An 82,035-nucleotide genomic window follows, 5' to 3' on the forward strand; every position below is an offset into this window, starting at 1 on the left:
CCTGCAACGACTGTAGGCAGACGAGGCGAAGATCACGATGGGTAGCGGTTCCCATCTCACGGCACGCGCGCACGTCAGTCGCTCCCTGGATAGTCGATCTCGACACTGACGAATCGCGAATCGGGAATCTGCTTCACCTCGACGGCCGCTCCGTCGAGCGCACCAGGGCCAAGGCCCAGCCGGCTCTCGAGTTCGCTCTGACTGAGCGCGCTCAAGTCGCCCGATTCACTCGACGGCGCGAGGAACTTCATGTCGCCGTCTTTCCGCCCGTACTTGTCAGGATCGTCCTGCCCGATGGCATCCTCGTAGAGTTCCTCGACAAGCTGCTTCGGAACCGTCTTCGGCACACCCTTGACCTCGTCGACGATGTCGCCCGGGATGTCGTGAACGCTCTTGCCGACCGAGCGGCCGAGGTCCTGCATGGCGTTGTAGTCCGGGCTCGCATGCCTCGCGACGCGTCCTTGTGACTCGATCCCTCGGCTGACGTCGCTGAGGATGTCGTACTTCTTCGCGTGCGAAGTCGCCGGCTCCGCACGGTGCCTCGGCACGCTGTCCGCGCTGCGTCGGTCCAGACCGCGGATGGCGTCGGCATCCGCGCGATGACGACCTCCGCGCTTGCGGAATGCGCCGGCGAATCCGGTCTTGAACTCTCGCCCTGCGCCGTCGACGGCATCCACGAGTTCCTTCATGAGCTGCTTCAACTGCATGCTGTCACGCCCCCGAGATCTGAAGATTTGCGAGATCGGCCAGTAGACGATCGGTGAGCTCTTCGACATCGACCGCGTGTGCGTCCATGTCGTCGGCGGCCTGGTCGAGCGCCACCAGATCTGCGTAGAACTCGTCGACGTCACCGACGTTGTCCTCGACGACCGGAGCATCGAGCAGCGCCATCACCATGCCCGGAACCTTCTCGGCGAGAGGATTGAGCGCGAGCGGCAGCACCTCGTTGATCACCTGCTCGAGCGTCGCCTCCATGGCCATGGAGAAGAGCTTCTTGCGGACGAGGATGAGCACCGCGGCACCGCCGGCGCCGAACGGTCCGGCGGCCAGGAGCGGCACGAGCTGGATCAAGGTCAGGGTGACCTCGGCGATCACCTTGATCTTCAGCGCGAACACGATGTCCGCTGCGAGGTCGATTCCGGTGCTCGCCGGGCCGAGCACGTCGAGCAACTGCTGCACGTTCTCGGATCGGTTCCGGTTCCACGCCTCGACGTGGCCCGTGCCGATCTTGCCCTTCATGGCCGCCGCGATGTCGCCGTTTATGCGGCGATCGGCGGCCTGGACGAGCGTCTCCATGTCGTCGCGATAACCGCGCACGAGGGTCGCCGCCTGGCGAACCTCATCCTCGTCGATGTCGGGCCATTCCAGACCGAGCTTGTCCATGATCCAGATCAGTTCGTCCGGCAGCATCATTCCCACGGCAGCACCTCCGCAACGAAACTACCGATCCCGACGACGGATGCGCGATGGGGAGATCACCCCATGAGCGTGTTCCGGGTCGACTCGCGTGGGCCGGTTCACGTCCATCAACCGGCCCCCGACGAGATCAACCGCTCTATTCGGTGAGCTTGAGGGCGTCAGGGACGTAATACCGGATCGGTACAAGTCCCGTGCGTACGACCGCATCTCCGGCCTGCTCGATCAAAAGGCCTGGCAGACCGCGGGTGACTGGCAGCGCATCGGTGACAACCTGCGCGCCCCGATCAGTCCGTGTGTGCCCGGTGTCGGATCGCTTCGTACATACGGTCCGTCTCGGCGCGTTGCAGGGCCACTGTGGTGACTGATGCCGGGTCCACAGGTTCGAACGTATCCACCAGATCTCCGACCTGCTCAGCCGTCATCCGGTACGCCCGCTGGCCACCGCCCTGGTCACGGGCCATTCCGCTGGGCCACACATCGGCCTGCGCGCCCGCGACACCGATCCGCCAACCGAATGGTTCGAGCTCTTCTCGCACCAGGCACAATGCCTCGAAGGCATCGTCCGCGCGTGCCTCGGCCGTACCGAATCCGGAGCAGCGAATCTCCACCTCCCACGAGCGCGATCCATCGAACCGCCACATGATCGTGGCATCGCGTACGATCCCGTCGCGACTCACCTGGATCGTGCGTGACCCTTCGGTCATGCCTTGAGGATGTCAGCAGGGTCGATGACGAGCGCAACCTCGGTCCCGGGATTGAGAGCGATTCGAACGCCCTCGGGCAGCGACTCGGCATACTCGCGACCGCGGATCGTGGCGAGATCGGTGTACCCGGAAGCTGCGGCCTTCGCCGCGTCAGTGAAGGCGTACGCGAGGCGTCCGCCGTCTTTCGCAGTGGCGAGGAACATCCCACCTTCGGGCCTGCTGAAGATGACGACCTCGGATACAGCGAATTCCTGGTCCAGCTGCTCGCTCGTCATATGTCCGGCCCGCGCGAGTTGCAGCACGCGCTCGAGCTTGGTGGTCGGTGCGGGCCAGCCGCGCGCAGGCGGAGACGGCACGTAACGAGGGTTGGGAGTGAATTCCTTGCTCAACTCGCCGGCTTCGTTTGCGTGCCATGCCCCGACGATGCCTTCCGGCGGCACACGATCGACACCTGCGAACTCGGGATCGATCGCATACACCCACTCACCCGGATTCGCGCGAGCCTCCGCGCGGAGTGCGTCCGTAATGGGCGGCACCTTGGATGTCGTCATGCGAGGCTCTGTCCCATCCATGTCGAGGTCGCTCACTTTCCACCACTGTAATGCGGGTTCGGCACCCAATCGCCCAATGAACCCCCAGGGCCGACCGGGTGCGCACCCATGACGTTCTCACGCGGAATCCCACCCTGGAAGGTGATCTCGCGCTCCGGCCGGAATGAGTTCGGGCCGAACGGATTATCCGGGATCGTGGCATCGGCATCGATACCGCCTGGCGCATCGATGGAGTAGCGGTAAGCCGCGGGCCAGTTCAAGTCGGGGGTGGTGGTGGTGCTGACGAAATTAGAATGCGTGTTGTGACGCACGAAATCGTTGTAGTCGTTGTTACTCGCGTCCCGCACCTGGAAGCCCTCATCGAAGATCACGCTCGGCGGACGGTTATCGCCCCGGTACAGCGTTTCGTTCGTCGTGCGATCCACGCGGTTGGTGCGGCTTCCGGTCAGATCAGGGGCATCGGTCCCGTCGAGAAGCTTCACCTTCTGCTTCAACTCCTCGAGATGATCATCCATCTTGCGGGCGACCTCAGGGAGTCTGACATTCGCGTCCTTGCCGCCCTTGACCATCGCCTGCCACAGATCAGCGAACGCGCGTCCGAATGCAGACATCAGGCGTCTCCTCCGAAATCGAGAGCGGAAAACTCCGTGAAGAACGTCGACGTCAGCGTCGAGATATCTTGACCATGCAATTTCATCTCCGTCTGCGCATCTTCCAGCGCCTGCAGATCGGCATAGAACTCATCCGAATCCCCTGCGGTGCCCTCGACCATCGGCGCATCCAGAACCGCATCGATCACCGCCGGCAATTGCTGCGACATCGGCTCGATCGCCATCGGCAGGAGCTGATTCAGCAGTTGCTCCACCGCGACGTCGACCGCCGCGTTCAAGAGCTTCTTCTTGATCAACAGCATCGGACCTGCGCCCAGCGCGGTGATCGGATTCGTCAGCATCCCCACCAACGCGATCATCGTCGTGGTCACATCGAAGATCACCTTCAACTTCAATGCCAGAATCGCTTCCGCACCGACATCCATCGCCGTCGCCGCAGGCGGCATGATGTCGATGAGCTTCTGCAGGTTCTGCGCACGGTTCGTGTTCCATGCGCTCACGGTCGCGGGCCCTGTCTGACCCCGCATCGATGCGGTCAGATCGCCATTCATCTTCCGGTCCACCGCCTGGATCACAGACTCCAGATCGGTGCCAAGATTCCGCACGAGCGTTGATCCTTTACGGACCTCATCCTCGTCGATGTCCGGCCACTCAAAACCCAGCTTCTCCATCACCCAGACAAGCTCATTCGGCAACATCATTCCCACGGCACAACCTCCAAAGAAAACCCTATGCGGCGCAGGCACCCACTCGCGATGGGGAGAGCAACCCACACGACAGACCGGCGTACGTCGCCGCTCACGGCACTGCCGCCCATTGCGAGACGCCCGAGGTCAGCGACGCGACTGCTCCGTTGCGGGGCGCGACACCCGTCACGTCGCGATCGACGATCGTGAGCACCGGACCGCCAGTGATCGGAAGGGCGACAGCCGCCCGGACGATCGTCGCCTCGATCTTCGCCAGAAGATCGCGCGCCTCGTACACATCGGTCGTCTGAGCGAGCTGCGCGATCAGCGCGTCACGATCAGGATCCGACTGACGGACGATCGAGGCCGCACTGTCGCTGCCCCACTGGGCCGCGATGTCGCCGGGCGTCTGCGGGAGCGGTACGCGAGCGATCACCGCGTCCCAGTTGCGCTGTTCGAGGGCGGCATCGAAGTCATCTGCGCTGCAGTCCGTGATCGTCCAGCCGGCCTCTGCCGCAGCATCCCGCATCCCGGCGAACGCCCCGACGGCGAACTCGCTCCCGCGGTCGTAGAGCACGCAGACCGGGGCTCCCGCTGCGATGCCTGCGGCTTCGCGCTCCAGCGGCGGCTCGCCCTGAGTGGTGCCGAGCGCCTGTGTGAACCCAGAGTCCTCGTTGACGACCTCGTATGCACGTGAATCAGCCGACGTCGTCATCGACGTGGTGGGCGAATAGGAGGTGCGCCACTCGCCTGCACCCCGCTCGATCAGGTCGCTCGCCGGTACAGCATGCAGGAACGCCGTTCGCGCCTGCACACTGGTGAACACACCTGTCGGCTTCAGCAGGACAGCCCAGACCGTTCCGTCACGGGTGGTGCTGACGACGAGATCTCGACGCTCGAGTGCGCGGATCGGCTCTTTGTTCGCCGCCACCGGGGTGGTCTGCACGACATCCAGTTCGTTTCCCATCGCGGCGAGCGGGTCATCGCCGCCAGGCACGAGCTCGATGCGCGCCAGCTGCGGCGGCGTGAGCCCGCGGTACGCGGCATTCGGCACGAGAACGACCTGCTGACCGCCGTCTGCCACTTCATCGACTCGGAACGGGCCGCTGGAGAGCAGCAGTTCGTCCGCGACCTTCCCGCCGTCCAGTGCGAACCCCTCGTTCCACACGTCGGCCATCTTCTGGAGCGCGGCGTCGTCATGGGTCTGGATCGCCGTGATGGCGGCCTGCTTCGCCTCCATCGCATCGTCGATGCCGAGAGCACGGGCTCCGAGCACGTGGGCCGGCACCGGCGCAGTGACGGCCGTCTGCCAGTCGCTTCTCGGATACGAGGTCACGTCGATCGATCGTGCGAACTCGTCGATGCTCGGGACATCGCTGTCCACAGCATCCGGTGCCGCGGCGTCCGTCTCAGCCTCGCCGTCCTGCTCGAAGTACCCTGCGGCGGCGGCCCATCCCATCAGCAGATCGGCTGCGTCGAGTGGGATGCCATCCGACCACGACGGCTCGGCGAGGTCGTAGCGCACCGTGAACGGGTCATCGCTGACGATCTCCACCGTGCCGAAGCCTTCGTCTGGAACGAAATCGCCGTCGACCATGTCGCCGAAGTCGCCTCTTGTCATCTGCGCGATGTCGATGTTGCCGGGCGTCGGCGACGCGGCCACGTTCGTCGACGTGAACGCACCGGTCCATCCCACGACGACCTTCGTATCCGGAACGACCGACTCCGGCAGGGCCGGAGAACAACCCGCCAGAGTTAACACGAGCGCGGCTGCGACAAGCGCGACAGCGCGATGACTCCCCCTCATGCCGTCGCCATCACGCGTAGTCGGTGTCGTCGCCGCTCTCCTCGGCCATGGCCCGGAACGGCTCGCTCTCTTCGCTCTCGAGCCAGGCGCGCGCGTGCTCCAACAGCACGGCTGGCGAGTCCGCAGCCTCTTCGGCCGTGGCGAACGGCCCGATGGTGTCCTCAGACGGACGCTCATCGGCACGTGTCACCGTCTGGTTCGACAGGTTGTACCAATAGCTCTGTGATCCGCTCATGTTCCCGATTCTATTCGTCGCTCTTCTGCAGGTGATCCGGGACAGCGAAAGGCCGTGGCGACCAGTCCCCCCGAACCGGCCACCACGGCCTCATGCTGTGCGAACTCAGAGCTGGTCGGAGTCGCGGATCTTGTCGGCCATCTGGTCGAGCGCCGTGGCCATGTCGTTGACGGCCTCTGCGGCGTCGTCGAGCGAGGACGTCAGCTCGTCGTATGCCGTCGAGTACTGACCCGACGCGTTCTCGGTCTTGAACCCGTCCTGCACCAGGTCCTCGATGACGCCCTGGAGTTCCTTCAGGGTGTCGGTGACGGTCGTGCGACCGTCACGAAGGCGCTGAGCTGCGCTTTCCATCTCGCTGTACGTTGCACCAAAGTCATGTGCCATGAGAACTGCCTCCCGCGTTCGTCTTCCGGCCTGTCTGGCCCTGTTCAGGCCCGTTCGGCCTCGTCAATGAGAGTAGTCAACGATTGCGCTCCCGCAAACGGGGAGCGCTACCCATGTCACCGCTACCCATCGCCGAATCCACCGAACCGGCAGGGGTCTGCGCGACGGCAAAGGCAGCCGGGACGACAGCGACAGCCGGGGCTACCGGCTGCTCGGGGACGAACGGCATCTGCATCGTCACCATGCGACCTGCCTGCACGAAGATTCCGCGCCCGACGGGGAAGTCCGATCTCTTGACGCGGCTGAACGCCGTCTTGAAGATCGATTCGCCGTCGTAGGTGTCCGGCTTGAGGATGATGCCCTGCCGGCCGGTCTTCCACTCGCCGAGCACACCGACGCTTCCGCTGGCGCGGCTGATCTCGGCCTCGCCGATGAGCAGATGGTCGCTGTTGTTCATCGCCTGCAGCAGCGTGCGCATCGGCCGATCGGCCGGCCCGTCCGCCAGGTGCGGGATGTCCTCGATGACGATCATGATGCGGCCGTCGACCGTATCGCCGGCGACGAGCTCGGCGAGCTCTGTGACGAGCTCCTTCTCGTCTTCCGGCTTGATCGCACTGCGCACCCACGGACGGAAGTCCTTGAGCTCGGCGCGACGGCTGCCGAGGTGGTACATGCGCACGTTCGGGTCGAAGCGCTCCATGGCCACGACCAGCGCCCGCAGCGCGTTCGTCCTGCCCGAGGCCGGAGGGCCGGAGATCACGAACGACCCGATCGGCTCGAATCCGCGCGGTTCGAGCGTGTCGTCCGCGATGCCGAACACCGGCAAAGAGTCGACCGTCGCCGGCATGTCCGTGACCGGGACCATGGTGGGCAGCGCACCGATCTCAGGCAGGTCTCGGACGCCCTGAGAACGCAGTCGCTCTGCCAGTGCGCGCAGCGCCTTGGTCTGCTCGACCACGTTCGTCGTGCCGCCCAGCACCGCGATCTGCGTCTCGTGACCGTCGATGATCGCCCGCCCCGGAGCCGACTGCTCGTCAAGGATGTCCCTCGGCGCGCTCAGCAGCATGTACTGGCTCTCGTCGCCCATGCGCAGCACGACGCGGCGGGAGATGTTGGATGCCACGGCGCTGGGCACCGCGTTGCCGCGATCCGCCGTGATCACCGTGTGCACGCCGAGCGTGCGCCCCTCACCGAGGATGCGCATGAAGGTGCGATAGAACGGTGCACGTCCTGGCGCGTACTCCCAGTCCTTCTTGAACTCGGGGAAGTTATCGAGCAGCAGCAGGATGCGCGGCATGTTCGGATCGGCGATGTCGCGATATTCCTGGACCGTTGCCGCGCTCGCGGCCGAGAACGCGGCCGAGCGACGATCCATCTCGCGCTCGAGCGTGCGGAAAAGGCGTTGGATCCGCTCGGCATCCGCACCGTCCACGACCGAGCCGACGTGCGGCAGGTCGGCGAGCGGGCCGAGGGCACCGGAGGCGAAGTCGATGCAGTACACCTGAACGCGGCCTCGATCAGGACGCATGCCGGCAGCGGTGGCGATGGTCTTGAGAACCGTCGACTTACCCGATCCCGACGTTCCGTACACGACCAGCGAACCGTCGCGGTCGGGCACGAACACAGCTGCTTCCTGAACCTGCTTCTCCGGCACATCCATCATGGCGATCGGAATGCGGGTGTCACCCTCGTTCTCCAGATCCTCCAATTCGACGACTTCCGCGAGATCGTCGAGCCACGGACGACGCGGATGCGGCAGAGCCGCCACCTCGCGAGCACGGATCAGCGTCGACACGATGCGCTTCTGATCGTTCGGACCGAGGTCCTCATCGTGCGTCTCCGCTTCCGCAGGGCGATCCGGCTCCCAGTCAGCGGTCGATCCGAAGCGCAGTTCCGATGCCCGCACCTCGACCGAGCCGGTCTCGTCCTCCGATGTCCAGCCACCGGCGTAGGCCGACTGGAAGGGCACGAGCCGGCCGGGGCCCGTCTTGGCGATCCCGCGACCGGGGATCGATGCGGGGAAGCTCGCCGCCACCGGATCGTCGACGACGTCGCGGGAATCGTCCTCGTCCGCCATGCGCAGCGCGATGCGCAGGTTGGTGTTCGCACGCAGGTTGTCCTTGATGACGCCGGCAGGGCGCTGGGTCGCCATGATCAGGTGGATGCCGAGGGACCGGCCGCGCTGCGCGATGTCGACGACCCCGTCGACGAACTCCGGCATCTCGGATGCCAACGCCGCGAACTCGTCGATCACGAGCACGAGGGCCGGGGGGCACTCCGGGTCCTGACGCTTCTCGAGCTCGAGCAGGTCCTTGGCCTTCTTCCGGTTCAGGAGGTGTTCTCGGTGGTGCAACTCTGCGCGCAGGCTCGTGAGCGCGCGGCGCACGAGGTGCGGGCTCAGGTCTGTCACCAGACCCACGCAGTGCGGCAGCTCGACGCAATCGGCGAAGGCCGATCCGCCCTTGTAGTCGACGAAGAGGAACGTCACGCGGTCAGGGCTGTGGGCGGCGGCCATGCCGAGCACCCAGGCCTGCAGGAACTCTGACTTTCCGGCACCGGTCGTGCCTCCGACGAGAGCGTGCGGGCCATGAGTCCGCAGATCGAGCGCCATGGCGTCGCTCGCACCCTGGCCGATGATCGCGCGCAGATTGCCGGCCTTCTTCAGTCTCGGTCTGGGGGTGGGCGAGCGGTCGACGATGGTGTTGTTCTGACGCCACCGCTCGATCACGACCTGGGGGTCCTCAGCGATCGCCGGATCCACGAGCTGCAGGAATCCCACGGTGCTCGGGATGTCGGAGGCGTCGTGCACCACCGTGCTCGCGTCCACCACGGGCGCCATACGCTTCGCGAGCATGTGCATGTAGGCGTTGGAGACGCCCTCGATCCGCACGTCGTCGAAGTTCTCGCCGGTGCGCACGAGTCCGACGCTGGCGGCTTCGAGGCCGTTCGTCACGTCGATGTAGCTACGGCAGACCGCCGGGAGCGACTCGACGGTCGGCGAGACGAACACCGCATGGACGCCGTAATCGGCGCCGCGGTCCAGCACGTCCGTGAGCCGCCCACGATCGACCGGCGCGTCACTGCTGACGAAGACGATCACCGAAACAGGAACCGTCTTCTTGTGATCGCTCGCCGCCCGAGAGACGTCGGTGCCGTACAGCAGCGGGTTCCAGTCGTCCTTGAAAGGCCCGCGCGGTTCGTTGCTGTCGGCACCGCCGGAAGCTGCGCGCTGCACGTAGTCCTCCAGCATGCTCAACAGCGCGGCGCCCGTGGGTGCGGAATCGGCGAGCGCCACGCCCTGGAACGGGCTCTTCTCGCTGGAGGTGTGCGGCATCCACTTGAGCCAGTCGAGCTCGGCCGTCCACGCCGAATCCGCGAATGCCACTGAGACCACATCGTTGGGGGCATGCAGTCCGAACAGTTGGACGGCGATGCCGCGCATCGCGTCGGCCGCGAGTGCCTGGGGGCCCGCGATCCCGACGGATCCGGCATCCGCGAACAGCTCGAAGATCGGCACATCATCCACCGATTTGTACCGCTCCTGCAGCCGTTCGATCCGCTCGAGGAACTCCGGCAGTCCGTCGGGCGTGTCCATCTCGGCGATCATGTTGCGGGCGGGCAGTGTGCAGCTGCCCAGCCGCAGACCGAGGAAGTTCCAGTGCTCTGGGCGCCTGGTCCACAGCAACGGCCCGAGCCGCATGGCATGGTCGAACACCTCGGCCACAGGTGGCGCCTCGGCGTTACGCGCCTGTTCCTCTTCCGGTTTGCCGCGGAAGAACTGCTCTTCGAGCTCCTCGTACTGGCGCTCGAAGAGCACGAACTCGTGATTGGAGCTCTTCTTCTCCTGCACCGACTGGTTGATGATGTTGCCGAGCGCCATCAACGGCGTCATGACGATCATCAGCAGCGAACGCGGGTTGCCGTTGAGTGCGTAGAGCGCCATGCCCATCATGATCGGCGTGATCAGGATGGGCCAGGGGAAGATCTTGCCGAGCTTCTCGGTAGGAATACGCGGTGCTTTGAAGCCCGCGCCGGGGTAGCGCACTTCGACGCGCGGACTCCTGTTGAACATCAGCCCGCCGCCGCGCTCGATGATCGGCTCTTCGGTGGCCGTGCCGTCGTACGACCGGGCGAGGCGCAGGACGAGCGTCGTCGCGCCGATGATGAACGGCTCTCCCTCTTCGAGGCGGACCCGCTGCACGGCGACGCCGTCGACGAGCACTCCGTTGGCGGAGTTGAGGTCGACGACCTCGATGTGCTGACCGGCCTCGATCCGAGCGTGGCGCTTGGAGACCATCGAGTCCGCGAGGACGACGTCGCTGGCGCTGTCGCGCCCGAGGACCACCTGGCCGGACGAGATGGGGAACTCCTGGCCGGTGAGGGGTCCCGCGATCGCACGCAGCACGCCCACGATCTCGCGCTGACCCGTGGAGACGTAGTCGGGACCGTAATTGAGGATGGATGCTGCGAAGCCGGAGCCGATCGCCGCTTCTCCGATCGGGATGTCCGGCTGCAACGGGACCAGCCGCTCGGCCATCGGCGGAGCGACGGCCAACGTCAGCACGTCGCCCTCGGCGACCGGGATCGACCGGGTGGGGTCCGCCTCGGCGATGTGGCGCGCCACGTCTCCGGCAGTCGCGGTCGAATCCGTGGTGACCACGATGTCGACCGGATCGCCCGTCTGGCGGTGCAGCGTCAGCTTGAGTCTCATTGGTCTCCCTCAATCACACTCGGACCACGACCGCGCTGCGGTCGCCGAGACGGATCGTGTCCCCTTCGACGGTCACGACAGGCACACCTGCTTCGATGACATACTCGACGCCGGCCCTGGCCAACCCGGATCCGTTCGTCGAGCCGCAGTCGGTGACCTCCAGCCCTCCGTCCACCGGACGAACCAGCAGATGGGTCTTCGAGAGCGACTTGCTCTCGTCTTCAAGAGGCACCGCGCGTGCGCCGGGGTGGACCGTCGCATCCGGATTGCGCCCGAACAGCAGCGGCTCGGCGACCTGGACGCTCGCACCGGTGTCCAGGCGCAGGCCGAAGTGCACAGGGGCAGGCTGCGGCGGGTTGGCGGCTGGAGGCACGACCGGCTGCGACGCGGCGACGGGCGGCACGACCGGCTGCGGGGCGGGAGCGGCCGCCGGCGAGGCAGATAGAGCCGGCGAGGCGAGGTGACCGATTCCTTGGGCAGGATCCACGAATCGTTCATCTTCTGCCTGCCGGTAACCGCCGAACACCGGCTTGCCGAGCTCCGCCGATGCGGGCGGCGGCTGGGGTGTCGTTCGCGGAAGTCCGATCTCAGGGCGCGCGTCCGAGGTATGGGGCCGGGCGATCCCGATGACGCCCGCGCTGACGCGATTGCCTGGACGATAGGCGGGTTGCTGCGAAGGGTCGGTCGGCGTGGCGAGCGAGGGCAGCACCGAGCGCTCCCGCGCAGGCTCAGCCTTCACGAGCTTTCGTGCCACACGCAGACGCTTCTGGTCGTACGGGTTCAGCCCTCGCTTCACGTCGATGAGCCACACCTGCGTTGCCTTGTCGTGCAGTCCGCGCCTGCGGCGTTCGGAATCGAACAGCGGCGACAGCAACAGGAGCACGGGCCCGAACAGCGGGACGAGGTTCGACGCGCACAGCAGCAGGTAGCGCAGCAGCACCCACCCGATTCCTGGGCGCTCCAGCGTGCGCACGTTCACAGTGCGGATGCCGACGATCGCCTTGCCGAGCGTGCGCCCGCTGCGCCCGTGCATCACCAGCTGCACGACGCTGAGCACCAGCGTCAGGAACACCGTCACCGCGGCCATGACCAGGGCGAGCACGAAGCCGGGATGGTTCATGAATCCGTACGGCGAGATCGACCCGCCTGCGAGCTTGAGCAGTAGGGGTACGGCACCGATCCACAACGGCAGCTGAACGATCAGCCAGAGGGCGACATCGCAGACCAGCGCGAGGGCGCGACGTCCGAGAGGGGCGGGAAGCAGTCCGAGCGCTGCGGCGTACGCGGGGTCAGGACGGCCGTTCTCATCGAGCCCTTCGATCGCCTCGGTCTCGTCCTCGATCTCCCAGATCGTGGCTTCGCGAGCCTCGCGGCCCCCCTCGATGCCGGGGGTCACTCGGTGCACCCCCGAACCGGCTCCGAAGCGCGTCCATCGCCGCGTCGCAGCACGACGTCGACGCAGACCTGGCCCGCCGAGGCACGTTGGAACGTCACGGTCGTCTTCTCGGTCGTCTGCGCCTTGCCGGATCCGGCGAGATCGACGGTGTTCCACAGGTACAGGTCGCCGTCTTCCGGTGACGGGTTCGTCCAGGTGAAGGTCAACGCCGTACCGTCGCGCGAACCGGTGAGCTCCTCCACTCTGGGAACGGCGTCGGACAGCGGATCCTGCGGGACGACCTCGTCCTGCGTCGCGACCGGGTCGGGCCTGCCTGCCCCGGAGAGCAGATTGGCGCCGACGATCGTGCCGCCGACGACCACCGCCGCGATGACGGCGAGTCCCACCCAGAGTCCTACCCTGGGACGACGCGTGTTCGCCGGCGGGTTCGCCGCAGAATCACTCGGCGCGGTCGGGACGCCCGGGGCCATCGGCGCCTGCGGCGAGACCGTCCGCGGGGGACGCATCAGCGTCTTCTCGTCATCGACAGGAGCGGATGCCGCGTGCGCCGGTGACGCCGACGGGGCGCGCATCACGGTGTCCTCCACCGCGGCGGCCTGCGCTGTGCCGGCCTGCGCTGTGCCGGCCTGCGCTGTGCCGGCCTGGGCTGTGCCGGCCTGGGCTGTGCCGGCCTGCGCTGCGCTGGACGGGAAAGTGCCGGACGAGACGGCGTCGGGCTGGACGGAACGCCCCTGCTCGAACCGCGGACCGGCGTCGGAGGCTGCAGCAGGCTGCCCGTTGCCGAACGGGCGGGTCGTCGCTGACGGCCGGGTGGCGCCGGCATCAGGGTCGATGCTGACGATGTCGCGCACCCGGGTGAGGCCGTCGGCCTCGTCCTCGAGGTCCTCCGCGATGGGATGGTCATCGATGATGTCGATCGGGGTGACCGAGTGGGTCAGCTCGATCTGCACCTTCTGCAGGGCACGAGCGAATGCGACCGCACTCGGATAGCGTGCGTCGGGGTTCTTCGACATCGCACGTTCGATGGCGCGCTGCAGACTCGCCGGTGAGTCCGGCCGCGCCAGCGACTGCAGGGGTGCGCGTTCGATGCGCTCGATGAGGTCTGCACCGGAGTTGCGTTCACCGGGGCGCTCGAACGGGGAGCGACCGGCGAGCAGCGTGTACAGCGTGGCACCGAGCGCGAACACGTCGGAGCGCGGTCCGCTCTGCGGCGGGTCCGCGAAGAACTCCGGCGGCGACCACGGGATCGACATGCCGGTCGCCTCGGTCACCGCGCCGGTCTTCGACGCGATGCCGAAGTCGGTGAGCGCAGGCCGGTTGTACTCGGTGACGAGGATGTTCGCCGGCTTGATGTCACGGTGCAGCACACCGGCGCGGTGCGCTGTCTCGACGGCGCCGGCGACCTGGATGCCGACGCGCAGCGCCTCGGCGACCGAGAACGGCTCCCTTCGGGCACGGACCTGCAGGTTCGGCCTCGGGCAGTACTCCATCACCAGGTACGGGCGTCCGTCCACCGCGACGCCGGCGTGGTAGATCGTGACGATCGCGGGATGAGTGGACAGCATCGCCATCACGTTCGCCTCGTCGGTGAACTCCTGAGCCGCGCTGCTCGAGATCCTGTCCGCGAGCAGCACCTTCACGGCGACCTTGCGTCTGGGCATCTGCTGCTCGTAGACGAAGACGTCTGCGAAGCCACCGGTGCCCAGCGGTTCGACGTAGGTGAAGCCGGGAAGCTCCGGCGGTGGTGAGGGGGGTCTGCTCACGGAAGATCCTCGAACGTGACGGTGACGCCATCGCCGAGGTCGACGACGTCGCCGGAGAGCACGAGGGTCTGCTCTCCTGGATGAAGGCGCAGCGGGTCGGTACCTGGTCGCAGCAGCGTCGAGCCGTTCGTGGTGTGCAGGTCGACCACGACGACCGTGTCGCCCTCCGGGCGGATCTCGAGGTGACTGCGGGAGATGTCCTGCTGGGGACTCTCGACCGCGACGAGGTGCGGCAGGTCGGCACCGCTCGCCCGCGTGGATCGAGGGCGGCGACCGATGATGACCGTGCGATCGAGCGTGACGACCTGACCCGTCGAGACACGCACACGACCGGCACCGGCGGAGACCACGGGGAGGATCGCGGTCGGGGCGTCCGGCTCGGCGGTCGGGACGTTCTGACGCATGGCGCGCGCCTCGGCCACCGATATCGTCGCACCGTCATGATCCCCGTCGGCCGTGCCGTCCGATGGCGCCGCGCCGAAGGGCGCCGGCGGGGCAGGCGGGGCGGGAGCCGGCTGCATGATCGCGCTGGGCGATGCGACCGTCGCGCCGAAGAGCTGCTCGAACTCGTCGATGTCGGAGGTCTCCGAGATGTCGGAGGTCTCCGAGATGTCGGAGGTCTCCGAGATGTCGGAGGTCTCCGAGATGTCGGAGGTCTCCGAGATGTCGGAGGGCACGAGTGTCGCGCCCTCGACAGCGTCATCGATCGGGGCAGGGGCTGCGGGCAGTGGTGCGGTCGCAGGCTCCGCCGATCCCTCCGCCGGTTCGCCGACGGGCGGGACCACACGCTCAGCGGCCACGTCGAGCGCAGCGTCTTGGACGGGCGCAGCATCCGGCACCGTCACGTCTGCGGGCTCGATCTCGGCGCTGACGTTCGCGGCACGCACGACGCCACCCGTGATCGGAAGGGGCGCGGTGTCGTCGACATCGCTCGCGGTGACGGCGATCCGGTTCGCGTTCAGGGCGAATCTCTCACTCCACGTGGTCACGTTCGTGCCCGCGAAGCTCTCAGTGCCTTCGGGGCCGGTGATCTGCACGGTGACGTCGCCGCGCACGGCGATCCTGGCATCCGGTCCTTCCAGGACGACGGCGGCGAAGGGCAGCATCGCGGCGAACGATCCTGAGGCCTGCTCGGTGAGCGCGTCGATCACCGCAGCGAGATCGCCGCCCTCCTGCTGCCGTTTCCACAGCGTCGAGACGAGCTGCTCGGGCGCATCGGGCGCCAGGGCGATGAGGGCTCCCGGTGCCACCAGCACATACCAGTCACCGGGTCGGTAGGTCGTCTGCATCAGCGAATCCCTCCTGCGGTGGCCTCGCGAGGCCGCGTGTTCTCATCGAAGTCGTCGTCCGCCTGCATGTGAACGCCAGGGTGGGACGCGACGAAGACCGCGTCGACGACGACGACCGTGATGTTGTCCCGGCCGCCGGCGCTGACTGCTTCGCCGACAAGCGTGGCGGCGGCGGTCTGCGGGTCGGACTCGGCGGTCAGGATCTCCTGGATCTGCGCATCCGGCACCTCCGAGGAGAGTCCATCCGAGCAGATCAGAATGCGATCGCCGAGCTCGGCCGGGAACATCCAGAAGTCGGCATCGCCGGTGCTCCCCGCGCCGATGGCGCGGGTGATGATGTTCCGGCGATGATCGGATGCCGCGTCGGCGGCGCTGAGTTCGCCGGATTCGACGAGCTCCTGCACGACCGAATGATCCACGCTGATCTGCTCGAGTTCACCGCGGTACAGCCGATACGTGCGGGAATCGCCGATGTTGAAACTCAGCCAGTAACCCGTGCCGTCGACGTCGGCGAGCACGACACCGCTGAGGGTCGTACCCGCACGGCCGGTGGCCATGACAGACAGCGCGTCGACGGCGAGACGCGAACGGCTGAGCGCGTCGAGCACGTCGTCGAGTTCGAGACTCTGCCGTCCGGCGAATCGCGCGAACTCCTCGACAACGGCGGCGCTCGCCCGTTCGCCGGCCTCGTGTCCGCCCATGCCGTCGGCGACGATGAAGATCGGTGCGCTGGCGAGCATCGCATCCTCGTTGAGCGTGCGGCGCATCCCGGTGTGGGTGGACGAGCCTGCGGAGACGATCAGTGGAGCCGTCATGCGTAACCGCCGATCGTGACGATGCGGTCGCCGATCTCGATCGCATCGCCGAGACGGACGCGCACCGCCTCACCGGGGGTGCACGGGATGCGCTCACCGTCGCGGACGATCACGGTGCCGTTCGTGGAATGCCGGTCTTTGATCCAGCCGCCGGAGGCCTCGGCCGCTGCCTCGAAGTGCGTCTTCGACAGTGACAGGGTCTCGTCGCGCACGTTGACGGCGACCGCGCCGTCCTCGGGCGCGGGGTTGCGTCCGAACAGGGTGCGCTGTGACACGGTGACCCTGGTGCCGTCGTCCCATGTGAACACAAGACGATGGCCGGGGATGCTGATGCGGGTGTCCTCGACATCGCCGAGGTCGTCGGACACGGCGTCTGCGGCCGGCTGGTCGGCGGGAGGCTGGTGAGCGGCGGGCTGGTCGGCGACGGGCGCCTGGTGAGGAGCCGCCGGTGGCGCCGCCGGAGCCACCGGGTTCTGAGCGGGCACGGACGGCGCTGCGGGAGCCTCAGGGCTCCGCGCCGGAGGGCCGTCCTGAGTGATGCCGGGGACGAACGCGATCAACGCATCGTCACCGATCGCCGGCGCCGGCGGTTGCGAGATCGCGGGCTGAGCGTGCGGGAGCTGCGGCGCTGCCTGCGGGGCGCCCTGTGGGGTCGCGAGCGGCGCGGCTTGCGGCATCCGCGGCGCAGGAGGTGCGGGAATCGTCTCGTCGAGGGCAGGCGCGGCATCAGCGGGCGCCGGCGGCTGGCCGACCAGAGCGGCGTACGCGACCGATTCCGGTGACGCATACCCGGGCGCGGGCCGGGTCGGGCTGAGGCCCGGTACCGGTGGCACGCCGACCGGCGTCGGCAGCGGCGTCGTCCCTGGCGCCGGGAACGAGAAGTTCGGCGCCGAGCCGGCGCGGCCGGGCAGCGGAGGTACGGCGTCGGGCGCCACCGGTCGCGGCGGCACGCTCATCGCCTGGGTGGGCGGTGCTGCGACGGATGCTGCGCCGGTGCGCGCATCCATCATCAGCGAGCGCGCGACCTTGTCGTGCCAGCCCTGGAACCGGCCCGAGCCGTCGAACAGCGGGGTGAAATAACCGACGACGATGGATGCTGCGAGTCCGAAGATGATGTTGCGCAGCAGTGCGCGTCCGAAACCGAGCGGGGTGCCATCGGTCTCCTTGACCAGGCGCAGCCCCTGGGCGCGCATGCCGATGGAGCCCTTCCCGGCCTGCATGAAGGTGTAGAACGCGAACCAGCCGAGCAGCACGAGCCAGATCACCGGTGCGCCGATGGCGAGCACTCCCAGCATCCCGTCCGCTCCGGCGATCGTCGCGAAGATGACGAGCAGGACGCTGAGGACGATGCCGATCCCCGCCGCGATCGCAGCGTCGATGATGTATGCCACGGCACGCCGTGACGTCGGGGCGACGGTGCCGAACGCCGGTTGTGTCATGGGGTCTCACTCTCGGGTACGTCTGAAGTGCTGTTCTTGATGGTGCCAGGTTCTCGGCGAACGCGCGCGGCCGCTGCGGTCTTGAGCCCCTGGAAGCCGTTCGACACGGCAGAGCCGACCAGCAGCGAGCGCAGGCTCAGCCGCGCCTTGGTGCGCTTCCAGAAGCCGGCTTCGCTCCCGAGGCCGGCGACGATCTCATCGACCTGCTGCCAGAAGGCTTCGACGTCCGCCGGGCTCGGGTCACTCGGGCCGAAGACCTCGGCATCCGCCCGGTGCGCGAGCGTGGTCACGGTCGGCACTGTCAGGGATTCGGCGACCAGCACCGCCTCTTCACCGCGGGTCGCCCCCGGCGCGAGCCGTGCGCCGTAGTCGACGGCACGGTCGGTGAGCTCGTCCCACCCTCCGGCGATCCGATCCGCCGTCCGCTCCGCTGTCCGCCGTGATCGGCGCCTAGACGCCTTCCATGCGCCGATGATGATGAACGGCGAGGCGAGCAACGCGATGATGCCCAGCGTTATGCCGCCGATCGCGAGGATCGCGAGGATGATGCCGCCGATGTTCAGCGATTCGTCCTCGGACTCGCGGTCATCCGGCAGCGTCGGGGGAAGATCGACCGGCTCCTGGGGCGGGGGCGGGGGCTGCAGCACCTGCGGCTTCGGGTCGGCGCGCGGCTTGGTGTTCTGGTCGTTCGGGACCTGATCCTCAGGGGGCGTCGGGTCGAACGGAACCCAGCCGAAGCCGTCGAAGTTGACCTCGACCCAGGCACGGATGTTGTCTCCGGTCGCCGTGAAGGATGCCGCGCCGTCCTGCTCCTCATCCGGGTAGAAGCCCATCACGACGCGCGCGGGGATGCCGATCTCACCGGCGAGCAGAGCCATCGTCACGGCGTACTGCTCGTCGTCGCCGATCATCTGATCGCCGCCGATCAGGGTGGAGATGCGCTCGGCGGTGTGGCCGGAGCGCGAGATGACCTCGCCCTCGAGACCGTGGCTGAAGAAGCCGTCTTCGGACAGGAACGTCTCCAGCGCCTGCACCTGCTCGACGGGGGTCTCGGCATCCGACACGATCTCGCCGGCGAGAGAGGTGAGCTCCTCCGGCACGTTCTCGTTCTTCGGCAGGCGCACAGCGCCGAACTCCGCCTCGGCGAGCTGCTCATCGCTGTACTCCGCGGGAATCGTCGTCTGCACGGTGTAGCTGTCGCCCTTGCCGAGCCCTGCCGTCGCGACGGCGGTCGCCGAGCCTGTGCTGTAGTAAGTGCCACGACGCAGCGCATCGCCGTCATCGCCCGAGAAGCGGAACTCGGATACGAGCCCTGCCTGCGGGACCCAGACGTCGGAGTACTCGTCGATGTCGAACTGCAGCGTCACCGGCACGCCTTCGGCGTCGGGCGACATGTTCGAGCGGATCGGCGTGAACGCACTGGACGAGCCCGGACCGCCGTCGACGACGTTGATGACCTGTCCGTCGAATTCGTCCATGGCTGCGAGGCGGACCCTCGCGCCCTCGGGCAGTCCGCGCACGGTGAACAGGGTGCTGTCGGCGTCGTCGCGCACGTGACCGCGGAACGACTGCAGGGCGCTGGGATAGTCGCGCACGTTGAACGGCGGGATGATCGTGTCGCGCAGTACGTGACGCACCTCTGCGGGTGCGGTGAACGCGCTGGTCGCCACTCCCACCCCGGCTGCGACGGCGAGCACGACGGCGCCCGAGAGCAGCCGCCGCACCCGCATGTGGTTCGCGCGACCCGGATCGACCTCGCCCACCGAAACCGCGGCGTTCTGCGGCGACCAGATCTGGCGAACCGCCAGCCACGTGATGCTGGCGAGCGCGAAGACGGCGCCCTGGATCACCGGCACGGCCGGCTCCGGCGTGCCGAGGGCGATGACGACTGCGAGCAGTATCCCCGCGGGGATCAGCGCCCAGGCCGGCTGTGCGAGTCGCAGCGCGAGGGATGCCGTGACCACCGCGATGATCAGCATGAGCAGGAACGGCACGATGAAGTGCCCGTCAGCACCGGAGACCGGCGCCACCGTCGTCAGCAGCTGCTTCCATGACGTGACGACGCCGATCGCGAGCTGCTGGAGCGTGTCGATCGAGGGGATGACGCCGAAGATCGCGGTGTGCGGCAGTGCGAGCGCGCCGCCGAACAGGAAGTACGCCAGCACGGTGAGGCCGGCGATGATGAGGATGCCCCAGCGTCGCCATGCCGCTACCGCGGCGACCGCGATGCCCAGCAGCGCACCGCCGATGGCCGCCACGAGATAGCTCGCGCCCGCGAAGGTCGGCCAGAACCCCGCGATCGAGACGCCCAGCAGCACGGTCACAGCCACGATGTCGAGAATCCAGCGGCGCACGGGGATCGCGGGCACGCTCGTGCGCGCCTGTGCGGTGGCGCTCACTGGACTACCTTTCTTGTGCCAGCGTTCTCCGATAGGGCGCTGATGCACCCCGGGTGCCGCCGGGCCATCGCCCGGCTCGCTCGACACTGTTGATGTCCAGCATGAGATCTGCGAGGTCTGGTGGCTGCCCGGGACGTGTGGACCGTCGATAGGGCTGAGCGCCAAACCCGGGATGACCGGGAGCGAGCGCCGATCAGTGAGCGAACCGGCAGACACGTCCCGGCTCCCATGGCACCGTGAGACGAGGGCGCCTCCCCACTGGGCTTAGCAGCAAGGAGGCTGACATGAAGTCTGCCAACACACCCGACAATGAACAAACCCTGTCCCTGCCCGACGACCCGCCCGGCGACGTCACCGCGGGTCTGGACTGGGCCCGCGACGATCACGCCGTTAGCATCGTCGATCACCGTGGCCGAGAGCTCGACCGATGCATGATCGAACACACCACAGACGGACTGCATAGCCTGCTGGCCTTCCTGGCCCGCAACAACGCCGCCGAGGTAGCAATCGAACGCCCCGACGGGCCCGTCATCGACGCGCTGTTGGACGCGGGCATCACCGTGGTCGTAGTCAGCCCGAACCAAGTCAAAAACCTCCGCCGCCGCTACGGATCCGCCGGCAACAAGGACGACCGGTTCGACGCTTACGTGCTCGCCGACACACTCCGCACCGATCGGGCCCGACTGCGCCCGCTGATTCCCGACCGCGACGACACGACCGCGTTGCGTCGGGCCTGCCGTGCCCGCAAGGACCTCGTCGCCCACCGCATCGCGGTCGGCAACCAGCTGCGCGCGCACCTGCGCAACGCCCTGCCCGCCGCCGTCGGCTTGTTCAAAGACATCGACTCGAACATCGCTCTGGCGTTCCTGGAACGTTTCGACTCCCAGGACAAGCTCGACTGGCTCACCCCCACCAGGCTCGGTTCCTGGCTGCGTAAGCAGGGATACTCCGGACGCACCAATCCCACCGTGCTGCACGCGAAGACCCTTACCGCACCGCGTGGCCCCATCGGCGAGTTCGCCACCGCTCTGGCCGCTATCACCGCCAGCTACGTCAAGGTCTTGCGAACCCTGCAAGACCAGACCCGCACCCTGGAAAAGCACATCGACAGGCAACTGAGCATCCACACCGACGCACACATCTTCACCAGCCTGCCCCGAGCCGGGCGCATTCGCGCCGCCCGCCTGCTCGCCGAGATCGGCGACTGCCGGTCCCGGTTCCCCACCCCGGAGTCGTTGATCTGCCTCGCCGGTGCCGCACCATCCACCCGACAATCCGGGAAGATCCGCGTTGTCGGCTTCCGCTGGTCCTGCGACAAACAACTCAGAGACGCCGTCACCGACTTCGCCGCCGACAGCGTCAAAGCCAACCCCTGGGCCGCGCACCTCTACCAACGAGCCCGTGACCGAGGCCACGACCACCCCCACGCCGTCCGCATACTGGCCCGCGCATGGCTCACCATCATCTGGCACTGCTGGCAAGACAACGTCCCCTACGACCCCACCAAACACCGCGCACTTCAGGCCTACCTCGACCCGAAAACCGAGGCGGCTTGACATAGGGCTTCTCATGCGAGGACCTTCTGAAGAGCGAGGGGGATCTGCTGCAGTGCGCCAACACTCACGACGGCGGCCTCGCCGATCTGGCGGAGTGCAGGCATCTCGACAGTGGTGTCGGCGACGACGACGATCACTCTGGCGCCGAACGGGAGCCGGGCGCAGGCGAGGCGAAGGTCATCGCTTGCGACCTTCGTGCCGCACACCAGGACGACGACGCTCGCAAGCGGGGCGGTGGCGGCGATCACTCCGCTGAGGTCGGAGAGCCCGCCTTCGCGCGGCTTGCTGGGTTCGACTGCGGCGAGCGAGTCGAGGAACTGCTTGCCGGTCCCCGCGCGCAGTTCGCGTCCCTGCACACGCACATCGACGCGCTGGGAGTCGCGGATCGCCCGCAGACCGACGGAGCCCGCGACCGAGATGCCGAGCTCGAAGTCCTCTGGAGTCGCGTAGTCGCCAGTCGAACGGGAGAGTCCGATCACGAAGTGCGAGCGCCGGGTCTCCTCGTACTGGCGCACCATGATCACGCCGGTGCGGGCAGTCGAGCGCCAGTGCACGTGACGCAGGTCGTCGCCGGGCTGATACTCGTTCAGCGCGTGGAATGAGACGTCATCGCGCGAGAGATCGGCCGCGGGAAGACCTTCGAGGTCGCGGAGGAAGCCGAGCGACTGGCCGTCGAATAGCACTGTCTGCGGGTGGACGAAGAGGTCGACCGGGTCGTCACGGCGGTGCGCGCGCTCGAACAGGCCGAACGGATCTCCGCGGACGACACTGACCGGGCCCACCTTGACCACGCCACGACGCTGGGTGGGGATGGCGAACAGCTCTTCGGCCTCCTCACCGGGCGCGAGGCGCTGGATGCCGAATTCGCCGCGTCCGCCTCCGACGGGCAGCACGACGCGTGAGGGCAGGATGGCGCGGCTGCCGGGGTTGGACAGCGTGAGCGCCCCGACCGCGCGTTCGCCGACGACGACTCTCGTGCGGGCGAGGTCGAGGGTGACGTCGTACTCTGTACGTCCGATGAGGAACAGCGCGCACAGGATCAGCGTGAGCGCCACGACGACGGCAGCGAGGGTCAGCTCGCTCCAGCCCAGGCTGACACCGACGATCCAGAACACGAGCGCGAGGGCCATGAGCACCCACGCCAGCGGTCGGATGACGCTCGCGATCTTCTGCAGACGGGCGCCGACGCGCGCGCCGATGACCGCCGCGATGTCGCGCCATCCGGCGTCACGGGCGATCTCGGGCGATGCGGGCAGCGTCTCTGCGGTCATCAAGCCGCCGTTCGCGCCTGAGGAGCTGCGATCGTCTCGAGCACGCGGTTGATGACCACATCTGCCGTGGTGCCGGCGAACTCGGCCTCGGCGTCGAGCATCAGACGGTGCTGCCACGAGGGTGCGATGAGCGTCTTGATATCGTCGGGCAGCACGTAGTGGCGGCCGTGCGCGGCCGCCCACACCTTGGCGAGTCGGACCATGGCGATCGCACCGCGCACCGATACGCCGAGCCGCACGCCGCTGTCCTTGCGGGTCGCCTCCGCGAGTTCGGCGACGTAGCGCAGCACGGCCGGCTCGACATGAGCACTGGCGGCGAGGTCGGCCATGTCGGCGACGGCACCGGTGGTGATCATCGCGGAGAGACTCGACGACGGGTTGCGATCGGATGCTCCGGCGAGGATGCTCTCGGTCACCGCAAGATCGGGGTAGCCGATCGACGTCTTGATGAGGAATCGGTCGAGCTGCGCCTCGGGCAGCTTGTATGTGCCGGCCTGCTCGACGGGGTTCTGGGTGGCGATCACGAGGAACGGACGGCCGGCTTCGTGGGTGACGCCGTCGACGGTGACCTTCGACTCCTCCATGACCTCGAGAAGCGCTGACTGCGTCTTCGGGGAGGCGCGGTTGATCTCATCCGCGAGCACGATCGACGAGAAGATCGGGCCCTTGTGGAACTCGAACTTGTGCGCCTGCTGGTCGTAGATCGTGACACCCGTGACGTCGGACGGCAGCAGGTCGGGCGTGAACTGGATGCGCGAGCTCGTGCCCTGCACGGTCGCTGCCAGTGCCTTCGCGAGGCTCGTCTTTCCCGTACCCGGTGCGTCTTCGAGGAGCACGTGGCCCTCGGCCAGCATGGCTGCCAGCACCAGGCTGACGACCTCGCGCTTGCCCTGCACGGCCTTGTCGATGTTGTCGACCAGGCGGGTGAAGGTGCCCTGGAACCAGGCGGCCTGTTCGGGGGTCATGGTCATTTCAGTTCGTTCCTCTGCGTGTTCTCGCTACGTACATCGTCTACCAGGCGCGTTTCTCGTATGCTGTGCCGTTGATCTCGACCCAGACATTCTGCCCGGGGTATCCGAAGTAGCAACTGAGCTGCCTGGTGCCGTTCGCCGGCAGGCTGACCGAGTGGTTGCCGCCGATCTGACCCTGGTTCGAGCTCTGACAGGTGACGTTGTACGTCCCCGCGGGGAAGTCCTGTGTGTTCACCTTGAAGTAGGAGCATGACGCGGTGCTGCACCCCGGCTGCCCCTGCGCGGAGTCGCCGCGGGTTACCCAGGCGCGCGGGTCGGGCTTCTTGTCCGTCGTCGCAGAGTCCGAGGCGACGGCGGACCACGTGCTGTCGTTCTTCACCCGCACTTCGATAGTGATCGTCTGCGAGTACGGCGCGCCGTAGTTTGCGGAGCCGCTTCCGCTGACCGACTGCCATGAGCCGGGGGTTCCCGGGCCGGTCACCCTGATCTGCGTTTCCGTGATGGGCTTTCCGTTGTCCCCGTTATTTCCCCACGACACCGTGACGTTCGAGCCATTATTGGTGGCCTTCGCTCTCGGCTGAGGGGGGACACCGTAGGGCGTGGCCGCATTGGACGCAGCCGATTCGACTCCCGTATAGCTGCCCGTGCCGGTGTTGGACAGCGCGCGGACCTCGACGCGGTAGGCGGTGCCGTTGTTGAGCCCGCCGATCGTGTTGTTGGTCAACCCCTGCCAAGTACCACCGTTCAATCGGTACTGGTAGCTGATCTCCGATGCCCTGGCACCGTTTCGCTGCTTCGCTGTCAGCGCATAGGTGTCAGCGATCGTGATCGATCGGTCATTCGCGGAGATCGACGGAGTGTTCGGGGCATCCGGCCTGATAGCGCCACGGCGCTCGGCCGATGCGGGGCTCCACGCTCCCCAACCCGCCTTGTTCTCAGCGCGAACGATGTAGGTGTAGCCATTCTCGGAAGTCGCTACGACCACCGCCTGGCTGGTCTGTCCGGCGGGGACATCGATCGTCCGCACAGTCGATCCACCCTCGAGGACCTGCACCTGATAGCCGTCGATCGAATCGCCGTTGCTGTTCGGCGCCGTCCAGGCGACCTGCATCTGCGCCTGATCCCCGACCGGAGCCAGTTCCGCCGTCGTCGGTGCAGCCGGCTGCACCGGCGGGCCGGCGGGAATCTCCGCGATCGACCATCCGCTGTACGTCGACGGCTCGGGCGCCCGGTTCACCGCCTGCACCCTGACCTGGTACGAGGTGCCGTTCTCCAACCCCTCCCAGGTCAGCGAGTTCCCGGTCACACCGGTCTTCTCAGTGATGCCTGACGGAGGTGCCGGGGAGATCTGAAGGTTGTACGACTCGACGGGAGAACCCGGTGTCGTCGGCGTGGTCCACGCGACCTCAAGCGACTTGTCGCCGAAGACGAGGGTCGGGGCAACCGGGGTGTCAGGGCGCGCATCAGGGCGGGCGACTACCGACGCTCCGGACGGCTCCGAATCGCCGACACGGTTGGTCGCGATGACCTGGAAGGTGTACTCGACGTTGTTGGTCAAACCGTCCAGCGTGCACGTCGTCGACGCGCACTCCTTGCTGTACGCGCTTCCCGACGTGCTCGAGACGGTGTATTTCGTGATCTCGGCACCGTTGTTCGATGGGGCCGAGAACGACACCACGACAGTGCGATCCTGCACGCTCGTCACCTGCGGTCGGCCCGGCGCCTCCGGTACGCCCTGCACCGTCAGCACGATGCGTCCGTCGACATACCGGTCGGTATCCTCGGTGGCATCCTCGATCGTGTACCTGACGACGAGCGTGCCGACGAACTCCTCGTCCGGGGTCACCCGGACCTCGTCGCCCTCGACCGTGGCGCTGCCGTTGCCGGATTCCAGTGCGGCCGAGACGAGCTTCAGCGGGGTCTCGGGGAACGGATTGAAGTCGTTCGCGAGCACGGGCACAGAGATCGTCTCGCCCTGGTCCGCCTCGTCGATCGTGTCGGTGTTCGCCGTCGCCATCGCGCGCGTAGATGCCGTGACGTTCACGATCACGGTGCCCTCGACGGGCTCGGTCTCGCCGTCCGTGACCCTCACAGTCAGCGTCTGGCTGGTGCCCTTCTTCGCGTTCGACGCCGCCTCGACGCTCAGAGATGCTCCGTCGGTGCGCGCGGTCAGACCGTTGCCCGGGTTGCCCTCGAGCGAGAATTCGTGCTTGCCGGCATCCTCCGGATCGGGATCCGTGGTCAGCGCCTCGAGATCGAGCGTCGTGGGTTCCTCGCCTGGCGCGACGTTGATCTCGGCACGTGTGAATGTCGGCGGCTGGTTGTCCGGCGGCAGCACGGTGACCGGGATCGTCAACGTGGCCTTGCGGCCTTCGGGATCATCGGGACCGGTGCCGTCAGTGACCTCGAACGAGATGCCGTCTTCGCCGAAGAAGCCCGGCTTCGACGTGTAGACGAGCGTGCTGGCGTCCTTGACCAGATCAGCGCCGTCCGCGTTCGATGCGCTCACCTTCGCGTTCTCGGTGATGACGACCGATCCACCGCCCGCGACCGTCACGTACTCGTCCAGCGGGAGCTCTTTGGTCTCGCCGCTGACGACCTCGACGGGCTTGGTCGAGGTGAGCGACGGTCGCAGATCCTTCACGGCGGGAACGAAGATGAACGCCGAAGTCGACAGCTCGTCGCTGTCGGTGAGTGTGTATCGGATCAGCTGCATCTGGTCGCCGACCGTGACACGCACCTTGCCGTCTTCGAGCAGGGTGCCGCCTGCACCGACCTCGACTTCCAGCGCCTCGGTGGTGCCGTCCGGGTCCTCATCGTTGGCGAGGATGTCCACATCGCTGGTGAGTTCGCCGTCGGTGAGGTCCGTCGGCAGCACGCGGTCGTCGCGCGCGATCGGCGCGAGCAGCGGCACGTCCTCATCGACCGTGATCTGCAGCACCGCCTGAGCTGTGGCTCCTCGCGAGTCGCTGATCGTGTACTGCAGCGACGTCTCGACGGCCCGATCGGGGGCCTGCACGAGCACGCGGTCGCCGGAGATGCGGGCTTCCAATCCGGCGTCCTCCGGCAGGACGAGACCGTCCTTGACGAGCGAGACGGTGTCGCCCTCGGGATCGGAGTCGTTCAGCATCACCGGCACGGCGATCTCACGCCCCGGACGCACCACGACGGCATCCTTGACCGCGTACGGGGCCTGGTTCATCTCTTCGGCCGGGGCGACACCGACGCGGATCGTCGCCGTGCCCTCCTTGCCGAGACGGTCCCGCACCCGATAGGAGAACGTGTCGACACCCGAGGAATCTGCGTACGCCTCGTAGACCAAGTAGTTCTGCGCGACCTCGGTGATCCGCCCCTTGGTCGGATTCGACGCAAGGCCGATCAACTCGACGGAGTCGCCGTCCTGGTCGATGCCGTCCAGCGGCACTGCGATGTTCGCCACGTTGCCGCTCAGGACGCGCGTCGTGATGTCCTTCGGCCGTGGTGCGGCATTCTCATCCTGAACGGGCACGATCTGGATCGTGATGTATCCGCCGACCTTGTTCCCGCGCGTGTCAGACACCTCGTATGTGGCGTAGACGGTCTTGGGTTCGTCGCCGGCCTTGAAGCGCACGGCATCCTGCGAGACGAAGATCTCGCCGTCCTCCGGATCGACGAAGGGTTCGATCAGTTCGGGCTCGAGTGTCAGCGCGTCGCCGACCGGACTCGTGTCGTTGTCGAGCACCGGAATGGTCACGACGTCACCGACGCGCACGACGGCCTGATCCGGGGTCGTGACCGGGGGAAGGATCTTCTCCGGCGCGGGGATCGGTATGACGACCACCTCGCCCTCGGCGGTCTTCGACCCGTTCGAGATCCGATAGCTGATGCGCACCTGCTCGTCGAGCGCGCCCTGGTCGCCGATGCGCAGCGACTCGTGGTTCAGCACGGACACCGAGACTCCGCTGCCCGGTTCCACGCTCACCGACTGGATGACCAGGATGCCACCCGACGGATCGGTGTCGTTGTTCAGCACGCCCAGCAGCACCTCGCCGCCGGTCGGCAGCAGTGCGACGTCGCGCACGGCGACCGGGGGCAGATCCTGCTGGTCCGCGTCGGCGACGTCGATGCGCACGATTCCCGGCACGCCGTTCGGCCCGGCAGCGACCTCGTACAGCACGTAATAGACACCGGGTGCGGGAGCGCTGAAGGTGAAGGTCTTGTTCGGATAGTCGGGCTCGACGGTCGCGCCCGGTGTCTCGTCGCCGTTGACCCTGGTCAGGCGGAGCTGCTCCTGGCCGGAGCTGGAGTCGTTCGCGAGCGGCGACACCGTCACCTGCTCGCCGACGCGGGTCATCACGTGGTCGGCATTCGTCTTCGGCAGCGTCGATCCTGCGGGGCGCACGTCGAGCACGAGCGTGCCTGTGGCGATCTCACCGAGAGCATCGGCGACCGAGATCTCCACCTCCTTGCGGCCCTGCAGGCTCGCTGCGGCGCGGTAGGTGATCTGCCCGTCGGTGGTGAACTCGACCTCGTCGCCCGGGGCCGCGATGACCTCACGCAGGTAGATGTCGTCGCCCTCCGGATCGATCCAATCCGGCAGGATGTTGTACGAGATCGTGCCACCGGTCTCGATCGCCAGAGCGGTCGAGCGCTTCGGCTTCGGGGCGGAGTTGGTGTCCCAGTCCTTGACCGAGAGGTTCACGTTCGCGGTGTCCGTGCCGCCTCGGCCGTCATCCACTTCGTACGCGAAGGATGCCGAGCCCGAGGCATCGTCCCCCACGGCGATCTGCAGCGAGCCGCCGTCGTAGATGGGCTGCACTGTTCCGATCGACGGCTGCTGTTCCGCGATCGCGGCGACCAGCACATCGCCGTCCGGGTCGTTGTCGTTGTCGAGCACCGGCAGAGCCGTGGTCTGGCCCGGTCGCACGCCGTACTCGTCGTCTTCCGCGACGGGGGGCGTGTTCACATCGGTGCGCACGGGGAGGGTGGTCTCCACGGTCTCCTGCGTGGTGTCCTCTTCGTCCTCGGTCTCGCCCTCGGGCGGGGTCAGGTCGTCCCAGTTGTCGACCTGCTGCAGGCTCTCATCAGTGAGCCACGCGGCACCGCCGACCGTGTCGTTGAGGATGATGACGTCGCGGTTCACGCGGAACTTCAGGGTCGCCGACGACTCGACTCCCGGCACCTCTTCGTTGATGTCGTCGTCCTCGCCGGGGCATTCGCGGACGAACGTACCCGTGCCGGACCAGGCGCCGTACGTGCAGCCGAGCAACGACACCGGGGCCGCCGGGGTCCCCTCACCACCGGCCTCGGTCACGACCGGCTCGGCCCCGTCGAGCGGCACGTCGATCAGCTGCGACGCGGTCGCCACGGTCACGGCATCCGTCGCGGCGGAGGCGTACTGCAGTACGGCGGAGTCCGCCTGGGGGATCTCGGTGCGGAACCCGCCGGGAGTCATCAGGGCGCTGTCGGCCGGTGACAGCACGACCGGCGTCACGCCGACCGCCGTGATGGTGGGAGCGATCGAGGTGTCGATCTCGCCGAGGGAGGCGGACTGCGGGTCAAGGGCTTCACCCTCGTTGTCGACCGGGATGGTGACCACTTCGGCGCGCTCGCCGGAGATGGCGTAGACCGTGCCGTCCTGACCGATGGTCACGTCGGAGTTCTTGCCGAGTTCGACGAGCGGATCCGTGCCCTGCAGCTCGAACCCGGAAATGGCCTTGACCGGCACGACCCAGAGGTCGCCGGATTCGGTGTCGAGGAGCGCCGCTGTCTGCGCGCCGAGCGCGACCTTCGCACTCGAGGGGATCGTCGTGCTGTCGCCCAGCGAGACGCGCGCGGGGTCGACAGCCGTGAGCGTCGCATTGCTGCGGTCGGTCACGAGCACGGTCGACTCGTCCTGGAGGATGTCGAAGCCCTCGCCAGTGGTGCGCAGTCCGCCGTCGAGCAGAGTGGACTCGTTGTTGAAGTGGCCGACCATCAGCGCCGACGACTTCGTGATCCAGACGCCGCCGTCGTTCAGATCGACCTTCGTGGTCGGATTGCCCTCATACGCGAAGGCGAGCGTGCCGATCGCGACGACCGTCGCTGTGACGCCCGCAACCGATGCGGCTGTCTTCGGCCTTGCGCGCAACCAGGACAGCGCCTTCATCGTCAGTCATCCCCCGATTAACATCTGCTTCGTGTCGGCGCCGTTCGCAGCCGCTCGCGGCAAGGCGCACCGGTACATACTAACTGCCGCAGGCGAAGCACCCCACGGGCAGAAATGCCCATCTGATCAGGCTGCGCGCCAGCACCCCTCCACATGGTCATCGACCATGCCGGTCGACTGCATCAACGCATACATGGTGGTCGCTCCGACGAACCGGAACCCCCGGCCGCGCAGCGCCTTGCTCATCGCGGTCGACTCGGCGGTCACCGCCGGCACGTCGTCGAAGGAACGAGGACGGGTGCCGGGGGCAGGAGCGAACGACCACATCAGCTCGTCGAGATCACCCTCCACCATCTCCGTCACGAGGCGCGCGTTGCCGATCGTGGCGAGGATCTTCGCGCGGTTGCGGATGATCCCGGCATCCGCCATCAGGGTCTCGACGTCGTCCTTGTCGAAAGCGGCGACCGCCGCTGGGTCGAACCCGGCGAACACCTCGCGGAACCGCGGACGCTTGCGCAGGATCGTGATCCAGCTGAGTCCGGCCTGGAAGCCTTCGAGCGCCATCTTCTCGAAGAGCGCGCGGTCGCCGCGCAGCGGCACTCCCCACTCCTCGTCGTGGTACCTGGCGTATTCGGCATCCGTTCCGATCCACGCGCAGCGCGCGCGTCCATCGGCGCCGGTGCGGAGGGAGGGGGAGGGGGAGGGCATGTTGGTCAATTCCATGAGACCGAGTCTGGAGCACGAGGCCGAGTCACGGCAGCTCGGTCTCGTGACGCAAGCTCGGTCTCGCCGGGCGGTCAGGCCTTCTTCTGCTTCTTCAGCACCTTCTCCGAGATCGGCGCCTGGCCGGATGCCGCGAGCTCGGCGTAGTACGCACGCGCCTCGTTCTGACGCTCGAGCTCCGCACCGCTGGCGATGGGAGCGCGCACGTGCTCGGGCTCGTAGCCGAAGGCATCGACCAGGTCGAGTGCATGCGGCCGCAGTCGCAGGCAGAGCCGGTCGATGTAGCTCGACACCGCCGCCGCGCGCTGGGTCGAGAGTCGCCCGTTGATGATGTGCCACGCGAGGTGCTTCTCGACGAGCTGCAGTCCGAACAGGTCGCGCAGCCAGGTGAGCACCTGACGCGTTCCGTCGTCGGGCATGCTGTTGACGGCATCCGTGAACGCCTCCCACTGCAGCAGCTCGCCATGCGCACGGGCGGCCTCGATGAGGTCGGCCTGGTTCTCGTTGAACAGCTTCTCGCCGAGCACCTTGTCCTTGCCCGCTGGACGCAGGCGACCGGCGATGTCGGCGACCATCTGCTGCACACGATCGGCGAGCAGCTCATGCTGCTGCTCGGCACGCAGCCCGTTCTCGACTGAGCGAGCCGTCGAGCCGAAGTCGGCGATGTTCTGGCCGAAGCGGCGAAGACCCGCACCGTGGAAGACCTTGCCAGCGGTCTGTCCGACGGCGTACTTGGCGAGTGCCGCGGCATCCTTGTCCTTGAACTGTCCTGCGAAATCCGTCAGCAGGCGCTTGCCCACCAGCTGCAGCAGGATGTTGTTGTCGCCCTCGAAGGTGACGTAGATGTCGAGGTCTGCGCGCAGACCGACGAGACGGTTCTCGAACATGTAGCCGGCGCCGCCGCAGGCCTCGCGGGCCTCCTGCAGGGTGTCGAGCGCGTGCCAGGTCGACAGCGGTTTGAGGGCAGCGGCGAGAGTCTCAAGGTCTTCGCGGTCGTCCGGAGTGTCGGTGCGGCCAGAGAACACGCCGTCGAACTTCTGCAGGAACTCGTCGTGCGCGAAGATCTGCGCGTACGTGGTCGCCAGACGCGGCAGCAGACGGCGCTGGTGCTTGCCGTAGTCGAGAAGCACGACCTCCTGTCCATCCGCTCCGTCGAACTGGCGGCGCTGCGTGGCGTACGTGATCGCGATGTACAGGCCGAGGGCAGAGCCCCAGGATGCTGCGCCGTCAAGCGACACGCGCCCCTGCACCAGGGTGCCGAGCATCGTGAAGAAGCGGCGGCCGGGGCTGTCGATCGGGCTGGTGTAGGTGCCGTCGACTGCGACATCGCCGTACTTGTTCAGCAGGTTCGTGCGGGGGATGCGCACGTGGTCGAACGAGAGGCGGCCGTTGTCGATGCCGTTGAGGCCGCCCTTGAGCCCGTCGTCCTCGCGGCCGATGCCCGGCAGGTCGGCGCCGTCGTCGCCGCGCAGCGGCACGTAGAAGCAGTGCACGCCATGGCTGACGCCGTTCGTGATCAGCTGCGCGAACACGGTCGCCGCGACACCGTGCAGCGCCGCGTTGCCGAGGTACTCCTTCGTCGCGCCGCGGAACGGCGTGTTGATGACGAACTCCTCTGTCTCGGGGTCGTAGGTCGCGGTGGTGCCGGCCGAGGCGACGTCGGAGCCGTGTCCGATCTCGGTCATCGCGAAGGCGCCGGGGATGGAGAGGTCCATGATCCCGGGGAGCCACTTCTTGTGGTGCTCCTCGGTGCCCAGCTGGAGCACGGCGGATCCGAACAGTCCCCACTGCACGCCGGCCTTGATCTGCAGGCTCGGATCGGCCGCGACCAACTCTTCGAAGCCGGAGATGTTCGCACCATTGTTGTCTTCGCCGCCGAATGCCTTCGGGAACGCGCGGTGCACTGCCTTGTTCTCGACCAGGAGGTGCAGCTGGCTGAGCACGCGTTCGCGGTGCTCGTCCTTGCCGAGCTCATCCATCCGCCAGAACGCCGGGTCCTTGATCATCTCCCGCGCGGTGCGGCGCGTGTCGGCCCAGGTTCCGAGCAGAAGGTCGTTGACCCGGTCGACATCGATGCGGGGCGCATCGTCGTCTCGGTGTGTCGTTGCGGTGCGGACGGCGGCGTCGACCATGAGAGTTCCTCTCAGAGAGAAGTAAGGATGCTTCAACCGTAGGAGTCCTCCAACACTTCACCAAGCGTTGTGTGCGCAACCTCCAAGCCTCCCGCGGCACGCGGTCAGGTCGAGTTGTCGCGAGGCCACAGTCGTAGCCGCCCGGGTCGTTGAGCGAGCGAAGCGAGACGAAACGGGCTGAGCGAGCGGAGCGAGTCGAAGCCCTCGACCCGACACCGCCCCCTTTCAGAAGGCGACGTCGATCGTGCCGTTGGACTCGATGACCTCACGCACCTCGTCACTGGCGAACGCGGCCTTCAACGCCGCGGTCGCCTCGCTGTCGGCATCCTCTTCACGGACCGCGACGTGCAGTGCGAACCGGTCGTCGAGTTCTGTGATGAGGCCGTCGTCGGCGGGGTTGAGGCCGAGAGCCGCGATGTGGGACGGCCACTGGAAGACGAGGTCGGCCTCCTCGTACGCCGAATTGAGCGATGCGATCGGCACCTCGAGGAACTCGATGTTCTTTGGGTTCTCGGTGATGTCGTCCACGGTGGACACGTAGGGGTCGACATCGGGGTCGAGGGTGATCACGCCTTCGGCATCGAGCAGCTTGAGCGCGCGGCCCAGGTTCGACGAGTCGTTCGGCACGGCGACCGTGGCGCCGTCAGGAAGGTCGGCGATGTCGTCGAGCGTCTTCGAATAGAACGCGATCACGAAGTTGTACACCGGCTGCACGGCGACCAGCGAGGCGCCGTTGGCCGCGTTGAACTCCTGCATGTACGGCTCGTGCTGCGAGAAGTTGCCGTATGCGTCGCCGTCGTTCACGATCGTGTTCGCGGTGATGTAGTCCGAGACCTCGACGAGCTCGATCTCGTAGCCGTCCTCGATCGCCTCCCCCGCGGCCTCGACGACATCCGTCATCGGCGCGGTGACGGCGGCGATCTTGAGCACGACGGGTTCGGATGCCGCGGCATCCCCGCCTTTGGACGGCTGGCCCGACGCGCATCCGGCGAGCACCAGAGCGGCTCCGATGCTCGCGGCGAGGATGCCGATACGTGCGGTTCTCATGAATCCTTCTTTCTTCGGGGTGGTTGTTCCACTGGGCCGGCGCGGCGGCTCAGCGGTGGTCGAGTTTCTCGGAGGCGCGGTGTCCGACGGCCTGGATCACCAGCACGCAGACGACGATGATCGCGATCGTGATGTACATGAGCGCGTCGTTGTACTCCTGGTAGCCGTAGCGCATCGCGAAGTCGCCGATGCCGCCGCCGCCCACGACGCCGAGCACGGTCGAGTACGACAGCAGGCTGATCGCGGCGGAGGTGAGCGCGTAGACGAGTCCGGAACGTGCCTCGGGAAGGAGGACGCGGAACACCGCCTGCGGCAGCGTGGTTCCCATCGCGACCGCGACGCGGGAGATGCCGGGCGGGATCTCCCGGAGGATCTGCTCGACCAGCCGGGCGTATATGGCCACGGCGACGAAGCACAGCGGCAGGGTCGACGCCTGCGTGCCGAAGCTGGTGCCGATCACGGCGCGGGTGAACGGGATGAGGAAGACGACGAGCAGCAGGAACGGGAACGAGCGGACGATGTTGATGTACATGTTCGCGATCGTCCAGACCGGGCGGTTCTCGGCGATGCCGCCGCGCTGCGTGAGAAACACCACCATCCCGAGCGGGAGTCCGATCAGCACAGCCGCCGCCAACGACACGAGCATCATGTACCCGGTCTCGGCGAGCGCTTCGGCGATGTCCGCGCCGTACTCGGAGAGGAGGCCGGTGAGCCAGCCCATCACATCAGCTCCCGCTTGACCTGTTCGTGATAGCTGGGCATCGCGCGCAGGTCGGTCTTCTTCACCGCGAAGAGTTCGCGCATGCGCCCCTTCTCGAGCAGCAGCGCGCGATCGCAGATCGCCTTCACGACGTCGAGGTCGTGCGAGATCACGACGATCGTCGTGCCGAACTTCTCGCGGGCGTCGAGCAGCACGCGGAGCACCTCGGCGGTCGTGCTGGCGTCCAGCGAAGAGGTCGGCTCGTCGCAGAGCAGCAGCGGCGGGCGGGTGACCAGCGCGCGGGCGAGTCCGACGCGCTGCTTCTCCCCACCGCTGAGCTCGGCCGGGTGATGGTCGGCGCGATGCGTGAGGCCGACGAAGGCGAGCATCTCATCGACGGCGGCCCGCTCTTCGGCACGCGTGCGGCGGATGCCTGCCCTGCGGCTGATCTGGAGTCCGAGCGCGACGTTCTGCCGCACGGTGCGACTGCTGAGCAGGTGGATGCCCTGGAAGACGACGCCGACCTGCCGGCGCAGCATCCGCATCTCGCGGCGACTGCGCCCGGCCATGGTCGCACCGTCGACGCGCACCTCACCGCGGTCGGCCGTGATGAGCCCGTTGACGAGTTCGAGGAGCGTCGTCTTGCCGGCACCGCTCTCGCCGATGACGCCGAAGATCTCGCCGCGATCGATGCTCAGGTCGATGCCGTCGAGCGCCGGCGGCTGATCGGGACGGTCGCCGTAGCGTTTGCTGACGTCGCTGAACTCGACGATCGTCGTGCTCGTGGTTTCCATCGATGCGTGCCGCTTTCCTTACAGAGGCGATCAATCGTGACGGCGGAGAAGGGACGGCCGCAGTTCCGGATGGACTGACGGTGACGGTGTCGTCACCGCTGAACCCCGACCGCGATCCGGCGGGGACGAACCCGGAGCAGCTGCTGGCGCTCGCCTGGGCGACGTGCCTGAACGCGACGGCGCAGGCCGTGGTCGCGCGCCGCGTGCAGACCGCGGTGCGGGTCGAGGTGGAGTTGCACGATGCCGCGGCGGGAACCGGGTACGAGTTCCACGTCGATGCGTTCCTGTCGGTGCAGGATGCGGATGCCGCGGAGACGGAGCGCGTGCTCGCGGCCGCGCGCGCCCGTTGCCCGGTTTCGAAGCTCATCGGAGGCGCCGCGACCGTCACCGTGCACGCCGAGCAGTTCGTTGGAGAGCCGGCTTCGACGCGCTGACGCTCGCTCAACGACCCCCGCGAGGGAACCATCTGCTTCGCGGGTCGTTGAGCGAGCGGAGCGAGACGAAACGGGTTGAGCGACCGAAGGGAGTCGAAACCACACCGACTCCGCAACCCTCAGTTCGCGGCGACCACCGCGAGCACGGCGTCGCCGTAGGCCTCGCGCTTCTTCTCGCCGATACCGGTGATGCCGTCGAGATCGCCCATGGATGCGGGACGGATCTCGGCGAGCGCACGCAGGGTCGCATCACCGAACACGATGTACGCCGGCTTCCCGATCTCCCGCGCCGTCTCGGCGCGCCACACCCGCAGGGCCTCGAAGAGCGAACGGTCGCCCTCGGCGACAGCATCCGACGCCGCCGACGTCTTGCGCGCGCGACTCACGCTCACCCGACCGATGGTGTCCTTGCGCAGCGGCACCGGCGTCTCGCCGCTGAGCACTCCGGCCGCCACCGCGCCGGGGGCGAGCGTGCCGTAGTCGCCCTGGGCGACGAGGATGCCGCGCGCCAACAGCTGTCGCACGACGCTGCGCCAGTCCTGATCCGACAGGTCGGCTCCGATGCCGTAGGTCGCGAGGCCGTCGTGCTTCTGCTGGCGGATGCGATCGTTCGATGATCCGCGCAGGATGTCAATGAGGTGGCCGGCACCGAACGCCTGGTTGCGCTCGCGCTTGAGCCGCACGATCGTCGACAGCAGCTTCTGCGCCGGCACGAGGCCGTCGAACGTCTCGGGCTTCTCGAGGCACGTGTCGCAGTTGCCGCAGGGGCCCGATTCCTGACCGAAGTAGCTCAGCAGGTTCTGGCGCCGGCACTCGACGGTCTCGCACAGGGCGAGCATGGCATCGAGGTGCTGCCCCATCCGCATCTTGAACGTGCGATCGCCGGGGCTCTGGTCGATCATGCGGCGCTGCTGCACGACGTCGCCGAGGCCATAGGCCATCCATGCCACCGCGGGCTCACCGTCGCGTCCTGCGCGACCGGTCTCCTGGTAGTAGCCTTCGACGGACTTGGGCAGGTCGATGTGAGCGACGAAGCGCACGTCGGGTTTGTCGATGCCCATGCCGAACGCGATCGTCGCGACCATCACGACCCCGTCCTCGCGCAGGAACCGCGACTGGTTGGCCGATCGCACCTCGGCGGGAAGTCCCGCGTGGTACGGCAGGGCGTCGAGCCCCTGCGCCGCGAGATACGTCGCGGTCTGCTCGACCGACTTGCGGCTGAGCGCATAGACGATGCCCGCCGGCTGAGTTTCGCCCGCTGAGCCTGTCGAAGCGTCGGCGGACGACTGCATCGAGCGGATGAACTGCACCAGCTGCTTGCGCGGGTCGACCTTCGGGACGATGCGGTACTGGATGTTCGGGCGATCGAAGCTCGCGACGAAGTGCTGGGCTCGCGCTCTTCCATGGGCACCGTCGAGCTGCAGACGCTCGCTGAGTTCTTTGTGCGTGGCGCGGGTCGCGGTGGCGGTGAGCGCCATGCGCGGCACCCCGGGGAATCGCTCACCGAGGTCGCCCAGTGCGAGGTAGTCGGGGCGGAAGTCGTGGCCCCACTGCGACACGCAGTGCGCCTCGTCGATCGCGATGACGCTGAGCGTGCCGCGCTGCAGCAGTGTCGTGGTCTGCCTATTCGACAGCCGCTCCGGTGCGACGTAGATGAGATCGAGCTCGCCTGCGACGTATGCCCGCTCCACCTCGGAGCGCTCGGATGCCGACTGCGTCGAGTTCAGATACGCCGCGTTCACGCCGTTGGCGCGCAGCGCGTCGACCTGATCGTGCATGAGTGCGATCAACGGGCTGATCACGAGTCCGGTGCCCTCGCGCACGAGCGCGGGCACCTGGTAGGTGACGCTCTTTCCGGCGCCGGTCGGCATCAGCACGACAGCATCCCCACCGCCGATCACCTGATCGACGATCGCCTCCTGGTCGCCGCGGAACGCGTCGTATCCGAAGACCGTGTGCAGCGCCTCACGCGCGGTCGCATAGCGCGCCGGCGTCGTGCGTTTTCCGTTCCCTGAGCCTGTCGAAGGGTCCGTCACCACTGGTGTCGTCGGACCCTGACCCCAGTCGAGCGGCGGCTCGTATCCTGGTCCCTGCGGTTCCCAATCCATCTCTTCGGGCGGAGGAGCGTCTTCCCAGGGGTCGGGCTCGGCCGGATCCCACGGCAGATCCTCGTACGGGTCACGGGATGTCTGCGGCATCCCTCCAGCGTAACGACCCCCGCGGACGCGGGCCGTCCTAGGGTGGGGATAACCAGCGGACGCGAAGGAGCAGCAGCCATGACCGACGACACCACCGTCACCCGCAACGACGAAGCCTCTCGCTACGAGATCCATGTCGGCGACGTCCTCGCCGGTTTCGCGCAATTCGATCAGCGACCGGGCGAGATCCGCTTCGTGCACACCGAGGTCGATCCCGCGTTCCAGGGAAAGGGTCTGGCTTCGGTTCTCGCTGAACGCGCGCTGGCGGATGCCGCAGCATCCGCCGACACGATCGTGCCGTACTGCCCCTACATCGCGAAGTACCTGAAGACCCACGAGGTCGAGGGCGCCGAGATCCGCTGGCCGAAGCTTCCGACCGACCCGGCGGATGCCACAGGCCGATGATCGGCCGGCGCACCATCTCGCTCGAACCGCGTGAGGTGCCGCTCGGCGGCGTGCGCGGCATGAGCGTGCTGCGCACCTTGCCGAACCGCGACCTGCCGACGGTCGGCGCGTGGTGCTTCCTCGATCGCTTCGGGCCAGGGCCGGTGCGGATGCGCGTCGAACCGCATCCGCACATCGGGCTGCAGACCGTCACCTGGCCCCTCGTGGGCGACATGCGACACCGAGACTCGGTCGACAGCGATGTGACGCTGAAGCGCGGACAGCTGAACCTCATGACGGCCGGGAATGGCATCTCGCATTCCGAGTACTCACTCGGCGAGGATCCGATCCCGCTCGACGCCCTACAGCTCTGGGTCGTGCTGCCGGAGTCGGCCAGGCATGGTGCGGGTGGGTTCGAGCAGCACACGTCACTTCCCACGGTGGCGGTCCCGGCTTCCTCAGGTTCGGATGCCATAGCGACGGTCGTGCTCGGCGAGTTCGCGGGGGCACGCTCCCCCGCGACGGCCCATACGCCGATCGTCGGGGCGGAGATCGCGCTGGCCGCCGGGAGCCGCGTCGCGCTGCCGCTCGATGAGGCGTGGGAGCACGCGATCGTGCTGGTCGAGGGCGATGTCACGGTCGACGGGCGCGCGGTGGCGCGCAACGAGATGCTGTATCTCGGGGACGCGCGCTCGGACGTCTCCGTCTCGAGCGCCGAAGGCGGGCTGCTCTTCATCCTCGGCGGCGAGCCGTTCGAGGAGGACCTGGTGATGTGGTGGAACTTCGCCGGCCGCACCCACGATGAGATCGCTCAGGCGCGTGCCGATTGGGAGACACCGGATGCCGCATCCGCTCGCTTCGGGCACGTGGTGACCCACGGGACCGAGCGGATCCCCGCACCCGAACTGCCGAACGTGAGGTTGAAGCCGCGGCGGCGGAGGATCTGAGCACGCGCGCAAAGAATCGAATATAGCCTCGATATTTTCTTGCCATCTTCGATGGTATGTTCTAGACTCGAGGTATGGCAACGATCAGCCCACCGCGACCGGCACTCGAGGAATCCTTCGTGCGTCAAGGGGAGCTGCTCGACGGCTGGGTCGAGTTGGGCAAGCAGATCGGCGCCCTCGATGCGCAACGCGCTGAACTGTTGGCCGAGCGTCTCGACATGTTGGCGCAGGAGCGTTCGCTGGAACCGGGATCTGATGAGATCGCGTTCCGGTCGATGTGCGCAGAGTACGCGGCTGCCGGACACATTCCGCCGACCACGGCGGCCACTCACATCACCGACGCGTGGGCGTTGGCGCGCATGTTCCCAGAGACTCTGGCCTCGTTGGCGTCCGGGGCCATCAGCAAGCGGCATGCAGACGTCATCGTCGCCGCGGCTCCGAATGTGAGCGGCCATCCCGAGGCGGCACGATTGCGCGGTGAGTACGAACAACAGGTTCTGCCTTTCGCAGAGAACGACACCGCCGCTCGCACGCGCACGCACGCGCGTGGCGTAGCCGCGGCGGTGCATCCGGAAGGAATGGAAGAGCAGCATCGCCGGGCGCGGTCCGAGCGCACGGTCACCGTCAAGTCCGACGGCGACGGGATGGCGGTGCTCACCGCGATCCTGCCCGAGCTCCTCGCCTATGCCATCCATGACCGACTGACGGCGATGGCCGATGATGTCACTCATGCGCGGCCGGAAGGGCAGCGCCGACCCCGCCGGTCCGCGCTGGCGAAGATCCGGGCCGAGCGCGATGCCGCCCTCGCACAGCAGACGCCCTTCGATCCCGAACCGCCGATCGATCTCGAGAATGAGTTCCGGCATTCGATGGAGAAGCCTGCGCCGTGGGAGAAGGCAGCGGCAGAGCGTCCGACAGGCGACGCGGAGACCGTTCCCGCTGAAGGTCAGCACTTCGACGACTTCATCGGTGATGAGCACTTCGACGACGTGGCCCGCGACGACGACACAGTCCATGACTCCACGCCGATGCACGATGGCTACGGCGCGCTCGAATACGACACGCGCACCAAAGATCAGCTCCGCGCCGACATCCTCGCCGACCTGCTGCTGACGACGACGCCCACCAGCGTCACCACCACAGCACTCGGATCCGTGAAGGCCACTGTTCAGATCACCATCAGCGCATCGACGCTCGCGGGCGACGACGACGCGATGGCCGAGCTCACCGGTCACGGCCCCATGACTCCTGATGCCGCACGAATCCTGGCGGGTCGCGCCGGCAGTTGGGATCGGGCGTTCCTCGACCCGCGAGGCATGGTCGTCGAGACCGACAACTATGTTCCGACCGCAGGGATGAAACGGTTCCTGCGCGCACGCGACCAGCATTGCCGCTTCCCCGGCTGCCGCGCGCCCGCACACCGTTGCCAGATCGACCACAACCACGACCACGCCAAGGGCGGGCCGACAGCACTGTGCAACCTGTGCCTGTTCTGCACCAGCCACCATCCGCTCAAGCATCCCGACGTCGATGCTCGCGATCGATGGACAGCGAAGCAGCTCGACGACGGCGTGATCCTGTGGACCAGCCCGCTCGGACGCACCTACACCGACGAAGCTCCGCTGCGCGTGATGTTCGTGTGAGGGCTAGTCTTCGGCGGGGTGGTCAGCCGATCGTGAATGCGCTGCCGGATTACCGATGGAGCGTGCGCGAGGCAAGTCCGCGTGACCGACGACGAAGGGGCGTCCCGCGCATGTGCACGAGGCGCCCCTTCCCATCCGGGCAGTAGCTCTACCGGCGAGTAGCTCTACCGGCGAGTAGCTCTACTGCCGATCTCTCTACCGTCCGGTGTCGACCGAGACGATCGTGCGCACTGCGGACTCGCCGTACTGCACGACGCCGAGGTACTTCGTGCCAGCGGCGAGGCCACTCCAGCTCAGCTCGTAGCTTGCAGCCTCTCCCTGTGTCACGGAGAGAGGGTTCGGCGTCGCCGTGAGCGCACCTTCGCCGCCCGGTGCCACGTCGGCGTAGGTCATGTCCCACGTCATCGGCGCGGTCGTCGAGTACACGTTCGCGACGATCAGGTACGTGCCGGCCGTCGGGGTCGGCAGCGTCACCTGCTCATCGGCCGAGGCGGTCGCCGACTGCCAGCGCTCGTAGTAGCGCAGATCGTCCGGGCCGACCACGCGGTACACCGTCAGATCGAGGTCGCTTCCCTCGTCATCCGACGAGTCGAGATCGAACCGCGACAGCGTGGTGCCCTCCGGAACATCAACGACCCACGAGACGTCCTTGTTCGCATCGCCTGAGCCCTCGTCGCCCGAATGCCCGTCGACGGGACGCGCGGGATCAGTGAGCAGCTGGAACGGCGTGAGACCGGCGAGGTTGAGCGGCAGTTCGCCGTCCACCCCCGGAGTGATCTCGACGACCGTGCTGCCGTCGACACCGGTTCCGGCCGCCTCGGCCGGTGCATCCGCCGTCACGGGGAACACCGCGATCGGCGAGCGCACCGAGTTCGACTCACTCGACCAGGTGAGCGATCCGGTCGCCCACTGCTCGACCGGCGCGCTCTCGTTGTCGAACGTGACAGTGTACGTGGCCGTCTCACCGGCGCCGCCGAAACTCAGCGTCGAAGGCTCGACCGTCGCACTCACCCCCGGCACGTCGATGCTCGCCGTGAACGTGCCCGCCTCGGTCGACGTCACCGTGCGGGTGACCGTCTGCTCGCTGGCAAGGGTTCCGACCGAGATCGAGGCGAGATTGAGGTCGCTGCCGTCGATCGGCTCGATGCCGTCGAACTCCGCCAGACCCTTGCCCTCGATGAACGCCGCCCAATCCGCGACACCGTTGAGATACAGCATCCCCGGCTCGAAGAAGCGGCCAGGATCGACCTGCCCCGCACCCTGGGCGAACGGGTCGGTGCTCGCCGAGCCGTCGGCGTTGACCGTGTCATAGGCGGTGGTCATCATCGCCGACTTCACCTCGGCAGGCGTCGCGTTCGGACGCTCGCCGAGATACAGCGCACCGAGACCGGCGATGTGCGGCGACGCCATCGACGTGCCGGACAGGATGCCGAATGTCGGAGCATCCTTGCGAGCATTGTTCGTCGCAGCGAGGATAGCCACGCCAGGAGCCGCGATGTCCGGCTTCATGACATCGCTGCCGTCGGCGTGCACCGGCCCGCGGCTGGAGAATCCGGCGATCTGAGGCACCGGAGTCACCTCATCCGTCGTGTTCTCGCCGACCAGCGAGATCGGCCGGTCGACGCCGCCCTGGACATAGGCGAGAACCGCCTCGCGATGCGCCGATGCCAGGTGCACGGTCGGCACAGCGTGGAAGTCGTTGTCGAGCGAGTCGGCCTCGCCCGGAACGTTCACGAGCACCATGCCGATGCCGCCCGCATCCTTCACGACCTGCGACTTCTCCGCACGTGCGTTGCTGCCGCGATCGCAGACGACGATGCGCCCGGAGACCTTCGCAGGGTCGAGCGTTCCTGGCAGGCACAGACGAGGATCGACCGCGCCGGCAACCGCGGCATCCGCGGCGTAGATCGACGGACCGGTCACGGTCTCACCGAACGGCACCGAGACGGATGCTCCGGCCTGAGCGAGACCGTCGAACACGACCGTCCCCTCCCAGGTCGGGATCGTGGATGCGGCGACCGAGGTGTACCACGGCGAGGCGTGGTCGGTGGTGACCGCATCGGGTCCGTCGTTTCCGGCGCTGACCGCCACGAACACGCCGGCCGCAGCGGCGTTCAGGAACGCGATGTCATCCGGGGCGAGCACCGTGGTCGCCGCTCCGCCGCCGATCGAGTAGTTGATCACGTCGACGCCGTCGGCGACGGCCTGATCGATCGCAGAGATGAGGTCGCTGAGCGCGCAGATGTCATCGTCGGTGACCGACGCGTCCGGACCGACGTAGCAGGCCTTGTACGCCGCGACCTTCGCCGCTGGCGCCACACCCGAGATCGTGCCCAGCCCGACGCCGTTCACCGCGGCGTCGACCCCGAAAGCGCCTGCCGCCGTGCTGGCGGTGTGCGACCCGTGCCCGTCACCGTCACGCGGGGAGAGGTAGTCGTACTGGAAGTCGAATCCCGCCGCCGTGGCACCGGCCGAGAAGTACTGCCCGCCGATCAGCTTGGTGGAGTAGTCGCGCTTGTCCCAGTCCTGGCCCTGCACGATCGCTCCGCGGAACTGACCGCCATCGGATTTGTCGAAGTACACGTACGAGCCGTCGCTGTACGGGTCGTTGCCGCTCTGCTTCTGCTTCTTGAGCTTGTCGCCCGCGAACGACGGATGCTCCGGCGCGATGCCCGTGTCGATCACGCCGACAACGACACCTTCGCCGGCGTTGTCCACGCCTCCGGTCTCGTCCCAGACACCGCCTGCACCCGCGGCGTCATCGCCGAGGCCCAGGAAGTCGGTGGAGGTCTGCGCGTCGGGATGACGGACCTCATCAGGGAACACCCCGAGCACGTCCTTCGACGACCGCAATGCGTCGACCTGATCACCGGTGAGGTCGGCGCTGAAGCCGTTGAGCGTCACCTGGTAGGTCGCGTCGGTCGTGACGCCCTCTGCCTGCGCGAGCTTGCGCTGCTCGTTCGCGAGGTATGCGATGTACTTCTGCGAGTCAGCCGAACGGGCGTCGAGCTGCTTGCCCTGCTTCGGTTTGGTGCTGCGGAGGCCCTTCGTTTCTCCTTCGTAGGTGGCGAGCGGGTCGGCCTTCATCATGACGATGTAATGCCCTGGCGTGCCCTCCACAGGTGTGGGATGTGTCACCCCCTCGACGCTTGCGGAACTGGCTGTTGCCGAGGATCCGATGACGACTGCGGCCACTGTGACGGCCATCGCCAATCGGAAGGGTGATCGACCCATGTGTCTCTCCGATGGTCTGCGAACTGCGGCTGCGTTGCCGCACAGTCGATCAACTTAGCGTCCGTGCACCGACCGCACCAGATGCCGATCTGGCGAAAGATCTGCGAGAGATGGAGACGTTTGGAGAGCCGTATGGAGACGTTTGGAGAACGCTCACACACGCTCTGGCGTGTGCAGACGCCCAAGCACCGGTCCGCGCGCAAAGGCGCGCGGCGGGTGTCCATGCGCGACACTCCGACGGTGACGGCGGTCGCGAGCGGTACGGTCCACGCCGCCGGATGGACGAGGAACGGTGCCGCGGCAGTCGAGGCGACGAGCGGCGCATCGCACGGTTGCCGGCGCGGCCGAGACCGCCCTGGCGCAAGTAGGCTGAAGACGTGGCGCGAACCCCTCTCCTGTCGACCAGAGTGCTGCTCGTGTGCGCGGCCATCGGCGTCGCGACCGGCATCGTCGGCGGGATCGCGGGAGTGCTGACGCCGTTCGTGCTGTTCACCGCTCCGTACGCGTACGGCCTGCTGCTCGGGGCCCACGTGCTGCCAGGAATCATCGCGCAGGAGGTGCTGCGTCAGCCGCTCGTCGCACTGATCACCCACGTGATCGCGGCGCTCGTGTCCAGTGCTTTCAACCCTGCGTGGGCGCTGCGCTTCATCGGCACCGCACTGCTCTTCGGCGCGATCCAGGAGGGCGTCGCCGCCCTCACCCGTTACCGGGTCTGGGGGGCATGGCGATTCTTCATCTCGGCGATGGTGATCGGCGTGATCGTCGCGGTCGTGGTCTTCTTCGTCGCGCATCTGGGATCTCTGCCGCTGTGGGCGCAGATCGCGTACCTCGTGCTGTCCCTGCTGGGCCCGATCGCCTGGACCGCCATCGGACTCGCGGTCGGTTCGGCCCTGGGCAGAGCAGGCGTCGCGCACCGCTGATCCCGACGAGCCCAACACGGATGGCTCGATGGCGAATCAGGTAAGGCTCAGCTAAGTTAGAACGGTACGTTCCATCGATCCGGGGTTCCGCCGTGCGCTCATCCGCGCCCCTTCTTCGCGTGCGTGATCTCACCCTCACGCACGCCGATGCCGCGCGCCCCTCCCCGAGCGACGTGAACTTCGACATCGCGCCAGGCGAGGTCGTGCTGCTGCTGGGCCCTTCCGGTTCGGGCAAGTCGACGCTCACGCTCGCGCTGAACGGTCTGATCCCGCACGCCCTGCCCGCGACGATGACGGGCACGGTCGAAGCGGGCGGGATCGACACCGCGCGCTCGGACACCGCCACGCTCAGCACGCACGTGGCGATGGTGTTCCAGGATCCCGACGCCCAGATCGTCACCGGCACCGTGTACGACGAGGTGGCCTTCGGACCGGAGAACCTGCTGCTTCCGCTGGACGAGGTGCGCGCACGCGCAGAGGACGCCCTGCGCCGCGTCGGACTCTGGCAGCGTCGCGACGAGAACCCCGACCGTCTCTCCGGCGGCGGCCGCCAACGACTGGCGATCGCCTGCGCCCTCGCGATGGGATCGCCCCTCCTCGTGCTCGACGAGCCGACGGCCAACCTCGACCCGCAGGGCATCGAAGACGTTTACGCCGCACTCGCCGATGTGGTCGCGGCCGGTGACCGCGCGATCCTGCTCGTCGAGCACAACCTCGACGCCGCTATGGAATTCGTGACGCGCACGATCGTGCTCGATCAGGCGGGCACCGTCGCATTCGACGGTCCGGTCGACGAGATCCTCCGCGGGCACACGGAAGAGCTCGTCTCGATGGGCGTGTGGCTGCCGGCCGCGACGCTGACGGCACGGATGCTGCGCGAGCGCGGCATCCTGTCTCACGATGCGCCGCTGCCGCTGACGCCGGTTGAACTCGCGGAGATGTTGAGCGACCGCGTCTCCGACGGGACGTTGAGCGAGCCCATCCCCCGCGGGACGTTGAGCGAGCCCATCCCCCGCGGGACGTTGAGCGAGCGCATCCCCCGCGGGACGTTGAGCGAGCGCAGCGAGACGAAACGGGTTGAGCGAGCCGAAGGCGAGTCGAAACCTCCCCGACCGCCGGCCCCCCTCATCCGTGCCCGCGGACTCACCGTCACGCGCGGACGACGCGAGATCCTGCACGACATAGACCTCGACATCGAGACCGGCAGCCTGACCGCGATCGTCGGGGCGAACGGCGCAGGCAAGACCACGCTCATCCAGGCGCTCGCCGGAGTCGTTCCTCCGCGGAAGCGCCAGGTGGACGTCGACGGTCTGGACCCTGCCACGGCCTCACCGCGCGATCTCGCCGCGCGCATCGGCTTCGTGTTCCAGAACCCGGAGCACCAGTTCATCGCGCACACCGTTTCTGACGAACTCGCGCACGGGCTCACCCTTCGACAGGCTCAGGGATCGCGAATGTCGAACGCGGAGCTCGCGCAGCGCGTGCACGAGATGCTCGTGCGCTTCGGGCTGGAGCACAAGGCGGACGTGCATCCGTTCCTGCTCTCGGGCGGCGAGAAGCGACGACTGTCGGTCGGCACCGCGCTGATCACCGGCCCCCGCGTGCTCGCACTCGACGAGCCGACATTCGGGCAGGATCGCGCACGAGCCACCGAGCTCCTCGCTCTTCTGAAGTCGCTGCGCCGCGAAGGCACGACCATCGTGATCGTCACGCACGATCTGCAACTCGTCGCAGAACACTCCACGCACACCGTCGTGCTCTCGGACGGACGCGTGCACGCCACCGGCCCCACCGACGACCTCTTCCGCGATGAGCAGGTCTTCGCCACCGCCGGGCTGCGGCTCCCCGCACTGCAGCGCATGCTCGCTTCCCATGCAGGGACGGCGGCGTCATGAGCACCACCGTCATCGACCCGTATGCCGCGATGGTCAGGGCCTCGCGCCGCGAGTTCCTGTACGCACTGAACCCGCTGGGAAAGGTCGCCGCAGTCGCCCCCGCGATGATCCTGCTGGTCTTCGTGCGCGACCTCGCCACACCTGCTGCCTTACTCGTGCTCGCATATGCGCTGATCCTGATCGGCGCGCGGCTGACCTGGCGGCTCTTGCTGCTTCTGCTCGTCGTGATACCGGTCGCCATGCTCGTGATCGGCATCGGTTTCTCGCTGTGGGTGGATGCCGCGCTCGTCGACGACACCGCATCGTTCCTGCGGATCGGCGGCTGGACCCTCTTCACCGGCGCGCTGGAAGTCGGGTTCGCCACCGCGCTGCGGCTCGGCGCCATCACCGCGCTCGCGCTGGTGGGCGGGCTCACCACGAGCGGTCCTGACCTGGTGCGCGCGAGCATCCAGCAGCTGCGGGTGCCGTACCGCGTCGGCTACACGGCGCTCGCAGCCTTCCGCTTCGTGCCGAGGTTCGGGCACGAGCTCAGCGTGATCCGCGCCGCGCACCGCGTACGCGGGCATCACGGCGGTCGCGGCCCGTTCGCGCGCATCGCCAGGGGCTGGGGGTACATCGTGCCGCTGCTCGCCGGAGCGATCCGTCATGCCGAGCGAGTGGCCCTGGCCATGGATGCCCGCGCCTTCGGCGCGCATCCCACCCGCACTGAACGCCATCTCGTGCCCTTCCGCACACGCGACGTCGTGTTCATCGTCCTGCTTCTCGCAGCATCCGCCGCGATCTTCATCGTGCTCTTCCCCTGGCAACCCGCCTGAAGGGCATCGCATGGCATTCAGCAAGATGGTGGGGCCCGAGACGACTGTGCTCCTGCACCTCGAAGTGCTGCGCACCGAGCAGATGCGCAGAGCGTTCGAAGGAGAAAAGTGCCGGTTCTGACGCCGTGAAACCGGCACTTTCCTCCTTTCGTCGCGCTGATCACTTCCGAGCCGACAGCGGGGTCGAAACGAGACCAGTACGGACTACTCCGGTAGCAAGCGCTTTGTTACCGGAGTAGCCCGGGCGTCAGCGCTTGCCGACGATCTGACGCCCCACGAGGTCGCGCATGATCTCGTTGGTGCCGCCGTAGATGCGGTGCACGCGGGCGTCGGTGAAGGCGCGGGCGATCGGATACTCCATGATGTAGCCGTAGCCGCCGTGCAGCTGCACGCCGGTGTCGAGCACCTCCCACTCGCGCTCGGTCGCCCAGAACTTGACCTTCGCGGCATCCTCAGCGGTGAGCTTCTTGTCCTTGTACGCGCGCAGCGCCTGGTCGATGTACGCCCACATCACCTCGGTGGTGGTGACCATGTCGGCGAGGCGGAAGCGGGTGTTCTGGAAGTCGGCGATGCGCTCGCCGAACGCCTCGCGGTCCTTCGTGTAGGCGATGGTCCAGGCGGTCGCAGCCTCGGCAGCCGCAGCGGCGGCGACACCGATCGAAAGTCGCTCGAGCGGCAGGTTCATCATCAGCTGGATGAAGCCCTGCCCCTCCTTGCCGCTGATGAGGTTCTCGTCGGGGACGAACACGTCGGTGAAGCTGAGCTCTGCAGTGTCCCAGCCGTGGAAGCCCATCTTCTGGAGCTTCTTGCCCTGGTCGAAGCCCTCCATGCCCTTCTCAACGATCAGAAGGCTGAATGCGTCGGGGCGGTTGCCCTCGCCCGTCTTCACGAATGTCACGACGATGTCGGCCGTCGTGCCGGATGAGATGAAGGTCTTGGCGCCGTTGAGGATGTAACCGCCATCGACCTTCTTGGCGTTGGTCTTGATGCCGCGAAGATCGGAGCCTGCGCCGGGGTCGGTCATGGCGAGAGCGCCGAGCACCTCGCCGGTCGCCATGCGTGGGAGCCACTTCTCCTTCTGCTCCTGCGTGCCCATGTGCACGAGGTAGGGCACGGCCAGGTCGTCCTGGATGCCGAAGGCGCCGGCCAGCGAACCGGCACCGGATGCGATGACCTCTTCCATCACGATGGTACGGAAGCGGTAGTCCTGCAGCATGCCGGCGCCGCCGAACTCCTCGGGGACCGAAAGCCCGATCAGGCCGGCCTCACCTGCGGCGAGCATGGTCTCGCGGTCGATCTCGCCCGCGGCATCCCACTTCTCGATGCTCTCATTGCTGACGTGGCGCTTGACGAAGTCCTTCACCAGGTCGCGGAAAGCCTCGTGGTCTTCTTCGTAGATTTCGCGTTCCATGCCGTCCTCCCGAACGTGTCAGTGCGTCGTTGCTCCCGCGATTCTAGGGCGGAGAGCGGATGCCGTGACAGCTCGTTGTGAGAATGCATCCCGCCATGCGTGGGACTGCGTACCGCGTTTGTGGGAAGCCACAGAACCGGCTCAGTGCACGTAGTCGGGAGCCGCAGCGAGCCCGAAGAACTCCTCGAGCGTGTGGAAGCCGCCGTCATGGTAAGCCGCCGCGAGCTGCGGCCCGACGAAGCGGAGGTGCCACGGTTCAGGCATGTAGCCGGTCCGGTCGCTCGCGCCACTCTCATAGCGGACGACGTAGCCGTACTCCCACGCATGCTCGGCCACCCAGGCGGCCTGCGCGGTGCTGCCGAACGCGTCGATCTCACCGCAGGCATCGCCGCACGCGACGACGTCCACAGCCAGCCCGGTCTGATGCTCGCTGAATCCTGCGCGCGCCGAGCCCTCGTCCGCACCCGCGACACCCTCGGCGGCGACGAAACCGGAATAGGTCGAGACCTGCAAGTTGTACGAGCGATAGCCGTTGTTGATCCCGAGCACTCCCGCACCCGACGCGTCAGCGGTCTGCGCGAGCGCGCCCAGCGCATCGCGCGCATCCGTCCGAAGGCGATCGGATGGTGTCGTGGATGCGAGATCGACGCCGTCGAGGCTTGACGGCTCGAAACCCAGAGGCGCAAGCGGGCGGGTCTTGTTCACCACCACCCAGATGCGGGCTGGATCACTCAGCGAAATGCACGGCGCGTTTCCCGCGATCACGGCGTCTCGAAAGGCCGCACCTCCGCCGAACGCCGCGATCGCCGCCTCGTCGGCGCCCGCCGCGAGCGCCTCGGCGACTGCCGCATCCGCACACGGGTCAGCCGCGATGACGCCGCCGACATCCACACCAGGCAGTTGAGCCGCGACGGCCGGCGTGGGAGGAAGCTCGGCGTCCGCCGCGGCCGGCACATCGACGACGGCCCACAGCATCCCGAGCGCCGTCACGGCCAGGCCGATGGGCAGCGCGACGATCAGCACGCGCGACGGACGCGAGGCGTGCCGTGGGTGATGGGCGCCGCTCATGGTTCCATTGTGCCCCGCATCCACCGATCGAACATATATTCCACACGATCTTGACTTAACATCGTGCATTTGTTCGAATGAGTTCATGCGATGGCAGGGACAGACGATCGACGACGCGGATGACGCGGCGCTGCCGGGCATGGAGAACCGCACGGGTATCGTCCGCTCCGTGACGACGCCGGAGTTCGCGGGGATGACGTTCCACGAGGTGCTGGCGCGCTCCGCGCTGAATCACGTGCCCAGCGGCTCGCGTATGCCGTTCAGCTGGACGATCAATCCCTACCGCGGATGCAGTCATGCATGCGTGTACTGCGTATCCCCCGACACGCTGGTGCTGTGCGCAGATGGACGGCAGCGTCGGATCGATGATCTCCTGGTCGGCGACGAGATCATCGGCACGGAGCGTCAAGGAAACTACCGCCGATATGTCCGCACACGAGTGCTCGCAAAGTGGGGTACTCAAAAGCCGGCCTATCGAGTCACCCTGGCAGACGGGACCGTGATCATTGCGAGCGGGGATCACCGATTTCTCACCGATCGTGGATGGAAGCACGTTGCGGATGCTGAGCGAGGCCAGCGCCCGCACCTCACCGCGAACAATAGGCTCATGGGATTCGGCGCACAGGTCGCGCGTCCTGAGATCCTCCAACTCATCACTTCATCGATGACGGAGCTGCGGATTCCGCATGTAAGCGAGCCGCCGCGACCCAACGGCGTCTCTTGCGTCCGCGTTACAGGCGGACTTCCTCAGCGCCAAAGGTTCTTCGACCTCACGCAACCAGCCATTATGAGGAAGCTCGGCATTGAGGGGAGCGCCGTGAAGTCGGCATCCGACCTCCGAATCGTCGCGGTCGACGCACTCGGTGAGACGCGAGATCTTGTCGACATCACGACAGGAACTGGCGATTTCATCGCTAACGGAGTAATAAGTCACAATTGCTTCGCTCGCGGAACGCATGAGTACCTCGACCTCGACGGTGGTGGCGACTTCGATTCGCAGATCGTCGTGAAGACCAACGTCGCCGAAGTGCTCGCGAAAGAGCTGCGGAAAGGCAGCTGGCAGCACGAGAGCGTCGCGCTCGGCACGAACACCGATCCGTACCAACGTGCCGAAGGCCGTTACAAACTGATGCCCGACATCATCCGCGCCCTCGCGGAATCCGGCACCCCGTTCTCGATCCTCACCAAGGGAACGTTGATCCGGCGCGACATCCCGATATTGAGGGATGCTGCGAAGCACGTGCCAATCGACATCCAGATGTCCATCGCAATGTACGACGACGCACTGCAGCACTCGATCGAGCCGGGAACGCCTTCGACACAAGCGCGGCTCGACACCGTGCGCGCTCTGACTGATGCGGGGTTCCGCGTGGGCGTCTTCCTGATGCCCGTTCTGCCGCACCTCACCGACTCGGTCGCGGCCATCGATCACGCGTTGCAGCGCATCGAGCAGACCGGCGCCGACCACGTCATCTACGGCGCCCTGCATCTGCGCGCCGGGGTCAAGCCCTGGTTCATGCAATGGCTCGGGCGCGAGCATCCGGAACTCATGTCGTCGTACCGCGAGCTGTATCCGGGCGCAGCGGCCGATGCTCCGAAGGCGTACCGGCAGTGGTTGGCGAAGCGGGTGCGTCCGCTGATCCGTGCGCACGGGCTCGAGGCGCGCCATTCAGACGACGACGCATACCCTGCTCGGCAGCTCACTCGGCCGACGCACTTGCGCACGACCGCCGCCGCTCAGCCTGCGCCAACTCTGTTCTGACAACGCACTGTTCTGACGACCCCGTCGCGGTCAGGCCTGCCCCGGCTGGCACGTAGGCTCAGTGACTATGGCAATCGGCGCGATGATCCACACGTTCACGGTGCAACTCGCCGATACGGACCGCGGCGTCTACGACGACCTCACGCTCCGCGTCGCACGGCATCCGTCCGAGACCGACGCATACATGGTGACCCGCACGCTCGCCTACTGCCTGGAGTACGTCGAGGGCATCGTCTTCGGCGCCGGCATCTCGTCGACGGAAGAACCTGCGGTGCTCGTGCGCGATCTCACCGGCAAGGTCACCGTGTGGATCGAGGTCGGAGCCCCTGACGCCGAACGTCTGCACTACGGCAGCAAGCTGGCCGACCGGATCGTCGTCTACACGCACCGCGATCCGATCAAGGTCATCGCACCGTGGGCGGGCAAGCGCATCCACAACGCCGAGGCGATCCAGGTGTTCAGCTTCGACCCCGGCTTCGTCGATGCCGCGGCCGCGGTGCTCGAGCGACGCAACACCGTGACGCTGACTGTCACTGAGCAGCAGCTGTACCTCGACCTGAACGGGACCACTCTGAGCTCTGCGATCCACGTACGCGGCATCGACTGAACGGGCCGCTCACCGACCGGGATTGAGGTTGCCGATGGCGGGCGTTGCCTTTCGCAGCCGATCGCTCGACGGATGCACTGCCGGCGCTCGACGGCGTCAGTTTCCAGCGATTCACAACTCCTCAAGAACAACGCAGAAGGGCCCCGGAATCAGCTTCCGGGGCCCCGATCCTCAGAATTCTGAGGAGTTGTGAACGGTGTTACGCGGTGATCTCGTCGTTGCTCGGCATGCGCCCGGTGATCTCCTCGATGATGTCGTCACCGATCCGAGCGGATTCGAACGGTGCGTCGATCTCGGCGCGACCCAAGAGCTCGGTCATGCGACGCTGACGCTGACGCGTGATGAGCGTGACGACGCGTCCGGCACGGCCCGCACGCCCGGTGCGACCCGAGCGGTGCATGTAGGTCTTGTACTCGTCCGGCGCGTCCGCCTGGATCACCAGGTCGATGTCGTCGACGTGGATGCCGCGGGCTGCGACGTCGGTGGCGACCAGAACCGACACGCGACCAGAGGTCATGCGCTCGAGGTTGCGGGTGCGCTTGGCCTGATTGAGGTCACCGTGCAGCGCAGCCGCCGGGATCCCGGCGTCGTCGAACTGTTCGGCCAGCGTCTCCGCGTACGCACGGGTGCGGGCGAAGACGAGAGTCTTGCCTGCGCGGTCGACCATCGACGTGAGGATCTCGGCCTTGTCGCGGTGCTCGATCACGAGCACGCGGTGGTCGATCGTGCCGGAGTCCTGGTCTTCGCCGGAGACCTCGTAGACGGCAGGATCCACGAGGAACTCGTCGACGAGGGCAGCGACCTCGCGGTCGAGCGTCGCCGAGAACAGCAGCTTCTGGCTGCCCTCCTGTGTGTGGCGGAGGATGCGCTGCACGGGCTCGACGAATCCGAGCTCGCACATGTGGTCGGCCTCGTCGAGTACCGCGATGCGGCAGTCGGAGAGGTCGAGCTTGCGCTGCTTGATCAGATCCTCGATGCGGCCGGGAGTGCCGATCACGATGTCGACGCCCTTCATCAGCGCGCCGACCTGGCGGCCCTGCGGGACGCCACCGTAGATCTGCGTGGTGAACAGGCCGACGCTGCGGGCGATCGGCTGGATCGTGCGGTCGATCTGCAGCGCGAGCTCACGCGTCGGGGCGAGGATGATCGCACGAGGCTTGCGGCCGTACTCGCGGCGCTTGCCCGCCTGCGACTTCAGCACGCGCTCGACGAGCGGTGCGCCGAACGCGATGGTCTTGCCCGAGCCGGTGCGGCCACGGCCGAGCACGTCGCGACCCTCGAGGATCGACGGGATCGTCGCCGCCTGAATGGCGAACGGCGAAGACGCGCCGAGCTCCTTCAGAACGTCGACGATGTTGGAGCCGATGCCGAGATCGGCGAATGTGACGCCATCAACTTCTGGGGCCGCGATCGTCTTCGCCTCGAGGCGCTCGTGCACGACGTCCTCGGTCTTCTCGAATTTCGATCCGCCGGTCGCTGAGCCTGTCGAAGCGTTCCAGTCGTCGCGACTCGCGCGCGGCTCGCTGCGGCGATCGTCACGACGGGGTCCACGGTCATCACGGCGGGGTCCACGATCGTCACGACGGGGGCCGCGATCGTCACGACGGGGGCCGCGATCGTCACGACGGGGACCACGGTCATCACGGCGCGCATCGTCACGGCGGGCATCGTCACGGCGGGGGCGGTCGCCCTGGTGGCGGGAACCGGTCGCCGAGCCCGTCGACGCGTCCCGCTGCGGACGCTCGCTGTTCACGCGAGGGCGGTCCTCGTAACGGGGGCGGCCATCCGTGCGCTCGCGGTCATCGCGACGCGGACGCTCGTCGTTGTAGCGCGGACGCTCGGCGGGTCGATCGCTGTTGAAGCGGGGACGATCGTTGTTGTAGCGGGGACGCTCGCCGCCGCGGTCATTGTTGAACCTCGGGCGGTCGCCCTGGTAGCGAGAACCAGTCGACGCACCGGCGTCCCGACGCGGACGCTCATCCTGACGCGCGCGGTCATCCCGACGCGGACGGTCATCGTTGAACCGAGGACGCTCAGCGCCACGATCGTTGTCGTACCGCGGACGCTCAGCGCCACGGTCGCTGTTGTACCGGGGACGGTCGTCGTTGAAGCGACGCCCATCGGTGCGCGGACGCTCGCCCTGGTGGTGCGGCGTCTCGCGGCGACCCGACTCGGCGCGGCCGCGGATGCCGCGTGCCTCATCACGGCCGGCACGCTCCTGGTCGCTCCAGCGACGCTTCGGAGCGCCGCTGTCGGCCTCGGCCGGACGGTATCCGCGGTGGGTCGCGCTCTTGCTGCCCGGGCGGCGGTCGGCGCCGCGGTCAGAGGTCGACGTGGGGTGGCTCGACGCAGAGCGCTGTGCGCCGGCATCCGAACGTCCACCCTCTGGGCGACCGGCGTGACGGTCGTGGAACGAGGTCTTGTTCGCGCCGTAGCGCGGCTCGAAGTTGCGCGAGGGCCTGCCGCCCTGGGGCTTCTTGTTCTTGGGCATGGGTGTGTCCTTCTGGGTTTTCTGCACCAAACAGCGCCGCGCTTAGCGCGCGGGGAAACCCGGACATCCGTCGGCCGGGGGCCATTCATGTGATGGTTAATGTGCGTCGATCGACGCTCACCATCGGCCCCTGGGCTCACACTTCCAACAGATAAACGCCCGCGCCATGCGCGGCTGCCCGAAGCCGACCGCACAAGTTTAGCCGATGCGCCTGAGAACACCCCCGTACGATGAAGCCGTGACTTCGCAATCCCCCACCGGCATCCAGATCCACCTTCAGCGCGGCGCCGTCACGGCGCAGATCGCCCAGGTCGGGGCATCCCTCCGCGGGCTCACCGTCGGCGGCGTCGATCTCGTCAGCCGGTACCCCGAGAACATCCCGACGCCGTCGTGCTCCGGTGTGGTGCTGGCGCCTTGGCCGAACCGGGTGCGCGACGGCGTCTGGGACGACGGCGGCACCACGCAGCAGCTCTCGATCAGCGAGCCGAAGCTGCACAACGCCAGCCACGGACTGCTGCGCTTCACCGCCTACGAGATCGAGCAGACGGATGCCGCCGCCACCCTGCGCGCGACGATCCACCCGCAGACCGGCTTCCCCTACGAGATCGCGACGACGGTCACGTATGCGCTCACCGACGCCGGCATCGAGGTCACGCACACGCTGACGAACCGATCGGATGCTGCGGCACCCGCCGCACTCGGCACCCACCCGTTCGTCACGATCGGCGATGCCGATCCGCACGACCTCGTGCTCACCGTGCCCGCCGCGACCCAGTTCGACGCCGACGAGCGGATGCTGCCCACCGGCACCTCCCCCGCACCGGCCGCACTGCGCGAAGGAGTGCGCCTCGGCGACATCGCGCTCGACACCGGCTTCACCGACCTCACGCGGGATGCAGACGGGTTCGTACGCCACTGCCTCACCGCACCAGACGGCCGCCGCGTCACCCTGCGCCAGGGCGAAGGCTTCGACTACGTGCAGGTGTACACGACCACGAATTACCCCGGCCATGATCTCGCGGTCGCCATCGAGCCGATGACGGCCCCGGCCGACGCGTTGAACAGCGGTCTCGGCATCCGTCGCCTCGCCCCGGACGAGACGTGGAGGCTCACCTGGGGCGTCGAGCTCAGCTGACGCGCAGCCGTCCCAGCTCCTGGGTGCAGCGCGTCAGCGCGACGTAGAGTCCGTTCCAGCCACGCGGCTCTGCGGCGATGCCGACGGCATCCACGAGCAGAGTGGCGTCCCATTCCAGCCCCTTCGCGTCGGTCGCAGAGAGCACCGTCGCGTCCGGAAGAGCCGCGCGCAGCGCGGCGAGGCGGTCGAGAGGCGCCACGACTCCGACCGTTCCGCCGCTCCAACGCGCTGACAACTCCTCGAAGAGCAGCGCAGCCTCAGCGGCAAGATCGCTCTCGTCGACATCGCGTTCCCACGGTTCGATGCCGGACGCCCGCACGGCCCGAGGCGGTTCGTTCTCACTTCCGGCATTGCGCAGCACGGGAGCGGTGAGCGCCATGACCTCGAGCGGAGTGCGATAGCAGATCGTCAGGCCGGCCTCAGTCCACTTCTTGCCGAATGCCGCGTCGACCGCCTGCGCCCAGGTCGTGTGCCGGTGCGGCGCCTCTGCCTGATCGATGTCGCCGACGGCCGTGATCGAACGCGAAGGACAGCGCCGCATCACCATCTGCCACTGCATCTCGGACAGCTCCTGCGCTTCGTCGATGACGACGTGCCCGTAGACCCAGTCGCGCTGCGAAGCAGCACGATCGGCGAGGAACTCACCCTGCGCCCGTCCGGATCCCTGGTCACCCAGCAGATCGGCGAGCGCGTCGATGAGCGGGATGTCGCTGCCGGCCCACCCGGTCGGCTCGCGGCGGACCGAGTCGCGCTCCGAGTCAGTGAGCTCCGGCGCCCACCGCCGCAGCAACGCGTCGTCGGCGAGCAGCCGGCGCAGCTCTGCCGTCGCATCCAGAGGCGGCCACCACTGGGCGAGCAGGTCAGCCAGGTCGCGGTCGATCGCGATCCGATCGCGCAACCGCTCGATGTCGTCCTCAGAGAGCAGTCCATCGACTTCGGCGCCCGTCGCGCCGGTCGCCGCAGCACGGTCATCGGAGCGCTCCAGCCCTGCGTCGACGTCGACGAGGATGTCCTCCAGGCCCTCCTCCATCCGCGCGAGCGTCTCTTCGCTGCGCTCGACGACGGCGTCGGTGAGCAGGCTGTGCACCTGCTCGAAGAAGACGGCCCGCGCCGCGTGGTACGAGCGTCCGGAAGTCGCAGAGGCGAGTACGCTCGCGATCCTCCGCCCGTCGAGCGTGTACTTCTCGCCCTCCCACACCAGCTCGAGTTCCCTCGGCTGCGGGACCAGCGACGCCGCATACTCCGACAGCGCCCGCTGCCAGAGCGCCCTGCCCTTGATCTCGGCGAGCACCCTCGGTTCATCACGCTCCACGCTGACGCCCGGCACCAGCGTGTCGCAGGTCGCGGAGACGACAGCCGTCTCACCGAGGCCCGGCAGCACCTGCGCGATATAGTCCAGGAACCGCATCGACGGGCCGAGTACCAGTACCCCCTGCGCAGCGAGGCGAGAGTGCGTGAAGAGAAGGTATGCGACCCGGTGCAGCGCCACCACGGTCTTGCCGGTGCCCGGTCCGCCCTGCACGACGAGCGGCCCGTGGGCGTCAGCGCGGATCACATCGTCCTGCTCACGCTGCAGCGTCGCCGCCGCCGTGCTCATGCGTCCGGTCCGGCGCTCGCCCAGCGCAGCGAGCAGTGCACCCTCTCCCACGAGCTCGCTGGCCACCGAGCCGTCGAGCGGCTCATCGTCGACGCCCACTACGGTGCGATCGCTCGTGCGGATGTGCCGGCGCTTCGCCTGCCCCTGAGGGTCCACCGCAGTCGCCGTGTAGAAGGCGCGCGCCGCCGGGGCGCGCCAGTCGATCACCAGAGGATCGTCATCCTCCGTGTCCGATGCGGGGATCCCCACCCGGCCCAGGTGCCTCACGGAATTGTCGAGCCCGTCGAGCCGCCCGAAGATCAGCCCCTGCTCGGCGTGCGACAGTTCTGCGCGACGCTGGGCCATCATGCGCATCCGCGTCTGCTGCACCGCATCCGCCGCAGGAGCCGCAAGGTCGGCATCGAGCTGCCGGAGGAGGTCGTCACGGCGCGTGAACGCCTCATCGAGGCTGACCTGTTCCTGCTCTACTGCTCTCTGGTTCGCGAGCTCGTCCTGGTCGGGCAGGGTGGTGAAGTCGTTCAGTGGCACTGACACTCTCTCTGTGTGCGCGGTCTACGGCTCTGTGCGCTCGATCTGAGATCAGCGCACTCGTCGCTGAACAACACCCGGTCGCGGACTATTCCAACGGGACTGCAAGACCATGCGGCCTCGCAGCCCCACGGATCAGCCTTGGTGCTCGCGCAGCTCGCGGCGGGTGAGCGGATGCTCGGACGCGTCGGTTTCGGACGCATCCCCTGCGGGAGCGTCGCCCCCTGTGTCAGGTCCAGCATCCGAATCGGGGGCCGTGCCACCGGCATCCGGCCCCGCCTTGCGAGCCCGGCGACGCTCCTTCGCCCCCTCGACGAGGTTGTAGAGCGTCGGAAGCACGATCAGCGTCAGCACGGTCGAGGAGACCAGGCCGCCGATCACGACGATCGCGAGCGGCTGCGAGATGAACCCGCCCTGCCCGGTGATCCCCAGTGCCATCGGAGTGAGGGCGAAGATGGTCGCGAGCGCCGTCATGAGGATCGGGCGCAGACGCTTCTCGCCTCCGGCCATCACCGCGTCACGCGTCGACAGACCCTTCTCCCGGTACTGGTTCACCAGGTCGACGAGCACAATGGCGTTCGTCACCACGATGCCGATCAGCATCAGCACGCCGATCAAGGATGCGACGCCCAGCGGCACGCCCGTGATGATCTGCAGCAGGATCGCACCGGTCGCCGCGAACGGCACAGAGACCAGCAGCAGCAGCGGTTGGCGCAGCGACTTGAAGGTCGCGACCATCACGACGTAGACGATCAGGATCGCGGCGAGCATCGCGAGCCCCAGCTGCGAGAACGAATCAGCCTGCTGCGACGCGACGCCGCCGACTTCGGCCGAGGCGCCGTCCGGCAGGTCGACCGCCTCGAGCGCGGCCGTGACCGATGCGGTCGCGGTCGCGAGGTTGTCCGACGCCGGCGGCACCGTGATCGTCGCGGTTCGGCGGCCCTGCTCGGTGGTGATCGAGGTCGGTCCCTCGCGCTGCTCGACGAGCGCGATGTCCTGCAGCGTGATGATCCCGCGCGGGCTGGGGATGGCCAGCGAACGCAGCGCATCGATCGTCGCCGGCGGCTCGGTCGCGGCGATGTACACCGTGAGGGCGGTGTCATCCAGCTCGACGGATCCGACCTGCTGCGGGCGCATCGTGCCCGAGACCAGCGTTCCCACTGCGACCTCCGAGAGCCCGTTGTCGGCCGCCGCCTGTCGATCGACGACCACAGCGATGTAGGGCAGCGATGCGGCGAGGTTGTCGGTGACCGCGCCGATGCCGTCGCGTCCGTCGAGCTCTTCGGCGACTGCTGAGGTCGCCTCGGCCAGAGCCTCGGCGCTCGGCGCCATGACGTTCACCTCGATGTCGCTCGATCCGAACCCTGCGGCGGCGTTCACGCTGATGTCGCCGACGTCTTCCAGTCCGTCGACAGCATCGAGCACATCGGCGCGAAGCTGCTCCTGATCGACATCCGCCGACGTCATGATCGAATAGGTCACCCCGGCTCCACCGGAGAAGGCGTCCATGAGTGACGAGCCACTCGAACCGATCGACACCTGCACGTTCTCGATGCCCTCGACGCCGTCCAGCGCATCCTCGACGACGGCTGCCGCCGCATCCTTCGTCTCGAGGCTCGCCGTCGGACCGAGGTCCTGCGTGACGGTCATGGTGTTCTGGCCTGTGTCGCTGAGGAAGTTGATCTTCATCAGCGGCGCGGCGGCGAGCGTGCCACCGAGCACCACGACGGCGAGGATCACCGTGACGGCCGAGTGCTTCAGCGTCCATCCGAGGATCGGACGGTACAGCTTCTGCAACGGCGTCGGCGGAGCATCCTGATGCTCGGGGTCGATCACGTTCCCGTTCTCGTCGCGCAGTTCCTTTCCTGGACGCAGGAACCAGTACGCCAGCACCGGGACGATCGTCAGCGCCACGAGCAGCGATGCGACCATCGCGATCGTCACCGTCATCGCGAACGGACGGAACAGCTCGCCGACCATGTCGCCGACGAAGACGATCGGCAGGAAGACCGCGACGGTGGTGATGGTGGATGCCGTGATGGCAGAGGCCACCTCACGCACCGCGAGGCGGATCGCATCGCCCTTGTCGGCATCGCCCACGTAGTGCCGCTTGATGTTCTCGATCACGACGATGGAGTCGTCGACGACACGACCGATCGCGATGGTGAGGGCGCCGAGGGTGAGGATGTTCAGCGAGTATCCGAACGCCTGCAGCCCGATGAAGGTGATCAGCACACTGGTCGGGATCGAGATCGCCGTGACCAGCGTCGAACGGATCGACAGCAGGAAGACGAGGATGACGATCACGGCGAAGACGAGCCCGAGCAGGCCCTCGGTGGCGAGTGTCTCGATCGACTGCACGATGAACGGCGCCTGGTCGAAGACGACGGTGAACTTCGCGTCGGGGAAGGTCTTCTGCAGCTCGTCGAGCTCGGCGATCACGCCGTCGGACACCTCGACCGTGTTCGCCGAGGGAAGCTTGGTGATCGAGATCGAGAGCGCGTCCTCGCCGTTCACGCGTGACAGCGACGACACCGGGTCGGACTCCAACGCCACGGTCGAGATGTCGGCGATCGTGGCATCCGTGCCCACCAACGGCAACGCGGCGATGTCGTCGACCGAGGTGATCTTGGCGCCGGTCTGAACCGTCAGCGTCTGACCGGCCTCGGTGATGTCGCCACCGGGGAAGAGCGTGCCGTTCTGCTGCAGTGCATCGCGGATCGCCTGGCTGCTCACGCCGGCCGCCGCGAGCTTGGCGTTGTCCGGCGTGATCGTGATGCGCTGCCCGATGCCGCCGACGATCTGTGCGGCATTGACACCGTCGACGTCTTCGAGGTCGGGGATCGCGACATTCTCCAAGTCGGCCTGAGCCGTCTCGGCGTCATCGAATCCGGTCACTGCGACCTGGATCACCGGGAAGTCGTCGATCGAGACCGACAGCACCTGCGGCTCGACCTCTTCAGGCAGCTGCGAGGAGATGCGGTTGATCGCCTGCTGCATCTTCTGCTCGGCGGTGGCGAGGTTCTCGCCGTAGGTGAGGGTGGCCTGGATGATCGACGAGTTCGTCGCGCTCGTCGCACTCGTGGACTCCAAGCCGGGAACGCCCTGGATCGCCGTCTCGATCGGCGTGGAGACATCGTTCTCGACGACCTCGGGTGATGCACCGGGGTAGGTCGTCATGACGATGAGCGACGGCAGCTCGAGCGAGGGGATGAGCTCCTGCTTGAGGTTCGTCAACGCGAGGCCGCCGAACACGGCGGCCACGATCGTGATGAGAGCGATCAGCGCGCGGTTGCGCAGGCTGAGGATGGCGAGTTTCGACACGGTGATCTCTCGGTTGTCTTTATGCGGCGGACTGCGGTGGAGGGGATGCTGCGGCGTCGGCGGTCCCGAGGATGCTGATGAGCGCGACCTCGATGAAGTGCTGTTCGAGCGGGTTGTCGTGGATCTGCGCGTGCCAGAGTACGCCGTCGATGAAAACGGCTGCGGCCTGCGCGCGGTCGATTCCGTGGACGGGGGCGAAGATGCCGACGAGTTCGTCCGACCACTGCCGTGCGAGCGCTCGCAGCCTCGAGTCATGCACCGCCGCAGTGACGACGGCGCGATCGGCCTGGACTGCCGTAGCGTCGGCGAGGGCGGTGTGGATCAGTTCGGCGAGCAGGGCCGGAGTCGCACCGCGTTCGCTGATGACCGCACGGATCTCCGTCATCCGCTCGGCCACGTGAGTGGCGAGCAGCTGGAGCGCGGCGTCTCGGAGGTCGTCGAGAGTCGCGAAGTACTGGGTCGTCGCACCGAGCGGAACATCGGCGCGGGCGGCGACCATGCGGTGAGTGATCGCGTCGACGCCGACCTCGGTGATGAGCGCGGCCGCAGCGGTGATGATGGCGAGTCGTCGCGTCTCGGGGTCGCGCCTGCGGCGGACTGCTCCAGCCACGACTCTCCCCTCTGGACTGTTGTACATGTACTTTTGTACATTCTTGCATTTGTGAGGATGCTGAGCGCGGCTCAGCGCGTCGTCGGGCGACCCACGCCGACCGGGCTCAGAGCGCCGCGCCGACGGCGAGGCCCACGAGTGCCGCGATCACGGATGCCGCGAACGTGCCGACGAGGTGCAGCACGGATGCGGGCCGCTCGCCGTCCTTCCAGAGGGCGATCGTATCGAGCATCGCCGTGCTGAAGGTGGTGTAGCCGCCGAGAAGCCCCGCGCCTATGACGAACACGGCATCCGGCAAGGCCGCAGTGACGACGCCGAGCACGAGCGACCCGGTGATGTTCACGATGACGATGCCCCAGGGGAAGCGGCGACCGGCGAAGCGGCTGACCCCCAAGTCAGCGGCGTACCGCAGCGCCGCGCCGACACCGCCGGCCACGGACGCGAACAGGAAGATGAGCGGAGTCATCGGGGGTCCCTCGACGCGGCGATGCGCATCCCGAGAACAGCGACTGCGACGCCGAGCGTCAGGGTGAGGATCGCGTACAGCCCTGCGAGCAGCGGCGACTGAGACCACAGCTGCACCGTGCCGACCGCGAAGGCGCTGTACGTGGTGAAGCCGCCGAGGATGCCGGCGCCGAAGAACACACGCACGTCCGAGTCGCCGGGAAGACGAACAGCGAGGATGCCGATCAACAGCGCACCGACGAAGTTCACCGCAAGGGTCGCGACGGGGAAGCCCCCGGCATTCGGGATCGACAGCGCCATCGCAAGCCGCGCCGCAGTGCCGATCGTCCCGCCGAGCGCGACGAGAAGCAGCCGACGCAGAGACACGCGGCCACTCTACCCCCGTCATCGCATGTCCGCGCACGACGTGATTGTCAAGGCTGTTCCGGGCGCCTCCCGAGCGGCGTTGACTGAGCGACATGAAGCCGCTGTGGAAGATCGAACCCACCGCCTCACTCGGATCGCCGTTCGAGACCGGTGCGCGACACGACGTGGTCGTCGTCGGCGCAGGGCTCACCGGACTGTCGACCGCCGTCATGCTCGCCCGCAAGGGTCTCGACGTCGCCGTCATCGACGCGGGCGAAGTCGGCGAACTCACTTCGGGTGCGAACACCGGAAAACTCACCCTGCTCCAGGGCCAGACCCTCGCGGGCATCCGCCGCCACCATCCGATCGGGCTCGTGAGGGCGTACGTCGATGCCAACCGCGCCGGAATGCAGTGGCTGACCGCGTTCGCCGACGACGCCGGGGTCGCGTATACCCGACGAACGGATCACACCTACGCGCAGACCCCCGGCGGTCTCGACGTCGTGCGGGCCCAGCATTTCGCGGCGCGTGAGGCAGGATTGGCGACCCGGATGCTGGCACCGGCCGACCTGCCCGCGACGCCCTTCCCGATCGTCGGCGCCGTCGCGCTCGAGGATCAGGTGACGATCGACCCGATGCTGATCGCACAGACCCTGGCCCGGCAACTGCTGGCTGCGGGCGGGACACTGCACACCGGCATCCGCGCCACCGGCGCCCATGCCGTTCCCGAGCCGCGCGTGGAGACCGCCGCCGGGCCGCTGCTCGCCGACCACATCGTTCTCGCCACCGGCACGCCGATCATCGACCGCGGCCTCTACTTCGCGAAGACCCGCGGCCTCAGGTCGTACTGCGTCGCCTTCCGCGTTCCCGGTGACGCGCTCGATGGAACCTTCATCTCCGTGGACGGCCCGAATCGGTCGATCCGTCCGGTCTCACCGGCCGATGGGCCTGGTGCGGCGGCGCAGCTCGTCGTCGGCGGGAACGGGCATCCGGTCGGACGCTCGGATGGCGAGACGGCCGCAGTCGAGGATCTCGGGTCGTGGACCCGGCAGTACTTCCCGGATGCCGAGGAGACCCACCGGTGGTCTGCACAGGACTACGAGTCGCACAACCTCATCCCGTTCGTCGGCGCGATGCCGCGGGGGCTCGGGCGCATCCGGTTCGCCACCGGCTACGCCAAGTGGGGACTGTCGAACGCGCCGGCCGCCGCGCTGCGACTCACCGCGGAGATCCTCGGCACCGACCGGCACGACCGACCGCGGTGGATGACCGCGATCGGCACGCGGCTGACCGTGCCGGCCGACATCGCGCGCGGAGCGGCCGAGAGCGGCCGGGTCGCAGCAGCGGCCGCATCCGGATGGTCGCGCGCCGGATCCCGCCCGGTGCCCGTCGATCGCCCGGCGGAGGGCACCGGCGTGGTGGCGAACCGTGCGGGTCGCCCGGTCGGTGTCTCGACCGTCGGCGGCGTCACCCGCGCGGTCTCTGCGATGTGCACGCACCTCGGCGGCGTACTCGACTGGAATGACGCCGAGTGCACGTGGGATTGCCCGCTGCACGCCTCGCGCTTCGCACCGGACGGCACCCGCATCGAGGGTCCGGCGCTGAAGGATCTGAAGCTGCTGCCTCGCGAGGGCAGCTGACGGGTTCCGGTATCCGGCGCGGATCAGCTCTCGTGCCGGAGCTGCACGTCGTCCCACCCCTCCTGAGGCGTCTCGCAGTTCTCGCGATAGACGTACGGCGACGGGTGCTTGCGTTCGCTGCTCGACCAGTCGATAGCCGGGCGGCGCTGCTCGGGCGGCAGGTAGCCCAGCCGGTACACGGCCATCAGCTCCAGGTCGTCTGGCACATGCAGGAGCCTGACGATCTCGTCCCACCGGCCTGGCACCTCCATCGGGAACGAGATGAACTGGATACCCATGCCGAGCTCGACCGTGGTGAGCCAGACGTTCTCCATCGCCGCGCCCATGCTGAACACCGAGTAGAACGACGACAGCTGTCCGGGCCGGTACTCGCTGCGGTCCAGCATCACGCCCAGCAGCAACGGGGAACCCGCGACGAGCTTCCGGTTCTCCGCGCCCAGCGTCTTGGGCACGCCGAAGGTGTTCATGAGGGCCTGCCCTCGCTTCGTGAAGACCTGACCGGTGAAGGGGCGCAGCGGCGCCGGCAGCTTGTCGAACAGCATGCCGCTGCGCTTCTGCTCCATCTCGGCCTTGCTGAAGCGGAAGTACGGCTTGTACCGCTCGAAGAACGTGCCGTTCGACATCGCCTCGGTCATGCTCTCGCCCGAGATGCGCGCGATCTCATCGATCGTCTCTCGGCTCTCGATCACGACGAACCGCCAGGGCTGGCTGTTCAACTGCGACGGCGCACGACCCGCGGCCTCCAGCAGGATCCGCTGATGCTCCGCTGAGACGGGATCGGGCAGGAACGGCCCGTTCGTGGTCTTGCGGCGGCGGATGGCGTCGAGCAGTTCCATGCGATCACTTCCGGTCGGAGGGTCGGCGCGAGCGCACGACGCTCGCGACGAAGAAGGGGGCTGCGGCGAGCGCGACGAGCGGATGCCGGCGGCTGTGCGTCGGCACGTAAGCGATCGCGGCGAGCGGCACGATGGACGGTACGAGCGCCAGCGCGGCATACCGGCTCGCGCGCCGCGGCCTGCCCCAGCACGCCGTGCTGAGCGCCGCGGCGACGGCCGTGCACGTCGTGATGTAGAGCGCATGGTGCAGCCATCGGAATCTGCGAGTGTCGACGAACCTCACTGCGACGGCCAGTCCCAGTGCGCAGTTCGCCGCGTAGCCGAGTGCCGCTGCCCCGAACAGCGGCGCCGTGTTCGTGGTGGTCGAGCGGCCGGGCATGCATAGACCCTACGCCCGGCATCCGTGTGGCCTACAGATTCGCCTCGGCGTAGATGCGCAGCGCGTCGCGGACGAACTCCGCCCCTCGCGTGCCGCCGTCGGCGGTGGCGTAGTTGGCTCCGAACCGCGGATCGGCGACGTACATCTCACCGAGTCCGGTCACGTAGCCCTTGACGTCGCTGCCCGATGCGGATGCCGGAGTCCCCGGCACGCTCGTCAGCCATTCGACGTGGCGCTGGGCGAGTAGCTGTGCTTCGTCGGATGCCGGGTCGGCCCCGCTCTCCGCGGCGGCGATCCAGTCGCGTCCGAGATCGGACACGAGCTGCTGCCATTCGGCACGCTCGGACTTCGAGAGTCCTCGCCACCAGCGGTCGCTGTCGGCGTACGCCTTCTTTCCCCAACGGTCCTCGACCTCGTCCTTGTACTGGGTGTGATCGAAGCCGTCGAACATGTTCTCGGCCATGAGGGGTCCTCCTTCTTTCAATGTGCTGATCGTGGTCTCGACCGACGCGATCTGCCGCGCCAGCCTCTTCTGCTCCTCGCGCAGATACGCGAGGTGCGTCTCGAGAGCGGATGCCTCCGCCGCCGCCCCGGTCCCTGAGCCTGTCGAAGGGTCCGTCGAGGCCTCGAGGGCCTCGGCGATCTGGGGCAGCCCGAGCCCGAGATCGCGCAGCAGCAGAATCCGCTGCAGCCGAACGAGCGCGCTCTGGTCGTAGTGCCGGTAGCCGTTGTGCGCGATGCGCGACGGCGTCAGCAGACCGATGTCGTCATAGTGACGAAGCGTTCTGCTCGTCGTTCCGGCGTGGCGTGCGATCTCTTGGATCGACCAGTCCTGCGTGTCCACGGCATCCTCCCTTTCGTGTCGATATGACCAGCGTAAAAGTTGACGTCACGTCAATGTCAACCACATCTCTTGACAAACTCGCGATATATCGTGTTATTCTCTTCACACGCGATATATCGCGACTAATCCAACCTCAGGAGAGAACATGACCGAGAAGTGGCTCATCGCCCCCGGCGAGGAACGCGTCATCGACATCGCTCAGGCGACCCGGCTCAAGGTCGGCCTCGTCGGCGGACAGGTGGACGTCATCGCCCACGACGAACCAGGCATCCGCATCGAGGTGCACGGTGTCACAACCAAAGATCTCCGCATCGAATCCAACGGCGACGAGATCGAGATCGACCACCCGCAGCTGGGCTGGGACAACTTCCTCGAGGTGTTCCGCAACTTCGGCTCGGGCGGTCCCCGCGCCGAAGTCAGCGTCGCCGTGCCTCGCAGCATCGCCCTGAACCTCGGCGTCGTCAGCGCGGGCGCGCTCATCTCGGGCCTCACCAACGACGCGCGGCTGAACACCGTCTCCGGCGACCTCATCGTCGACACCCACACGGGCGATCTGACGGTGAACTCCGTCTCCGGTGACGTGCAGGTGCGCGGACTGACCGGCTCCGCGAACGCGAACAGCGTCTCCGGCGACGTCGCGATCACCGGCTCGGTGCGCAAGGCGACGGTCGACACAGTCTCCGGCGCGATCCTGGTGGATGCGACCGGCGCCGTGAACTCCATCAACCTGAACACCGTCTCCGGCAGCAGCACGATCCGCCTGGAGGAGACACTGCCCGCCAATTACGTGGCGCGCTCCCTGAGCGGACGGATGCTGATCGACGGCGTCGACCGCGGAAACTCCGGACCGACCAACTACACCGGCTCGACCGGCGAGCTCGCCGGCTCGTTCGTCGACGTGCGCTCGAACTCGGTCTCCGGAAACATCACCGTGCTGCGCCAGCCCATCATCACCGTGGCCGACGACGAGGAGTGGGACTCATGACCCCCGCCGTCTTCTCCCACGGCGACCTGCGTCTGTACCTGCTGTCGCTGCTCGCAGAAGCGCCGCAGCACGGCTACGGCATCATCCAGGCGCTCACCGATCGCACCGGCGGCACCTACACGCCCAGCGCCGGCACCATCTACCCTCGGCTCGCGAAGCTCGAGGAGGAGGGCCTGGTCTCCAAGACGGTCGACGGGCGCACCACGATCTACTCGATCACTGATGCCGGTCGCGCCGAACTCACCGGCCGCGAGGGCGACCTCGCCGGCATCGAATCCGGTCTCGCCGACTCTGTGCGCCTGATCGCCAACGAGGTGCGCCAGAGCGTGCAGGACGCCATGAAGAGCCTGCGCGCCGACCTGGCCGCTGCGGCGAACGACGAGCGGACGGCAGCGAAGGGCCACCCTCGGTCGACCTCGTCTTCACTGCCCGACGATCGCGTCACGAGCCGCGAGGAGCTGCATCGCGCAGACGCGTCGATCAACGCGTTCCGCGCGCGAGTGCGCACCGATCTGCGCACGCATGTCGCTCGAGGCGGCGTGCTCTCGGCATCCACCGTCACCGACCTGGATGCCGCGCTGGATGCCGCGGCCCGCGCCGTCACGCAGGCTCTGAACTCCCCGTCAGCTGAGTGACGCTACTCGGTCCAGATCTCCTGCTGATCGTCGGGGACCGACTCCTCGAGCGGCACCACCAGCACTGAACGATGCTGACGGTGGGCGAGACGCGCGGCGACGGATCCGGTGAAGAACTCGCGGATCGACTCGCCGAGACCGCGCTTGCGCGTGCCGACCACGATGAGCTGCGCGTCGATCTTGTTCGCGAGCTGCTTGATCGCAAGGGCCGGGTCGCCGACGAGCTGCCGCGCGGCCCAGGTGAGGCCCTTGCCGTCGAGTTCAGCGGCCGCAGCGGCCTGGACCTCTTCGAATTCGGCGGCGCCGGCCTCGATGTTCAGGTCGATCGGCGCGGAATGCACGTAACCGTCCGGATCCTCGTATGTGACGAACCGAGTGACGTCCACGTGGGCGACGACGAGCGGTGCGCTGAGGAGGCTCGCGTAACGCGCGGCCTCCTGCAGCACGTGCACGGCCTGCCCCGGCTGCATGCCGACGATCACGGCCTTCTGCAGCGCGGCGTTCTGGGCCGTTTCGTCGGACGGGGAGGAGGCTGCATCTGTCATGTGAATCGTTCCCTTCACGTGCCGGCGAAGGCCAGCGCACCTGGCCCTCGTGCTATTCTGAATGCTACTCTTACCGGCCGCACGCCGGTGTCGTGAAACGCGTCGGGCACCTGATTGCCCGCGTCCTAACTCGTAAGGGGGTCTCGCGCATGGGCCGTGGCCGTCAAAAGGCGAAACACACCAAGATCGCCCGCGAACTCAAGGCGTACAGTCCGTCTTTGAACACTTCAGCGCTTGAGCGCGAGCTTGCTCATCCGACGGATGAAGACGCTTACGTCGACAAGTGGGCTGATGATTACGCCGACGAAGACGAAGACGAACTAGAGAAGGCCTGACCGCCTGATCTGACAACCCCCGTACGCCGTGCGGGGGTTTTGTCGTGCCCGGAACCGGGCCCGATGAGACAGCGCTCCTCACCAGCGCCCGTGCCGACGCTCCCAGGCGTCCTCGATCGTCTGCCGCCGACCGGCGATCAACCCGAACGGGATGGCGACGACGAGTACGGCGCCGATGATCAGCAATGGCACCAGCCAGTCGCCCGTCTGATCGTGCACGATGCCGAGCAGGAGCGGGAACGCAGCCGCACCGATGTAACCGGCGCTCTGCACGAAGCTGCTCAGGGCGACCGCCGTCTCGGGTGTGCGCGCGCGTACGCTGATCAGCACCAGCGCCAGCGGGAAGAGCACCCCGACGACGCCGAACAGCGCCACCCACAGCCCCACGAGGGCGATCGACGGCAGCATGATGAGCCCGGCAAGGCCCAGGATCCCGCAGACGACGGCGACGAGGAAAAGGGGCCTGGTCGCCTGGAATCGGACGACCAGCACCGGCACGACGAGCGACGCGGGCAGGCCCATGAACGCGAACAGTGAGAGCAGCAGCCCGGCGGCGGATGCCGTCACCCCCGTCCGGTCGATGAGAATGGTCGGCAGCCACGCGAAGGAGACGTAGGCCATCGTCGACGAGGTGCCGAAGACGACCGCGATCGCCCAGGCCAGAGGCAGACGGGCGAGCCGTGCGAACACTCGCGAGTTCGCCGGAGCGACGGCGATCGGGCCGGTGACGAGGGTCGCAGGCTCAGGTGCCTCGGCATCCGATGTCGACGTCTCGCGCATCGGACGATCTTCGCGAGTGGCCGCAACCGGCACGCCCTCGGTGCGCCCGCGCAGCAGCATGAGCATCCACGGGATGCTGCCGGCGAGCGCGAACACGCCCCACATCGCCAGCGAGAAACGCCATCCTGCGGCATCCGCCACCGGCACGGCGACCAACGGCGGGACGAACGTCGACAGCGCCATCGCCGTCGTGTACAGCGTCATCATCATGCCGAGCCGGTCGGGGAAATACTTCTTCACCAGCGGCGGCAGGAGGATGTTCCCCATCCCGACTCCGGCGAAGATCAGCGCGGTCGAGAGCAGCAGCGTGATCGCGTCGACCGAGAATCCGCGCAGCACGAGGCCGGCGGCGATCGCGATCAGAGCGATCACCGTCACCCGTTCGAGCCCCAGCCGGCGCTCGAACAGCGGTGTCAGCAACCCGAAGATCGCGAAGCACACCGGCGGCGCTGTACCGATGAGCCCGACCACGGCCGACGAGACCGGAAAGTCCGCCGCCACGTGATCGAACAGCGGTGACAGTGACGCCACGGCCGAGCGCAGCGAGAAGGCGCACAGCACAATACCGAGCACTGCGAGCGCCCGACCGTGCCAGAGCGGGCGCGACGCGGTCACGACGACTGTGAGCTCTCGACCCAGGACAGGTACTCGTCGGTGACGGTGCCCGTGACGTAGCGGCCGTCGAAGCAGCTCATGTCGAGGTCGGTGACGTCAGAGCCCTCGATGATCGCGGCCTTCAGGTCCTCGACCTCCTGGTACACCAGGTGGTCGGCACCGAGCTCGGCGGCGATCTCGGGGATCGTGCGGTCGTGGGCGATCAGCTCGTGCTTGGAGGGCATGTTGATGCCGTAGACGTGCGGGTACCGCACCGGCGGTGCGGCCGAGGCGAACGTCACGGAGAGGGCGCCGGCATCCCGCGCCATCTGGATGATCTGCTTGCTCGTCGTGCCGCGCACGATCGAATCGTCGATCAGCAGCACGTTCTTGCCCTGGAACTCGGTCGACATCGCGTTGAGCTTCTGGCGCACGCTCTTCTTGCGCACCGCCTGGCCCGGCATGATGAAGGTGCGTCCGACGTAGCGGTTCTTGTAGAAGCCCTCGCGGTACTCGATGCCGAGCTTGCGGGCGACCTCCATCGCCGACGGTCGCGCGGAGTCGGGGATGGGCATGACGACGTCGATCTTCTCGCGCGGCACGTGCTTGGCGATCGTGTCGGCGAGACGCTCCCCCATCCGCAGACGCGACTCGTACACGGCGATGCCGTTCATCGTCGAGTCGGGGCGGGCGAGGTACACGTACTCGAAAGCGCAGGGCGTGAGCGTCGGGTTCTCGGCGCACTGCCTGCTGAAGAGCTCGCCCTGGTCGGTGATGAAGACGGCCTCACCGGGAGCGACCTCGCGGACGACCTCGTAGTCGCCGTTCTCGAGCACCAGCGACTCGCTGGTGACGACCCACTCGTCGTGCTCGGCGCCGTCACGGCGCCCGAGGATCAGCGGACGGATGCCGTATGGATCACGGAACGCCAGCAGACCGTAGCCCGCGATCACGGCGATCACCGCGTACGCGCCCTCGATGCGCTCGTGGGTGCGGCTGACGGCTTCGAAGATGCGCTCTGGCTCGAGGTCGACGTCGCTCGTCGTCGCCTGCAGCTCACCGGCGAGCACGTTCAGCAGCAGCTCGGTGTCGCTGGAGGAGTTCAGGTGCCGACGGTCGCGCTTGGCCATGTCGGCGGTGAGCTCACGCGTGTTGGTGAGATTGCCGTTGTGGATGAGGACGATGCCGTACGGCGCGTTCACGTAGAACGGCTGCGCCTCCTCCTCGCTGGATGCGGTGCCCTTGGTCGCGTAGCGCACGTGACCGAGGCCCACGTTGCCGAGGAGGGAGCGCATGTCGCGGGTGCGGAAGGCTTCGCGCACCATGCCCTCTGCCTTGATCGTGTGCATGACGCCGTTGGGCTCTGCAGTGGAGATGCCGGTGGCATCCTGCCCGCGGTGCTGCAGCAGGAGGAGCGCATCGTAGATGTCCTGGTTGACCGGGCCGCCAGCGACCACTCCGACGATTCCGCACATGGGGTATTACTCTGCTCCATCCGCGTATGCGCCGACGAGACGCACCGCACCACCGTCGACGCCCTTGGCGCCTTCTTCGAATTCTCCGGCCGGGCGTGCCCCCGTACCGACGGTCGCGACCTGCCACGCGTGGATTCCCTCTGCGGCGAGCGCGGTGATCGCGGCATCCTTCTGACGCTGATCGATCACCGCGAGGAAGCCGATGCCGAGGTTCCAGGTGCCCTCGGTCGACTCGAGGCCAGTGCCGGAGATGTCGCTGAGCACGCGGAAGATCGGGCTCGGCGACCAGGTCGCACGGTCGACCTCGGCCCAGCTGCCCACCGGGAGCACACGGGCGAGGTTCGCGGCGATGCCGCCGCCGGTGACGTGGCTGAGCGAGTGCACTGCGCTCGGTTCATTCGGCCCCTGAGCGGTCCCTGAGCCTGTCGAAGGGCGAAGGGTATCGAGCAGACGCAGCAGCGGGAGCGTGTACAGCCTGGTCGGCTCGAGCAGCGCCTCGCCCCAGGTGGTGCCGAGGTCGGCGGCGTCGTCGCCGTAGCCGATGCCGGCGCCGGTGATGATGTGCCGCACGAGCGAGTAGCCGTTGGAGTGCAGACCGCTCGATGCGAGAGCCAGCACGACGTCGCCGTCCTGAACGCGGTCCGCGCCGAGCACGGCATCCGCCTCGACGATCCCGGTGGCGGCGCCTGCGACGTCGTAGTCGCCGGGGCCGAGCAGGCCAGGGTGCTCTGCGGTCTCGCCGCCGACCAGCGCCGTGCCGGTGGCGGTGCACGCGTCGGCGATGCCGCGGACGATGTCGGCGATGCGCTCGGGGACGACCTTGCCGCACGCGATGTAGTCGGTCATGAACAGGGGCCTCGCCCCCACCACGACGATGTCGTCGACGACCATTCCGACCAGGTCCTGCCCGATCGTGTCGTGCTTGTCGATCGCCTGCGCGATCGCGACCTTGGTGCCGACGCCGTCGGTGCTGGTCGCGAGCAGCGGCTTGGTGTAGCCGAGCAGAGCGGAGGCATCGAACAGTCCGGCGAATCCGCCGAATCCGCCGAGCACTTCTGGGCCGTGCGTAGCGCGCACGGAGGACTTCATCAGCTCGACGGCACGATCACCTGCAGCAGTGTCGACGCCGGCTTCGGAATAGGGATTGGTGGGGGAGGCAGCCACACCACAAGACTACCGGTGACCGAGCCTGCGATTCTCCGCGCGACCTCCATAGGATGGGGCCATGGCCGAGAAGCCGCAGTGGTTGATACGCGAGGACGCCGGGATGCCGACGCTCGTCGCGCTCGCCCTCAGGCAGATGCTCGGGATCCGGGAGCCGGAGGGCCTGCCGAGCCTGCGCGACCTGCAGGTGCGCGCACCGGATGCCGCCGACGCCAGCGCCCCGCTAGAAGCGCAGTGGCGCGACTACTGGGACATGGCGGTGGAGCCGCGTGCGCACCCCGCAGAGGGCCCGCTGGAGCTCGTCGACGGGTTCGACACCCTCGTCGCTCTGCCCGCCACCGGAGCCGAGGAACTGCGCGAAGCGATCACTCCGCTCGCGGCATCCGCGCTGCAATACGCCCGCGATGCCCACAAGCGGTATCTGGGAACGATGAAGACGGCCACCGGGGGCGGCGCGTACCGCGCCTATGCGAGCGCGATCGCCGAGTTCGAGCGCGAGATCGGCCGCCGCGCGCACTCGTTCGAGCTGAACGTGCAGGTGCTGCCGTTCTCGCAACGAGGGATCTGGTGGATCGGCGCACTCACGGTCGCCGTCACGGATGGGCTCAGACGCGACGTGGTCGCATTCGACGCCGCCATCCGGCCGATCATCGCCGAGCTCGCCTGACTTGATCCGACAAGGCGACGCCCCGGGGCGTTGAGCGAGCGTCAGCGAGACGAAACGCGTTGAGCGAGCGTCAGCGAGTCGAAACGAGTACGGTCAGTCCGCCGCGATGATCGTCTCGCGGTCGACGCGCACGACACGGTCGTGGCGACGGGCGAAACGCTCCAGGACGATCGCGGCGACGCCACCGAGAGCGAGGCCGATCGGCACCGTCCACAGCAGTGCGAATCCGAACACCTGACTGGGCGGGTAGACGACGTCGAGCGCCTGAGACGGCTCGTAGCCTCCGACCATGGTCAGGATGCCGGCGGCGATGATCCCGAGCACGACTCCGATGCCCATGAACACGCCGTAGCGGGGCACCCGCCTGACGGTCGCCTCGACGGTCTCGTGAGAATCGGTGGAGGACATGCATCCATTATCCCACTGTTCCGGCCCTCGCGGGAGCGTCACACCTGCCCGACGGCCTCGCGCTTCTCCGCCTGGAACGCGTCTTCGCGGCGGCCATAGGCCCAGTACGCGGACAGCGAGAGCTGCGTGCGCTCCACTCCGCGCTCATCGGTGAGGAACGGGCGAAGCTGCTTCATCGCGCCGCGCTCGCCGTGCGCGAAGATCTGCACCCGACCCGAACGCCACTCGAGAGCTCGCACGGCGTCGATGAGCTCGGTGGTCGTCCCGGCCTCACGATCACCGCGGTGCAGCCAGCGCACCTCTATCCCCTCCGGAACGGTCAGCGCGAGATGCTCGGCCTCGTCCTGCACCTCGAGCAGCACCGTGCCGACAGCATCCGCCGGCATCGCCTCGAGCGCCGCCGAGATCGCAGGGATCGCCGATTCGTCGCCGGCGAGCAGATGCCAGTCCGCTGTCGCGTCTGGTGCGTAGCCGCCGCCGATACCGCCGAGAACCACCGGATCGCCCGGCTTGGCGCTCGCCGCCCACTGCCCCGCGACCCCCTCGTCGCCGTGCGTGACGAAGTCGATCCAGATCTGTCCAGCGTCGAGGTCGAAACGGCGGATCGAATAGGTGCGCACCGACGGCAGCAGTTCGACGGGCAGCCTCTCCCGCAGCTCCTCCATGTCGTACGGCGGCGTCAGGTTCGCCTCCGCCGGCGCGAACTGCATCTTCGTGTAGGCGTCGGTGAAGCCCTTGTCCTCGACAGCCGCGATGCCAGGTCCGCCGGCGATGATGCGCACCAGGTGGGGTGTCAGCCGGATGGAATCGATGACCTCGAGCACGATCTGAGGACGGGCGCGCCGCTGAGGACGATCGGTGGTTGTCATGAGTCAATCCTCCCCGATGGCGGCGGACGCGGCATCCCGACGCCGCTTGACGACGACACCGGTGCCGACACCCGCGCCGACAACGAGCAGCCACGCCCAGATCGGGAACCCTCCGGTCTCCGCCGAGATGGTGGCCCCGCGGCGTAGCGCAGGGCGGTGGCGCCCAGTCGCTGAGCGACCAGCTCCCGCGGCCCGAAACGGGCTGAGCGGAAAGCTCCCGCGGGTCGTTGAGCGAGCGCAGCGAGACGAAACGGGCTGAGCGACCAGCTCCCGCGGGTCGTTGAGCGAGCGCAGCGAGACGAAACGGGCTGAGCGACCGAAGGGAGTCGAAGCCTCTCCGACGACGTTTCGTCTCGCCTGCGGCTCGCTCAACGCGTTTCGTCTCCGGGGGCTGCGCCGCCTGCGCTCAACGACCCGCGATACCGGGGGCTGCGCCGCCTGCGCTCAACGACCCGCGAGTGTGCGACCGCTACGGACGCAAGGGCATCAGATCCGACAGATCTGCGCGCGTGCCGGATGCCTGCACGCGACCTGCGGCGACGACCTCTTCCCAGGTCTCGACACCCGTGGCGAGATCGATCCAGGTCGCGGCATCCATCTCGATGACATTCGGCGGCGTGCCTCGAGTATGGCGGGGACCCTGCACGACCTGCACCGCGCCGAACGGCGGCACCCGCACCTCGACGCTGTTGCCAGGCGCCTTCTCATCGAGCAGCTGCAGCAGGTAGCGCACGGCCGTCGCGAGCGCGGTGCGCGCTGGCTTCGTGTCCGCGGTGCGGGACACGCGCACAGCATCCAGCGCGTCGCGCCCGTCGCTCACATCGATCTTCCTGGCCACGGGATCAGCCTACGACGACGCGCGCGGCGGTCAGCGGCCACGCTCTCCGGGCGCCGCGTATGCTCGAAAGGATGAGTGTCTCGCAGCATCCGGAGGGCGCCCGCGCCGAGTTGCTCGCCGCCGCGCGGTCCGACAGCTGGGGCATCCTGCCGCAGCTCGCCGATCCGGACACGGCTCGAGAGTCCGCCGTCCTGATCCTGTTCGGAGTGCTCGACAGCACTCCGGCCCCGGTGATCGATGCGGCAGTCGCGAAGGATCTCGACGTGCTGCTCCAGCGACGCGCATCGACTCTGTCATCGCATCCTGGCCAGGTGTCCTTCCCCGGCGGAGGGCGCGAAACGGCCGATGCGGACTTCGTCGCCACCGCGCTGCGCGAAGCGGTAGAAGAGACCGGCCTCGACCCGGACGGGGTAGAGATCCTCGGAGTACTCCCCGAACTCCCCCTCGCAGCCAGCAACCACCTCGTCACGCCGGTGCTGGGCTGGTGGACGAAGCCGTCGAAGGTCGCCGCCGTCGACCATGCCGAGACCGTCGAGGTGTTCCGTGTGCCGGTCGCGCAGCTGCTCGACCCCGCGACGCGCTTCACCTCGGTCATCACCCGCGACGGGTTCCGCTTCAGCGGACCGGCGTTCGACGTCGATGGCACGATCGTGTGGGGATTCACGGCGATGGTGCTCGACCGCCTGTTCGACACCTGCGGGTGGACCGTGCCATGGGATGAGAGCGACGAACGTCCTGTGACCGTCTGACGGGGCTCGACCGGCTCGGTAGTCTGGACGGGTGAAGATCCTCGTCCTCGGTTCCGGTGCCCGTGAGCACGCGATCATCCTCGCCCTGAAGGCAGAGTCAGAGCAGGCGGGCGGTGCGAAGCACGAGATCGTCGCCGCGCCGGGCAACGCGGGGATCGCGCAGGATGCCGCGCTCGCCACCGTGGACCAGCTCGACGGCGGCGCGGTCACGACCTTCGCGAACGAGAACGGGATCGACCTCGTCGTCATCGGCCCCGAGGCTCCACTCGTCGCCGGTGTCGCGGATGCACTGCGCGAACGCGGCATCCCGGTGTTCGGCCCCGGCAGGGCCGCCGCGCAGCTGGAGGGCTCGAAGGCCTTCGCGAAGCGCGTGATGGAAGCGGCATCAGTGCCGACCGGACGCGCCGTGCGCGCAGCATCCGTCGCCGACGTCGAGGCTGCGTTCGATGACCTGGGCGCGCCCTACGTCGTCAAGGCCGATGGGCTCGCTGCAGGCAAGGGCGTCATCGTCACGTCGGACCGCGCCGAGGCACTCGCCCACGCATCGCACTACCTTCCGCAGGGACCGGTGCTGATCGAGGAGTTCCTCTCCGGACCCGAGGTGTCGCTGTTCTTCCTCTCCGACGGTGACACCGTGCGCGCACTCAGCCCTGCACAGGACTTCAAGCGCGCCTTCGACGGCGACGAAGGCCCCAACACCGGCGGCATGGGCGCGTATTCGCCACTGCCGTGGCTCGACGAGCAGTTCGGCAGCGAGCAGGCTTTCGTGCAGCAGGTCACCGACCAGGTCGCGCTGCCGGTGATCCGCCAGCTGGATGCCGAGGGCACACCGTTCATCGGGCTCCTCTACGCGGGACTCATCCTCACCGACAAGGGCATCAAGGTCATCGAGTTCAATGCCCGCTTCGGCGATCCTGAGACCCAGGTCGTGCTGCCGCGTCTGGTGACCCCGCTGTCCGAGTTGCTGTTCGCCGCGGCATCCGGAACTCTCGAAGACCAGCCGGACCCCGTGTTCTCGGGCGACGTCGCGATCACCGTCGTGCTCGCGAGCGAGGGCTATCCCGAGGCGCCGCAGACCGGCCGCCAGATCTCAGGGCTGTCGGATGCCGCGAGCGTCGAGGGCGTGCGGATCGTCCACGCAGCCACCGCCGGACCGGATGCTCCAGGCGGCGATCTGCTCGCCACCGGAGGCCGCGTGCTGAACGTGGTCGCCGTCGGATCAGACTTCGCCGTGGCCCGCACCCAGGCCTACGACGCGATCGGCCGCATCGGCCTGGACGGTGCGCACTTCCGCAGCGACATCGCCGCCCGCGTCGCGGAGTAGCACGCGGACCGGGCTCGCCCGCGCGAGGCTTCGACCTCAGTCGGCGAGGCTGAAGCTCTGCGGCAGGATCTCGGGGCTCAGCGCGTGCTATCGATCGTGCCCGTGCAGCAACGCAGCGACCGAGATGTCTTCATCGAGCTGAGGCCAGTGGATTCCTTCGCCTTCACCGATCAGGCGCCAGTCCGAACGCTGGGTCGGGCTCGCGGCAGAGAGTAGCGGGAACCAACTCAGCGGGGCGCTGACAGTGCGACCGTCCTTCACCCGCACGCGCACCTCTTCGTCGTCAACCACCACATCGATAACGACAGCGCCATCAACGGAAGTGCTCATGCCACGCCTCCTCGATCTGCTCGCGATGCCCGCTACGCGCGCGCGGCGAGGTGCTTCGGCCGACGCAGCACCAGCACGGCGGCGACGCCCAGCAGGATGACGGCCGCGGGCAGCAGCATGGTCTGCGCCATCGCATCCGCGAACGGCCCGGCGACAGCATCCGGCATCTGACCCCTACCGAATCCACCCGTGGCATCCGAGGCGCCGGGCAGGTTCGTCTCGAGGCGGTTCTGCATGAATGCGGCGATCGCGGCCGAGCCGAGAACCGAGCCCACTGTGCGCATCGTGTTGTAGATGCCCGAACCTGCGCCGGCCTGACGCGGCGGCAGGTCACGGGTGGCAGTCGTGGCGAGCGGACCCCACATACCCGCGTTGCCGAACCCGAGGATCAGCGACGGGACCAGCAACCAGCCGATAGGGATCTCGGTGTTCATCATCGTGGCGAACAGGAACAGCGAGATCGATACGAGCAGCAGCCCCGGCACGAGCATGAGGCGCGGGTCGATCCGATCGAGCAGCTTGCCGGCGAACGGGGAGATGACGCCGGCGGCGATCGCCATCGGAATCAGCAACAGGGCGGATTCGGTCGGGGTCAGCCCGCGAGCGAGCTGCAGGAAGAACATCAGCGGCAGGCCCTGCGCCGTCACCGTGAATCCGACGATCGCGATCGTGATGTTCGACCAGGCGAAGTTGCGATTGCGGAACAGCTCCAGCGGAACCAGCGGCTCGTTCTTCGTGCGCGACTGGTACCAGAGGAAGAGCACCAGTACGACGACGCCGGTGATGATCAGGCTCCACACCGAGATCGGACCCCAGATGACGCCCCAGTCGTACGTCTCCGCCTCCTGCAGTCCGAAGACGATGAGGAACAGGGCGATCGCGCTGAGGAAGACGCCAGGGACATCGAAACGATGCTTGTGCGTCTGCAGTTTCGGCACGAGGACGCACGCGAGGATGAACCCGATGACGCCGACCGGCAGGTTGATGAAGAAGATCCATTCCCAGCCGAGACCGTCGACGAGGAAGCCGCCGGCGAGCGGGCCGACGAGCATGGCGATGCCGGATGCTGCGCCCCACAGCCCCATCGCCGCGCCGCGACGCTCGGGCGGGAAGGTGCGGGTGATGACCGCCATGGTCTGCGGAGTCAGCAGCGCCGCGCCGAGCCCCTGCACGGCGCGCGCCCAGATCAGGCCGTCGAGCGTGGTCGACAGACCGCACCACAGCGAGGCGAGCGTGAAGACTGCGAGGCCGATGAGGTAGAGGTTCTTCGGGCCAAAGCGGTCGCCGAGGCGCCCGGTGATCAGCAGCGGCACCGCATAGGCGAGCAGGTAGGCACTCGTCACCCACACGACGCGGTCGAGACTGTTCGAGGTCGGATCCAGCGCTTCCTTGATCGCAGGGTTCGCGACCCCGACGATGGTCGTGTCGACGAGGATCATGAAGAATCCGATGACCATCGCCCAAAGGGCCGGCCATGGGCTGCTCGGACGCTGCCCAGTGGCGTAGGTGCCGGTGGAAGGGCCGGAGGATGCCGAGGAGTCAGTCACCCGGCAACGCTACACCCGGCCTCCGACACCGAGGCTCCGTGGATCAGGCGCCGACACACGCGGACTCCGCCAGGGATAATGGGCGGATGAGCGATGCACTGAACATCCCCGGCTGGCGTCACCTCTACTCGGGAAAGGTCCGCGACCTCTACGCATCGCAGGATCCCGCCGACACCTGCATCCTCGTCGTCGCGAGCGACCGGGTCAGCGCGTTCGACTTCGTGCTCTCCCCCGGCATCCCTGATAAGGGCGCGCTGCTGACAACACTCAGCCGTTGGTGGTTCGCGCAGCTCGACTTCCCGAATCATCTTGCAGAGGGTGCGATTCCGGATGCTGTCGCCGACCGCGCCATGCTCGCGCAGTCGCTGGAGATGCTGCCGATCGAGTGCGTCGTCCGCGGATACATCACCGGCACCGGATGGGCCGAGTACCAGCAGAGCGGCACCGTGTGCGGCATCCCACTGCCCTCGGGGCTCGAGAACGGCGACCGTCTTCCCGAGCCGCTGTTCACCCCCGCGTACAAGGCACCGATGGGCGAGCACGACGAGAACATCACGTTCGAGCGCGTCGTCGAACTGGTCGACGCCGAGCGCGCGACCGAACTGCGCGACGCCTCGCTCGCGATCTACGCGAAGGCAGCGGCGATCGCCGAGCAGCACGGGCTGATCCTCGCGGACACCAAGTTCGAGTTCGGGACCGATGCCAGCGGCATCCTGCGCCTGGCCGACGAAGTGCTCACGAGCGATTCCTCGCGCTACTGGGATGCAGCGACGTGGGAGTCCGGATCGACCCCGACCGAGCGCATGGCGAGCTTCGACAAGCAGATCGTCCGCGACTGGCTCGCCTCGAACTGGGACAAGCAGGGCGAACCGCCCACGCTGCCCGACGAGATCGTCGAGCGCACCGCCGACCGGTACCGCGAGCTCATCGAACGCCTTACGGCGTGACACTCCGGTCGCTGAGCTTGTCGAAGCGTCAGGGCGCGGCGACCCGCACGTCGGTGTGAATGAAATCGTCACCTTTGAACAGCAGGGGCTCGTCACGCGCCATCGCGAGCGCGTAGCTGAAGCAGTCGCCGAAGTTGAGCTTCGCTGGATGCTTCGATCCTCGCCCATAGCGCGCGTGAGCCTCGCTCGCGATGCGGACCTGGCGAGCGTCGAAGGGCACGACCTCAGAGGGGCCCCGGTCAAGAAAATCTCGGAGGTCGTTCAGCGCATCGACGCCGAGACGCGCCCGAACGACGATCTCCGACTCCAACAGTGTCGATGCGGAGATCGCAATGCCCTCTTCACGAATCAACTGAATGAACCGGGGCGCCTCGGGCTCCTTCAGCGCGATGGCCAGCAGCGCCGACGTGTCGACGATCATCGCGGTAGGCCGAGCTCGTCGTACATGTCATCCATGATCTCTTCATACGTTGGTCCGATCGGCGTGTGGGACTGAAGCCGCTTCAGCGCCGCGTCGAATTCTTCGCGTCGTCGCTGCTCCGCGCCATCCGCCACCTCGCCCATTTCTTCCAGCCTTCGCCGCACAGCATCCTCAACCGCACTCGTCTGACTCTGCCCGGTGAGCTCGGCGAGCCGGCGCACCATCTCGTGCACCCGTTCGTTCTTGATGTTGAGGCTCATACTCCCCATTTTCGCACCTTTCTACCATCACCACCACCTTTCTACCCTCGGCCTCCGACGTCGCCGCCTCGTGCGACTCGATAGTGTTTCTCCAGCATCCCCACCCCGATTCCCCCTCAC

The 82,035-nt window shown here is 67.5% G+C and carries 67 protein-coding genes; 19 read left to right on the forward strand and 48 right to left on the reverse strand.

Annotated elements, in window-relative coordinates; translation table 11 throughout:
• Nucleotides 1-74: 74 nt before the first annotated feature.
• The 16 genes from J1M43_RS14710 to J1M43_RS14785 all read right to left on the reverse strand — a co-directional run bounded on the left by J1M43_RS14710 (nt 75) and on the right by J1M43_RS14785 (nt 20,209).
• Nucleotides 75-707 (reverse strand): hypothetical protein, encoded by a 633-nt coding sequence (locus tag J1M43_RS14710; protein ID WP_206477144.1) that lies wholly within the window; start codon nt 705-707, stop codon nt 75-77.
• Between the two features lie 4 nt (nt 708-711).
• Nucleotides 712-1,413, reverse strand: coding sequence for a hypothetical protein (locus J1M43_RS14715; protein ID WP_206477414.1), 702 nt, complete (start codon nt 1,411-1,413; stop codon nt 712-714).
• A gap of 290 nt (nt 1,414-1,703) precedes the next feature.
• Nucleotides 1,704-2,123: a hypothetical protein gene (locus J1M43_RS14720; protein ID WP_206477145.1), complete on the reverse strand. Its 420-nt coding sequence runs from the start codon at nt 2,121-2,123 to the stop codon at nt 1,704-1,706.
• A complete protein-coding gene (locus J1M43_RS14725) occupies nt 2,120-2,674 on the reverse strand; it encodes a type VII secretion system-associated protein (RefSeq protein WP_206477146.1) in 555 nt (184 codons plus the stop codon). The genes J1M43_RS14720 and J1M43_RS14725 overlap by 4 nt, the downstream gene beginning before the upstream one ends.
• 32 nt (nt 2,675-2,706) lie before the next feature.
• Nucleotides 2,707-3,285: a hypothetical protein gene (locus tag J1M43_RS14730; RefSeq protein ID WP_206477147.1), complete on the reverse strand. Its 579-nt coding sequence runs from the start codon at nt 3,283-3,285 to the stop codon at nt 2,707-2,709.
• Nucleotides 3,285-3,986 (reverse strand): hypothetical protein, encoded by a 702-nt coding sequence (locus J1M43_RS14735; protein ID WP_206477415.1) that lies wholly within the window; start codon nt 3,984-3,986, stop codon nt 3,285-3,287. Before J1M43_RS14735 ends, J1M43_RS14730 begins: the two co-directional genes overlap by 1 nt.
• Before the next feature lie 97 nt (nt 3,987-4,083).
• Complete coding sequence (locus J1M43_RS14740) at nt 4,084-5,778, reverse strand: ABC transporter substrate-binding protein (protein ID WP_206477148.1); 1,695 nt, start codon at nt 5,776-5,778, stop codon at nt 4,084-4,086.
• A gap of 10 nt (nt 5,779-5,788) precedes the next feature.
• A complete protein-coding gene (locus tag J1M43_RS14745) occupies nt 5,789-6,013 on the reverse strand; it encodes a hypothetical protein (RefSeq protein WP_206477149.1) in 225 nt (74 codons plus the stop codon).
• Between the two features lie 105 nt (nt 6,014-6,118).
• Nucleotides 6,119-6,397 (reverse strand): WXG100 family type VII secretion target, encoded by a 279-nt coding sequence (locus J1M43_RS14750; RefSeq protein WP_241245250.1) that lies wholly within the window; start codon nt 6,395-6,397, stop codon nt 6,119-6,121.
• A 76-nt stretch (nt 6,398-6,473) separates the two neighbouring features.
• Nucleotides 6,474-11,108, reverse strand: coding sequence for an FtsK/SpoIIIE domain-containing protein (locus tag J1M43_RS14755; protein WP_206477150.1), 4,635 nt, complete (start codon nt 11,106-11,108; stop codon nt 6,474-6,476).
• A gap of 13 nt (nt 11,109-11,121) precedes the next feature.
• Entirely contained in the window at nt 11,122-12,504 is a 1,383-nt protein-coding gene (locus J1M43_RS14760; protein ID WP_206477151.1) for an RDD family protein, read from the reverse strand.
• Nucleotides 12,501-14,267, reverse strand: a complete 1,767-nt coding sequence (locus J1M43_RS14765) for a serine/threonine-protein kinase (protein ID WP_206477152.1) — start codon at nt 14,265-14,267, stop codon at nt 12,501-12,503. The genes J1M43_RS14760 and J1M43_RS14765 overlap by 4 nt, the downstream gene beginning before the upstream one ends.
• Nucleotides 14,264-15,556 carry an FHA domain-containing protein gene (locus tag J1M43_RS14770; protein ID WP_206477153.1) on the reverse strand — a complete coding sequence of 431 codons (1,293 nt, stop codon included), beginning with the start codon at nt 15,554-15,556 and terminating at the stop codon, nt 14,264-14,266. The genes J1M43_RS14765 and J1M43_RS14770 overlap by 4 nt, the downstream gene beginning before the upstream one ends.
• Complete coding sequence (locus tag J1M43_RS14775) at nt 15,556-16,371, reverse strand: PP2C family serine/threonine-protein phosphatase (RefSeq protein ID WP_206477154.1); 816 nt, start codon at nt 16,369-16,371, stop codon at nt 15,556-15,558. The genes J1M43_RS14770 and J1M43_RS14775 overlap by 1 nt, the downstream gene beginning before the upstream one ends.
• Nucleotides 16,368-17,810 carry an RDD family protein gene (locus J1M43_RS14780; RefSeq protein ID WP_206477155.1) on the reverse strand — a complete coding sequence of 481 codons (1,443 nt, stop codon included), beginning with the start codon at nt 17,808-17,810 and terminating at the stop codon, nt 16,368-16,370. Before J1M43_RS14780 ends, J1M43_RS14775 begins: the two co-directional genes overlap by 4 nt.
• Nucleotides 17,807-20,209 (reverse strand): transglutaminase-like domain-containing protein, encoded by a 2,403-nt coding sequence (locus tag J1M43_RS14785; protein WP_206477156.1) that lies wholly within the window; start codon nt 20,207-20,209, stop codon nt 17,807-17,809. Before J1M43_RS14785 ends, J1M43_RS14780 begins: the two co-directional genes overlap by 4 nt.
• Nucleotides 20,210-20,493: 284 nt before the next feature.
• Here J1M43_RS14785 and J1M43_RS14790 point away from each other — a divergent pair, with 284 nt between their 5' ends.
• Nucleotides 20,494-21,765 carry an IS110 family transposase gene (locus J1M43_RS14790; protein WP_033106031.1) on the forward strand — a complete coding sequence of 424 codons (1,272 nt, stop codon included), beginning with the start codon at nt 20,494-20,496 and terminating at the stop codon, nt 21,763-21,765.
• An 11-nt stretch (nt 21,766-21,776) separates the two neighbouring features.
• Here J1M43_RS14790 and J1M43_RS14795 read toward each other — a convergent pair whose 3' ends face one another.
• From J1M43_RS14795 to J1M43_RS14830, 8 genes are all read right to left on the reverse strand, one after another.
• Nucleotides 21,777-23,036, reverse strand: a complete 1,260-nt coding sequence (locus tag J1M43_RS14795; protein WP_206477157.1) for a DUF58 domain-containing protein — start codon at nt 23,034-23,036, stop codon at nt 21,777-21,779.
• Nucleotides 23,036-24,007, reverse strand: coding sequence for a MoxR family ATPase (locus J1M43_RS14800; protein ID WP_206477158.1), 972 nt, complete (start codon nt 24,005-24,007; stop codon nt 23,036-23,038). Before J1M43_RS14800 ends, J1M43_RS14795 begins: the two co-directional genes overlap by 1 nt.
• Nucleotides 24,008-24,047: 40 nt before the next feature.
• Nucleotides 24,048-30,134 (reverse strand): Ig-like domain-containing protein, encoded by a 6,087-nt coding sequence (locus J1M43_RS14805; RefSeq protein ID WP_206477159.1) that lies wholly within the window; start codon nt 30,132-30,134, stop codon nt 24,048-24,050.
• Nucleotides 30,135-30,260: 126 nt separating this feature from the next.
• Nucleotides 30,261-30,857 carry a DNA-3-methyladenine glycosylase I gene (locus J1M43_RS14810; RefSeq protein ID WP_241245251.1) on the reverse strand — a complete coding sequence of 199 codons (597 nt, stop codon included), beginning with the start codon at nt 30,855-30,857 and terminating at the stop codon, nt 30,261-30,263.
• Nucleotides 30,858-30,931: 74 nt separating this feature from the next.
• Nucleotides 30,932-32,989 (reverse strand): acyl-CoA dehydrogenase, encoded by a 2,058-nt coding sequence (locus tag J1M43_RS14815; RefSeq protein WP_206477160.1) that lies wholly within the window; start codon nt 32,987-32,989, stop codon nt 30,932-30,934.
• 225 nt (nt 32,990-33,214) lie between these two features.
• Nucleotides 33,215-34,036 (reverse strand): MetQ/NlpA family ABC transporter substrate-binding protein, encoded by an 822-nt coding sequence (locus J1M43_RS14820; protein WP_206477161.1) that lies wholly within the window; start codon nt 34,034-34,036, stop codon nt 33,215-33,217.
• A gap of 49 nt (nt 34,037-34,085) precedes the next feature.
• Nucleotides 34,086-34,757, reverse strand: coding sequence for a methionine ABC transporter permease (locus J1M43_RS14825; RefSeq protein WP_206477162.1), 672 nt, complete (start codon nt 34,755-34,757; stop codon nt 34,086-34,088).
• Entirely contained in the window at nt 34,757-35,530 is a 774-nt protein-coding gene (locus tag J1M43_RS14830; protein WP_206477163.1) for a methionine ABC transporter ATP-binding protein, read from the reverse strand. Before J1M43_RS14830 ends, J1M43_RS14825 begins: the two co-directional genes overlap by 1 nt.
• A gap of 2 nt (nt 35,531-35,532) precedes the next feature.
• Between J1M43_RS14830 and J1M43_RS14835 the strand changes: the two genes are divergently transcribed.
• Entirely contained in the window at nt 35,533-35,964 is a 432-nt protein-coding gene (locus tag J1M43_RS14835) for an OsmC family protein (RefSeq protein WP_206477164.1), read from the forward strand.
• Between the two features lie 119 nt (nt 35,965-36,083).
• Here the strand turns inward: J1M43_RS14835 and recQ are convergent, their stop codons facing one another.
• On the reverse strand, nt 36,084-38,162 hold the full coding sequence (recQ, locus tag J1M43_RS14840; RefSeq protein ID WP_206477165.1) for a DNA helicase RecQ: 2,079 nt from the start codon (nt 38,160-38,162) through the stop codon (nt 36,084-36,086).
• A 78-nt stretch (nt 38,163-38,240) separates the two neighbouring features.
• On the opposite strand from recQ, the gene J1M43_RS14845 reads away from it, so the two are divergent.
• The 3 genes from J1M43_RS14845 to J1M43_RS16860 all read left to right on the forward strand — a co-directional run bounded on the left by J1M43_RS14845 (nt 38,241) and on the right by J1M43_RS16860 (nt 41,136).
• The gene (locus J1M43_RS14845; protein WP_033105270.1) at nt 38,241-38,567 is read left to right on the forward strand and encodes a GNAT family N-acetyltransferase; all 327 of its coding nucleotides are present in this window, start codon (nt 38,241-38,243) and stop codon (nt 38,565-38,567) included.
• Entirely contained in the window at nt 38,564-39,493 is a 930-nt protein-coding gene (locus J1M43_RS14850; protein ID WP_033105271.1) for a pirin family protein, read from the forward strand. Before J1M43_RS14845 ends, J1M43_RS14850 begins: the two co-directional genes overlap by 4 nt.
• A gap of 74 nt (nt 39,494-39,567) precedes the next feature.
• Nucleotides 39,568-41,136, forward strand: coding sequence for an HNH endonuclease signature motif containing protein (locus J1M43_RS16860; protein ID WP_052166759.1), 1,569 nt, complete (start codon nt 39,568-39,570; stop codon nt 41,134-41,136).
• 195 nt (nt 41,137-41,331) lie between these two features.
• On the opposite strand, the gene J1M43_RS14860 is transcribed toward J1M43_RS16860, so the two are convergent.
• Nucleotides 41,332-44,274 (reverse strand): S8 family serine peptidase, encoded by a 2,943-nt coding sequence (locus J1M43_RS14860; RefSeq protein WP_206477166.1) that lies wholly within the window; start codon nt 44,272-44,274, stop codon nt 41,332-41,334.
• A gap of 473 nt (nt 44,275-44,747) precedes the next feature.
• Between J1M43_RS14860 and J1M43_RS14865 the strand changes: the two genes are divergently transcribed.
• The 3 genes from J1M43_RS14865 (at nt 44,748) to J1M43_RS14875 (ending at nt 48,000) form a co-directional block, all read left to right on the forward strand.
• On the forward strand, nt 44,748-45,290 hold the full coding sequence (locus J1M43_RS14865) for an ECF transporter S component (RefSeq protein WP_206477167.1): 543 nt from the start codon (nt 44,748-44,750) through the stop codon (nt 45,288-45,290).
• A 92-nt stretch (nt 45,291-45,382) separates the two neighbouring features.
• Nucleotides 45,383-47,185, forward strand: coding sequence for an ABC transporter ATP-binding protein (locus J1M43_RS14870; protein WP_206477168.1), 1,803 nt, complete (start codon nt 45,383-45,385; stop codon nt 47,183-47,185).
• Nucleotides 47,182-48,000, forward strand: coding sequence for an energy-coupling factor transporter transmembrane component T (locus J1M43_RS14875; RefSeq protein WP_033105274.1), 819 nt, complete (start codon nt 47,182-47,184; stop codon nt 47,998-48,000). The genes J1M43_RS14870 and J1M43_RS14875 overlap by 4 nt, the downstream gene beginning before the upstream one ends.
• A gap of 247 nt (nt 48,001-48,247) precedes the next feature.
• Here the strand turns inward: J1M43_RS14875 and J1M43_RS14880 are convergent, their stop codons facing one another.
• Nucleotides 48,248-49,411, reverse strand: a complete 1,164-nt coding sequence (locus tag J1M43_RS14880; protein WP_033105275.1) for an acyl-CoA dehydrogenase family protein — start codon at nt 49,409-49,411, stop codon at nt 48,248-48,250.
• Between the two features lie 141 nt (nt 49,412-49,552).
• Nucleotides 49,553-50,479, reverse strand: coding sequence for a D-alanyl-D-alanine carboxypeptidase family protein (locus tag J1M43_RS14885; RefSeq protein ID WP_206477169.1), 927 nt, complete (start codon nt 50,477-50,479; stop codon nt 49,553-49,555).
• Between the two features lie 85 nt (nt 50,480-50,564).
• Here J1M43_RS14885 and J1M43_RS14890 point away from each other — a divergent pair, with 85 nt between their 5' ends.
• Both J1M43_RS14890 and J1M43_RS14895 read left to right on the forward strand, forming a co-directional pair.
• The gene (locus tag J1M43_RS14890) at nt 50,565-52,241 is read left to right on the forward strand and encodes an Rv2578c family radical SAM protein (protein ID WP_084595583.1); all 1,677 of its coding nucleotides are present in this window, start codon (nt 50,565-50,567) and stop codon (nt 52,239-52,241) included.
• 67 nt (nt 52,242-52,308) lie between these two features.
• On the forward strand, nt 52,309-52,848 hold the full coding sequence (locus J1M43_RS14895) for a YaeQ family protein (RefSeq protein WP_206477170.1): 540 nt from the start codon (nt 52,309-52,311) through the stop codon (nt 52,846-52,848).
• Between the two features lie 199 nt (nt 52,849-53,047).
• Here the strand turns inward: J1M43_RS14895 and J1M43_RS14900 are convergent, their stop codons facing one another.
• Nucleotides 53,048-55,339 carry a DEAD/DEAH box helicase gene (locus J1M43_RS14900; protein ID WP_206477171.1) on the reverse strand — a complete coding sequence of 764 codons (2,292 nt, stop codon included), beginning with the start codon at nt 55,337-55,339 and terminating at the stop codon, nt 53,048-53,050.
• Between the two features lie 238 nt (nt 55,340-55,577).
• Here J1M43_RS14900 and J1M43_RS14905 point away from each other — a divergent pair, with 238 nt between their 5' ends.
• The gene (locus tag J1M43_RS14905; RefSeq protein ID WP_200880948.1) at nt 55,578-56,474 is read left to right on the forward strand and encodes an aldose 1-epimerase family protein; all 897 of its coding nucleotides are present in this window, start codon (nt 55,578-55,580) and stop codon (nt 56,472-56,474) included.
• Here J1M43_RS14905 and J1M43_RS14910 read toward each other — a convergent pair.
• The 5 genes from J1M43_RS14910 to J1M43_RS14930 all read right to left on the reverse strand — a co-directional run bounded on the left by J1M43_RS14910 (nt 56,467) and on the right by J1M43_RS14930 (nt 63,364).
• Nucleotides 56,467-58,599 (reverse strand): UvrD-helicase domain-containing protein, encoded by a 2,133-nt coding sequence (locus J1M43_RS14910; RefSeq protein WP_084595773.1) that lies wholly within the window; start codon nt 58,597-58,599, stop codon nt 56,467-56,469. The genes J1M43_RS14905 and J1M43_RS14910 overlap by 8 nt on opposite strands.
• Before the next feature lie 135 nt (nt 58,600-58,734).
• Nucleotides 58,735-61,923 (reverse strand): efflux RND transporter permease subunit, encoded by a 3,189-nt coding sequence (locus J1M43_RS14915; RefSeq protein WP_206477172.1) that lies wholly within the window; start codon nt 61,921-61,923, stop codon nt 58,735-58,737.
• A gap of 19 nt (nt 61,924-61,942) precedes the next feature.
• Nucleotides 61,943-62,533, reverse strand: coding sequence for a TetR family transcriptional regulator (locus J1M43_RS14920; RefSeq protein WP_307823501.1), 591 nt, complete (start codon nt 62,531-62,533; stop codon nt 61,943-61,945).
• Nucleotides 62,534-62,639: 106 nt separating this feature from the next.
• Nucleotides 62,640-62,999 (reverse strand): CrcB family protein, encoded by a 360-nt coding sequence (locus J1M43_RS14925; protein ID WP_206477174.1) that lies wholly within the window; start codon nt 62,997-62,999, stop codon nt 62,640-62,642.
• Nucleotides 62,996-63,364: a CrcB family protein gene (locus tag J1M43_RS14930; RefSeq protein WP_206477175.1), complete on the reverse strand. Its 369-nt coding sequence runs from the start codon at nt 63,362-63,364 to the stop codon at nt 62,996-62,998. Before J1M43_RS14930 ends, J1M43_RS14925 begins: the two co-directional genes overlap by 4 nt.
• Before the next feature lie 92 nt (nt 63,365-63,456).
• Between J1M43_RS14930 and J1M43_RS14935 the strand changes: the two genes are divergently transcribed.
• Nucleotides 63,457-64,983: an FAD-dependent oxidoreductase gene (locus tag J1M43_RS14935; RefSeq protein WP_206477176.1), complete on the forward strand. Its 1,527-nt coding sequence runs from the start codon at nt 63,457-63,459 to the stop codon at nt 64,981-64,983.
• 23 nt (nt 64,984-65,006) lie between these two features.
• Here the strand turns inward: J1M43_RS14935 and J1M43_RS14940 are convergent, their stop codons facing one another.
• Genes J1M43_RS14940 through J1M43_RS14950 form a run of 3 tightly spaced genes read right to left on the reverse strand, consistent with a single transcriptional unit; the run spans nt 65,007 to nt 67,042 of the window.
• Nucleotides 65,007-65,819 carry a nitroreductase family protein gene (locus tag J1M43_RS14940; protein ID WP_206477177.1) on the reverse strand — a complete coding sequence of 271 codons (813 nt, stop codon included), beginning with the start codon at nt 65,817-65,819 and terminating at the stop codon, nt 65,007-65,009.
• A gap of 4 nt (nt 65,820-65,823) precedes the next feature.
• The gene (locus J1M43_RS14945; protein ID WP_206477178.1) at nt 65,824-66,198 is read right to left on the reverse strand and encodes a hypothetical protein; all 375 of its coding nucleotides are present in this window, start codon (nt 66,196-66,198) and stop codon (nt 65,824-65,826) included.
• 31 nt (nt 66,199-66,229) lie between these two features.
• Complete coding sequence (locus J1M43_RS14950) at nt 66,230-67,042, reverse strand: MerR family transcriptional regulator (RefSeq protein WP_206477179.1); 813 nt, start codon at nt 67,040-67,042, stop codon at nt 66,230-66,232.
• 145 nt (nt 67,043-67,187) lie between these two features.
• On the opposite strand from J1M43_RS14950, the gene J1M43_RS14955 reads away from it, so the two are divergent.
• Both J1M43_RS14955 and J1M43_RS14960 read left to right on the forward strand, forming a co-directional pair.
• Nucleotides 67,188-68,027: a DUF4097 family beta strand repeat-containing protein gene (locus J1M43_RS14955; protein ID WP_206477180.1), complete on the forward strand. Its 840-nt coding sequence runs from the start codon at nt 67,188-67,190 to the stop codon at nt 68,025-68,027.
• Nucleotides 68,024-68,662 carry a PadR family transcriptional regulator gene (locus J1M43_RS14960; RefSeq protein ID WP_206477181.1) on the forward strand — a complete coding sequence of 213 codons (639 nt, stop codon included), beginning with the start codon at nt 68,024-68,026 and terminating at the stop codon, nt 68,660-68,662. The genes J1M43_RS14955 and J1M43_RS14960 overlap by 4 nt, the downstream gene beginning before the upstream one ends.
• 2 nt (nt 68,663-68,664) lie before the next feature.
• Here the strand turns inward: J1M43_RS14960 and J1M43_RS14965 are convergent, their stop codons facing one another.
• Nucleotides 68,665-69,207 (reverse strand): universal stress protein, encoded by a 543-nt coding sequence (locus J1M43_RS14965; RefSeq protein ID WP_033105288.1) that lies wholly within the window; start codon nt 69,205-69,207, stop codon nt 68,665-68,667.
• Between the two features lie 149 nt (nt 69,208-69,356).
• Between J1M43_RS14965 and J1M43_RS14970 the strand changes: the two genes are divergently transcribed.
• A complete protein-coding gene (locus J1M43_RS14970; RefSeq protein WP_033105289.1) occupies nt 69,357-69,542 on the forward strand; it encodes a DUF3073 family protein in 186 nt (61 codons plus the stop codon).
• A gap of 78 nt (nt 69,543-69,620) precedes the next feature.
• On the opposite strand, the gene J1M43_RS14975 is transcribed toward J1M43_RS14970, so the two are convergent.
• From J1M43_RS14975 to purM, 3 genes are read right to left on the reverse strand one after another with little or no spacing between them, the layout of a single operon-like run.
• Nucleotides 69,621-70,937 carry an MFS transporter gene (locus tag J1M43_RS14975; RefSeq protein WP_033105290.1) on the reverse strand — a complete coding sequence of 439 codons (1,317 nt, stop codon included), beginning with the start codon at nt 70,935-70,937 and terminating at the stop codon, nt 69,621-69,623.
• On the reverse strand, nt 70,934-72,391 hold the full coding sequence (purF, locus tag J1M43_RS14980) for an amidophosphoribosyltransferase (RefSeq protein ID WP_033105291.1): 1,458 nt from the start codon (nt 72,389-72,391) through the stop codon (nt 70,934-70,936). The genes J1M43_RS14975 and purF overlap by 4 nt, the downstream gene beginning before the upstream one ends.
• Nucleotides 72,392-72,397: 6 nt before the next feature.
• Nucleotides 72,398-73,555, reverse strand: a complete 1,158-nt coding sequence (gene purM, locus J1M43_RS14985; RefSeq protein ID WP_206477182.1) for a phosphoribosylformylglycinamidine cyclo-ligase — start codon at nt 73,553-73,555, stop codon at nt 72,398-72,400.
• Between the two features lie 61 nt (nt 73,556-73,616).
• On the opposite strand from purM, the gene J1M43_RS14990 reads away from it, so the two are divergent.
• Entirely contained in the window at nt 73,617-74,222 is a 606-nt protein-coding gene (locus tag J1M43_RS14990; RefSeq protein ID WP_033105293.1) for a hypothetical protein, read from the forward strand.
• Between the two features lie 93 nt (nt 74,223-74,315).
• Here the strand turns inward: J1M43_RS14990 and J1M43_RS14995 are convergent, their stop codons facing one another.
• The 3 genes from J1M43_RS14995 to J1M43_RS15005 all read right to left on the reverse strand — a co-directional run bounded on the left by J1M43_RS14995 (nt 74,316) and on the right by J1M43_RS15005 (nt 76,337).
• A complete protein-coding gene (locus J1M43_RS14995) occupies nt 74,316-74,630 on the reverse strand; it encodes a hypothetical protein (protein ID WP_033105294.1) in 315 nt (104 codons plus the stop codon).
• A 38-nt stretch (nt 74,631-74,668) separates the two neighbouring features.
• Entirely contained in the window at nt 74,669-75,499 is an 831-nt protein-coding gene (locus tag J1M43_RS15000) for a siderophore-interacting protein (RefSeq protein ID WP_206477183.1), read from the reverse strand.
• A 469-nt stretch (nt 75,500-75,968) separates the two neighbouring features.
• Nucleotides 75,969-76,337 (reverse strand): sterol carrier family protein, encoded by a 369-nt coding sequence (locus tag J1M43_RS15005; protein WP_033105296.1) that lies wholly within the window; start codon nt 76,335-76,337, stop codon nt 75,969-75,971.
• Between the two features lie 71 nt (nt 76,338-76,408).
• Between J1M43_RS15005 and J1M43_RS15010 the strand changes: the two genes are divergently transcribed.
• On the forward strand, nt 76,409-77,086 hold the full coding sequence (locus J1M43_RS15010) for a CoA pyrophosphatase (protein ID WP_206477184.1): 678 nt from the start codon (nt 76,409-76,411) through the stop codon (nt 77,084-77,086).
• A gap of 31 nt (nt 77,087-77,117) precedes the next feature.
• Nucleotides 77,118-78,410 carry a phosphoribosylamine--glycine ligase gene (gene purD, locus J1M43_RS15015; RefSeq protein ID WP_206477185.1) on the forward strand — a complete coding sequence of 431 codons (1,293 nt, stop codon included), beginning with the start codon at nt 77,118-77,120 and terminating at the stop codon, nt 78,408-78,410.
• 87 nt (nt 78,411-78,497) lie between these two features.
• On the opposite strand, the gene J1M43_RS15020 is transcribed toward purD, so the two are convergent.
• A complete protein-coding gene (locus tag J1M43_RS15020) occupies nt 78,498-78,740 on the reverse strand; it encodes a DUF2442 domain-containing protein (RefSeq protein ID WP_033105299.1) in 243 nt (80 codons plus the stop codon).
• Between the two features lie 32 nt (nt 78,741-78,772).
• Complete coding sequence (locus J1M43_RS15025; RefSeq protein ID WP_206477417.1) at nt 78,773-80,197, reverse strand: DHA2 family efflux MFS transporter permease subunit; 1,425 nt, start codon at nt 80,195-80,197, stop codon at nt 78,773-78,775.
• A 176-nt stretch (nt 80,198-80,373) separates the two neighbouring features.
• On the opposite strand from J1M43_RS15025, the gene J1M43_RS15030 reads away from it, so the two are divergent.
• The gene (locus J1M43_RS15030) at nt 80,374-81,234 is read left to right on the forward strand and encodes a phosphoribosylaminoimidazolesuccinocarboxamide synthase (protein WP_206477186.1); all 861 of its coding nucleotides are present in this window, start codon (nt 80,374-80,376) and stop codon (nt 81,232-81,234) included.
• A 28-nt stretch (nt 81,235-81,262) separates the two neighbouring features.
• On the opposite strand, the gene J1M43_RS15035 is transcribed toward J1M43_RS15030, so the two are convergent.
• On the reverse strand, nt 81,263-81,655 hold the full coding sequence (locus tag J1M43_RS15035) for a type II toxin-antitoxin system VapC family toxin (protein ID WP_206477187.1): 393 nt from the start codon (nt 81,653-81,655) through the stop codon (nt 81,263-81,265).
• The gene (locus J1M43_RS15040) at nt 81,652-81,915 is read right to left on the reverse strand and encodes a type II toxin-antitoxin system VapB family antitoxin (RefSeq protein ID WP_206477188.1); all 264 of its coding nucleotides are present in this window, start codon (nt 81,913-81,915) and stop codon (nt 81,652-81,654) included. The genes J1M43_RS15035 and J1M43_RS15040 overlap by 4 nt, the downstream gene beginning before the upstream one ends.
• Nucleotides 81,916-82,035: the final 120 nt, after the last annotated feature.

The organism is Microbacterium sp. KRD172 (genome assembly GCF_017168295.1).
Taxonomy (GTDB): domain Bacteria; phylum Actinomycetota; class Actinomycetes; order Actinomycetales; family Microbacteriaceae; genus Microbacterium; species Microbacterium profundi.

Excerpts from the sequence above, each read along its gene's own strand:
- J1M43_RS14710 (WP_206477144.1), bottom strand. The coding sequence starts at position 707 with ATGCAGTTGAAGCAGCTCATGAAGGAACTCGTGGATGCCGTCGACGGC.
- J1M43_RS14715 (WP_206477414.1), bottom strand. The coding sequence starts at position 1,413 with ATGATGCTGCCGGACGAACTGATCTGGATCATGGACAAGCTCGGTCTG.
- J1M43_RS14720 (WP_206477145.1), bottom strand. The coding sequence starts at position 2,123 with ATGACCGAAGGGTCACGCACGATCCAGGTGAGTCGCGACGGGATCGTA.
- J1M43_RS14725 (WP_206477146.1), bottom strand. The coding sequence starts at position 2,674 with ATGACGACATCCAAGGTGCCGCCCATTACGGACGCACTCCGCGCGGAG.
- J1M43_RS14730 (WP_206477147.1), bottom strand. The coding sequence starts at position 3,285 with ATGTCTGCATTCGGACGCGCGTTCGCTGATCTGTGGCAGGCGATGGTC.
- J1M43_RS14735 (WP_206477415.1), bottom strand. The coding sequence starts at position 3,986 with ATGATGTTGCCGAATGAGCTTGTCTGGGTGATGGAGAAGCTGGGTTTT.
- J1M43_RS14740 (WP_206477148.1), bottom strand. The coding sequence starts at position 5,778 with ATGAGGGGGAGTCATCGCGCTGTCGCGCTTGTCGCAGCCGCGCTCGTG.
- J1M43_RS14745 (WP_206477149.1), bottom strand. The coding sequence starts at position 6,013 with ATGAGCGGATCACAGAGCTATTGGTACAACCTGTCGAACCAGACGGTG.
- J1M43_RS14750 (WP_241245250.1), bottom strand. The coding sequence starts at position 6,397 with ATGGCACATGACTTTGGTGCAACGTACAGCGAGATGGAAAGCGCAGCT.
- J1M43_RS14755 (WP_206477150.1), bottom strand. The coding sequence starts at position 11,108 with ATGAGACTCAAGCTGACGCTGCACCGCCAGACGGGCGATCCGGTCGAC.
- J1M43_RS14770 (WP_206477153.1), bottom strand. The coding sequence starts at position 15,556 with ATGCAGACGACCTACCGACCCGGTGACTGGTATGTGCTGGTGGCACCG.
- J1M43_RS14775 (WP_206477154.1), bottom strand. The coding sequence starts at position 16,371 with ATGACGGCTCCACTGATCGTCTCCGCAGGCTCGTCCACCCACACCGGG.
- J1M43_RS14780 (WP_206477155.1), bottom strand. The coding sequence starts at position 17,810 with ATGACACAACCGGCGTTCGGCACCGTCGCCCCGACGTCACGGCGTGCC.
- J1M43_RS14790 (WP_033106031.1), top strand. The coding sequence starts at position 20,494 with ATGAAGTCTGCCAACACACCCGACAATGAACAAACCCTGTCCCTGCCC.
- J1M43_RS14795 (WP_206477157.1), bottom strand. The coding sequence starts at position 23,036 with ATGACCGCAGAGACGCTGCCCGCATCGCCCGAGATCGCCCGTGACGCC.
- J1M43_RS14800 (WP_206477158.1), bottom strand. The coding sequence starts at position 24,007 with ATGACCATGACCCCCGAACAGGCCGCCTGGTTCCAGGGCACCTTCACC.
- J1M43_RS14805 (WP_206477159.1), bottom strand. The coding sequence starts at position 30,134 with ATGAAGGCGCTGTCCTGGTTGCGCGCAAGGCCGAAGACAGCCGCATCG.
- J1M43_RS14810 (WP_241245251.1), bottom strand. The coding sequence starts at position 30,857 with ATGGAATTGACCAACATGCCCTCCCCCTCCCCCTCCCTCCGCACCGGC.
- J1M43_RS14815 (WP_206477160.1), bottom strand. The coding sequence starts at position 32,989 with ATGGTCGACGCCGCCGTCCGCACCGCAACGACACACCGAGACGACGAT.
- J1M43_RS14820 (WP_206477161.1), bottom strand. The coding sequence starts at position 34,036 with ATGAGAACCGCACGTATCGGCATCCTCGCCGCGAGCATCGGAGCCGCT.
- J1M43_RS14825 (WP_206477162.1), bottom strand. The coding sequence starts at position 34,757 with ATGGGCTGGCTCACCGGCCTCCTCTCCGAGTACGGCGCGGACATCGCC.
- J1M43_RS14830 (WP_206477163.1), bottom strand. The coding sequence starts at position 35,530 with ATGGAAACCACGAGCACGACGATCGTCGAGTTCAGCGACGTCAGCAAA.
- J1M43_RS14835 (WP_206477164.1), top strand. The coding sequence starts at position 35,533 with ATGCGTGCCGCTTTCCTTACAGAGGCGATCAATCGTGACGGCGGAGAA.
- recQ (WP_206477165.1), bottom strand. The coding sequence starts at position 38,162 with ATGCCGCAGACATCCCGTGACCCGTACGAGGATCTGCCGTGGGATCCG.
- J1M43_RS14845 (WP_033105270.1), top strand. The coding sequence starts at position 38,241 with ATGACCGACGACACCACCGTCACCCGCAACGACGAAGCCTCTCGCTAC.
- J1M43_RS14850 (WP_033105271.1), top strand. The coding sequence starts at position 38,564 with ATGATCGGCCGGCGCACCATCTCGCTCGAACCGCGTGAGGTGCCGCTC.
- J1M43_RS16860 (WP_052166759.1), top strand. The coding sequence starts at position 39,568 with ATGGCAACGATCAGCCCACCGCGACCGGCACTCGAGGAATCCTTCGTG.
- J1M43_RS14875 (WP_033105274.1), top strand. The coding sequence starts at position 47,182 with ATGAGCACCACCGTCATCGACCCGTATGCCGCGATGGTCAGGGCCTCG.
- J1M43_RS14880 (WP_033105275.1), bottom strand. The coding sequence starts at position 49,411 with ATGGAACGCGAAATCTACGAAGAAGACCACGAGGCTTTCCGCGACCTG.
- J1M43_RS14885 (WP_206477169.1), bottom strand. The coding sequence starts at position 50,479 with ATGAGCGGCGCCCATCACCCACGGCACGCCTCGCGTCCGTCGCGCGTG.
- J1M43_RS14890 (WP_084595583.1), top strand. The coding sequence starts at position 50,565 with ATGCGATGGCAGGGACAGACGATCGACGACGCGGATGACGCGGCGCTG.
- J1M43_RS14895 (WP_206477170.1), top strand. The coding sequence starts at position 52,309 with ATGGCAATCGGCGCGATGATCCACACGTTCACGGTGCAACTCGCCGAT.
- J1M43_RS14900 (WP_206477171.1), bottom strand. The coding sequence starts at position 55,339 with ATGCCCAAGAACAAGAAGCCCCAGGGCGGCAGGCCCTCGCGCAACTTC.
- J1M43_RS14925 (WP_206477174.1), bottom strand. The coding sequence starts at position 62,999 with ATGACTCCGCTCATCTTCCTGTTCGCGTCCGTGGCCGGCGGTGTCGGC.
- J1M43_RS14935 (WP_206477176.1), top strand. The coding sequence starts at position 63,457 with ATGAAGCCGCTGTGGAAGATCGAACCCACCGCCTCACTCGGATCGCCG.
- J1M43_RS14940 (WP_206477177.1), bottom strand. The coding sequence starts at position 65,819 with ATGGAACTGCTCGACGCCATCCGCCGCCGCAAGACCACGAACGGGCCG.
- J1M43_RS14945 (WP_206477178.1), bottom strand. The coding sequence starts at position 66,198 with ATGCCCGGCCGCTCGACCACCACGAACACGGCGCCGCTGTTCGGGGCA.
- J1M43_RS14955 (WP_206477180.1), top strand. The coding sequence starts at position 67,188 with ATGACCGAGAAGTGGCTCATCGCCCCCGGCGAGGAACGCGTCATCGAC.
- J1M43_RS14960 (WP_206477181.1), top strand. The coding sequence starts at position 68,024 with ATGACCCCCGCCGTCTTCTCCCACGGCGACCTGCGTCTGTACCTGCTG.
- J1M43_RS14965 (WP_033105288.1), bottom strand. The coding sequence starts at position 69,207 with ATGACAGATGCAGCCTCCTCCCCGTCCGACGAAACGGCCCAGAACGCC.
- J1M43_RS14970 (WP_033105289.1), top strand. The coding sequence starts at position 69,357 with ATGGGCCGTGGCCGTCAAAAGGCGAAACACACCAAGATCGCCCGCGAA.
- purF (WP_033105291.1), bottom strand. The coding sequence starts at position 72,391 with ATGTGCGGAATCGTCGGAGTGGTCGCTGGCGGCCCGGTCAACCAGGAC.
- J1M43_RS14990 (WP_033105293.1), top strand. The coding sequence starts at position 73,617 with ATGGCCGAGAAGCCGCAGTGGTTGATACGCGAGGACGCCGGGATGCCG.
- J1M43_RS14995 (WP_033105294.1), bottom strand. The coding sequence starts at position 74,630 with ATGTCCTCCACCGATTCTCACGAGACCGTCGAGGCGACCGTCAGGCGG.
- J1M43_RS15000 (WP_206477183.1), bottom strand. The coding sequence starts at position 75,499 with ATGACAACCACCGATCGTCCTCAGCGGCGCGCCCGTCCTCAGATCGTG.
- J1M43_RS15010 (WP_206477184.1), top strand. The coding sequence starts at position 76,409 with ATGAGTGTCTCGCAGCATCCGGAGGGCGCCCGCGCCGAGTTGCTCGCC.
- J1M43_RS15020 (WP_033105299.1), bottom strand. The coding sequence starts at position 78,740 with ATGAGCACTTCCGTTGATGGCGCTGTCGTTATCGATGTGGTGGTTGAC.
- J1M43_RS15025 (WP_206477417.1), bottom strand. The coding sequence starts at position 80,197 with ATGGTCATCGGATTCTTCATGATCCTCGTCGACACGACCATCGTCGGG.
- J1M43_RS15030 (WP_206477186.1), top strand. The coding sequence starts at position 80,374 with ATGAGCGATGCACTGAACATCCCCGGCTGGCGTCACCTCTACTCGGGA.
- J1M43_RS15035 (WP_206477187.1), bottom strand. The coding sequence starts at position 81,655 with ATGATCGTCGACACGTCGGCGCTGCTGGCCATCGCGCTGAAGGAGCCC.
- J1M43_RS15040 (WP_206477188.1), bottom strand. The coding sequence starts at position 81,915 with ATGAGCCTCAACATCAAGAACGAACGGGTGCACGAGATGGTGCGCCGG.